This window comes from Bacteroidia bacterium (assembly GCA_027493955.1).
Classification (GTDB): Bacteria; Bacteroidota; Ignavibacteria; order SZUA-365; family SZUA-365; genus JAOSJT01.
The window spans coordinates 2,076,175-2,191,517 of record JAOSJT010000001.1; the positions used below are offsets into that span (position 1 = coordinate 2,076,175).

The following is a 115,343-nucleotide window of genomic DNA, read 5'->3' on the forward strand; positions in this document are numbered from 1 at the left end:
CACTGAGGAATTCGGTCAGCAGCCGCACCCCCGAGCCTGTGCCGCCCTTGGGATGATAATCCGTGGCTGCCTCAATCGATGCTGTACCCGCGATATCCAGATGAACCCATGGTGTGTCGCCGGCGAAATGCTTCAGGAATGCTGCGGCGGTAATGGCACCCCCCCAACGACCAGCAATATTTTTCATATCCGCAACGTCACTCTCAAGCATTTTCGAGTATTCATCGAAAAGCGGCAACTGCCATACGCGCTCAAACGTCCGTTCACCGGCGCTTTTCAATTCATTCATGGTCTCTTCGTCCGTACCCATCATGCCAATGGCATGTGATGCGAGCGCAACGACAACCGCTCCGGTGAGTGTCGCAAGGTCAATGATGCCCGCCGGTTTGAAACGCTGTGCATACACCAGAGCGTCCGCAAGGATGAGACGTCCCTCGGCGTCCGTGTTGAGCACTTCGACAGTGCTGCCATCGGACATGGTAATGATGTCGCCCGGACACATCGCCGAACCACCAGTCATGTTGTCCGTGACGGGAATCAGTCCTATGATGCGGGCCGGGAGTTTGAGCTTGGCAGCAGCCATCATTACGCCAAGTACTGCGGCTGCACCGCTCATATCGGTTTTCATGTCCTCCATGGATGCCGCCGGCTTGATCGAGAGACCGCCGGAATCGAAGGTTATGCCCTTCCCTACCAGCACCCAGGGTTTGAGCCGCCGCTTCTTGTCGTTGTATTCCATGATGATAAAACGCGGCTCATGATCACTGCCTTTATTCACCGCCAGAAGACCACCCATTTTGTTGGCCGTAATCTCCGTGCGATTCAGTACCAGGGTTTTGATCAGCAGCTTTTTCCCCAGGGCGACAGCTTCCTTCGCAAAGGTTTCCGGGGTGACGACATTCGCGGGAGCATTGACCAGATTGCGAGTATATTCAACGGCTTCCGCAATGATCATCGCGTGATTCAGACCGTTTTTCATCCGGCTCTGGAAGCCCTCGTCTGCAGTGACGAGTTTGATCTCCGCGAGCTTGGTTTTATCCGCATCCTTCTTTTTTCCTTTGAACGCGTCGTAGCTGTACGAGGCAAGTAGTGCTCCTTCCGCCAGCGCGGTGACGCTGTCTTCAAAAGACACCGCCTGTATTTTGCGGATATGCTCATCGAGAGGACAATAGATGGAAACAACAGGCGCTTTCGCCGCCTTCTTCACCGCTTGTGCGGCAGCGCGGCGCAACCGCTCCGTCGTAAGCGCTTCGGCGGGACCGAGTCCGACAAGCAGGAATTGTCCCATCGGTGTCGCGGCGAGGAAACTTTCGTCGGCTTTGCCGCAGAATTGCCCGTTGGCACGCAGGGCAGCCGCTATTTCCTGCAGTTCGGGGGCAATACGCTTCAACGCCGCGACTGCCTGCGCGGAATCTTCAAAGAGCGGGATCGCGTGAATGGTTGCAGGGATGCGATCAGCGGTTCCGTAGTGGCTTGTACATTTCACCATGAGAGCTCTCCTGATGGATGATACGCCGTACAGCACACACGGCGGGGGATGGACATTGACGCAGGGGACAATGGTACATCTGATTAGTGTAGCAGAATTTTTATCAACATACAACTGCATCCTGTGATATCACGAAATCCAGATGCCAGGAAATCCGGTATCACGCGAGCGAAAACCGCGTCGTCCAGTGGCAACGCCGGACTACGCATGTATCCATCGCGCAGCTCCGACGCGACAGATACCATTGTGGATCCGATGTTCTCCGTGTTCTCGCTCCCTCGATATCGCGTGAAACGAGGACACACAGCGCAATGCGTGTTGAGAGGCACGTACAGAAGGGGTGGCAGCGCCACCGCCGATCAGGACGGGTCGCTGGGCCGAATATCAATTTCGCTGATCAATGCCCGGCGCGGTGTACGAAGGGCATCGAGTATGCTGGCCGCCACATCGTCCGCGCGTAGAATTTTCTCGCGATTGGGTGACATCGGCGTCCCGTCGAAAAAAGCGGTATCCGTCGAACCGGGGAACACCGAAACGACGCGCACATTGTGCTTACGTACTTCGAGCATCAGCGACTGTGCAAGACCGCGAACAGCGAATTTGCTGGTAGAATACCCTGTGCCGCCGGCGAAACCATTTTTACCCGCCAAGGATGAAACAATGACCGCATCGCCGCCTCCGCGCGAAATCATCACAGGCACGGTGTGGCGCAGCGTGAGAAACACCCCTCGTACATTCGTGTTGATCATAGCGTCAAATTCGTCCGTGCGCAGCTCCGTCAAAGGCCTGAACACTCCGAAGCCAGCGTTCGCGACGACGATATCAATGCCACCGAATGCTTCAACCGTTTGCCTGGTGAAGGCCGTAAGTTGTGTTTCATCGCCCACATCGCAGACGGTAGTCAGAAGGCGATCCGCCGCCGTGCCGGCATCTGTTCGGACATCATCGAGGCGCTGTGCGGATCTTCCGCACGCGGCGACGGCGGCACCTTCGCGCAACAGCGCCAGGGTAAGCGCACGGCCGATGCCGCTGCTCGCACCAGTAATCACGGCTGTTTTCCCTTCAAACGTCGTCACAATCCGCCTCCGATGGGCTGCATGAAAATTTCTTCGTACATCACGCCGTGAGGTGCGGAACAGGCGTGCACGATAGCGGAGGCCACGTCCTCCGGCTGCATCATTTTTTCGCCATGCTTCTCCAACACGCGCGTGGGCCATATTTCGGTATAGGTCGCTCCCGGAAACACCGAGATCACGCGTATACCGGATTTCCGTACCTCGAGCCGCAGGCAGTCTGCCATCGCTTTGAGGCCGGCCTTCCCGGCGCTGTACACGGAACTGTCCGGAAACGCGTGCACTGCAGCCATGGACGACACCATGACTACCGCGCCCCGCCCCTTCTCGATCATGCCCGGAAGCACCGCCTGCGTACAGAGAAACGGCCCCCGGAGGTTGGTGCTGTGCAAGGTATCGAAATCTTCGATGGTCGAGGAAAGGAAGGGCCGGAATACTGTCGTGCCGGCGTTGTTGACCAATATGTCCACGCCCCCGCTTTGCGACGCGATTTTCTGTCCCGCTGCCTGCACTGCAGTTTCATCTGCGACATCGCAGGGCAGCAGCAGCAGATTTTCATTGTCGACACCCTCGAACGCCGCTTCGAGGCGCTCCATAGTCCGCGCGCTCGCGACTACCCGCGCACCAGCGTTCAAAAATGCTCCGGCCGTCGCCCTGCCAATGCCTGCACTGGCTCCGGTAACCCATACAACCGTCGAACGGAATTCCATGCGTTAAAACCCTGTATTGATGAGACGGAGAAACTCTTCGCGCGTTTTGGAATTGCTTCGGAACGCACCGAGCATTTCGCTGGTCGTGGCTACGGAGTTCTGTTTCTGCACACCGCGCATCATCATGCACATATGCCTGCCCTCGCATACCACCGCGACACCCATTGGCTGCAGTGCCTGCTGCAGCGCATCGGCGATTTGTTGCGTCATGCGCTCCTGCACCTGCAAGCGCTGGGCGAACACATCCACAATGCGGGGAATTTTGCTCAAGCCGACAATTTTCTTGTTCGGGATATACGCAACATGGCACTTGCCGAAAAAGGGAAGGAGATGGTGTTCGCACATCGAGTAATAGTCAATGTCCTTGACGATGACCATTTCGTTGTACTCTTCTTCGAAAATTGCGCCGTTGAGCACCTCTTCGATGTTCTGGTGATACCCACGTGTGAGAAAATGCCAAGCTTTCGCGACCCGATGCGGCGTTTTCAGGAGCCCCTCACGCCCGGGGTCCTCGCCGATACGGGTCAATATTCCGGTTATCAGATGTTCAAATTCCGGATCACTCGCATCTTCGTGCTTTTGCTGGAAAGCTTCATCCGGTGTATGCATTACTCACCCCTGTAATCAACGATGTTCTTTTCCGTTTCGTACAGACGCACCTGATAGAGTCGTCCCTGAGGAATGTGCGCCTCCAGTTCTTTCCAAATTCCTATGGCGATGTTTTCGGCTGTGGGAATGACATGCCGCAGAAAGTCCACATCCACGTTGAGATTCTTGTGGTCAACCTTAGAGAGTATACGGTCGTGAATCACCGTTTTCAGCGCTTTGAGATCGACGACATAGCCCGTTTCCGGATCCACGGGGCCGGCAACCGTCACTTCAACATAGTAATTGTGACCATGCCCGGCGGGATTGTTGCATTTACCGAATACGCGATCGTTCTGCTCGTCCGACCATGCGGGATTATACAGACGGTGGCTCGCGGAGAAGTGCTCTCTTCGGGTGACGTACGTCATTGCAGCAGGTCTCCTATAAGACTGTTGCGCAGTTCGCCTTCCAAAGCAACGGAAGCGTGGCATTCGGGATGGATCGAGCGCAATTGTACAGGTGTCGCCGGTGTGCAGAAAAGGGACCGCTGCTCGCTCGTGAAGTGAAAACGGATGTACAGCACATCGCTCTCGCAGGCGATATCATCCTCGATCTCGAAGCGTGCCGGAATCTCATGGTGACCGACCACGAGCGACAGTGCGTTGCGCGTGATGCCGGCCATTCGTTCGAGGCGCTCTTCGATACTGTGATACTCAGGTACGCGTATCATCAGTGTGGCGCTCAGTTCTCCTTCCGCAGGGATGAGCAAATTGAAACAACTGAGTTCCAAGGCGATGCGCTCGGGGCTGTCCATACGCTCGACACGAAGCATTTCCTGCACCTGGAATCGCACCGTATCTCTGTTCTCGAAGATGACGATGAAAGTATCTGACAACTCCACACGGCGGAGCGATCGGAGCGCGCAGATATCCTTACGTACCTGAGCGCGGACAGCTTCGTATTCCGCGTTCGATTGAATGTCACTGACCGTGAGTGTTTGCATGCTGACACCGAAAATGAGGCGACCTGATTGTTGCTTACATCGAACTACTGATTGACACACGCCGCGGATTCAACCGTTGAGCGCGGCGAGCACCTGGTCCACGTGGCCGCTGACTTTTACCTTGGGAAAAATCCGTACAACGGTCCCGTTACCGTCAATGATGACGGTGGTTCTCTCTATCCCCATGAACTTCTTGCCGTAAAGCGATTTTTCCTTCCAGACGCCGTAGGCCTCGAGCATAGAATGAGATTCGTCGCTGAGCAGATCGAAAGGCAAATCGTACTTTTCCCTGAACTTCTGATGCGAGGCGATGCTGTCTGCGGAAACCCCGAGCACCACCACGCCGGCGGCCTGCAGTCTTGCCATATTGTCCCGGAAGTCACAGGATTCCTGTGTACAGCCGGGAGTGTTGTCCTTGGGATAAAAGTAGAGGACGACCGTCGTACCGGTGAAATCTTTCAGGGACACCTTGCGACCACTGGTTGAGGGGAGAGAAAATGCGGGGGCTTTTTTTCCTTCAGCGAGCATGACGATACGCAGTGATGTTACACGAAGAGAAAAGAGACAGGGCGCCCTACCGAAGTGGGACGCCCCGCAATGTGATTAGCCGATAGCGGTGAGTTGCTCTTTGATAGCGCTGTAATCCGGCTCAACGCCAGGATTCTCGGCCACCCAGGACCAGCGCACGATACCTTCCGCATCGAGGATGAACACCGAGCGATTACCGACGGTGTACCCTTCCATGCCGGCGAAATTATCGAAGAGAATCCCGTAGGCTGCGGCAGTCTCCCGTTTGTAATCGGAGAGCAGAGGGAAGTCGAAATTGTTGCGGCTGGCGAAGGCGCCGTTCGCGAAGGGTGAATCGACACTGATGCCGACGACGTTGACGTCCAGATTATTCAATTCGGCCATCGCGTCGCGTATGGAACACATTTCCTTCTCACACACGCCTGTGAACGCGCCGGGATAAAATGCCAGAAGCGTGGTCTTGCCGGCGAATTGATCCAATGACCGAATCTCCCGCTTCGTGTCCAGCAGCGCGAACGACGGTGCTTTCGAACCTACCTCAATCATACTGATGCTCCTTGTTCAGAAAATTATTTCGATTTACAGCCGACCTTGACTGTTACCTGATATTCTGTGGTGGTGGCGTCGACCAGGCGTCCACGAAAAGAGAGGACTTCGAACCAGCCGATGCTATATCCCGCCGAGACCGCGTCCAGCGCCTGCTTGATAGCTGCTTCGATGCTTTCCGTCGAGATGCCGACGACTTCCTTGTACTCGAATACTGATGTCATGGGTCACTTCCTTGTGATTGTAAGGTAACACGGATTCGACGCGACGCGTTCCAACCGGAACCTCAGTCCGTCAGTTTGTAATATTTGACAACATACTCGGAAACCATGCGGTCGGTGTTGAACACCGGGATGAGGGTCTCCATTGATTTCCGCACGCGCTTCAGCCATCGGCGAGGAATACCATAGCCGTCACGGTCATAAAATTCGTCCACAAGCGCACCTTCCAGCAGAGCATAGAGCGCAGCGGCGTCCCGTTCATCCTGCACGCCTGCGTCTTCGGCATGCGCATCATCGCCGATGCTCCAGCCATTGCCGCCATCATACCCCTCACGCCACCATCCGTCCTGAATGCTGAGGTTCAATCCGCCGTGAATGAGAATTTTCATCCCGCTGGTGCCGCTCGCCTCCATGGGTCGTCTCGGGGTATTGAGCCACACATCCACACCTGATATCATGTGACGGGCCACATTGATATCGTAGTTCTCGATGAACACCACCTTGCCGAAAAGCGCGGGATTCTTCGTGTATCCCACGATCTGTTGAATAAATCGCTTTCCCTCGTCGTCGCGTGGGTGAGCCTTCCCTGCGAACACAAGTTGAATGGGCCGTTTGCTGTCGTTGATCAATTCGGCGATGCGGTTGAAGTCCCGGAAAAACAACGGTGCGCGCTTATACGTGGCGAAGCGGCGTGCGAAACCGATGGTGAGCACGTCGGGGTTGAGTATTGAGTCCTGCACGCTCATATAGTCGCTTCCCGAGTGCTGGAATTGATGCCGCATCATGCGCCGCACATACTCGATGAGGTCCCTGCGTAAACCGTAACGCAGTGCCCAGAGGTCCTCATCTGTGATCAGATCGGGATCGGAAACCTGAGACCAGATAGCCTGTTTTTTCAGGTAGTAAATCCATTTCTCGCCAAGATGCTTGTGCCAGAATTGGCGTGTGCGATTGGCCATCCATCCAAGAATATGCACGCCGTTCGTAATATGACCGATAGGGACGTCATCGGCATGGTCGGCTTTGAACAGTTCCTTCCACATTTCCCTGCTCACCTGGCCATGCAATTCGCTTACACCATTGGCGGCTCGTGACATTTTCAAGGCAAGGATGGTCATGCAGAACGGTTCATCCGCATCACCCGGATTCTGTCGCCCGTAACCAAGCACCGTCGTCTCGTCCAGTCCAATCGAGGCCCGGAACGTACTCAATAAATGATCGAGCAAGTCGATGGAAAAGCGATCATGGCCGGCTGGGACCGGTGTATGTGTTGTAAAGACGCAATGCTCTTTTACCCATTCCTCCGCAGCCTCTCGTGCAGCGCCTGCGGCAAGTTGCTCTCGGAGCAACTCCAGTGTAAGGAAAGCACTGTGCCCCTCATTCATGTGGTAGACGGTGGGATGCAGACCTAACTCGCGGAGGAAACGGACGCCGCCGATGCCGAGCACTGTTTCCTGCATGACGCGTGTCGTACTGTCTCCGCCATACACACGGGAAGTGATTTCGCGGTAATGCAGATCATTCTCGGGACGGTTCGTGTCCAGGAGGTAAATGATGGCGCGTCCGACACGTACACGATACGCGTGAAAATATACGCGGCTATGTCCGATCTCCACTGATGCGACAATCGGTGTCCCGGATTCATCCACCACCAATTCTACAGGAAGGGCTTCTGGATCGAGGAGCGGATAGTGTTCATGCTGCCAGCCGTCAGGACCGAGGGTCTGCTGAAAATAGCCGTTCCGATAAAACAGACTGATACCGATGAAAGGAAGCCCGAGATCACTCGCGGATTTGGTGTGGTCACCCGCCAATATGCCCAATCCACCACTGTAAACTGGGAGACATTCGTGCAGACCAAATTCAGCGCTGAAATATGCGATGAGACGACCATCCTTTCCCTTTGTGTGGGCATGGTACCAGGTGTCATCTTTTTTCATGTAGTCGTCAAATTCCTGCAACACACTCTCAACGCGCTCAAGAAATTCACGTTCGAAAAGTCGGGCGCGCAGTTCGTTCCGTGAAATGGCGTTCAACACCATGACCGCATTATGGTTTGAGGAACGCCATTTACGTTCAGAGAGCGTATGAAAGATATCCTGGGCCCGGGGATTCCAGGTCCACCAGAGATTGCGTGCGAGGACGTGAAGACCGTCTCCGGCCGCATCTGTTCGTTTCAGAAATGTGCTGTTCATATAATGAATAACCTTGATGATACGATTAACGATTTATCCGTTGAGGGGAATGACACCATGGCGCGATCGTGAATTTCGCGCGCAAACGGTGGTGGACAAGCGCATTGCGCGTGTCGACCTGCCGGGGGTCCCGATCACAATCGGGGAAGCAGATAAGATAGGCCACAGCCCTCGAATGCGCAACCACCGCAAAACGAGGTGCTGGATGGCGAATACCGGACATGTCCGTCCTGCCTAAGTGTGATGAATGGTGTAACCGGTCTTGTTCAATCGAGGTAGACCCGGGTTGTACCGTTTTTCCCGATCACTTCGTTCGCTGGCCCCGTGGAAGAAGTGAGAGGAGCACTCGGGGTTCTCGGAGCGGTACTTCTGATTAGGTAAATGCTCTCGTCATGTATCGTCCTCGAAGTGGGACCTCGGATGGATTGGGCGATTCATGTATCGCCACGCGGGTACGGTCGAAACCGAAATTGGGCGATTCATGTATCGCCATCTGACGGAGGGCTGAATCGGATTTGGGCGATTCATGTATCGCCATCTGACGGAGGCCCGAATCGGATTTGGGCGATTCATTTATCGCCATCTGATGGAGGCCCGAATCGGATTTGGGCGATTCATGTATCGCCATCTGATGGAGGCCCGAATCGGATTTGGGCGATTCATGTATCGCCATTTGACGGAGGCCCGAATCGGATTTGGGCGATTCATGTATCGCCCAATTTCTCCCCAGGACCCGGAAACACCCCGCCACACCCAGGTTCCAGCCCTCAAAACCAACACCCAAACCACCACACTCCTCCATTTCCGACCATCATCCCTCACCAGACGGACCCAAATCCAGACAAATGCACAGAGCTTTCCCTCCCCGCCTGACGTCCGTCGTCCCGGAGCGCTGTCCCTGTCCCCTTGCGATCAAAAAATGTGCTCTTCGGCTTCCACTTACTCGGAAAGAAAAATCCTGGCAGGACCCAGGCACCGGACCACCGAGCCTCGCCTGCCCGCCATGCCACCGGCGCCTCCCCCACGCGCGACGCCCTTCTTGGATGCAGTGCGTACCGCTTCATCTCTCCGCGCGCCCGTCAGCAGCAGTACGCGGCCGAGAAGCGTCGCCCCGGCGAGCTGATCCGATACCGCGCGCCCTTTGCTTCCATGTACGGACAGCGCACCCGTGCCGCCGAATTCCGATGCAAGAACATCGGCCAGGGTGGAGGCCTGCTTCCCCTTCTTCGTCTGAGGCGCGGGGTCCACCACCACACGGCTCCACTCCTCCCGCAACTCCGCGTAAACACGGGCCAATACGTCCTCGTCCTCCAGAACGCAGGATGCATAACGCCGCGCCCAGACTGCGCCGCCGTTCCTGCCGAACAACGCGTTGATGCGATGCGCGCTGTTCATCTTCAGATACCCCATGAACTCCGGCAGTGTCATGATGCGTCGGTAGTATATCCATTCGTCACTGTCCTCCGGCGGCGCTTTCCGGGGATTCCGGACTTCCGTGATCTCCAACGCCAGCTCCACCTCGGAGGGACGAATGCTCAGTTCATGAAGCCGGATGCACGGGAAATTCTGCAACGCCTGACCGAGCACGTCGAGAAATGCGCGTCCAGCGTCGCTGAGCGTGGTGATGCCGTCTTTCGTCGTTCCGAGAATTTCGGCATTCTTCCTGGTCTTGAACACGACGAGATGCTTCGACAGCTTCGAATAGTCGTACTCCCGCACACGGCGGGTACTGAGTTCTTTAAGTCGTTTCACAAAATGCTCCCTAAGCAGTGAAAAGAACGAACTTTAAGATATGTAGGTGGTCGCACTCGGTACAAGGCAGAAAACCGCACACCCCGTTACACCGCAGAAATAGTGTACGACCGCGCCTCCACCCCGATGATCTCCCGGGAAATTGCGTGCTTGGACAGAGACAGGATTCCTGCGCGTAACAGATCATACCGCACATTTTCAGGGGAACAGGGAATACCCTCGCTTGCTCCTGTACATTCTGACGCGTCTCCTGGCATGGAGCCGGCAAATTCTATGTCGAAGCTTCCATGGAATAAGCGCATGTTTGATCTTTTTTTTAAAAAAGCTGAATCAATTTTCATCCTCAGGCATCATATCTTTGATACACCTGCGGAGGAATGTTGCTCCGCTTTTATAAGAGTTTCCGGTTGTTTTATCATGTACACCGGATCGGATAATTCACCAGCACCTTCTGTTATGAAGAAAATCCTCCTGCTCCTTGCCTTCGCCGCGATCGCGGTACTTAGCGCAGTCGCGCTGCTCGCTCCCGCAGACGCACCTCCTTCCGCTTTGACGGAATTGCGGGAAAAAATGGAAACCAAACCTGCCAAAAAGGTGGATCACGCGGTGTTCCCGGCACTGCAGCGGCGCTTTGAACGTCCGCAAGACGTCACCGAAACCTGTATTTCCTGCCACAATCACCGCCACACCGAAGTCATGCGCTCGAATCACTGGAATTGGGAGCGTGAGGAGTACGTGGCCGGACGTGGCGTGGTGTACATCGGCAAGAAAAACGCCATGAACAATTTCTGCATCGGCGCAATGGGCAATGAAAAAAGCTGCGCCAAATGTCACATCGGCTTGGGTATGTCTGAAGCGGGAATGACCTACACCGACGCGACGAATATTGACTGTCTGGTCTGTCACGACAATACCGAGACCTACGCCAAAGCCTCCGAACAGGGAGGTGCACCCGTGGCGACACTCGATTTCGGTCATATCGCACGGAATGTCGGCAAGCCCATGCGCAGCAATTGCGGTGTCTGTCATTTCTATGGCGGCGGCGGTAACAACGTCAAGCATGGTGATCTGGAAGAAGCGCTGTTCCAGCCCACGCGCGATGTGGATGTACATATGGGTATCGACGGCATGGATATGGGCTGCGTGGACTGCCACATCACCGAGGAGCACAATATCGCCGGCAAGCTGTATTCTCTCTCTTCCATGAACCGAAACCGCGCTTATTGCGAGACCTGCCACGGCGAAACGCCCCATGAGAGCGGCGTGCTGAATGAACACACCCTGAAAGTGGCCTGCCAGACCTGCCACATCCCGGTCTATGCGAAGGTCAATGCCACAAAGACGCATTGGGATTGGTCCACCGTTGGAAAGCTGAAAAACGGGGAGCCGTATGAAGTGGACGATGAAGAAGGAAACCATACCTACCTTTCCATAAAGGGCTCCTTCAAATGGGGGAAACAATTGGAACCGGAGTATGTGTGGTTCAATGGTACGGCGTCGCATTATCTCCTGGGCGACCAGTATGAAGACTCCACCGCAACGATTTCCCTCAACCGCCTGCACGGTTCCTATTCCGATGCGGACGCGAAAATCATTCCGGTAAAAATTCACCGTGCGATTCAGCCAACCGATCCTGTGCATCGCATGTTGATCATGCCCAAGCTGTACGCGGATGCGGAAGGCGAAGGCGCTCTCTGGAAGGACTTTGACTGGCGACGGTCGGCCGCTCTCGGCATGGAGAAAGCCGGGCTCCCTTTCAGCGGAGAAGTTTCCTTCATCAAAACCGAGATGTACTGGCCGATCAACCACATGGTCTCCGGCAAGGACGCCACCGTTCAGTGCACCGAGTGTCATACACGGGACAACGGACGACTTGCCGGTCTGACGGATTTCTACATGCCGGGACGCGACTACTCGCCTCTGGTAGAGACAGGTGGTGCCGCCCTGCTCATCCTCACTCTTGTCGGAATGGCGGCGCACGGAAGCATCCGTGTCATTGCGGCGAAACGGAAGAACAATGGAGGTGCCCGATGAGCCCCGTCAAACATGTGTATGTCTACCGCGCGTTCGAACGCTTCTGGCACTGGAGCCAGGCCTTGCTCATAATGTTTCTCGCGGTCACCGGTTTCGAAATCCACGGCTCCATCAGCTTTTTCGGTTTCGAAAACGCGGTCACGTATCACAATATCGCCGCGTATGCGTTGATCATCCTTATCATTTTTGCGATCTTCTGGCACTTGAGTACCGGCGAGTGGCGTCAGTATCTGCCGACACTGACGCATCTTCGTGCGTATCTCAACTACTACTTGTTCGGAATTTTCCGCGATGCACCTCATCCTACGAAAAAGACGGTGTTGAGTAAGCTCAATCCCCTGCAGAAACTGGTGTATTTCGGCCTCAAGACCATCATTCTCCCGGGCATGTTGTTGACGGGATTGCTCTACATCCTCTACCGTTATCCACAGCAGCACGGGGTGGAAGCGCTTAACGTCGAATCGCTCCGCACCATCGCCATTCTGCACACAGCCGGGGCGTTTCTGCTGATCGCTTTTCTGATAGCACATCTGTATCTGATCACGACCGGAGACACGGTAACGAGCAATCTCAAAGCCATGCTCACCGGGTTCGAAGACGTGCACGAGAAAGACGACGACGATACAAAAGAAGTCATTCAATCACAGGAAACGATACAGCAACCCGCTACGGAGACGGCACCATGACACCCAAACCCTACATGAATCCCTATCTCGCGGGCGTGCTGCTGGGCCTGCTGTTGACCGCGACGGTGTACATCACGGGCCGCGGATTGGGCGCCAGCGGTGCGATGAAAAGCGCGGCTGTGGCCACTGTGGAAACCGTCGCACCGTCTCACGCGTCCGGCACCCCCTACTATCGGGAGTATCAGGAAGAGCATCCCGAGGGCGCGCTGAAAAACTGGCTGGTGTTCGAAGTCATCGGTGTCGTTATCGGTGCCTTTCTCTCCGGCTTGCTCTCCAACCGTCTGTCCTTTAAGCTCGAACACGGCCCGCGCACGACACGAAACATACGCATCGCCGGGGCTATTTTTGGCGGCGCGCTGTTCGGCTTCGGCGCACAGCTTGGTCGCGGCTGCACCAGCGGCGCAGCGCTCAGCGGTATGGGTGTGCTTTCGACGGGGGGCATCATCACGATGATGGCGATATTCGGCGGCGCGTACGCGTTCGCGTATTTTTTCAGAAAACTCTGGGTGTAAGGAGCATACAGTAATGGGACCTCTTGTACCTGATATCATCGGACAGAACCTGAATTACGTCGTCGCGTTGTTCATCGGCGTGGGCTTCGGCTGGATACTCGAGCAGGCCGGCTTTTCGACATCGAAAAAACTCGTCGGACTGTTTTACGGCTATGATTTTACCGTGCTGCGCGTGTTCTTCACCGCAGGAGTAACCGCGATGTTCGGCATTATCATCCTTCAGCATTTCGGCATGCTGGATATCAATCTCGTCTATATCAATCCCACCTTTCTCTGGTCGGCCATTGTCGGCGGCGTAATCATGGGACTGGGCTTCGTGGTCGGGGGCTTCTGTCCCGGGACCAGCGTCTGCGCCGCGGCCATCGGTAAAAAAGACGCCATGCTCTTTGTCCTCGGTTCGCTGCTCGGCGTGCTTGTGTTCGCCGAGGGGTATCCGCTCTTCGAGGATTTGTACAAAGCCGGCCATTGGGGCAGTCCGCACATTTTCGAGACCATGGGGCTACCGAAATCCGTGTTCGTGTTTCTCTTGACGGCGGTGGCGCTCATCGCCTTCTGGGCGGTAACCCTCGTGGAAGCGCGTACGAATCGCGAGACGCCGAAACCCTGGTTGCTGACCCGCGTCGGTGTGACTGTGGCGGTGGTCGGTATCGTGATCGCCGTGTCGGGCTACTTTTTCCCGACGCAGAAGGAACATTATCTGTACGCCACGCATCATCAGCAGGGAGGCGGCGCCGCTGCGGTATCGGGGATGAGCGTCGATGAGTTCGCGTTTCGTCTGCTCGACAAGGACAGGCGTTTGCGCGTAGTGGATTTCCGCGATGCTGCGGCCGCGAAATCCATGCCCTTGCCGAATGCCGTTCCGTTCACACTGGAAAATCTCTTCGAGAAGGAGCCGCGTCGTCTGCTCGCGCAGCGGGGAACGATCAACGTGTTCATCGCCCCTGATGAGAACACCGAACGCCGCCTCGCCACCGTGGCGGGAGAGCTCGGTTATAAGAACATCCGTGTGCTTGAGGGTGGGTTAAAAGCCTTCGAGGCCGCCATCCTCAACTTCGATACCACGCTCGTGCCTGCGACGCGGCAGGATGTGGATACATATCGTTTCCGTGCACGTGCCCGCCGCGATCTGCCCGCCGTTATCGCCGCCAGTGCCAACACCGCCCCGGTCGTGAAAACGATCAAGCGGGCTGTAGGAGGGTGTTGAACGAGGTATTCGCAGCGATGCCGCAGCAGAACAGAATCAGAAGAATCGCAAGGGGGTAGCATGGAGTTGCCCCCTTGTCCATGATGCCGGAACCGTTGCTCATGATCGGGCCGGGCGTGCGTGTGTGACCGGCTAACGACGTCCGCTGCCATTTCATCGCATGACTGCTCCCCACCGGTCTCGCCGACTACGCTAGCGCAAGATCTTCTCCATCGCCTTTCCCTTTGCGAGTTCGTCTATCAACTTGTCCAGATAACGGATATTCCGCATCAGCGGATCCTCGACGTCCTCCACGCGTACTCCGCATACGACACCCTTGATCAATGCCGCATGCGGATTCATGGCCGGGGCCTCGGCAAAGAAGGCTTCGAAATCCTTCCCTTCTTCGATTTGCCGCTGCAGACCCGCCTGGTCGTAGCCGGTGAGCCAACAGATGATGCCGTCCACCTCCTCCTTCGTACGGCCTTTCTTTTCCGCCTTCTGAACATACAGCGGATAGACCTTTGCAAAAGGCATGGCAAAAATGTGATGTGTGGTCATGGTACAGCCTTTTCTGCTGTTGCGATATATAGGGAAAAACGGTGCGCGTTCACGCGCGACGACGCGCCGGCGATGACGCAAGGTGCCGATCCACGAGGCGGCACCGACGAGCGGTGTTCAGGTGATCGGCGTATCAGTCGCCGGTGTCGATTTCGCCGATCATGAATGTTACGGCGGAGCCGAGCAGCAGCACCCGGTCGCCCGACAAAGTGCAGGTCACCGTACCCCCTCGTCTGGATAGTTGTCGTGCCGTCAGTGTGGTTTTCCCGAGACGGGCGGCCCAGTATGGTGTGAGTTCGCAATGCGCCGATCCTGTGACGGGATCTTCCGCGATACCAAGCTTGGGCGCGAAGAAACGGCTGACGAAATCGTCCTCCAGACCGGGGGCGGTGACGCAAACCCCGCGCAGCCCCAACGCGCCGAGCTGTGTCATATCGGGCGAGAGCGAGATGATGTGCTCCTCGCTTTCGAATACGGCGATGTAGTCGTCGGCCGCCAGCACTTCCACCACCTCCCGGCCGAGACCCTCCGACAGCGCTGCGGGTGGCGGACATGGCACGGGAGGACGGGACGGAAAGTCCATGGCCAGCAAGCCGTCTGTCCTTTCCACAACGAGCGTTCCGCTGCGCGTTGCAAACACGATGTTCTGCGCATCATAGCCCAGATGTTCGAACAGCACATGAGCTGCGGCCAGCGTGGCGTGGCCGCAGAGATCGACCTCCGCAACCGGTGTAAACCATCGGAGATGAAACCCGTTTTCAGCAGGGACAAAAAACGCTGTCTCGGAGAGATTATTTTCTCCCGCTATTGACTGGAGGATGCTGTCGTCCGGCCACGATTCCAGCGGAACGACCGCCGCCGGATTGCCTTCGAAAACACGACGTGCGAAGGCGTCCACCTGATATTGCCTGAGTTTCATTGCCGATTTCCTCCTGCGCTGAGTAAGTACCGGAAACACGTATCATGGGAATTCTGTCCCCGATGGAAGTGCGTAAAGTACGATATCACGCTGTGAAATCAAGCACAAGGGCGTTGCGGGAAGAAATCGAGCGACGCAGGGCTTCCTTCCCGGGAGTGAACATCAAACCCCTCCCACCGTCACTTCCAGATCGCGCAGCAGGCCGTCGGCGAGGTCGTATATCCAGCCGTGGACGGCGAGCGCCGCTCCCCTGTTCCACGCGCTTTGTACGACATCCGATTCGGCGACATTGCGCACCTGAGCCATCACGTTCAGTTCGCAGAGACGCTTCCAGCGCGCGTCGAAGTCCGGCAAAGCCTCGAGTTCTCCCGTATGCTCTGTCGCCACCGTGTGCAGGTGTTGTAACCAGAGTCCCGCCACGCCGCCGTGCTCGCCGTTCAGAAAAGCGCGTATACCACCGCAGCCGTAATGACCGCAGACAATGATGTGCTTCACTTCGAGCGCGTTTACGGCATAGTCAATCACCGCCATGGCGTTCACATCGGACAACGGCACAATATTCGCGACGTTGCGATGCACGAACAGCTCGCCCGGTGCGCGTCCCACTATGGCATTCGCCGGCACGCGGCTGTCCGAGCACCCGATCCAGAGCAGATCGGGACTGTGGATATTGCAGAGCTTGAGGAAAAAATCCGGATCGCTTTCGAGCTGTTGCGCCGCCCATGCCTTATTGCTGACGAAGAGTTCGGGAAGAAATTTCATGGCATAGCCTTGTGCGATTTATTCTGAAAGCGTGAGATTCCGACAGAAGACACGGCATGAGAACAGTCCCGCCTGCGGCACCGATCAAAGAACGGCCCGCTGTCTGCGACCGACCGTGCCACCTGTTTATTGGCAGCGACATGCCGGTATTTCGCTGTCTGTTGTCCCCGTGGCCTCGCTCCGTCGCTTTGCGGTAATGAAAAAAGCGGATGCATGCATCCGCTTTTTCGAAAATCCTGGGAGCGGTTAGCGCGAGTAATACTCGATCACCAGCGGGAATTCGCAGATCACCGGGATGTGCTCGCGCTCGGGCGAAGCGGTGACGGTGATGGAAAGCTCGGGTTTGTTGATGGCGAGATACTCGGGCGGACGGGAAATCTTCACCGCCTCGTTGAACATCGGGATCTTGCGGCTTTTCTGACGTACCGTGATCACATCATTGACGCGCACCTGATACGAGGGGATGTCCACGCGATGGCCGTTCACTTCGATATGGCCGTGAGCGACGTACTGTCGGGCCGCGAAAATGGTGCGGGCGAGTCCGCCGCGGTACACGACGGCGTCAAGACGGCTCTCAAGAAAACGCGCGAGGTTGTCGGCGGTGTTGCCGGTCTTGCGGGTCGCCTTTTCGTAGTAGGTCGACATCTGCTTTTCGCTGATGTTGTATTGCCAGCGCAGACGCTGCTTCTCGATAAGCTGGCGTTTGTAGTCCGACACTTTCGCACGGCGGTTGCGGGACAAACCATGCGCACCGGGAGGATGCGGTTTGCGCTCCATCACCTTTGCCGCCTTGGGCGAAACGGGGACGCCGAGCTGGCGTGAGATCTTGACCTTGGGACCGTTGTACTTCATTCGTGCTGCTCCGTAGAACCTGTATTGCTGTTTCTCTGTCTGTTCGTTTTGCCGCGTCGCCGACATGAAAAAAGCAAAAAAATGCTTCCATTCAGCGCATTCGTAAATATAATGCCGCTGGAGATAAAAACAAACAATCTTCTCGGTGTGGGAGGCCGTCGCCGAAAACATCGCGGTTTCGGGAAGATGTTAATATCCCCCTCGGCGCCTTTGCGTCTCCTGAGCGTAGTCGAAGGGGCGCTTCTGCGTTCATTCCCCTCTTCTGCGTCGCCGACATCTGTGGGGTACATGTGCGTGGGGAGCGTGAGTGCGGTGCGGTGATCGTTTGCCCTGTGTATGATGTATTTTTGAGGCAACAGGGTGGGGAAGTACCGGCCTGTCTAGTAGCACGGTCCGGGCAGGTGCTCTGGTTTGGCGAAAACAACTTTCGAGGTTGATCAGGCGGTTTTCCCTCGCCACGTCAGGTACACAAAGAGGGCGGAGTTTTCGGACTCCACCCTCTTTATCGTCGCATTTGCGATGCTTCAGCGGTACGGGCTCGCTACGCTCTCCGCGCTACGCTCTCTCCTCCACGTTCTCCGCCTCCTTTTCCCCGGATGCGGGAGCCACTTCCGTGGCCTGCATGGCGTCGCGTCGGGCGTCGTCGGGAAGCTCGTACGCGCGGAGACGACGTGCCTCGCCGGCGCGCCGTGCGCGGGCGACGAGGAAGCCGATGGTCATGAGAATAATGCCGAGCCAGACAGCGCCGATAAAGGGTTTGACCGAGGCCTCCACGACGAGCGTCTCGCGCACCTGCGACGCGTCAACCGGGATGGTCGGATTTTTCAGGCGCACCTCGATCTGCGACAGCGCGAGATCCTCCTGATTTGGCGTCATACCCAGCACCTCGATCTGCATGTCGCCTTTCGCGACTTTTGCGGGCTCGGCAACAACACCGTCGGGACCTGTGATACGCGTGGCGATGAGCTCTTCCGCCGGTTCGCCGTATTTCTCGACCTTGAACACGCCGCCGATGCGAAAACTCTGCGCTTCGCGCGAATTATTCATGTCGAAATCCGTGAAGGTCACCGTGTACCCGCCGAAGCTGGCGGATTGCCCTTTGATGAAGATTTGTTTGCTACCGCCTTCGGGATCGCCCTCGTACAAGGCCATGGGCTCGATATACATGTCGCTCGCGAAGAAACGCGCGATGCCGGGGTTGCGCATGACCTGTTCCTGTCCGCCGTAGTTGGACACGAACATGATGGTCTTCACCGTCTCGATTTCGTTGCCCTTCAGGTCGGCCAGCTTGACCTTGAAGTAATACCGCTCTCCGTTCCAGAAAGTCTCGTAGCCGTCGTATGTGAAGGTATACCCGAGATGCTGCACGGGGATGCCCTGCTTGAGCTCCATCGATTTCGATGTGCTGTAAAAGCCGGATCCTATGACGCCGAGCAGCATCATCGCCACGCCTATATGCGCAATGTAGGCACCCGAGAACTTGGGATTGCCCTTCACAATGCGGTATCCGACGGACACATTCGAGGCAAAGGAGAATGACGCCGACAAGGTCAGAGCTATCATACCCGGATCGTGCACACCGAAAACAATGAGCACGACGGTAAACACGACGGCAATACCCAGCGGCACCCACAGTTTTTTCAGTATGCTTCCGGTGGGAGTGCTCTTCCACATCAGCAAGAGAGCCGTACCCGTCATGAACGTCATCACGATGGCGAGAGGCAGACCCATGGCGTCATAGAACACCGGATCCACCGTATTGCCAAGGCGATAGTCACCGCCGGTGATATTGTTGAGCACCCCGAGCACGCTATTGAAGGCGTCAATCATGAACTGCGGAATGATGGGCATGGACGTACCCACCAGCACGATAAAGGTCAGCACACCGATAACCGCGGAGCCGAGACCGAGGAAGGTCTCGCGCGACATCATCGCGAAGCTCTGGAAATTCTTTTCGCTGTGCATGCGTCCGGTCAACGTATAGCCGATGAGGCCGATCTTCACCAGCAGCGCCGGCAGCCAGAGATAGCTCAGAAGATTGAGCAGATGCGCTATGCCCAGCAGCGGGTACAGTATGATGTAGAGTATCGGATTGCTTCCGGCGATCATTTCTTCAAACACGATGGTGACATCCCCGCTGACCTGCGCGAACACCGGGATGCTCGGGCCGATGACGATGAGATAGGTCAGCGCCACAAGCTTCCAGCCGCTGTAACGCTCGAACAGCGACCTGCCCCATTTCGTGAAGCGGCCGAAGATCAGTGCGAGACCGACATCCACATAGGCGAACATGAACAGCACCAGCAGGGTGAAGCTGAAACGCCCCGGATCCACGAAGGAATGCACCGAGGCATCACCCAATACGCCGCTGCGTGTCAGGAAGGTGGAGTACAGTACGGTGACGAAGGCTAAAATCGCGAGAAGGAAATTCGTCATCATCAGTCCCTTCGTGCGACGCTGCGTGATCATGGTATGCACCAGTGCCACGGAAACCAGCCAGGGAATGAGCGAGGCGTTTTCCACGGGATCCCAGCCCCACCAGCCGCCCCAGCCCAGGGTTTCGTATGCCCAGAATCCACCCAGCGCGATGCCGAGACCGAGCACCATCGCTCCGCCCACCACCCAGGGGAGAGAGCTGGTAACCCAATCCTGATAGCGCTTGCGCATCAGCGCCGCGACGGCCAATGCGAAGGGCGGCGCCATGGCCGCGAAACCCATGAACAGGATCGGCGGATGAATCTGCATCCAGAAATTCTGCAGCAGCGGATTCAGGCCGCGTCCGTCGGCGGGGATGACATTGCCTTCGATGGGTGTGAACGGGTTCTTGACGATGAGCAGCATGAGCAAAAAGGAGAGAATGCTCGTGTACACGCCCATCACTTCGCGTTCGTTGTCATGCTTCTGCGTGTACAGCATCAGCACGATACCCACGATGGCAACCATGAGCGTCCACAGCAGGAAGCTGCCCTCCTGCCCCGCATAAAACGTGGACATGAGCAGACCCAGCGGAAGCTCGCGCGAGCTGTAGGCCCAGATGTAATGAAACTGGAACTGATGCTTGACGATCAGAATCAGCAGGATGGCCGAGGCAATGAAGATGGTGCTGACCGAGATATGGAATCCTGCCCGGGCAAAACCGACAAGCCGCGGCTGCTTTATGCTTTTAAAGAATGCCGTCATACCGACCACGGACGCGATAAACCCGAGGATTATCGCGGCGTTGCCGACAGCGCCTAACACATCGTACATGGGGTGATCCTTTCTGCGCCGGCTAACCCGGCAAACCGGGCTGCAGCCGGCTCAAAGGTATGATGAAATGTCTGTAGAATCGTTCGGAGCGCACCGGCGGCACGCCGCCGGTGTATGCAACTACATCGATGAAGTCTTGATGCCTTCCGGATGTTCACCGTCGGGATTGCCTTCATATTTGGAGGGACATTTGGTGAGCACTTCCGACGCGTTGAACACGCCGTTTTCGTAGCGGCCCTTTGCTACCACACTGGTCGCGATGTCGAAGTTGTTGGGCTTGGCGCCCGCGAGCACGACTCTCGCCACTTTGTCGTCTTCGTCGCGCATGTAAAAGGTGAAGGTGTTTTTCTCCGTGTCGAAACGGGTTTCCATTTCCTTAACCCACGTGCCCGTAACCTGTACTCTTTTCCCGCTCTGCTCGGCCTTGCTCAGGTTGGCATACTCGACCGAAGAATTCAGGAATGACAGTCCTCCGATGATGAGGAAGACGAAGACGATGGCGCCACCGGCAAGATATCGCTTTTTCATAACGCTGTGTCCTTTCTATTCCAATTCTTTGATTTTCTTGTCAATTCTGAGCAGATAGGCAAAAAGCCCCGTCCAAACCATCAGGACGATGAGCATCACGACGTAGAGCGCATTCTGTTCGAGAAATTCGTACATGGATATCGTGCTCCGATCTTTGGTGTCAGGCCGCCGGGGCGGCACGTTTCAGTATGATGCGATGAAGCCGTATGCGGATGCGCATCAGCCATACATACAATGCCAGAAATCCTCCCAGCAGGGAGTACAGAATGATACGCATGGAGGTGTCCATACCGCCTGTGCTGACGACCGGTCCGGCGTTGACGTCACCAGCGGAACCCGGATGCAAACCGGGCATGATGCGCGGCATGATAAAGATGAAAAAGGGCACGGTCGCGGCAGCTATGATTGCGTACACCGCAGACAGGGATGCGCGCTTTTCTTCCACCTCGATGGCCGAGCGCAGGGCGAAATAGGCACCGTACACCAGCAGCAGCACGAAAATGGATGTTTGCCGCGGATCCCAGTTCCAGAATGAGCCCCAGTTGAATTTCGCCCAGAGCGACCCGGTCGTGGTGGCCAGAATGCAGAACAATAAGCCGAGTCCGGCGGAAAGCGCGGAGCGGAAATCGTCCTCCATGTCCTTGCGCCGCAAGTACCGAATTCCGTACCACATGGACACGAGAAAAGCGACCACCGTCATCCAGGACATAGGAACGTGGAAGAAAATGATTTTCGCACGCTCTTCGAGACCGGGAATGAAGGGGAAGGAAAATCCCGGATACCCGCCGAGGACGTTCAGTACGTCAATGCGGTGGGCCTCGTGATTATAACGCGCCGTCGCAAGCACGCCGTCCTCTCCCGCGGGAAGAATATCGCGCGATGGGAATTGTGCCGTGGCGCTGCGTCCTGACGCATCTTTCACCGTCACGAGCCAGCCGCCCTCTTCGTCGGCGCGGCCGTCGTCGCCCAGATGCAATTTCACCTGCAAAATTTTCTCCGGATCGGCCTGCGCCATCATACCGAGCTCGCCGAGCCCGCCCGCGATGGGCGTGATGATGCCGATGGCGGTCATGACCGCGATCCACAAGAAGAGAAGAATTTTCCACCACATGGCAATAGTTTCCTGTAGCAATCAATCATTGTAATGTACGGACACGCCGATCAATTTTCAATGCAACTCGATTTCCCTGAATTGTCCGAATTAATCCATCCCGATGGACGGAAAATCCCGTCGAAATGTGGGTGTACTCAGTCTTTCCAGACAAAATCGAAGAGCAGAAACGAGACGGTGGTCACCACGACGATGTAGGAACCGAGGAGCTGCAGATCCGGCCAAACGGCACTCCACGAGCTGTCCTCCACCGCCAGCTTGGTCGCCGAAATGCCTGCCATGAGCAGCGGCAGGAGTATGGGAAAGGCCAGCACGGGAAACAGCGTGCCCTTGGTGTTGGCTTTGGCGATGATCGCGGCAATTATGGTCGTGGCCGAGGCCATGCCGATACCACCGAGAAGCATCACGAGCCAGAACAGGCCGGGTTGCCGCACGAAAAACTGCTCCATGGTCAGCAGGTACATCGCGACGATGAAGGCATTGAGCACCAGCACCAGGAGGAGATTGAACAGCAGCTTGCCGAGATACACCGCCATGGGCGATGCGAGCAATTGCAGCGTCATGGTCGTGCCGCGTTCCTCCTCCGCCACGAAGCTTCGCGAAAGCCCCGACATGGCGGCAAAAAACATCACCACCCAAAGCATGCCCGTCTGCGCACCCGCCGGAAGGGTCTCTCCGACGAGCGAGAACATGATGACGGCCAGTGTCACCACCACGAACATGAGCAACGCATTGAGCGCATAGCGTGTGCGCAATTCGCTTGCCAAATCCTTGCGGAAAATTTCCCACGCCTGTTTCAGCATGCCGCCTCCACGCTCACCGTCGCATCGCAGAGCGCGATGTCCTCGTCGTCGTTCGTGGCGATGATGACGGTGCGCGAGCCGCGGGCGTCGGCGACGATGCGCCGCACCACCTCGCGCCCGTCTGCGTCGAGATTGGAGATGGGCTCGTCGAGCAGCAGCAGGGGCGGACGATGCATAGTGGCGAAAAGCAGTTTCATGCGCTGCTTCATTCCCGAGGAATAGGAGCGCACAGGGTCCTTTCTGTCTGCGGGAAGCCCCACCGACTGCAGAAGTTCCGCCGCCTCATGATTATTCATGCGCAGATTGCGGATGCGGGCGTACAATTGCAGATTCTCCGTCGCGTTGAATTCCTCGTACAGCACGAGATACGGCGCGGCGTAGCCGATTTCCGCATAGAGTTTTTCGCTGTCCACCGGCGCCCCGTGCAAGTCGTGTCTCACAGTGCCCGCGGAGGGCGTGAGCAATCCTCCGAGTATTTTCAGCAGAGTAGATTTTCCCGAACCGTTGCGTCCGATGATGCCGAACACCTGACCGGGCTCGACTGTGAAGCCGATGTTGCTGAAGACGGGCTTGCGGTTGAATTTTTTCGAGACGTTGTCTACGACGATGCGCATATCACCACCCGGGCATTTCTACCGCCCAATGACGGCAAATTTGCCGCTGCGACGTTCGCTTCCGTAACTCAGCACGTAGAAATACACCCCGCTCGCCAGATCGGTCCCCTCGCCGGCCTGTATATCCCAGGCGACATACGCTCCGATAAGATCATCGAGCTGTACGGGCAAATTGTCTTTGCGATACAATTCCACCATGCCGACGGTGTACACCACAAGCTCGACGCGATTGACCGCGAGGTTGCGCGGTAACGGAAAATGCATGCGCGAGGATTCCGCCAGCAGCAGAGGATTGGGCCAGGGTTCGCGCAACCGGTCGTCTTGCGTGGCGCCGGCGTCGAGCACATGCATGCAGAGCGCATTGCCGGTGGCGGCGGTAAACTTGTACGCCCAGCCGTTTGTCAGACTCTGCCAGGAGGCATCCGGTGCCGTTTCGCGAACCTCCAAAGTGAAGCCGACACCGCTGCCGCTGCGCGCGAGCGCCGCCGACATGTCTACATTACTCACCACAAAGGCCACCGTGTCCAGTCCGCGTGCCACGCGGAAGTACTGCGAGGACAAGGGTAACACTGTGCCGTTGAATAACGCACTGCCAGCATTGAGCGGCTGCGTGGCGGTGAACACCACCGAGGGAAACATCTCCCCATCAGAGTACTCCACCGGATCGAGACGATTCCAGCGCCAGCCGGTAAAATAGTTGACCTTCGCCCAGGTGCAGAAATCCGAGGCAAAATCCCCGCCCGCGGAGGCAAGACCGTCCCGCATGGCGGTAATAGACTCCTTCTGTTTCAGGCCGTTCCAGAATTCGCGCATCAGTCCGGGTCCGTAGCGCCGCTCGAGCATGATGGGCCAGAGGACGAGCTCGTAGCCCTGATTGCCCCAGGAATACAGAGCGCGATCGGGATACTTCATGAATGTGCGGACATAGATGAGATAATCATTGATCTCCGGATACACGTATTCTTCGTAATAGGTGGATGTCATTTCATGCATCCACTGATCCTCCGACCAGAGTCCGTAACGGCCGAGCTGTATCGCATGGTGATACTCATGGGCGGCGGTGACGCGCAGACCGTTGAGCCCTTTCGAATAATACTCGCGATAGTCGTTGTCAATCTGAATATAGGTGGCGTAGGTCTGCTTTATTGTGCCGGGATTGACGACGATACCGGTCCAGGCGGTTTCGCCGTAATAATTCCCGAAGTATTCCTGAATGTAGATCTGATACTCGTTGAAGCCCTGCTGCATTGGCGGGACTTCATACCCGAGTCGGGCTATTTCCACTTCATAGACATGCTCGAACGCCGTACCGACGCTGTCGGCATACGCGAAATATGACCCGGGAATGCGGTTTCCCGCTTCGTCAATCATGGCCGGTGCGTGCCGTCCTGTCGTATCAAAATGCACACGGAAGCGTCCGTTGGGGCTCAACACGCTGGTTTGCGTCACCGGCGGTGCGAGGAGGCGCCGCATGAGCTGCGCATCGTCCGGTTGCATGAGCGGGAGGCGGCGGGCAGCTTCGGCCATGAGATCGAACGAACACTTTCGTCCCTGCACGGGTTGCTCACCGCCTGTGAAAGCGGTATGCACCGGCTGCTCATTGCGCGCCGTGAAGAGTTGCAGGAATTCGCCGTCCGACATGTCGCGCAGTCCTTGCTCCTGGGCCTGTGCGACCAGCGACAGTACGGTGCAAAATATGATCAGAATTCCTGTGATTTTCATACGTCTATCCTCAGTGATGCTTTTAATCGTGTCGGCTTCCTGTCATTTCCGGCGTTTGCCCGCCAGACGGTGCTCGCGCCTTTGAAGCGCTTCGGCAAAACGACGGTGCTCATCTTCCGTCTCCGGAATCACCTGAGGAGACGGAGTGGGTTTTCCTTCGGCGTTGAGGCCGACAAAGGTCATGTACGCGGAGTTCGAATGCACCCGGCGTCCGCTTTTCACATCCTCACAGTACACCTTGACCCCGACTTCCATGGACGTGCGGAACACACGGTTCACCGACGCGCGCAGGATCACCACCTGCCCGAGCCGTATCGGATTCAGGAAATTGATCTCATCCACGGACGCGGTGACGCACACAAGGCCGGAGTGCCGGGCCGCGGCTATCGCCATGCAAATGTCCATCAGATGCATTAAACGTCCACCCAAAAGATTGCCTAGTTGGTTTGTGTCGTTGGGCAGGACCAGTTCCGTCATCTCCACCTGCGAGGCGCGTACGGAGTGACGCGGAGGCAAATGTTCCAGGTCGCTCATGTTCTCTCCCCGCGCCTCTACTTCCCTGTCGCCGACGAGGCGCGCAGTGCTTCGATGCTGCTTTGCTGATCCATCACCTCGGAGCGCAACGGACTGTCGGGGTAGCGCTCCAGGAAATCCTTCGCGGCGCTTTCCGCCTGCGCATAGCGCCTCAGCCGCACAAGAATGCGCACCTTCGCGGCGGCGGCGGGCTCGGCGAACTGCGTACTGTAATACCGATCCACCACCGTGTTGTAATACACGAGTGCGGACTCGCGGTTCTCCAGTTTCTCGTAGAGCACGGCGGTGTTGTATTCCTTTTCGGCGAGCTTATTCACGAGTTCGATGACCTGCTTTTCGGCCGTCTGCGCTTTCGGATGCGTCGGGAAGGCCTCGACAAAATTCTGCAGCGCGTCTATCGCGCGCATGGAGTTTGTCTGGTCTAATTTGACATTCGGTGACATTTCATAATAGCACTGTGCAAACATGAAATACGCTTCCGGCAGGATGTCGCGCGTCGTGCCGCTTTGGATCAGCTGATTGAATTCATACGAAGCCATCAGGAACTCCTCGCGCCGGAACCGCGCGATGCCTGTGTACAGGCGTGCACTGTCCGCCACAGCACTGCCGGGAAACTGCAGACGAATCACCTCGAAGTGGTTGAGCGCTTCCAGATAGTTCTCGTCCAGAAATTCATCCATGCCGAGGCGGAAACGCTGCTCGGCGGTGGGAGTCTCGACAACCTCGCTGCCGCTGCACGCAATAAACACGACGGAGAGGAGGAACAGGAAAGTGCGGAAGGTACGCGACATCAGGAAGATCCTCGGACAGTGAAAAGCAGAACCAAAATGACAACTCCGGCAACGATGACCATCGTCGGCTCGAGCACGGACGACCAGAATCCAGACCCGCTTTGCAACAGGTCGCGTTCTGTATCGGACGGATGCCGCGTCAGCGTGTCCTGACGCGTCAGTGTGTATTCTTTCGACCAGCGATGCGTTTGCTCGTTCGTGCTGCTGATCAGGACAGCAAGAACAGTGCTCAGATTACGAAGATAGGAAGAATTCGGTCCCGACGCAGTGGAGAAACGCATCTCCCGTACATCCACTTGAAGGAGGTCGGCTCCCGCGGCGGGTGCGGTCAGCACGGTCAGCCCGCGATTCCGTAACTCCTCTGCGAACACTTGCGTTACCAGGACCGGTGCCTGCTCGGGTGCGACGAGCAAGGTCACAGACGGCGATGTCACCTGTGCGGCGCTTTCGATCGCGCTGCTCCGTACCATGTCGGCCAAAGAAACATCCGCCGGGACATCCTGTGCGGCGGCGCGAAGGGATACGAGAACGACCATCGTGACAAGCACGAGCCGCCGTGGGATCATGACACACTCCCCCGCGCACGAAGGATACGCTCAAGTTCGCGTCGTAAAAGGAAGGGATCTTCATCGAGAAAATGTCTGGATTCCCTGCGCGCGGCTCTCAGCGCATCACTCCGCACCTCAGCGAAGCCGAGTTCTTCCTCATCGCTACCGGCGGCGTACAGCACGCGCCCCGAAGCATCCACCACCTCGGAGGCACCCCAGAAATTCACACCATCCTCGAAGCCCACGCGGTTGACGAACACCATGTTCACGCTCAGCAATCTGCACAGACTGCGATGCTGTTCGCTGTTGATTTCCGGCAACGTGGGCATGCCGGCGGCGGGCAAACGCGTGGGACTGGCGGATATGACGCAAAGCAACTCGGCGCCGTCCAGGGCCTGCAGCAGCGGAAGTGACAGATGCCAGAGATCTTCGCAGATCAGTACTCCGATGCGGCCGTGACGCGTGTTGATCAGGGTGGTAGTCTCACCGCGCAGAAAGTAGCGGCCCTCTTCAAAAATGCCGTAATCCGGCGGATAGATCTTCCGATACGTGCTGCACTTCCCCTGATCGAACACGAAGGCGCTGTTATACACGCCGAACGCATCGCTTTCCTCGATGCCGCCGAGAATGATCGTAATCTCCTCGCTCAGATCACGGAATACATGCAGGCGCGGGTCGTCCGTGCGCAGGCACAACTCGAAATTCATGTCGCGCACGGTGTAGCCCGTCAGACTCAGCTCCGGAAACACGATGAGACCGGCTCCCTGCTCGCGCGCGCGTTCGATAAGCGACACGTGCTTCGCGATGTTGGCATCCAGATTTCCGAGCGCGGGCGCGATCTGCGCAACGGCGACGGTCGTGTTCATCGGCGCTGCTCCTTCTGCTGACGCCGCATGACTTCCACATCCTCTACGAAGGCCTGCAAATCGTCCATATAATCTTCGGGCAGAAGCGTCTGTAATTCACGGCTTTCCTTTTTCCAGAACTTCTGCACCGCCGGCGATCCACCCCTCGCCCAGGTCCAGAGGAGCAACTCCACGGTGGATGTGTACAGCGCGTCCCGCACATCCTCACCCCGGTTGCTGCGGACGCGCAACACGGCGGACGCCTTACGGGCGGATTCGATTTGCCTGTCGAACCAGGTCGCGAAGCGTTCGTTGGCCCGCACATAGCGTGCGCCGTCGAAGGTGTAAATATCTTTGGTGAAGCCCACGGCCTCCGAATGCGGCATCATGCCCCAATATTGATCGGAAACGAGAATTTCCTGGCTGCCATCGTCGTCGAGATCGTTCAGCACCGGCGCTCCGCCGGGAGAGAAAAAGATGAGCGTGATTTTTCCTTTCGTCGATTTTCCGTACACGTGCAGGCCGCTGGATGTAAGCGGTGCGTTGCCGCCGGCATCCACCTCGACGATACATTCCGGAAGGCTGTCGCCGGTGATGTCGCGAACAGACCAACGTGCGCCGTATTCCAGCACATCCGTAAACAGGGGCCTGCTGCCGGATACGTCGGGAAAAACTTCTATTCTGTCAAAATATCCCGCGCGCATGACGGAATCCTCGAGCAATCGCGACGCGACGACCATGAGTGCCTGGCTATCACCAAAAAAATCCACACGCATGCTGTCCACGAGCACGCGGTCAGCCGATATCCACGACGACATGGAAGAAACGGAATCCGTCTTCGTGGCCGTTTCCGCCTCCTGCCGTTCTCCTCCACCGCAGGATGCGAGCATCATGGCGATAAGCACAAGAGCGAGCACGGGCAAAACGGAAGCCGTCCTGCCCGAGAAGGCCCTTACACAAATCGTCTTGATTGTCGTCATGCTGTTTCGAATATGAGGTATCGCGGAATCTCCGCACGCATCACCAGCTGCCGCTCGATCCGCCGCCGCCGAAGCTGCCGCCGCCGCCGGAAAAGCCGCTGAAGCCGCCTCCCCCGCCAAAGCCGCCGCCCCGAAGCCGCCACCGCCGCCGAAAGGACCGATGAACCAGATTCCGCCTCCGCCGCGTCTCCGGTTACCCTTCAGCACAAAGAAGAGGATGATGAGGAAGATGATGAGGCCGAAGAGATTGCCGCCTTCCTTTTTCTCGCGTTCGCGGCGTGGGGACTGTGCCAGCGTCAGTTCGCCGCTCGCGGCTTTCACCGCAGCGTTCATCCCGGCAAGAATGCCGCTGCTGTAATCGCCGCGGCGGAATTCCGGCGCGACCACATCACTGATGATGATGGAGGTGAATGCATCGGTCAGCACGCCTTCGAGACCATAGCCCACCTCGAAACGCATTTTCCTGTCATTGACGGCCACCAGAAACAGCAGTCCGTTGTCCTCGCCTTTGCGACCGATCTTGTTCGTCTCGGCGACGGACAGCGCATACTCTTCGATGCTCCCGCCTTCGAGCGACGTGACGATGAGAACGACGAACTGATTGCCGCTTTTCGCTTCATAATCCTGGAGAAAGGCCTCCAGGCGGTCGCGATCCTGCGACGAGAGCACGCCGGCGAGATCCGTCACATAGCTCCGGAGCACTGGCACCTCCGCCCATGCCGATGAAGGCAACAGCAGTGTCAGCAGCAGCCAGACAGCCAGACTCCGGGATACGCGCATCAGAACTGTACCTTGGGTGCTTTGTCCGCTCCCTCATCCGCGCTGAAGGTGGCCTTCTTCTCGAAGCCGCCGATGGAAGCGACGAGCGAGGTCGGGAAACGGCGAATGGAAGTGTTGTATTCCTGCACCGCTTCGATGAAACGCTTGCGCTCCACGGCGATACGGTTTTCGGTGCCTTCGAGTTGTGATTGCAGAGCGAGGAAGTTCTGATTCGACTTGAGGTCGGGATAATTTTCCGACACGACAAGCAGACGCGAGAGCGCTCCGCCAAGCTGCGACTGCGCGTTCTGGAAGCGCTGCAGCGCTTCGGGATCGTTCACGATGTCGCTGGAGACCTTCATTTGTCCCACCTGCGAACGCAGTTCCGTCACTTCCGTCAACAGTTCTTTTTCCTGCGAAGCGTAGCCCTTTACGGTTTCCACGAGATTGGGAATGAGGTCCAGGCGACGCTGATACACGTTCTCGACCTGGCTCCATTTCGCCGTCACGTTTTCCTCGGCGGACACCAGACTGTTCTGCGCGCCGATGTACCACATCAGCAGGACGAGGAGAACACCTCCGCCGATGATCAGGGGCATGAATTTTTTTCATGTAAGCTCCAAAAGTGTAATTCCGATTTCCAGTTTCGTTTCGCTATAAGTAGGAATATTACGAAAACGGCCATGAAAATGAAACCCACAAGTGGAGGTACGATTTACGAATGACGATTTACGAATGACGATTCGGGGAGCTGATGGATGAGCAGTCATTTCACCAGTCAGCTTCGGTCTGACATCGGTCCCTTTCATGCATGACATGTGCTCTTGGCGGGGCTATCAAACATCGTCACCCTGAGCGCAACGACCGGAGCACGGCGTGAGTTTGAGGCGCAGGCTTTCACGGTCGTGGAGTCGAAGGGCCTACGTCTCGCTTTCTACAGACCTCACAAGTACCGTCGTCCGACATGTCATAAGAAATGCCGCCACACTCTGATCGTTCGTCATCGCACGGCGTTTTATTGGCGGGGTCTCGAAGGTCGAAGTCTCGCCGGGGCGGTGTGGTTGGTTCCGTAACGCACGATGAAAATACGTCCTTCCGTTTGGTCAAAAGCAGGAGCAGCATGCCTGGTCGGGGTTGCCTTGCAGCGTGCGTGCTTGCGAACCGCGGGTGGCGCGGGAACTGCGGGTGGCGCGGGAACTGCGGGTGGCGCGGGAACTGCGGGTGGCGCGGGAACTGCGGGTGGCGCGGGAACTGCGGGTGGCGCCGGAACTGCGGGTACCGTCTGGGTTCGGCTTCGGGGACCCCGGGATGGCGCAGCCGGGATTGAGATGGATAGATATCGAATGATCGGTTTCCCGTCTGCTCTATCCCGGGTTGTAATGTTGGATCCCTGCGGGATTGAAGATTGAGTGGTGAAAGATAGAGACGTGAGGTAACTCTCGAGTACCGACCTTGACAACCACCTATACCAGACGCAGGATAGGTTGATACAGTCGGCTCACCCTTTAGAAACTTGCTCACTCATATGCCGGCCGATCTGCTCGCGGATCGCCTCAGGTCCCCGCGACAATGCCGAAAAATCACAATGCTGCCCGAAGTTCCTCTCGAGAAAGCTCGCAGTCACGGAGGATGCGACCGAAAAGCCCGCTACCGATTGCTTCTCCGTGATGGACAGGGATCACTGTACAGCGACCGTCGCGATGCCGGAGGAAGTGGTGACTCCCCTTGATCCGGACAACCTGGGAATCGAAAGCCCCAAGCACTTTTATGAGCCTCTTGCAAGTCAGTGTCGGGAAATCGCTCATTGTGTAACGGCAATCCTCTGCACGCCGATAAACTCATTTACTGTCGGTTTCTCCACCTCAAGGCACAACAAAATTGCCTCTCTCGTTCGCTTCATCAACACATCGAGGGATTTTGCCTGTGTATGGCAACCCCGCAATGCCGGGACGGATGCAATGAAATAACCGTCTACGTCCTTCTCAATGACGACGTTGAATTCTCTTTGCAAATGCTGTGTCCAGTTCCGAGTGTATCCGAGTGTTTGACGGCTCTATGCGCGCCCGCGATGAATTATAGCTGCCCGCGTCATCGCAGCTTGGGAGAATTTGGCGATGATCATCGCTACGAACAAGTGCCCGTTGCAGTAAGGTGCGTAACAACATGCGATTGACGACTGCCTGCCCGCCGAAGCATCATAGGACCTTGGCACAACCGTCGGCGCATGAGAGCGCAGGCGGGACGATTGACGATTTGCCCGTAAATCGGTGAAAAGGAAAAAAGGTCAAAAAGTTGGGTTCACTCTCTCTCCTTTTTACCTTTTCACCTTTTCACCTTTTCACCCTTTCACCTTTTCACCTTTTCACCCTTTCACCCTTTCACCTTTTCACCCTTTCACCCTTTCACCTTTTCACCTTTTCACCTTTTCACCCTTTCACCTTTTCACCTTTTCACCCTTTCACCTTTTCACCTTTTCACCCTTTCACCTTTTCACCTTTTCACGCCCCCTTCACTCTTCACCTCTAAAACGCCAACCGCCCCATCTGGGGCGGTCTGCGAAAAAACTTTATGGAGCACTTTTTCAGTTCAGCGTGAAATTCACCCCGAAGGTGACAGCGGTGGAGGTTTCCTCGGAGAAGTAGAACTCGTCGTTGTAGAGGAAGTATTCGAGGATGCCCTCGATACTTATTTTTTCTGAAGCGAAGTAGCGCATGCCGCCGATGATGGACATGGAAATGCCGCTGGCTGCACGGTCGGCGGGTTTCGGCAAGGTCACGATGCCCTCGGTGGTCCAGGTTTCAGTGTACACGGAGTAGCCGAGGCGTAATCCGGCAAAAGGATCCATTTCTTCTTTCGGAAGGAAATGATAGCGGGCCTGAAACATGGGTGCGAATGTCTCGCGATCCAGCGTCGCGGTACCGGTCTGGAGAAATGCCTTGTTAGGCTCCTGACCCCAGTAGCGAATGATCAGTCCGAGGCCGATATTTTCGTCATACCCGTATTCGTACTGAAGGCCCCAGCCCACGGGCTCGGTCACGACAGTCGCGCTTGCGCCGACATAATGCGCCCCTGCCACGTATTGGGCGTGAAGCGTCGGAACCGTGAACAGACAGACAAGCAGAGTCAGCGTTGAGATGGTAAACCAGTGTTTCATCCCACCATCCTTGAAAAAGTGAATGATGCTCGTGATTTGGCCCAGGAATCCGGGTGTTGCTCAATACCCGTGCATGAAGGCACGCATTCGATTCACGGAATAGGTTCCGCTTCTCTCGAATAAATGGAATGTACGGAATTCCTTCAAAAGAGAAAAGCGCCCGCGAGGGCGCTTTTCAAGAAAAAGTCCGTCTGTCTTACAGCGTGAAGTCCACGCCGATGGACAACTGAATCGCGCTGTTGAAGTAATCGTCACCCGCAACGCGGAACTCCAGCGTCCCGTTTCCGGAAATAGCCGGCGAGAAGAAATAGCGAAGGCCACCGTAGGCCGTGAGGAACAGACCGCCGCTGTCGGACGCGCTGCCGAAATCGCTACTGTAGCTGTAAATCGCCCAGCCGAGACGTCCGCCGGCGAAGGGATCGAGCTGATCACCCGGCATGAAGTGATACGCACCCTGGAACTGCGGCATGATCACCGACCAGCTGATGTCGTTGCCGACGGTTGTATAGGACTTGCCCCAGTAACGGATGAGCCCGCCAATGCCAATGTTCTTGCTCACGCCATGTTCGAAATTGACGCCGAAACCGATGGGATCCGTTGCGAGCGTCAGAGCCGGCCCGAGCCAGTTGCCGCCGTGACGGAACTGTGCGGTGCTTGTGGACGTCCCGAGCAGAAGGACGACGGCGGCGAGAAGCGCAGTGTGAAGAAGTACTTTCATGAGACCTCCAAAATGAAGTAACGGAAAGAGAGAATGATGTTTCTGTTTCGATGCCGCAGTATGGCCGTTCCGTTCCTGTTCATCCGCTCGCTGCGTGTGCCTGTCCGTCATCAATCCTTTCACCAGCGGCTTGCTGCGTGCTGCTTCAGGCGCGGAGGAGTTCCCGCGCGATCACGATGTTCTGTACTTCGGATGTTCCTTCGTATATCTCCGTGATCTTGGCGTCGCGGAGGAAGCGTTCCACAAGGTATTCCCGAACGTAACCGTAGCCGCCATGAATCTGAATGGCTTCGAGCGCGTTCTCGACAGCAACACGTGACGCGTACAATTTAGCCATTGCAGACTCTTTCACAAACTTCTGTCCTGCGTCCTTCAGCGCGGCTGCGCGGTACACCAGCAGCCGGGCGGCTTCGAGATCCGTGGCCATTTTGGTCAGTTTGCTCTGAATCATCTGGAATTCGGAAATCACCGTACCGAACGCCTTGCGCTCCTTGCTGTACTTGAGCGCCGCTTCGAAACTCGCGGCGGCAATACCCAAGGCCTGCGCGGCGATGCCGATGCGGCCGCCGTTGAGCGTATCCATGGCGAAGTTGAAGCCCTTGCCCACTTCCCAGATCACGTTCTCTTCCGGGACGGGCGTCTTGTTGAACAGCAGCGAACAGGTGTCGGAGCTGCGGATGCCGAGCTTGTCTTCCTTCACCCCATGGTCGAAACCGGGCAGACCTTTCTCCACAAGAAACGCGGTAATGCCGCGGTATCCTTTTTCCCGGTCGGTCTGCGCCATCACGATAAAGTGATCCGCTGTCGTACCGTTGGTGATCCAGTTCTTGATGCCTGTGATCTCCCAGGCGCCGTTGACGAGGTGTCCCTCGGTTTTCTGCGAGGTGGCGTCGCTGCCGGCTTCGGGTTCGCTGAGCGCGAAGGCGCCGAGCTTTTCGCCCTGGGCGAGGGGGATGAGATATTTCTGCTTGATATGGTCACTGCCGTATTTCTGCAGACCGTAGGTGACGAGGGAATTGTTCACCGACATGATCACGCCCACGGATGCGTCCACTTTGGAGATTTCCTCCATCGCCAGCACATAGCTCAGCGTGTCCATGCCCGCACCGCCGTATTCGGGATGCACCATCATGCCGAGAAATCCGAGTTCGCCCAGTTTCTTGACGATGTCGTAGGGGAATTCTGCGTTTTTATCGCGCTCGACCGCGGAAGGAGCAATTTCCTCCTGCGCGAATTCGCGCGCGGTCTGCTGAATCATTTTTTGGTCTTCGGTAAGTTCGAAGTTCATGATATCCGGCCTCTCTCTGGTGAATGAAATCAGGATGCGGAGTAATCGTAAAAGCCCTTTCCGCTTTTGCGGCCGAGGTGACCGGCGGCGACCATTTTCTTCAGCAGCGGGCAGGGGCGGTATTTCGGATCGCCAAGTCCGTCATGAAGCACGTTCATGATATCGAGGCACACGTCGAGTCCGATGAAATCGGCGAGGGTGAGCGGTCCCATGGGATGCGCCATGCCTAGCTTCATCACTGTGTCAATCGATTCCACCGTCGCGACGCCTTCCATAAGCGCATACACCGCCTCGTTGATCATGGGCATGAGCACGCGATTGGAGACGAAACCGGGATAGTCCTGCACTTCCACCGGAGTCTTGCCGAGGGCCACGGACAGCTCGTGAATCGTCTTGTACACCTCGTCGGAGGTCTCGTGGCCGCGGATGATCTCGACGAGCTTCATCACGGGCACGGGATTGAAGAAGTGCATGCCTATCACCTTGTCCGCGCGTTTGGTTACCGCAGCGATGAGAGTGATGGAAATGGAGGACGTGTTGGAGGCGAGTATGCATTCGGGTTTCGTACTCTCGTCGAAGGTACGGAAAAGCTGCTTTTTGATGTCCGCATTCTCGGAGGCGGCTTCGACGACGAGGTCGGCAGCAGCGAGGGCCGGTTGAAGTTCGGTCGCGGTGGCAATGCGCGCAAGCGTGGCCTGCTTGTCCTCTTCGGTGATGGCTTCCTTTTTCACCTGGCGATCAAGATTTTTCGCGATGGTGGAAAGTGCTTTGTCCAGATAGTCCTGCTTGATGTCGACGAGGGTTACGTTGAAACCGCTCTGTGCGAACACGTGCGCAATGCCGTTCCCCATGGTCCCGGCGCCGACGACAGTGATGTGTTGCATGTGCGTTACCTGTATGCAAATGAATGAATGATGGATCAGCTATCGGAGCACTGCGCTCCGTATGCGAACGTCTCCTCTCCCGATCCCGTATCCGGACGAGGCCGGAAACAGGTCACGGGCGGGAGCTGTTGGCAACTCCCGTCCGTGCGAATGCTTCGATCATATTCGGGACGGGCCGCAGTGCGACACGCCGAACTGCCGGTGCGGCGGTTCAACGCTCCACGATGAGTGCGCTGGCCTCTCCGCCGCCGATGCATAACGATGCGAGACCGCGTTTCGCGTTCGCGCGCTTCATGGCATACAGCAGCGTCACCAGTACCCGGGTGCCCGATGCGCCTATGGGATGCCCCATGGCGACGGCGCCGCCGTGCACGTTGACCTTTGCCGGATCGAGCTTCAGAATGTCGTTGTTCGCGATGGATACGACGGAAAACGCTTCGTTGATTTCGTACAGATCGATGTCGTCGGTGCTCAGCGATGCCTTGGCGAGTGCCTTATTGACGGCATCGGCGGGCGCGGTGGTAAACCACTCGGGGGCTTTGGCCGCGGAGGCCTGCGCGACGATGCGCGCAAGCGGCTCGAGGCCAAGTTCCTGCGCTTTCGCAGCGGACATGAGCACCACGGCGGCGGCGCCGTCATTGAGCGACGAGGCGTTGGCGGCCGTGACGGTGCCGTCTTTCAGGAAGGCGGGTTTCAGCGTGGGCACTTTGTCGAACTTGATTTTGCGGATGTCTTCATCCTCTGTCACGATCACCGGATCGCCCTTGCGCTGGGGGATTTCCACCGGCACGATTTCCTCTGTGAATATGCCCTTCTCCAAACTTTCGAGCGCGCGCCGGTAGCTCTCGATGGCATACTCGTCCTGCCGCTCGCGGGAAATATTGCACTCGGTCGCGCACAGCTCGGCCGCGTTGCCCATGTGATAATTGTTGTACACATCCCACAGGCCGTCCTTGATCATGCCGTCCACGAGTGTGGAATGGCCGAAGCCGTAACCCGTGCGGGCTTTATCGAGAAGATAGGGGGTGTTGGACATGCTCTCCTGGCCGCCGGCAACCACGATGTCGGCATCGCCCACGGCGATGGCCTGGGCGGCGAGCATGACGGATTTGAGTCCCGACCCGCAGACTTTATTGATGGTCATGCAGGGAACGCTCTGCGGAATGCCGGCAAACAGCGCGGCCTGACGTGCGGGCGCCTGCCCCACCCCGGCGGTAAGCACGTTGCCCATGATGACTTCCGATACGTCTTCGGGTTTGACACCCGCGCGTTTGAGGGCTTCACGAATGGCGATGGCGCCGAGTTGCGGCGCGGTGAGCGATGCGAGCGAGCCGTTGAACGCCCCGATGGGCGTGCGGGCCGCGCTGACAATGACGACGTCGTTCATATCCAATATCCGTTATGTGAGTAAGACGCTGAAGCTGCCACGGCCTGAGCCGGTGCGGAAAACAGGAAAGGCGGAGCGGTCCGCCTCAGCTGTTCATGTACTTGAGAAATTCCTTGTTGCTCTTGGTGCCGCGCATTTTCTCGATAAGAAATTCCATCGCTTCCACGGTGGTGTATTCGCTGAGAACTTTGCGGAGAATCCAGACGCGGCTGAGCTCTTCCGGAGTGAGCAGGAGATCTTCCTTGCGCGTTCCGGAGCGGTTGACGTCCATCGCGGGGAAGATGCGGCGGTCGGAGAGCTTGCGGTCGAGCACAATTTCCATGTTGCCCGTACCTTTGAATTCCTCGAAAATCACCTCGTCCATTCGGCTGCCGGTTTCCACCAGCGCGGTGGCGATGATCGTAAGGCTGCCGCCTTCTTCCACGTTACGCGCGGCGCCGAAAAAGCGCTTGGGGCGATGCAGTGCATTGGCATCCACACCGCCGGAGAGAATCTTCCCGGAATGCGGCACGACGGTGTTGTGCGCACGCGCGAGACGTGTGATGGAGTCGAGAAGAATGACCACGTCTTTTTTGGACTCCACAAGGCGCTTGGCTTTTTCCAGCACCATGTCGGAAACCTGCACGTGGCGCTCGGGTGGTTCGTCGAAAGTGGAGCTGATCACCTCGGCTTTCACCGAACGCTCCATGTCCGTCACTTCCTCCGGTCGCTCGTCAATGAGCAGCACGATGAGAATGACTTCGGGGTGATTGGTGGAAATGCTGTTGGCGATTTTCTGCAGGAGAATGGTCTTACCGCTCTTCGGAGGCGAAACGATCAGACCGCGGTTGCCCTTGCCGATGGGTGTGAGCAAGTCCATGATGCGGGTAGAGAGATCATTGGGGGCCACCTCCAGCGTCAGACGCTCGTTGGGATAGAGCGGCGTGAGGTTGTCGAACAACGTGCGCTCTCGCACTTTGTCCGGACTCTCGTAGTTGACAGCTTCCACCTTGAGAAGGGCGAAAAATCGCTCTCCCTCTTTCGGCGGACGTACCTGCCCGCTGATGGTGTCGCCCGTGCGCAGCATGAATTTTTTGATCTGGCTCGGCGAGACGTAGATGTCATCCGGCGACGGGAGATAATTGTAATCCGAGGCGCGCAGGAAGCCGTAGCCGTCGGGCAGCACTTCCAGCACGCCTTTGCTGAAGCTCATGCCGTCTTTCTGCGTCTGCGCTTCGAGGATTTTGAAAATCAGCTCCTGCTTGCGCATGTCGCTGTAGCCGGAGAGGTCAAGATCCTTGGCGATCTGCGAAAGCTCCGCAATGCGCTTGGACTTGAGTTCGGCAATGTCCATGGTCATGATAAATACCCTGTAAACGTCGATGAACGTGAATATTCGGTCATTATTGTATGAAAATCAAAAGTGTCGATGGGGAGCGGCGGGGGTACGAAGTTCCGGGCTGGGCTGCCGCGGAATCAGGCGAATGGTATCATTCTGATGTCCCGTCGCGCGGTCGCGAGGTGGAAAAAATTACATAGGTTGTGATGAGAATCGTTTTCGGAAAAGAACGGCGCTTGAACGTGTTCATGAAAAAGCACGACATGTCGCTGAAAGCGCAGGAGGTCCTGATACTTGGAAGGATTGAGACTCCTCATTCAAATATGAGGCCCCGCAAACTAAGAAGCAAGTCCCTCCGGCTGCCGATGTCGTTTTTTCTTTCGCCACCCTGCGTGGCGTACCGCGCGCACAGGATGATCCCGAAGCGCCGACCTGCCGGCCTTTGCGCTGCGCGAAGTGTCACGTCACCTCATCCGTGCTCCCGCATCGCACGGAAATACTCACCCAGTACATAATGCGAACCGAAAAGCAGCGCCGAACCATCATGCGCCCGTTCGAATGCCGCTTCCACACCTCGGTGAACCGTGTCGGCGCTCCGGGCCTCCAGACCCTGGCGAGCGGCCGCATCGAGCAGCGCCTCCATGGGCTGTGCATCGTGTGCCGTTGCCTGAACAAAGGTGACGGATGCAAACCCCCGCGTGGCGATTTCTCTGATCATCTCGTGATGATCCTTGCTTTTCATGACGCCAAACACCGCGTGGGTGGCCGCGGGCGAGCGCAAAGCACACCAGGCGTCGAGCATCACGCGCAGCCCCTCGGGATTATGCCCGGCGTCCACCACCAACTCCGGATCCGACGCGAGACGATGCAATCTGCCCCGCAGTCCGGAGTAGCTGCGCACATTTCGAAAACCGTCGCGAAGGACTTCGTCCGTCAATTGATCGAAACCGGCTTCCTTCAGTCTGTGCAACGCCGCCAGGGATAGGGCCGCGTTGCGCGCCTGATGCTCGCCAACCAATCCCAACACAACCGGATACTCCATACCGCCGAGTTCGCAGCACATCCTGTCGAAATCCGTCCATTCCGCCCTTCCCTGCCAGAACACCGGAACGAGGGGTGCGCCGAGTGCGGCGGCGCGATCCGCTATCACGCGTGCCGCGGTCACGTCCGCGGTACCGCTCACGACCGGAACGCCGCGCTTTATTATCCCTGCCTTCTCGAAGGCAATCGCCTCGATGCTGCTGCCCAGATATTCCGTGTGATCGAGCGCGACACCGGTAATCACGCTGCATGCGGGGACGACGATATTGGTCGCGTCGAGCCGGCCTCCCATGCCGGTTTCAATCACCGCCACATCAACACGGTTGTCGGCAAAGTATTGGAACGCCATGAGCGTCGTGATTTCGAAAAAGGTGGCGTTGAGCCGTTCGACTTCGGGACGCAAGGCCGCAGCGTAACGCACGACGTCATCGGAAGAAATCGCTGCCCCGTCAATGCGTATGCGCTCGGTGAAATCCTCCAGATGCGGCGAGGTGTACAGCCCCGTTCTGTAGCCTGCGGCGGTGAGCGCTGCGGCGATGAAACTGGCGGTGGAACCCTTGCCGTTGGTCCCGGCGATATGCACGACGGGAAACGCCCGATGGGGATTCCCCCAGCGGGCGGCCATGGACGTGATATTGTCCAATCCGAGCTTGATACCGAAGAATTGCAATCCGAAGAGCCATTCGACGGTATCCGTGTACGTCACGGCGTGATGGTCCATGTCATGGTCTGGTCCGGCTGCAGATTGAAAATTTCCGAGGCGGAATTACCGAAAGCGTCGGTTGCCCGCACGGTGGTCGTACCATTGCCGGTGGAATACGTCATGTTTTCGCCGCTGAAGAGAAAACCCTTGTAGGCGCCGTCCACGTAAATATCCAGCGCGCGATCGCAGTCGTTGGTCACGCGGATGTAGCCTATGAAGTTGCCGTCTCCGCGCATATCCATGAACAAGGCCATGGAATCCGTCATGCGCGTCATGATGCCTTGCGAACCGGGGATGCGGCGCGCGGCGGCGGAAATGACGGAAGCGGCGGTGCGCGACTGCTGCTCCTCGGCGATTCGTACCGCTTCCTCGAGTATTCCGAGCGCGGTGACGGTTGTGGCGGTTTTGGCGGCGATTTCCTCGGCGAAGCTCAACACCAGCGCCTGTGTCGCGAGCGCCGCGGGATCCGCGGAGCGCCGTGCGTCGTCCACCCTGGCGCCGAAACCGCGGAGCATATCCGATTCGAGACCGAGTTCGGCGCTGATATTGACGTATTCCAGCATGGGGAACACCGGTTTCTGCAGGGTGGATGTGCGCTGCTCCTGCGCGACGGCGTCAATGGTGAGGAGGAAAAAAAAGCACAGAATAACGGAATAATATCGACGTGACATGGCGTTCTCCGGATTGTTGCCTCTACAAACATACACAGCCGGATTATACGGACAAGGGGGCGGCGTGGTTCCGGTGGATTCAGCGGAAGGTCCCGTCTACCCGGATGAACTCGAGCGAGCACGCATACCTCAATGAACGACTCCGCCTCGGACTCGCGGTCCATGTGCGGAATACATCGCTCCTGATTTCGCCATCACCGAGCACCCTCTTTGTGCACCAAATGTGGGAGGTTCATGAATCGCCCACTTTCCAACGAATGTGGGAGGTTCATGAATCGCCCACTTTTGCAACGAATGTGGGAGGTTCATGAATCGCCCACTTTTGCAACGAATGTGGGAGGTTCATGAATCGCCCACTTTTGCAACGAATGTGGGAGGTTCATGAATCGCCCACTTTTGTGTCGAATGTGGGAGGTTCATGAATCGCCCACTTTTGCAACGAATGTGGGAGGTTCATGAATCGCCCACTTTTGCAACGAATGTGGGAGGTTCATGAATCGCCCACTTTTGTACCCAATGTGGGAGGTTCATGAATCGCCCACTTTTGTACCCAATGTGGGAGGTTCATGAATCGCCCACTTTTGTACCCAATGTGGGAGGTTCATGAATCGCCCACTTTTGCGTCGAATGTGGGAGGTTCATGAATCGCCCACTTTTGCGTCGAATGTGGGAGGTTCATGGAACGCCAATGTTGAAACTCAGCGAGGGGGATTAACGCAAAAACGCAACATCCCGAGTAGCCACCGTGCGATACATTCGGCTTCAGCAGATTGAGCATCACTCGGTGACGTGTCGAAGGACGTCTACGCTCAGGAGGCGCAAGGACGCAGAGAAATGATGCGATGCCTGGAATCCTGCTGTGTGCGCTGACTTCCGGTCTCAGACCATCATGCGAAAAAAAACCGCTCCGTTTCGGAAACGCGATCCGTGTCCGGAATGAATCGCTCCCGTACCGTTGGCTGTCGTCACGGTAGTTATGGATAGGTCGGTACGGAGAAGCGCCCGTTGGTGATAGTGATACGTTCCGGAGGATTCCCGGTGTCGCGATAACGACGAGCGGTGAACTCGAAACTGCCCGTGATCTGTCGCGCCGCGCTATCGAAGCTCTCGATGGTGATGGTCCCTGAATGTTGTGCATCCGTTATATACGACGTAACGATATCATCGTCGAAAATGTGGTACTGCGCGTTGGCGTTCGCGAGCGAGTAGCTCCCCGGCCCGGTGAACTCCGGTATGTGGATTGATACGTTCGCCGACGTACCCACGCCCATGATCCACGCGTCCATCGTTAAGGAAGGCTTCCACGATACATACGCCCCGACCTGCCTGGCGACTGCCGGAATCCTTCTTTCGATGCCGTCTATGCGACAGGAGAACTCCGCGTGCAGCGGATCCGTCACACGCTGGCCGGCTGTTTTCCGCGTCCAAACCCCGCTGATGGGCGAATTCCCGGATATGGAGAGCACATTCCAATCCACCTGATAATCCAGGGTGTCCCATGCAGCTTCAGGAGGCTTGAACCAGAAGATGCCGATCCGCCCATTATTCGCGAAGAGGATTTTTACACCCCTTTTTTCCGACAGTGGGGCGATTTTTCCTGTGGCAATTTCCACTCCGTATGTATGATGGGAACCGTCTGAGGAAATATGAAACACATGGTGGTACACGGGTCTGACCGACGTCGTCGATGTCGGTTTGCCCGTACGATACCAGTACCCCATCAGGTTCGTGTCAAATTCGGCACCCGGTGTGGCGGCGGTCTCATCCTCCGTGCAGGCGGGCAAGGTCACAATAATCACGAGAAGCACAACCAGAAGTCGTTTCATGATAATCCTCCACAAAGTGTCGTCGCTCGCCCCGGCGCCGGGGATCGTATCACGCGTTCCGGATCTTTGGCGTCAAGCGGTTTGTGTTTACCTGATACAGGACAGACTATTCTGCATAAATGGCGTTTGCACAGCCGGAAAACAAGTGCAAAAAAGAAGGCCCAGGAAGCAGCTTCGCAGACACTCTTTACCATGTTCCGCGTTGCGGACACCTGCTCCGACACCCGGCGTACGCCAATCGGGAAGATCTATTTTTGCGGTTGCGCCTCGAGCGCCGCCCGCACATGGGTCTGATCGAGATGGTACCAATTTCCAGTTGCGGCATCGATGATAACCGGGATAAGGCCGAACAGCACATCCAGGATGATCCAGCCCGCGCCGACGGAATTGTTGAGCAGCACGGTACGGCTCTGAAAGCCATCCAGGCGGAATTCCACAGAGTAGGTTTTGTTGGATTTCAACTCAAGCTGGAATGGTGTGCCTCCGAGGGGTTGCCCATCGAGGTAGACCTTCGCTCCGCTCGGCTCGGAACTGAAGCTAACGGTTTCCTTTGATCCCTTGAAAATGGTGGCGCAGCTGCTGAAGAGCAGAATGATTGTTGCCAGCATGCATAAACGTGCGGCAAGCGCTTTGATCCGAAACATGAGCCTTTGTCCTTCAAATTATCGGAAAGATGGGGTACGCCGGGAATCGAAGACCCGGACGCTCCTGTGTTTTCTGCATTGCATCCGGAAGCCCAACGATGTCATCCGAGCGATAGCTGGATGTACGTCGGAGTCCGGATGACACAATCATATCATATTCGGGATTATCATCCTAATACTGCAAATCATGCAATTACGTACGTAGAATGAGCAGCGTTTCACGGAAAGATCGGAACCGAGAAGCGCCCGTCGGTGAAGCGGCGAAGCTCCGGAGGGTTGTTCCTGTCCCTGTACCTGCGCATGGTGATGTCGAAGCTTCCCGAGCAGCGCATGGTTTGCGCATCATATGTATCGATGGTGATGCTGCCGGTGTAGAGTGAATCGGTGTGATAGTCCGTAATCAGATCGTGGTCCAGAATTGTATACCAGGCTTCATTCGGACCAAACGTGTAGGTGCCGGGTCCGTTGAATTTCGGCACAGTGATACTGAGGGCGCGGGGTCTGTATCCGTATGCGAACGTAGCCCTCATGCAAAACGGATATCCGTCGAACTGATGCATTGCCGCGCCCGCGTCCGGCGCGATGCCGGGAATGGAGGTTTGCACTCCGTCGATTAGCAGTGTGAAGCGCACATCGAGCGCATCGGTCACTTTCTCACTGTGCTGCTTGCGCACCCAGACACCGCTTATAGGCGAGGACCCGGACACCGTCAGCACATTCCAGTCCACCCGGTAGTCGAGAGTATCCCATTCACCTCCGGGCGGCATGAACCAGTCAATGCCGATCCGTCCGTTATGGGCGAATTGGATACGCAGCCACAGGCTTTGCTGTAGCAGAGCGATCTTTCCCGTACCTGTTTCCACACCGGCGTCATGATACGTGGCGTCCGGTGAGATGTAAAACGCATTGTGGTAGAGCGTTCCCGTCCAGGAAGATCGGGCACCTTCATCCAATCGATACCAGAAGCCGACAAGGTTCGAGTCGAATTCGCCGCTTGGGGCGGACGAGGACTCATCCTCGCCGCACGCCGATACTAACAACAGTGCCGCACAACAGCACGCGATCAGTCGTTTCATTGAGAACCTCCACCTGTGTCGTCAATCACATCAGAGCCGGCACTGTACTCACACCTGCCGATGTCCCCGCGCGAACGGGGATGCGCCTGCGTGATGCAGGATAATCTGATCCCCTATATTATCGATTACGCGGACGGAAAACAAGGGCAAAAAAGAAGTACTGTGTCGGGCACTTCCCGATGCATACCTATTCCACGCCAGCCGATGGAGATGCGAAGGATACAGCGCGGCGATCGGGAGGATCGCGGCAGAAAGAGATTCGGATTGGCTGAACGGCACGCATGTCTGGCTTCATCCCTTCCCCCCCCGTCTCACTTTCATTCTCTCACATGAAGCGGTCCCCCATTCGCGGTGACCACCGCGCCGCCTCCATGCGGTTCCATCTCCCTCAAGCGCAGCGGCGGCGGACATCGCTGTCCGCCGCCGGGGAAGAAGAGAAAGAGAGAGGTCTACGCTACCAATCCGGTCGGTACACGGGTGCGGCCAAAACCGCCGAGATGAGCTTGAGCACGGCGTCGGCATTGACCTTGACGAAATAGCCGTGTCCCGGACGCATGACGCCGTCCGAAGGAATGAAATAGCCGGTGTCGGGATGGTAGCCGTACACGGACAGCAGCGATGCCGCCGGCGTCTGCATGATGCCTGAGATGTGGACGGGACCGCTCGGTGTGCCCACCAGGGCCCAGCCGCCGAATTCACCGCTGAGCGTCAGCGTGAGATCCGGCGTGAAGGTCCCGCTCACGACCACACTATCCTTTTTCGGGAATTTGATCCAGTAACCCTTGCCGAATTCCAGTACCGTCGCCTCGACATACCCGGACGTGGGAATGTACTCGTACGCCGCGCTCGTCGCGGCCGGGAACAGCGACGCCGGTGTGACGCCGGTGTTGTTCATCGGGAGGGAGATGAGATTCCAGCCGGCGTCGTAGCGTATCACCACGTTCCCGTTGCGAATGCGCGCCTCGAAATTCACCCCGCTCTGATTGGTGGTCAATGGGGCGTAGGTACGCGTCGGCGGAGTGAAGTCATAAAAGAGGCTCACCGGAACAACAGTGTAATCGCCGGGCGGCAATCCGGTGAAACTGTACTCACCTTTCGGACCCGTGAGCGTGTTCCGACTCTCCGTCCCACCGATGGATACCTGCACGCCTTCTATACCCAATCCCGCCGGAGTGCGGACCGCGCCGGAAATCATGTAGGAAATGGCCGGCACGATATTGTACACAATGTTCACTTGCAGACCGGCGTTCGCGGCGTTCCCGCCGATGGTGATCTTATCCGTGTACTGGCCGACGGGAAGCTGCGTGTCGGTGATCTGAACAAGTGTGGAATCATCGTTGGACGCACCGGACGGGGGCTGCACGTCCAGCCACAATCCCTGATTCGGCGAAGCCGTCCAATTCAGCGTGGAACCACCGACATTGCGAATATGGATCGCCTGCGGAGGAGGTGGTGGTCCGCCGGGATTGGCCGTGAACACGAGTTGCCTCGGACTTACATCCAACAACGGAACAGGTGTCTCGATAGTAACATTCCCGCTGCTTTTCGCAAGAAGCTGCGTCGAGGGCGGTCGCACACGAACGACGGCAGTGAAGGTCTCGGGGCTCGTGACCGTCCAGTCGAACTGACCGGACGAAGCAGCGACGCTCTGCGCGAGGACTTCGGAGAAGCTCGCACCGCCATCGCGTGACAGTTCTATTCGTACATTCGGCAATCCTGTACTGCTCCAACGAATGCGCTGTTGCGTACCGACCGGCCAACGCTCTCCGCCGACAGGGTAAATCAGTGTGAGACTCGGTTCCGAGGGCAGGGATGACGCATCGACAAAATAGCTGTTGGACGTCGACGGGAACATGCCCGTCCCGTGCATGGCGTTGCCGGATTCGTCGAGATCATCGCCGTCGAAATGGTAGGATGCGAGCAGACCGGGTTCCGGACCGTCCAGTTCCATGCGATGATGATCCGCGATTTCGTCGTCACTGCGAGGCACATTCCAGATACGGACTTCATCGAGTATGCCGCTGTAGCCGTAGGCGATATTCCCGCTGGTCCGCACTTCAGCCGAGCCGAAGAACATGGGATCCGTCATCGCCGTGCCGGCGACGGAGTAACTCCTGCGGCTCGCCTCAAGGCCGTTGATGAAGAGCACCGCGACGCGTCCCCCGGTCAGGAGTTGCTGGAAGCGCGCTGCCACATGCGTCCAGGTGTTCAGTGGAATGGCGGCGGGACTCTCGAGGGTTTGGCTCCAGTCCGCTGTCGGGACGAAGCGAACGCGGCCGTTGGCTTTGTTCAGACCGAGCCAGAATTGCCAGTTCAACTTGTCGTAGTCGCCCTTTCCGATAAAGGTCTGGAATTGCGTATTGCCGCCGGCTGCGGGACGTACCCAGCATTCGAGCGTGTAGTTTTGCGTGAAACCGAGGGCCGGGCGGTGCGGCACCACGATACGGTCGCTGGTGCCGGAAGCGTTCGTGAACACCACGCCTATGCGCGGGTAATGCGGCGGATCCGGTGTTGTCAGGAAGGACACGGAGCCGACAGGTGATCCGTTCACGGTGCCCCCGACGGAAGCGGCGTTCCCGTTGAGGCGCCAGCCTCCCCGAAGGTACTGTCCGTGTAAACCGTCAACCATCCCGTGCGGTACCCGATACAGAAGACCGAGAGCGCTTGAAAAATCCATCATGGAAGACCACACACGCACTTCATCTATCATGCCCGTCCAATACAAGGCAGGGCCGTTGGGTGTACGATCGGCGCCGATGCGGAAGTCGAAGTACCCGTATCCGATGTAGGACTGGGGTGTGTTAATCGTGCGGTCGAGTGCGCCATTGACATAGAAACGCATGAGATTGTTTCTCGCGTCATAGCTCACACCTACATGCGTCCAGGTATTGAGCGCGATCGTTGCGTTGCTTTCCTGGAACATCGACGGATTCGGGTTGAAACGCAGTTTCCCCTGCGCATTCAGTCCAAACCAGTAGCCGAAACTCAGATCATTGCCAACGATGGTCATTTGACTGCCGGATGCGGTGGGACGCACCCAGGCATCGATGCTGACCTGGCCGACAATCATTAGGTCGTTGTTCAGCGCGGAAGTGAAGGGAACGCTTACGTAGCCCGCTCCTCCGAGCGAGAGCACTCCGTTCGATGCACTATACTGCGCGCTCGCCGCGGCCGGAAGAAGGAGTATGGCGGCGGTGATGGCGGTGAGAAGGGATTTCATGATCGCGCTCCGATAGTGGTGCTGCTGTGTTCTGAAGGAAGCGCCGTTCTCCGGCCGCCATACGGAATGGCGGCCGGAGGGAGAGGCGCATTTACTGTGCACGTCGTCATTTCACCACGATCATGCTGCGTGTGAGCATTGCGGTCCCTCGGGAGAGTGTGTAGCTATACACACCACCCGGAAGATCCGCGGCGCTGAACGCAACCGTCTGCCGACCCGGTACAGAACGGAGTTCCGACGAGAGATCTGCGACGATACGACCGAGCATGTCCTGAACGATGAGCCGCGGAGTTGCGTCCGAGGCTGTCTCACCCAGATCGATGTCAATCATGGTCGTGGGGTTGAACGGATTGGGATAATTCTGACCGAGGTGGAGGCCGACGGGATGCGGAACATCCCCGACACCCACAGTCATAGTCATGGTCACCGGTACATCAAGCCGGGCGGGATACACGGCGGAACGGATTCTGATCATACCGTCGTAGTTGCCTGCGGGCAGAACCTGCGTGTTGACGGACAACAGCACCGTCCCCTCGCCTTCGCCGGACATCGGTTCGATATCCAGCCAATCCAGGTTTTCGGCGTCAATGGTCCATGCTGCACGGGTGTCGCCCTGGGTCCGTATGATCAGGTTCGTACTCGGACGCGGATCGCGGTTGTTTACCGAGAACGTCACAGGATTCGGGGTTGCGGTAAAACCGAGCGGCGACATATCGAAGGACAGCTCTACGGTGAACTGGCCGGTTGCGAATTGCGACACCAGCTCCGTCTTGCCCGCCATATCGGCATCGTCAATTCGCAGACGTGTGATGCGCCCGGGATAGGGAGTATCCCAGGTGAGCGTGACGCCTTGCGCGTTGAGTCCCGCCTGATACGCGATGGTGTATTTCATCACGAAGGTGTTCCCGGTTGCGGGAGCGCGGAAATCAAAATGCGATCCCGTACCAAGTTGCGAAGCACCGGGAGTGCTGTAACAGCGGGCGTCGAAGATCTCGTTGGGGGGCTGTGGCGGGAGTTCGGCCTCGCCGAGATGCATGTCCAATCCGTTCGACGCGCCTTCCAGAACGCCGATTGTTAAGACCTGCTCGCGGCCCTGCCCGTTGTTCACGGTCAGTTCGAGCTGTACGCCCCGCTGCTCCTGCGCACCCGCCTGAACGGCGAGTGCGAGGAGCAAGGCAATGATGGCAATGGAATGTTTCATGGCGTCCTCCTTACTTGACGATCGTGAGCGTTCGAGTGACAACACCCGCCGCGGTTTCGAGACGGTACACGTACATGCCCGCGGGCACGGCGTCGCCGTTCGCATCGCGGCCATTCCAGGAAACGAGCTTCTCGCCCGCCAACTGCGTCGAAGAGACGAGCGTGCGGACATGTCGGCCCAGGAGATCGAAAATGGCAAGCCGTACTTCGCCGTCGTGAGACAGCGTGTATGGGATCCACGATTCGGTCGCCACCTGGAAGGGATTCGGGTAATTGATTCCCAACGCGTCTTCGCCCGCAAGCGGACGCACCGAGATACGCATCAGCACTTCACCGCTGCCGTCAATGTTGACGGTGAGCCGCTCACCGGCGGAACCGGTCAGGCGACCCAGTGAGGTACCTTCTTCCGTCAGCACGTCCACGGTCACACGCGGCATGTCGGCAGGAATGCCGATAACCACGCTGCCGTTGGCACGGATGCGGACGGAGTTGTCACCCGGGAACAGATACTGCGTCTGCTCCGCGGTGCGCACATCGAAGACCTGCGCAGGTGGAACGGCAGGCAGTGCAAGGTTATCACGTTCATCGGTCCGCAACGTCGTGCCGCTCACGTACAGCGGACGGTTTCCTTCGCCATCCACACTGAGATTGAGCATGCCGGCGATATCGAGTTTGTCCACCGTCTTCGAGTAGGCAGTGACGCCACCGCCGGTGACGGCCGAGCCCTGCATGGTGAGTTTGGTGTTCGGATCGACACGCACCCAATACCCCTTACCAGGCTCGATATTGGTCGGAATGACGTATCCCGAAGCCGGATTCCATCCGAAGATGGCCTTCAATCCACCTGCGGGAGCGGACTGAATGCTTGCGACGGTGAGACCCTTGCTGGGCGCTCCGGCCATATTCCAGCCGAAGCCGCTGGGCTCGCCGATGCCGTTGAGGTCATCCAGCTCCAGTGTGAGTTGCTCCAGTCCGTAGACAATGCCGTCGAGGCCATTGCTCTTGACCCAATAGCCCTTGCCGAACTCCATGTTCAGCGCTACGTCATACACACCCGTCGTGGTATTGAAATGATACATGCGGAGTGTGGGATCATTGAACATGGTACCGACATTGGCAGCCGTGCTATTGAGCGGCAGCGATACCATCTGCCAGTCGCCGGGGATTTTCCAGGCGAAGCGGACCGGATCGCCGGTGCCGGGCGGGATGGGAACGGGGATACGTACGCGTACCGTGTCTTTGTCCTCGTCGGGATCTTCATCGTTATCGTTGACGATCTCGATGTCGCGGTCACGACCGGGCTTGACCGGGTCGGCGCAGATGTTGACGATCAGCAGCGAGTCGAGCTGCGTAAACGTGGTGCCTTGCATGGGTTTGACAGAGCCATCACCCATCTTTTCACCGAAACGCAGCTTGTAGGGGTTGTAGTATGGTAACAATTCGCCCGTACTGCGGCTGCGCAATTCGAGCGCCAGCCTGATGCACGGCCAGTCGCGCGTGTCAACACCTTTAGTAGTGATGATCACCTCGTTTTCCTTCGTGGGCTGCGGACAGGACGATTCCTTCACCTCGATGGTAAAGATGTATGTCCCCTCGTCGGCAAACGTGTAGCTCGACTGCGTACGCATGTCAATGCTGCCGGGCATACCCTGAATACGCAGCGTGAAGCTGGCATTGGGAGATACCGGCGGTGCCGGCCAGGTCATCTCCACCGGCTGGGTAGGACCGGTCTGCACACGGCCCTGGAAGGTGTGCGAGGGCTTGACGGCGCGGTGGTCCGTCACCGAACCCTGCGAACCGACAATGTTGATGAAACGAATATCGAACGCCGTGGGCGGCGGGACGGGCGGCAGATCCACCTGACCGGCTTCCAGCCCATCGCCGGCACCGTTTTGCATCGCATAATCGAGGGTCACCTGCGTGCTGCGCGAATTCACGAAGGCCAGCGTGTGACGCCAGGCAGTCATGGGTTCGGGGACGCAAGGTTTCTCGCGATAGTGGGCGATGAGTTTTTTACTCTTCCACATGACCACGTTGAGCGGATTCGTGGTGGCGGTGGTATCGCCACCCCAGGCAACGAAGAGGAAACCGTCCGGCGCTTTGGCTTCGGCGACGAGGGTTCCGCCGATGGGCGCACTCTGCCGGTGGTCGAGGGGCTCGCCGGGGCCTTCGGGATGAATGACCACGAGCTCTGCGGTGCGCTCGTCAATCGGTTCGATGATGGGGTATACGTGGTATTCGCCCGGCTGTGTGTTTGGTCCGATATTCATCGGCGTGGGATTGCCGGGAAGATTTCCGAACGACCCTCCAAATCCAAGGAAGTTGAATCCTGGAGGCGCCACGTAACGCATGGCGAACTGCGTGGGGGGATTTCTGTCCACGCCGGAGCGGAACAGGTTGAACTTCGGATGCGGGGTAAGTACAATCTCGCCCGGGTACGGATGCACGAACTTCACCTTCACGCAGTTGAAGCACGGCATGACGATAGAGGGCTCGTTCACATCCCGTTCGACGCTGAAATCATATTCACCGAAGGCGAAATGTCCGCCGGTCCTGTCCACAAGATCATAACTGATCGTCTGGCTTATCTTGGGTTCGACCTTGATAAGGTACTCGCCGTCGGTGTTCAGTGTGAGCGTCCAGGTATTTCCGGATTTGACGGAGTTGATGTGTGTCGCCGATCCTGCGCGCTGCGCGCGGAAATTGGGCTCGAAATCCGATCCGCTACGGACACGCAGTTTGAGACGCACTACCTCGCCGAAGAGTCCGCCGGAGAGATTGATGGCGGTGAGACGGTAATAATCGCTGATGGGGATGAACCAGGAGAATTCACCCGCAATGCCCGTGACCGGAATGGCTCCCCGCACGCTGTACGGCGTCATACCGGGTCCGGACGAGGTAAGCACCTTGGGGCTGCTGATAGTGTTGGGTTCGCTTGGATCGTAGCAATACACGGTATCCGCCGGAGCCGCTGGGCGGGTTGTGACCGATTTGATCACCGAATATGCGCCGCGGTTGGTATTGAAGTAGCCGACAATGCGGAAACGGTATTCACGATTCGACTGTATGGCATTGGCCCCGGTCCCTCCGGTACCAGGAACGGCATAAATCAGCACGCCTGTCCATTGATTGACCGGCACGTGAAACGGCCCGAGCACCATGTGCTGACCGGCAGTCAGTGGTCTCCAGTTGCCCGCCGATGCCTCGTACTCGATTGATGTCTGTGTTTCAGACATATTGTACTTGTTTCTCCAACGCAGCGCGATACCCGGGTTCGGACTCGCGCTCGTTCCGGCCGGCGCCAGCTCCGCAGAGAGCGTTGTGTTGACGGTGAAAATGTCCGGCGGGCTGTTGGTGTAGACCGCGCGCACATCCCGCACAGGATTGGCAAAGGTCGAGGTATAGGCGAAACTGGGGAGTTCGTTCGCGTAGTAGTCAATTGTCGTGGTTGCGCCGCTCTTCCGGGTGATTTCCCAGTAATCGAAATACCAGGTGGTGCCGCTTACGTTTCGTGACGCCGGAGCGACGAGGCGGTGGCAATAATCGAAGTCCATCGGAACGGCGATCGGAGTCGTCCGGTCCACATTCCGGATGTTGTCGCAGTTTCTGAAGGAGATGGTTGCGCCCGAGGGCGTGCTGAGGAACAGCCGCGTGGGCACCGCTTCGCCGACAGGAATCACGCCCGTGTGCACGGGTGTGGCGCTGCTGTTGCCTCCGGTGTAATTCTCCACCATGATGCCGTCCCAGCCGCGCATGTTATACCCCGGTCTCCCATAGGCGGGGCGGGTGTTCTGGCAATTCACGTTCGGCATGCTGCGGTAGGACCAACTGCAGTTGTCGCTCTTGTACTCATCCGGCGAGCCCCAGAGATGCCCGAGCTCATGTGCGATAACGTTGCGGAGAGGTTTGGAGAAGGGATCCAGTTCGCATTGCCAGTACTGTGTGTCCAATGTGAAGTACACGCCTTCACGCTCAACCCCACCCCAGATCACGCTGACCGCATGCGGCCAGATCGCTTCTCCGGAGGTCGGTTTGTAGGCGATAAAGCCGCAGACCGCGTCATCGGAGTTATACACGTCACGGATTTTCTGATTGTACCACCAGCAGTACTCCAGACCTGCTCCGGCCCAGTCCCAGACAGGAGGTTTGTTTGAACCTGAAGGTGTATAGAATTTTTTTACGACTTCGGGAATGAACACATCTTCACCAGTCGTAGTAGGTTCACCGGTCACCTGCGTGTAGCTGCTGCTGGAACTGTACAGCCGCCAAAGCGTGGTGAGCGTGCGTCCGTAACGGGCGGTGAAACTGGCCCAATAATTCATACCCGCGACGTAGAAATTCCGGTAACGCGTATAAATCGTGTTGTCCCAGTTCCATGTACCTGTGCCGGATTTACTTTCGACGAAGAAACTGGTGTGCACCACGAAGCCGCGGATTTTCGACGCATGCATGATCTGCGGATCGTCAATACCGAGGGCGGGTATGCCCTTGTGTAATTCGCGCGGGGAGGGTTCGTTCACCGTCACATCGCGCACACAATCCATGGGGGGCATGGTGCCGGATCGCGCGGCCATTTCTTCCTCGGCCTTGCGGATACGCTCCTTGTCCTCTTCGGTCAGCGGTTGCTTGATGAAGTCGATGTACTCGAGAATGGCTTCGTCCGCCTCGTTGAGCGCGGCCATGGTGTGATTTGCACCAAGTTGTGCACGGAATTCCGCGCTGCTGTAGGAAACACCCACCACACCGATACTGCCCAATGCCGACGAGGCTTTGGTGGACAGCACGGCGCTTTTCGCATCGGGCGGCACCCAGGCGAGCATGAACTGTGGTGATGTGAACAGGGATACGAGCGCGCCGTTACGGACGAGCTCGTTGCGCAGAGCAACGGCTTCATCCATCGTCGCGCAGTTGGTTTGTATGACGGCAAGATGCTGATTGTGCGCGAGCAGGCCATGCTCCGCAGGGTCAGGGGGCACATAGCCCGGCTGCGGAGCCTGTCCCATGGCTGTGGACGTCCACAGCAACACAGCAAGCATCAATCCAAAGGTTCGAAAACAACATCGCATCAGAGACCTCTCTTCGTGTGAAAATGACCTGTCAGTTTCATTGCATACTTCAGGCTGCGGAAGACCGCGCGAGAAAAGGTGCGACGAACCGTGGCGGAATAACCGCGCGAAAACAAGTGCGACGATGGGCGGCGTAGTGCCACATGAGAACAGGTGCAACGATGCGCTGATACGTGAAGCCCGCGAACGGGTCATCAACATGCAGTGCGGGGAGATTCGGAATTGTTGTCTGATAATGATAGGCATTCTTTCCGTCTCAGTCAATGCGCGGAGACATTTTTTTTAAAAAAAGCTGCGGATTATTGTATTCGCGGACACAACGGAACTCCTGCCCCGATACCGGTACACCGAAGGCACTGACCATGCTGCGCGTTCAGGACGAAGGTGCGTGTGTCAGACGGAACGACGTAAAAATTTCCTTGTACGCGCGGGCGGGCGGGTATGTTCCCGATAATGAGGATATTTTTTATCTCCTATGTACTCGGTGTAATTGCCTCTCCCTGGTGACGGAGCAGCTTCGGTCCGTTTTCCGCCTCCGGGACGACTGATGACACGCCGCACCCGGTGCGTCCACGTCAGCGGGGCCATGGTCGTATCACTGAGAGACGCACCGGATCTCCGACACCTTCCTCCTGATTGTTTTCGCATTCCACGCCCGTTGACTACATTTCAGGATCATCGGAGTGTCGAATGCCCCTGCTCACCCAACTCTCAGAAATTCTCACCGCAACACCGCTCACGGAGGCGTATCTCCTTGGTGAAACGACGTTACAAGCCCGCCTCTGGAGAGAGCGGCTCGCGCGCGCGGGCGTCCCCTGGATCGGGCTGCGCGTGGCGTCCGTACGCGGTCTCGCGCGGGAGATTCTGGAGTCAGCGGCACATGGACACGAGACGCGTGAAAGCGAATGCCTTTCCGCCATGGAACAGGCCTGCCTGGAGGAGCTCGCCGACAGCGAACTCTACGCGCCGGTACGACATCATCACGGTCTTCACGCGGCCTTTTCTTCCGCACTCCGTGACCTCGCGCACGCCGGCCTCACCCCGGACACGCTGTCGCCGAAGGATTTTCATGCCCCTGCACAACGCAAGGCTCTGGAGCGCGTCGCCATCCGGACGCAGGACATCCTGAACCGTCACGCGCTCTCCCATCCTGCGCAGACGCTCGCAGCCGCGCGGGATCGCTTCTCCTCAGCGCCCGCTGCCATGCCACCGCGTATACTCATCCCGCAATCTGTGTATGAAAGACTGACGACTCTCGAACGCAGCGTCGTGGAGGCCGCAGGCGGGGGAGCTGTTGTCATTCTCGAAAAAACCACGCCGGAGCGTCTTACCGCGCAGGGTATCGCCGCGTCGACGATACGTTTCCGCGGCGCAGCGTCACCCGCGCAGGAATTCCGCGCCGCGGTGCGGGATATTCTGGAAACCGGCACTCATTGGGACGAAGTGGAACTTGTGTACACGGATTCCTCACGACTGCCGGAGCTGTATGAATTGTGCATCGAGACGGAACTGCCCTGCACCTTTGCGGAAGGCATTCCGGTGCAGTACAGTAAGACCGCGCGTACCGTGCAGCGCTTTCTCGAATGGTTGCGCGATGGCGATCCGTATCCGCTGATCCGGCTGATGTACGAAGGCATTCCGGACTTCACGGCCTTCTCCCATGAAGGGACACATGCCAATCGCCTTCCCACGGCAGTGCTGCTCCGCGAAGCGCGGCCCGGTTCCGATGTGCGTGCGCTCCTCGCGCGCGTGGACCGCTACATCCAACGCCGCGAGGCCGGGCAGACAGGACACGATGCCCTGTCTTCACTGTACGCATCCCGCGCCCTGCTCGCTGCGATCACGGAGTGCATCCCGAAAGACAGCGACAACGGGAGAGTGAGCAGGCATGCGCTGATTGCCGGCTGTATCCGACTGGTCAGGGAATTGTGCAGACCCGCCTTCCCGGGTGAAGCACAGGCGGCAGAGGCCATTTCCATCATGCTCGGGGGCAATGCCGACGGTCCAGACCTCTCCGAAACGTTATCTGACGGGGCAAGACGGCTGCTCTCCGCTCTGCGCGTACTGCGCATGCCCGCGGTGATCAAAGCGGTGGGAGGCGTGGCGGAGCAGTCCCGCTCTCCCCTGCCCGGACACGTGTTCGTCTGTGATCTCCGTCATGCCGGAATTTCCGGACGCAGACGGGTTTTTCTTTTCGGCATGGACGATGAAGCCATGCCCGGACGCTGTCCGGACAATCCTGTGCTGACGGACGACGACCGTGTACGCATCGCGCAGCGCACAGGGATATCGCTGCCGCTCGCGCGGGAGCACGGGACGAGGGTTCGTGCACGGCTCTATGCCTTTCTCTCCCGCTGCGCCGCGGATATAACGGTCTCCTGCGCGCGGAACGACGCCACGCAGCTTCGCGCCTTTGGACCTTCGCGTGCACTGCTCGAGGTGTTTCGTGCCGCCACGAGTAACTCCGGAGCCGGCTATAGCGAACTCCGCGCCGTACTCGACGCCGATGCGACGGCACCGTCAGGCGCGACCGCCGCATCCATGCAGGACTGGTGGCTGCAACGCATGAGCGCGGATCCCCGGGGTGCGGTACTTGCGGCAATGCGTGCCTGGAATCCCATGCTGGACGCTGGTCTGCAGGCAGAGGCGGAGCGTGATTCCGAGCGTTTCACTGCATTCGACGGAATGATCGGCGGCATATCCGCATCCTTCCCCGCCACGAGCGTCTCTCAGCTGGAGCAACTCGGCACCTGCCCTTACAGGTACTTTCTGGGTCACATCCTCGGCCTGCAACCGCCACGCAGCATGCGCCGGGCAGCAGGGGTATGGCTGGATCCCGCCGAGCGGGGGTCGCTTCTTCACGAAGTATTGCGGCGCTTTATGGAAAACCTGCGTGCTAATGCTCTTCCACGCACGGCGTGGGCGCCCTTGCTGGATGAGACTGCGGCCACCGTACTTGCGGAGACAGCGGAGGAAAATCCTCCTCCCTCGGAGGCCGCGCGGGTACGAGCGCAGCGCGACCTGGCCGAGCAATGCGCAATATTCCTGCGCGGGGAAACAGAAACACACAACGCCATTCCCCTCGCCTTCGAAGTGCCCTTCCCCACCGAGCGACAGTTGCCTCTCCCGCTCACGCCCATGTCTGCGCCCCTTCACTTCACCACGCAATCCGGTGATGTTCTGCTCCGCGGAGTCATTGACCGCATTGACTACACTGCGGATGGCGCGCTCCTCGTCACCGACTACAAGACAGGAAAAAATTGTGCTGACCCGGCCACCACCGCAATGCATCTGCAACCGGCGGTGTACACAGAGACGGTGCGGCGGATGGCACCATCAGGGACGGAGGTACGGTTTGCGTACCGCTGCATCTCCCGGCAGGGGCAGGGTCGAACCGTCGCGATTCCCACCGATACAGACGCGACTATGGATGACATAGGACGTCTGCACGGACTGCGCACAGCAGGCTGTCTCCCGCACACACAGCATGCCACGGTCTGTGGATACTGTGATTTCCGTCATGTCTGCGGTGACGCGACTGTTATCGCCGCAAGAAGCAGGAAAAAACTCGCCAACGAAGCCAACGTCGCACTCGACGTGTTCAGGAGACTGAATGATGCACACTGAATCCCACTCCGATGAGAGAGCGCGAGAGCGGATCCGGCGGGATCTTTCCGCCACCTTCCTCGTCGAAGCGGCTGCGGGGACCGGGAAGACCCGCGCCATCATCGGACGCATGATCGCTCTGCTGCGCACGGATGATGTCGAAGCGCACAACCTGGCGGCCATCACCTTTACCGTCAAAGCCGCAGGCGAATTGCGGCGACGGTTTCAGGAAGACCTGGAGCGCAGCGCAAAGGAAGAAGTAGAAGACCTGCCCCGCAGACGTCTGCACGAGGCTCTGGACAGGCTTGACACAATCACCATAGGCACCATCCATTCGTTTTGCGCGAGTGTACTCCGCGAACGCCCGATAGAAGCCGGCCTCGCGCCGGGATTCATCGTTCTGGAGGAAGCCGACGCGGCCTCCATGCGCGCAGAAGCGTGGCGAAATTTCGTCGAGAATCTGCCTCTCACACACCCGCATGCCCTGCGGCTCATCGAGGGAAGTGATCTGGATATAGAAACCCTCGAAAGAGGTTTCCATGCTCTCTGTGAATGGCCCGACGCGCGTTTCGATGGCGGACAGACGATTGAGCCCGACCTCAGCGACGCCGTGCATGCCATTGTCTCGCTCATAGACTCCGTTGTGCCATCAATCAGAGCAACGCCCGGCAACGAAGACGGTCTGCAAAAAGCCCTGCTGCGTGCCGAAGCGATGCTGCGGGACCCACAGGATTTCGTCCGCGACGTTCGTATTGTGAGCTGCTTCATCCCGGCCGAAGCATCGAAGGTCACTCTGAAATGCTGGTCCGATACGGCCGAAGCAAAAATCCTGAGGGATGAGCTGTTCCCGCACCTGTTTCAATCCGTACTCCGCCCCGCCTTCGCGCGCGTGCTGGTATACCGGTATTCCATACTTCTGCCGCTGCTGCGTGCTGCCGCGGCAAGATTCGCGGAACTGAAGCGTGCCAGAAATTTGGTGGACAACAACGATCTCCTCATCGCCGCGCGCAACCTGCTGCGTGATCATCCTGACGCGCGCCGCGCGCTGGCACGGCGCTTCACCCGCATTCTCGTCGACGAATTTCAGGATACCGATCCGTTACAAGCCGAGATGCTCGCATGGTTGTGCGGTGAGGAGGCGTCGGTGCAAACGTGGACGGAATTGCGCCTGCGGCCGGGAGCACTGTTCCTGGTCGGTGATCCCAAACAATCCATTTACCGATTCCGTCGGGCGGATATAACGGTGTACAACGACATGCGCGATGTTGTGATCGCATCCGGCGGCGCAGTGCTGGAATTGTCGCGGAATTTCCGCACGGATGCCGGCGTATGCGAGATCGTCAACAGCGTTTTCCGGTCCGTCTTCCCAAACAGTCCGGACGCTGTTCAGGCGCGTCACGTGGCACTTGAGCCGAGCCGAACGGCAGCGGGCATGCTTCGTGGAGTGCTTCATCTCCCCGTCACCTACCAAGGCAATACGAAGCCCGAGGCGATACGCATCGCGTCAACCCAACTCGCCGCATGGATTGCTTCAGCGCTGGCGGCGAAACTCACCGTATCCGGCTCCGATGGATGTGCGCGGCCACTGCATCCCTCGGACCTGCTCATCCTCACGCGGACCAACGCCGCTCTCCCGGCGCTTGCGGCTGCGCTGGATGCCGCGGAAGTGCCGTGCGCGGTAGCGGGCGGGATGCCCGCCGGAGACTCCGATGAACTCGCCTTGCTGCTCATTTTGCTGCGCGTCCTCGCCGATCCTGAGGATGAGACAGCGGTCGTGGCCGGCTGCGCAGCGGCCTGGTGTGGTGTGGACGATGCCGCACTCCGTGCGTGGCGCGAGGCAGGTGGCGCCTTCAAACTCACGACGCGCTTCCTGCCAGGCATGGACGAGAGAATCGAACGCGGGCTCCTCTTCATCAAAAACTCGATGCGCCTCGTGCGCTCGGCACCGCCGGGGGCGGTGGTTTCAGCTATGGCCGCCGAGTATGGTATTCTGGCCGCATTGAGAGGGCAGGAAAGCGGGTCCATACGGGCAGGGGTGTTCGGTGCGCTTCTGGCGATGATCAGAAGTCAATCCACTGCGGGCAAGGCACTGATCGACATCGCGGCAATCCTGGAAAACATTGAAAATCGCAAAGGACACACAGACGGCACCGACGGCAAACTCACCTTGGCAGCCTCGCTCTCTCCCGATACCGATGCCGTGCGGATCAGCACGATACACAAGGCCAAAGGACTCGAAGCCCCGGTCGTGCTGATTTTCACGCCCACACCGTTTTCCACCGAACACCCGCCCGACACGGTGATAGACAGAAAAAAGGGTGCTTCCTCGGGCTGGCTCCGGATTGCGACGGGGAATGGTTTAGCGTCTGTGATCGCAGTGCCCGAGGGGTGGGAAGCGTTACAGACGCGGGAAGCAGTTTTTCTGCAGGCGGAAGAACAACGCCTGCGCTATGTGGCCATGACCCGTGCCAGGGATTGCCTCATAGTCCTGCATCCCGCGAAAGGTGAAGGGCTTCTCAGCGCGTCCGAGGCACAAGCCTTGGATGTGCGGAATTGCCCGATATTCGAGCACACGCATTCGCCGCAACCTGAGTCCACTCCGAATTGCGATCCGGCGACCTTTGAAGCAGAACTGAAGCAAAAACGGCTTCTCCTCACCCGCCCATCTTACTCCCGTTATTCGGCGGGAAGCGTCGGCAAGTCCGGCTTACCTCCGGCAGGTGGCGATGGTCATGGTGCGACGTTCGGAACTGTGGTGCACGCCGTGTTGCGCAGAGCAGCGGATTTCCCGGATGCAGACCTGACGCCTCTGATTCTCCGCCTGTTGGCGCATCACCGGCTCGATCCCGGACTCGCGGCCTCGGTCTGCGATATGCTCGTGCGCGTCCGTAGTCATGAACTGTGGGGTCGTGTACAAAGGGCCCAACGACGCCTCACGGAAGTACCCTTCGGTCTGCCCTGGTACACAGACGACGGCCTTCCCGGCACGCTACGCGGCGACATAGATCTCGCCTTCCAGGATGAAGAGGGATGGACGCTTGTGGATTACAAAACGGATGTCACCGGCGAGCATCTCGATGCGTACGTCGAACACTATGCACCGCAGATTCGCGTGTACTGCGACGCGTGGCGGCAAGTCACCGGCAGCGACGCGCGCGGGATACTGTGGTTCCTCGATCCGAATGCTGTTATCAAGGTAGTTGGATAGTCCGCTGCATGCACGGGGGGAGAGGCGGATGAACGCGGAGGACGACCGATCCACGTGGCATTCTCCCGATCATGACGGAACTCGTGATATGTTTCAGGTCAGTTTGCGCAGGAGTTCCCGCGCTTCGTCTATCAGTTTTTCGTCGCCGACATCGCGCTTGGGCAGCGACAGCGCGCGACGGAGATGCGTGACGGCCCCGCGTGTTTCATCGAGTTCTATCAGCGTTTTCGCGTATTCCACCTGCGTCATTATTACACCGGGCTCGAGTTCCACCGCCTTCGCGAGCAGGCGACGTGATTCTTCAAGACTCGCTTCGGGAACGTCACCATACACGACTTTCATCGTGAGTTTCAGGAACCAGCTCAGTGTGGCCACTTCCCTGTTCCAGATACCCAACACGAGCATGGCAAGATAGTTGGAGCCATTGAGTTCCAGAGCGCGTTGGGAATGATCCCGGATTTTTTTCGACAGTTCCAGCTTTTCCGACGCCGGGGCGATGACGGCGAGTTGACCATTGGAAATGGCCAGGGACACCTGCGCCATGGAGTTGTTCGGATCGCTTCCCACAGCACGCTCGGCGTACCCCAAAGCGCGTTTGAACAAGGTTTCGGCGCGCTTTTCGTCCCGTGTTCGCATAGCCATGGCTCCCGTCACTTTCGACAGACGCCACAGTACCTCCGCGTTGCGAGGTTCCATGCGTTCCGCGTTCTGATACCATCGCAATGCCGAAGTCAGATCGAGCGTCTTATCCGCTGAATCGCCCCGTGCGATAAGCATCTCCACGCTTTGCGCGTGCAGCACTCCCGCTGACAATAGGATCAATAAAACAGAGAGCAGATGTGGTAGAAGTGTCATTGGCAGGTACATCCTGATTGCGATTTGATTATTCAGCCCTTTCATGCGTCATGTGCAATTGTATTGAGTACGGCTGTCCGCGCTCGTCATGCATAGTGCGAAGCGTTCGCCTGAACGCGGGCATGTGAGGATAACACAAATCGGGCCGGGAAAATTCACACGGCTTGTTTTCACCATTCGGTTTTACTTTTCCTGCGCGCTTCGGCCGGGACATCGTATGAGCGTGGCACGGATACCGACGGGAGCCAGTGCAAGCGGTACAAGCGGGAAGGGGCGATGCAAGAAGTATGATTGACAATCCGGGCATACGCAGGACTGAAGCCCTTGGGATCAGAGAGTTTCTGGAATCCATCGCTCAAGGAATAACCGAAGACGCCTCGTGCAGCATCGCGGTGCAGAGAGGTGTTCGCATCTGCGGATACCGTCCATATCCGAGTCCGTACCGAGCGCCCCATCACACCCGTACTGAAGAAAGTGGGCGTTTCATGAATCGCCCAATTTTCGCCTGCTTGTGTTCTGTTCGTTCCCTTTGACAGCAACGCTTCCACGTCAGCTCCGTTTTTAACACGAAGCTCATATTCCACGTCAGTTTTTTCACTATCTTTAGGGATTATGGAATTTTCCGTATTCCATAAAGCGCATCACAGGAGAATATCGAAGGCAACATATCCCATTTAGTCATTAGACGCGGAGCAATTTCATGGCGAAGAGCAAAAACACGAAGTATGTGTACTACTTCGGCGGCAATAAAGCCGAAGGCAAGGCGGAGATGAAAGCCCTGCTGGGCGGCAAGGGAGCAAATCTGGCCGAAATGGTCAACATCGGCCTCCCCGTACCCGCCGGTTTTACCATCACCACTGAGGTGTGTACCAGCTATTATGCCAATAAGCGGCAATATCCGAAGGAATTGAAAGAACAGGTCGTTGCGGCGCTCAAAAAAATCGAAAAGGACATGGGAGCGAAATTCGGCGATCCGAAAAATCCCCTGCTCCTTTCGGTCCGCTCCGGTGCCCGTGCCTCCATGCCGGGTATGATGGACACCATCCTCAACCTCGGTCTCAACGACACGACGGTACAGGGTCTGATCCAGCGTTCCGGCAACGAGCGTTTCGCCTATGATTCCTACCGCCGCTTCGTGCAGATGTACGGCGATGTCGTGCTGGATCTCAAACCGAAGCACAAGACAGACATCGATCCCTTCGAAGCCATTCTCGAAGCGAAAAAGCACGCGCGCGGTGTGGAACTCGACATCGAACTCACCGCCGACGATCTCAAGGATCTTGTTGCGGAGTTCAAGGCTGCCATCAAAAAGGAAACCGGCCGCTCATTCCCCGACAATCCTGAAGAACAGCTCTGGGGAGCCATCGGCGCGGTCTTCAATTCCTGGATGAACGAGCGCGCGATAGTGTACCGCAAGCTCAACGGCATTCCCGAGGAATGGGGCACGGCGGTGAACATCCAGTCCATGGTCTTCGGCAACGCAGGCGAGGATTCGGGTACAGGTGTGGCCTTCACGCGCGACGCGGCCTCCGGCGAGGATATTTTCTATGGTGAGTTCCTCATGAACGCCCAGGGCGAAGACGTCGTTGCCGGTACGCGTACCCCGCTGCCCATCGAGCAGCTCAAAGCGAAGGACGCGGGTTCTTTCAAGCAGCTCATGGACATCCGCACGAAGCTCGAGAAACATTACCGCGACATGCTGGACATCGAGTTCACCATTCAGGCCGGCAAGCTGTACATGCTGCAGTGCCGCGTCGGCAAGCGTACGGCGTTCGCCGCCATCAAGATTGCCGTGGACATGGTGAAGGAAAAACTGATCACTCCGGAAGAAGCGCTCATGCGCATCGATCCCGATCAGCTCAATCAGCTCCTCCGTCCGATCTTCGACCACAAGGCCAAGAAGGCCGCCATCGATGCCGGACAGCTTCTCGCCAAAGGCCTCAACGCGGGTCCCGGTGCGGCGGCGGGCGTGGTTGCCTTCAACGCCGAAGACGCGGTGCGTTTCGCGAAAAACGGCATGCCCGTGATTCTCGTCCGCATTGAAACTTCACCCGAAGACATCAAGGGCATGGACGCCTCCGAGGGCATTCTTACCGCGCGCGGCGGCATGACCTCGCATGCGGCGCTTGTCGCCCGTCAGATGGGTAAAGTGTGTGTGGCCGGTTGCGGTAATCTGAAAATCGATTACAAAGCCGCGGAAATGCGCATCGACGGCCGCAAGGAAGTGATTCAGGAAGGCGATTACATCTCCATCGACGGCAGCACGGGCGAGGTCATTCTCGGCAACATCCCCACGCGCGCCAGCGAGGTACTGCAGGTGCTCATCGACAAGACGCTGGATCCCAAGGACGCCCCGGTCTATCAGATGTACGAAAAGATCATGAACTGGGCGGACAAGTATCGCCAGATCAACATCCGCACCAATGCCGATCAGCCCGATCAGTCCGCCAACGCGGTGTCCTTCGGCGCCGAAGGCATCGGACTCTGCCGCACTGAGCACATGTTCTTCGGCGAAGGCAAAATCGGTCCCATGCGCGAAATGATTCTCGCCGACACTGTCGAGGATCGCAAGAAAGCCCTTGCCAAGCTGCTGCCAGTCCAGCGCAAGGATTTCGAAGGCATTTTTGAAGCGATGAACGGCCGTCCCGTGACCATCCGCACCATTGATCCGCCACTGCACGAGTTCCTGCCGCACGACGACAAGGGACAGAAGGAAGTGGCCGAAACGCTGGGCCTCCCCGTCGCCAAGGTGAAGGAGCGAGTGGAAGCGCTGCACGAATTCAACCCGATGCTCGGTTTCCGCGGCTGCCGTCTCGGACTCATCTATCCGGAAATAACAGAGATGCAGGCCCGCGCGGTATTCGAAGCCACGGTCAACGTGCTCAAGCGCGGCATCAAGGTGCTGCCCGAGATCATGATTCCGCTGGTCGGCCACGTCAAGGAGCTGAAGTCGCAGGAAGCGATCGTGCGGCAGACGGCCGACGCGGTGATGAAGGAAACGAAGACGAAGTTCAAATACCTCGTCGGTACCATGATCGAGATTCCGCGCGGCGCCATCACGGCCGCGGAGATCGCGAACGTGGCCGAGTTCTTCTCCTTCGGCACCAACGACCTGACGCAGACCACGCTGGGAGTGAGCCGCGACGACGCCGGCCGCTTCCTCCCCGCCTACGTTGAGCACGACATCTACCCGCGCGATCCCTTCGAAACCATCGATCAGAACGGCGTGGGCTTCCTGATGAAACATGCCGTCACCGAAGGCCGCAAGAGCCGTCCCGACATCAAGCTCGGCATCTGCGGCGAGCACGGCGGCGAACCTGCTTCCGTGGAATTCTGCCACAACATCGGCCTCGCCTACGTGAGTTGCTCGCCCTTCCGCGTGCCCATCGCGCGTTTGGCCGCCGCCCGCGCCGCCCTGCAGAATCCGCGTCCCGTGGACAAGAAGGCCGCGAAAAAAGCAGCCGGTAAAAACAGCGACAAAAAGGCGGCAGCGAAAAAAGCACCCGCAAAGAAAAAGTAACCTGACGCTTTAAAAGCAGCGCCCCCGGTCGTTTTTCGGCCGGGGGCGTTTTATTTACGATTGACGAGGTACGATTGACGATTGTTTTGGGTAAAGGGTGAAGAGTAAAGGGTAAAGAGGTGGGGATTAGTCGTTCTCCGCTGTCTCATCCGTCTTCACCTCTTTACTCTTTACTCTTTACTCTTTACCCTCCCCGCACCCCTCCTCCCTTCTGATCAGTTTCGACGTGTCGAAGCCCTTTTTCGCGATGCGCTGAAGGAGCATGGTGTAGGTGGGGTCGTCGAGCTGTTGCTCGCGGGCGAGTATCCAGAGATACTCCCGACTGGGCGTGCCCACCACCACCCATTGGTAGTCGTCGTCAAGCTCGATTATCCAGTAGTCGCCGCGGAACGGCCAGAAGAACTGCACGCGCAGCTTGGCGTTGTTGCTGCCCTCGACAATGAACGCCTTTCCGTTGGCGACATCGATTTCGCCTTCGGGAGTGTCTTCGTTGCAACTGTTCACCACGCGCAACGTGCTTTCGTCGATGATCGAATATTCGGCCTTCGAGCAGGCGCAGTGCTTCTGGAAGGAGTTCGGCAGACGCGCGATTTCGTGCCATACGCCGAGATAACGCTGCACATCGACACGGTCCACCACATCGAGCGGCGGATAGTCAGCGCCGGCGCAGCCCCCGAACAGGGCGCAGAGAGTGAGGATGAGGTATTTCATGCTGCATGGTAGTGATTTCGGCCTCGATTTACAACGGAGGGGGGAAATCGTGAAAAGGGGGGAGATCGTGAAAAGGGAAGAAGGTGAAAAGGTGAAAAGGTAAGAGGATCGTGAAAAGGTGAAAAGGCAAGAGGATCGTGAAAAGGTGAAAAGGTAGGAGTGCTTATCGAAGAGCGTCCTACCTTTTTACCTTTTTTCCTTTTAACCTTTTTTACGATCCCGTTTTTTCACGATCCCCATAATTTTCGCGACGACCCCACACCTTTACTCGATCCGTACTACCCTCTTCACCTCGCCTTCAAGAGAAAGCACATGCTCTTCGACAGGAAGATCGGTGCGGCCGGAGAGCTCGTGGGCCTGCTGGACGATCATGGAGAGACCGCGGCAGCAGGGAACTTCCATGATGACGGTAATCACCCTGGTGGGACCGCCCTGATTGAAGATGGCTGCGAGTTTTTCGGCATAGGGTGCGGTGTTGTCGAGTTTGGGACAGGCCACGACCACGCTGCGTCCGCGGAGATAGCGCTGATGCACTTCGGCGGAGGCGACGGGTCCGCAGGTGCTGAGCACGACGAGTTCGCGGTTGCGGAAATACGGAGCGGCCGGATGCACGAGATGCAATTGCACGGGCCACTGCCCTAGTTCGGAAGGAATGATCGCGGGGCTGGCCGCCATGGCGGAGGAAGCTGATGCCGGCTGGGCGTTGCGTTCGATGGACCGCGCTGCGGAACCGGGACAGCCTCCGCTGATGGCCCCGGGATGCCCTTGCGGAATGTGCAGAGGAACGACCTCCTGCACCGGCGCGCGATGCAGTTCGCGCTGTGCGCTTCCCGGACATCCGCCGCCCTGCGCGTGCTGATGCGCATGCTGTCCTTCGTGACGGCTCTGGGCCTGTTCGTAACGGCGAACGGCCTCGATGCCGCCGGTTTTGAGCAAATGCGCGCGGGTGGCTTCGTCGTCGAATTCGGGCGCGGCGCGTTTTACCACTTTCAGGGCGCCGGTGGGACAAACGCCCACGCAGTCGCCAAAACCGTCGCAGAATTCCTCCTTCACCAGACGGGCTTTGCCGTTTACTATCTGTATGGCTCCTTCGGCGCAACCGATGACGCAGTCGCCGCAGCCGTCGCACAGTGCTTCGTTTATTTCAATGATATCACGTGTCATGTGTTGCTCCAGTGTTTCGAGATGTTCGATCAACCTTCTGCAAAGTATCATGAACAGCACAATCGATGCCTTGATCCAGGTCAAGCCGCCGGGGATGATGCGTATCTTCCTGCGTATCAGATAGGGGTCAAAATTCGCATTTCGTGCAGGGCTTGCTTGCGAAGCGGTCTAATCAAACCTGGCAGCGAATTCTGGATCCCCCTCCCCCCATCATGTAGAGACGTCGCATGCAACGTCTCTATAGCTACGGGCACTCCGCTCGGCGAATTACATGGTGGGATCGGGACTCGTTAAAACCGCGAAGACCGGATGTAGGCCCTTCTCCGCCTGATGCGTACACGACCGTGGAAACCTGCGCCTCAAACTCACGCCGTGCTGCGGTCGTTGCGCTCAGGGTGACGGTGTTTGTTGGTGTCGCCTTATCCACATGTCATTCACGAAATACACCGCTGTTCGTTCGTTTCATTCAGCGCTTCGCGAATTTGTAATGCGTCACCCCCGGTGCCGCGACGATTCTGATCAGGCCGAAATTTCGCAGATGCTCTCCGAGCCCTTCGAGCAGGTGCTCGCCCGTGCCGAGGAATATGGGCACCAGGCTGATTTCCATTTCGTTCACCAGTCCGGCTTTCAGATATTGCCGCGCTGCAAGCGCTCCGCCGGCGAGGGCGACATCGAGGCCGCCGGCGAGTTCGCGCGCCTGCCACAATGCGGCCTCGATACCCCCGGTGACGAAATAGAATGTCGTGCCGCCCTCGAGCTGCAATGGCTCTCTCGGATAATGCGTCAAAACGATCACGGGGTGATGAAATGGAGGATTGCTTCCCCACCAGCCGTTCCAGGGATGCTCCTCTTTCCAGCGGCCCGGATGACCACCGAACATATTCCTGCCCATGATAGTGGCGCCGATGCCGGCACGCGATTCCTCGATGACCGCGGTGCTTTCGTTCGACTCGCCGCCTTCAAGACCATGCATCGAGCGCCAGGTTGCGAGTGGGAACACCCATTCGTGCAGCCGTTCGCCGCCGACACCCAGCGGATGGTCGACACTCTGCTGCGGTCCAGCGACGAAGCCGTCTAACGACATGGATATCCGGAATCGTAATTTCTGCATCGCTACCGCGCCTCCGGATCCGCCTGATGCACGCCGAAGATATTCCCTTCGGTATCTTTGTAATAACCCTGCCAGGCCATGCCGACCAGCGCCATCTTGGGCAACGCCACGGTTCCACCTGCGGCTATGATTTTTTCGTGAATGCTGTCGTAGTCATCCACTTGTACGGTGCAGACGTAGGCGTTGACCGCTGCGCCTTCCATCGGATCGCCGCCCATGCGCGCCATCAATCCGCCGTTGATGCCCGGCTCCGTGCTGCCATCCGGTGCCGTCATCACGCCCCAGTACGGCGGCTGCTCCATCCACAAGGGGAAGTCCCAGCCGAAAACGGATTGGTAAAACGCGCGCGCCCGATCGGGATCGGCGGCATGGATTTCGAAATGCACGATTCTGTTATTCATAGCTATCCGACTCCTTTGTAGTAACGATGAGGAAATTTCTGTATCAGCGAAAGTATTCCTTTCCGTACTGCGTCGCCCCGTCATCAGAGGCAACGCGGTACGGGAGCGGAAACCAGTTACCTTTTCCGCTTCGATTTTGGCTTTCCGGCTTTTCCTCGATTCTCCTCGGCCCGGAATAGCACGATCTTGCGGATAAGCTTCGCGGGGAGGGGCCTGTCGAGAGGAAATTGCACCGAGCCCCTGGCGTTTTTGTACATGGCGATTTCGTCCCTGAACCTGGCGATACCGCTGCTGCCCGGGTAGAAGCCGATATGATGGTCGTAGCCCGCGAAGTGGACGAGATTTCCGAACAGGTCGAAGGTCGGGATCTGATAGGAAAGCTTCTCCTTCGCATCGGGCGCGGCCTCGCGGATGATGCGGCGTATTTCGGAAAGTTTTTCCTGAATCTGCGGCGAAAAGCGCGCGATATATTCGTCAATGACGTTCGCTTCTCGCTGCATGTGTACCGGTACTGCCGTCGCTGCACTACCGCCGAGACCAAGCCCCAGCGATACCAGCTCCGCTTCTATTACTTTCAGTGCGTTCGGACCGATGCCGTGCAGCGCAGCGATGGCCGCTCTGTCAAAGCGCGCGAGGTCCTCGACATGCGAGAGCCCCAGACTTTGCAGCGCACGCCGGGCGGGAGCGCTGAGTTTCGGATAGAAGTCCTCTAATTTCATGTGTTTTCCTTTCCGGTCCGATTGCGGAAGGTGTATCCGCACCGTGCCTATCGTTGGCGATGCTTCCGCGTCGGCGACAAAGCGGAAGCATGCGGCTTCCGGAAACTCCTTGACACCGGAGAACGGAGCTGACAACTGTCACCACGTACAATGCATCGCTCACGGCGTTATGCACTTCGCGCGATCCGTCACTGCTTGTGTGTGATGCGTCGGGTGATAATATCCGCAGAGCCGGGAGGAAATGCAAATGCGCGAACACACACGCACAACCCGGCCCGTTGCGTTCAGATCATCATGCAACGTGTAAATCGTCGCTTCGCGGAAAAGCGTGTGGCATGCTGTGATTCGGGGTGCTCCATCGGGGTGAACGTGCGGGCATGCGGGCTTCCATGCCCCCTCGTCAAATGCGATATCCGAGGAGAAATGAAATAGTCGGGTAGGCTTTCATTTCGCGTTTGGTCGTATATAGCCATTGGTTTCCGACGCGATAGGCGTCCGGATCGAAGCGCATCAGGGCTGGTTGTATGAGCACGCGGCATTGGACTTCCATATGCAGTGCTTCCTCATCATAGGCCGCTGCAAGTGTCCATGATGTTTCCTGAAGGACCTTCACCGGCGGTACCGGGATCTCTCGCCACTTCGTCGCAGAACTTCTATCATAGAGCCAGACAGAGCGAATGTCCAGTCTGTGTTCGGCACGCATCCATGTGCATCCGGCAAGAATGGACATTTGCTTCCCTGCCGGAAGCGATGCGAGTAATTCACCCGACAGATAGGTCAATCCGCCCGCGACACGCCCGCGGAGGGCAAGCAGTGTCTCTCCTTCCGCGTTCCGCAGCAGAGGGTACTCCCGCGCAAAGGTCAGTCCGATTCCGGTATTGTACAGTTGCGCCTTTGTGCCATACACGCTCAGCACATACTCTCCTCCCGCCCACAGAAGCGAATGGGCATTTCCGCTTCCCGAAGCGGGGTCGTTCAACGTATCACTGACGCCAGAGGGACGGAAATGCGCCGCCTCCAAAGCCCGTAGTCTCTCGGAGACTGGTTGAGGAACAGGTACCGTTCTGATTTCACCCAGAAACTCACTGATGACGTCGCGACGTTTTTTCGGATCCGGCGGAAACTCGACGCTCGCGGGCAGTCGGGTGTTCTCTCCCAACGCGCCGAGCGTCAGAGCCAGTGGAAGAGCCATCATTGCGCTGACAAAGGTGTCGCTGAGAATCTCATCTGCTACTTTGTAAGGGACGTCGATGGCGTCACGCTCTCTGCTCAGAAATTTCTGCACCATTCCCGTCGTGAGCACAAAGGGTATAGCGAAGGCGTGAAAGAATCCCGCCGGCGCACGATAGTGCAGATCCATGAGTGAGTCATACGGCACTCTCCGCAGTCGTATCGCGATTGTGTCGGGGTGATGATGCGGCTCTCCGCTCCAGACGTAGACGCCGCTTTCATCCGCAGCAAGCAGCGCATACTCAACACGGAGCGAATCGGAGTAAATGAGCGTGACTCGTTCAGAGGTCCATGCAGGTCGCCTGCACAGTGCGAGGAAGCCGATATCGAGCAATCTCGGCAACGCGTGGAGCAGGGTGGGATCTTCGATATGCTCCAGAAGGGCTTCGGTATCGGTGCCGCCGCGTCTGTAGGTGATCGCTTCGAAGTTCTCAAGATACGTCCGGATGAACGCTGCTTCCTGCTCTTCGAGCAACATTCTGCGGTCGCCCTTCGCGCTATCGCGAACAAGAATCTCGATGTACTTCGGATTCGACCGTACCTCCGCCGAGGTAAATGTATCGAGCTCGGGAAACAGGCTGAAGTACTCCCGCTCTCCCGCATCGATGACGGAACCGAGACGCGCCCCGAGCGGCTGAGAGGCATCGAACGACCTGTCTCCGCCATCCACGACCTGGGCGCGGAGATTCCACGAGCACAGCATGAGCAGAACAATGATGAAAAAACGCATGCACAAATATACAGCGGATATGTGTATCCTGTACACGCCCGCAGTGCCATTATTCGCGACCGTACGAAAAAATGCACCCGGAAGCTGCGGTACACCCCGTCGTATGGCACAACGGCCGATCCGGCAGAACGCAGCAGCACGTCTGTCAAATTAACTTGACATTGCGGTTTCGGTATTGTAGATTGCAACGTGAATGAAGCAGGATATATCGCATCGCGGCTTCGTGAGATACGCACCGAAGCGGGTTTGACGCAGGGGCAGCTTGCCGAACGCGTCGAGGTCAGCCGGCAGACCATCAACTACGTTGAAAACGGCACCTACTGCCCGTCGACCTATCTGGCCTTGCGCATTGCCGCCGAGTTGGGTGTGACGGTAGAACACATTTTTTTTCTCAAGGACGAGAAGGAATGACACCATGTTTGACGTACGACGCGATGAGCGCTTGAACGCCGTTCAGCACAGAGCGGGGTTCATAGCATTCTGGAGTTATTGGGGCATGAGCCTGATCCTCCTCATCCTCCTGAAAAGTTTTGATGACGAGGCACTGCACGATCCGTACTTTGTGCTTGCGGTCCCCTGGCTCGGCAGCATGATGCTTTACGTGTTCCTGCATTTCGGGAAGGGCTTCTTTCGGACGATACGCGACGAGGCGAATAAATCGCCGAAGCAAACGCGCGAAACCAGAGTGCGTCTGCTGCTGGGCACGGTGCTCTTTGCTGTGACGATGTTCCTGATTAAGCGCTTCAATATTTTCGACGATGAAGCTGCGACCATTGGATCGGATCTGCTGGAATCATGCGTCATCGCCGTGATATTTGGTTTGACGCTGTGGTTTACCCAGGCCCGGAAACTGCGGGAGCGGGAGGAGTGACATTGGACATCACGGTACACTCCAGAGTCGACTTGTTTCCCGGTCTTGCCCTGGTGCTGCGTGCACTTGCCGGACCGTTCAGGTATCCGTCGAGAAGCTAGGATATCCACATCGTCGAAGCGCGCCAGACACGCCAAAATCCGTCTTCGCGCTTCAATTGCAGGAGTTCCCCTTTTGCGCCGAGTCCGGCGAAAAAATATCCCGCGTACACGATTGCGGAGGCGTTGCCGGTTATCGTCACCGAAGCGGTCCAGACCAACCACCCCGCCCCCGCGAAATCCGCATGAGACACGCCTCCTACACCGATAGCGCATTGTTCGTATGCGCGGTACGGCAGCGGGACCGCACGAAGACGATCGACGAGCCATGAGGGCGGAGCGTGTAATTCCGCACGGGACAGTTCTCCCGCCGTGACATCCGTCATCACGGCAAGGGTGAAGAATTCAACGAAGGCCGTGTCGATCGATGTGATTTCATACCGTACAGCCGCCTCCAGTATTGCCCTTTCGGTATTGACGGCTGGTTCCACCGAGCTTTCCGAACACGCCGACAGCCACGACAGCACAAAAGCAAGCACGATCAGCTTCGTCCAGCGCATCACCAACCCTCCATCCGCTTGTAGTAGTACTGCAGAGAAGCGGGCACCCAGTCGCCGTCCTCGTAGCGTATATGGAAGGCCGCGTATGCCTTGCGGTAGTTGCGAAAGAACATCCCGCACACGATGACCAGATGCGTCGCGTCAATGCGTTGTATAGTATGGGTGAAACAAGCCGAGGCGAGTTCCCGCGTGTCGGTCGTGCGCCATCCTTGCCCCCACCCATATGCGTCCGTTGTATCCACGAGATCGTGCATGTGCAAAATCCTGATGGGCAGGTCATCGAGACGAGCAAGAAACGCATCCGGATGGCTGCGGGTGACCACCGGCCAGAACAGTCCGTCATCCAGAGAATCACCGATAGTAACGCCCATGGCCGTACAATCCAGTGTATCGATGCGTAAATCCTGATACAACGCGCGATATGCAAGCTCCCTGATTTCGTCCTCATCGTACGATGCATTCATCGCTTCCTCCTCACAGGCGGTGAGAACCAGAAGGCAGGACAGAAGCCGCACGGAGACAAACAGAATCCTTCGTCTCATCTTTTCTTCCATTATGCAAAAGAATCTTGGGCTCAGAAACGCATACAGAACAGTAGACACCGCACACTGAAATCCGTTACAAAACGAATTGCGCGCTTTTATCAGTGAAACCGCAACACCGTATCGGCACTCCGTCGCCTCCCGCTGCCTCCGTTGCCATTTCAACTGCGCTTGACAATGGCGGGAATTGCAGCCATCTTTAGCGGTCACTTCTTCTTACTTCCGATCGCCGCCTGTTTTCTGCCCCGTGGCGTGGCGCGTCCCGGTTGCATCATTCTCACCATCACGGAGAACTGTTATGAGACCATTGTATAGATTTGCCCTTCCTGTCATCGCCCTGGGTTGCATCGCGCTGGCTTCCTGCGGCAGTCCGACAAAAACGGACGACGACATACCCGTCACGACGGCGTCGGAGGAGGCGCGCTCCGCCTTCATCGACGGACGCCAGGCCTGGGAGGCCGGACGCGTCGAGCAGGCGCGCGACGCGTTCGATACGGCCATTGCAGCCGATCCCGCCTTCGCCCTGGCGTATCTGTATCGAGCGCGGTCGGCATCGTCGGCTGTCGAATGGAAAGCCTTTGTCGATAAAGCCCTCGCCAACAAGGCAACGGCCAGCGAAGGCGAAAAAATCCTCATCGACCTGACAGCGACGCGGCTGGACGATGATGTTCAAGGGGCACTGGTGCTCGCGGAGAAACTGGTGCACGCATTTCCAACATCGGCGCGTGCGCAGCATGAACTGGCCGATGCCTATGCGGACATGCGCAAAACGACCGAAGCCCGGACCGCCCTGCTGAAAGCGACCGAACTGGACGGGAAGTGGGGTCGGGCCTTCGGCAGCCTCGCCATGTCCTATGTTTTCGATGCGCCTCGGGATCTCGCAAAGGCGGAAGAGTATGCCAAGCAATACACCACGCTCGATCCGCAGGAACCCAACGCCCAGATTATCCTCGGCGATGTATTCCGCGCACAAGTGGAACTCGAGAAAGCACGCGACGCGTACGCGAAAGCAGCGGAGCTGGATGCATCGAGCAGCGTAGCGCTTTCGAAGAAGGGTCATGTGGAAACCTTCCTCGGTAATTATGACGCCGCCCGTGCGGATTTTGAATCGGCTGCACAGAAAACCTCCCGCTGGCAGGCCGGGCCGAAGAATATGGCCACGTTTACCTGGTTGTATGCAGGAGACGCGAAGGCCGCGCTCGCGGCAAACGAAGCGGTGATCGCTGCCCTCCCGACTCTCATTTCCGACACGGACCAGCTGGATCAGGCCATGCTGAACACCTACGCCAATCGCTGCTACATCGCTGCGGATACGCGAGCGTTCGACATCGCGGAGCAGGCGTATGCAAAACATGCCGAAATCGCACGTACTATCGCCGCCGCCCTGCAGAATCCCATGTTCGTCAAGTATACCGAATCCAACCTGGCTCTGCTCGAAGGACACATGCTCGCCCGGAAGGGAGAGCTTGCTGCGGCCGCTGCCTTGGCGGACAAAGCCGAACGTGAACTCCAGGGCACGAACGATCCTCGTGCGATGAACGGTGTGCATTTTCTGCGCGGCCTCGTGGCGCATCTGAGTGGTAAGCAGCAAGACGCCATCGGTCACTTCACTCCGATCAGCAACGAGATGATCGAAGCAAGATACTATGCCGCTCTGGCGCACGAGGCACTCGGAGAAAAGGAACAGGCGTTGAAACTGTACAAGGAGGTCGTTGACTGGAATTTCAACGATATCCAGTACGCTCTCGTACGCAGCAAGGCGGTTGCGAAGCTGAAATCCTGAAACATGAACGGAGTCGCCGAAGGCGGATGCGAGTTCCAAACAAGCTCGCATCCGCGTTCCGCCGCGAAGGTATTTTCGGAACGAGTACTTACGTGCTGCCGATATGCCATCGCGGACGTGTATTGCTTCTTCAAGTCATCGAATCAATGCGTCACCATAAATCGGGCAGATACGACCGCACCGCGGGTATATGCTCGTATGAAGTACAAACCATCGGGAAGACGGGAGGTATCCAGAGGGATGACCATCCCGTCGCTCGCGGTGATATGCTTCGTGAGTGAGGGCAGCACCCGGCCAAGCGCATCACAGACAACAATCTCCACTACACCCCCGTACGGTTGATCGAAATACAGCCCCGCCCAATCCCGTACCGGATTCGGCGCGACGGCTATCGCCGCCCGACGAGGGGCAAACAACTGCATCACATCCGTCGTTGCACGAACGGTGAACTTGCGAACGTCGCTCCACTCCCCGACGCCGGCGGGATTCTCCGCGCGCACCCGCCACCACAGCGTGCTTCCCGGTTGCAGACCGCTGTACAGCAGAGTGGTATCCGCCGCAACAGTGCTTCTCGATACGCCGGATGCAAACAATGAATCAGCACACTGTTCCGCAGTGTATGCCGCCGCGCCCGGCACATGCGCCCAGGTCATCGCGCCGGGGCCGACCGGCAAGATCGCGCGGTCAGGCGGCGAGAGAAGCAGCGGTGTACCGAGCACCGCCATGCGCCCGGTCGCGACAACGATCTCATCTACCCACATGGTCTGCTCTACCGGTGAGCCATCGCCGATATATGGTGCGACGAGGAACTGATTGAATTTCATTTCCGTATGCCTGCCCGTGCGCAGCATCACCCCGGGGGCGTCGACGACGAGCTCTCCATCCACCCACATGCGCAGTTCGCCGTCCGGCACGCCCTTGCCATCCACGATGGAATTAAGGGAAAACAGCGCCTCGACGAAGCGCCAGTTGCTCTTGTACAGCGGCCCCGTTTCGTCCGAGAAAATAACGGATGCGGCTTTCCACATTTTGCCGTTGCGATGCGTGCTGCCGCTGCGATAGCAATCTCCTTCCGGCCATGCGTCGCTGCTGCCGTTACAGCCCGCGACCGCCCGGTTCTCGGTGACAAGTGTCAGGTCGCGGCCGATATTGGCCTCGTCGATGTTCAGAGCGTCCTGTATTGCGAGCAGCGGCCGGCCCTCGTTGTGTTCGATATATGTCGTCAAATGCGTCGCTGCCGGGCCAATCCACTTGCCATCCACATCCGTGATGAAATGAAACTCGTGCGGATGATAAGGTCTGTTGGATCCTTCCCAATTCGTGCTGTATTTCACCCAATAGCTCAGATACACGGTCGGCGTCGGAGCAAACAGCCGCCGAACCCCTTCCCCGCTGGTTGGGGTGGATGCACCCTTAAGGAAGCGGAATTCCAGCGCGGCGCCGCTGCCCGGCAACCGCTCGTCCGTTGTAACGCGCAGCGCGTCATTGTCGTACCAATCGCGTTGCCGGAAGACCGCATCGTCGCAGGCTTCGTGGAACAGCAACTGCGCAGCCCGCTCGCCCGACAATCCTGCGCCCTCGTCGACGCGGGCTTCGCCTGTATGCTGAGCGATCCCAGCCATGGGCTGCATCGCACTGCTCATCCAGAGCAGCAGAGGCAAATACACCCTTGTCAGCTTGTTCTCCGGGCCGCGTGTAGAAGTACTGCGAACTTGCTTCATATCGCCATCCCGTGTTCTTGCCCGGGCCAGATCGGGGAGGGCCGACCGAGCCACACCCAGGCGATGTAGTCAACGATGGGCGGCTCGGCACCGAGCTCGCGAAGCCGGGTGTTGAGCTGTCCCCGGTGATAGGAGCTGTGCATGGCCACCTGCAACATGGTTTCGCCCAGTGTTGCATCCACCACTTTCCTGCCGCTGCGCTGTTCCATATATCGCGCCCACGGCACATCCACAACACGCTCCAGTTCAGCCTCCGTTACAGTTGCGATGAACAGTGGAAGCATGTTGTGATACTCTTCCGCCCAAGTCGCGACAGCTGCGAGACCCGCAAAATCATCTATTTTGGGTAGTTTCATATCCTGAAGGCTCCAAACCTTCAGGAACGCCCGCTGTACCATGTGGATATGGTGACAGAGCTTCAGAACACGTTCATCATCCTTTGCAGATGGTGTATCGAGTATGCAGTGCCAGACCGTCGCATCGGCCCAGTGCATGTGGCGAAGGAGATCGATAGTGTTGCGCATGTTCGGGCTTCTGTATTAAGGATGAAAAAGGTCCGCCGGGGTGCGCGTTGCGGCCGGGATCTGCCGGGCGGACGATCACGAGCATTAAGGTACGAAGGTCGCGGCACTACTACCATATAGCCGCTTCATCCGTTCGTGCGACAAGAATGCAAAAGCTCCGCGATTGCGGCGCCGGGCTTTGAAGGGAGGGTCTGCACACTGTGCTCGTCTGAGCGTTATCGGCCTTCGACCAGCCACCTCGCCTCGCCGACTCATGCGATGGGACTGAGAGGGAAAACCCCGTGTTTACCCACTGCGCTATGTACCAATACCTGCAGCGGCCGTTTTACTGCTTCGACGTGAAGCTGTATGCTTCATTTCACCGATTGCGACATCCCTCGGAGTTTTTTTCTGATCCGAAAATCCTGTACCTTTGTTATTGGACAGTGCTATCCGTATCTCCTGAAAGAAACCCGGCACATGAGTCCCGTAAACGCACATTCAACGTACTCCGCCCCTTTGCCCGCCCATCCCGGCCAGGGGCAGAAAGGACGGCCATCATTCCCGCATTCCCTCCGTTTCTCCCGTATGCCATCTGCTGCGCGGACATCCGCAACCGGATCGCCGCAGCCGGAGACTGTTTTTTTTCTACTGACATCACTCTGACCTGATATACCGAGGTACCGTATGAGCAACAGACAAACAGTGACAATCGACGGCAACGAAGCCGCCGCATACGTCGCTCACAAAACCAATGAAGTATGCGCTATCTATCCGATCACTCCCAGTTCGAATATGGGCGAGTGGGCGGATGCCTGGTCCGCCGTCGGCCGTAAGAACATCTGGGGCACCGTTCCCATTGTCGCCGAATTGCAAAGCGAGGGTGGCGCCTCCGGTGCGGTGCATGGCGCATTGCAGACCGGATCGCTGACGACCACGTTTACCGCCTCGCAGGGACTCCTGCTGATGATCCCGAACATGTACAAGATTGCCGGTGAGCTCACCTCCACCGTGTTCCACGTGTCCGCACGCACGGTCGCCGCGCATGCGCTGTCGATTTTCGGTGATCACAGCGACATCATGGCCGTCCGTCAGACCGGCTTCGCCCTGCTGTCGTCCAACTCCGTTCAGGAAGTCATGGACATGGCGCTCATCGCACAGGCCGCCACACTGCGTGCGCGTATACCCTTCGTCCACTTCTTCGATGGCTTCCGCATTTCGCACGAGGTCATGAAAATCGAGGAACTCACGGACGAGGACATGCACGCCATGCTGGACGACGACTTGATTGCGCAGCACCGTGCGCGCGCGTTGAGTCCCGAGAAGCCGGTGCTTCGCGGTACCGCGCAAAATCCCGACGTGTTTTTCCAGGCGCGCGAAACAGTGAATCCCTTCTATAATGCCTGCCCGGAAGTCGTGCAATCCGTCATGGATCAATTCGCGTCCGTCGTTGGCCGCTCGTATCATTTGTTCGACTATGTCGGCGCTCCCGATGCCGATCGCATCATCATCATGATGGGTTCGGGTGCCGGAGCGGCCGAGGAAGCGGTGGAATACATGATCGAGCGTGGCGAAAAAGTCGGGCTGCTGAAGGTCCGCCTCTTCCGCCCCTTCTCCGTCAAGCATTTTATCAGCGCCATTCCCTCCTCGGTGAAAGCCATAGCGGTGCTTGACCGCACCAAGGAGCCCGGCGCCGCAGGCGAGCCACTGTATCAGGACGTGTTGACCGCACTCGCCGAGGCCATGGGCAACGGAACGCTGCCGACAGCAGGATTTCCGAAGGTGCTCGGCGGGCGTTATGGCCTGTCGTCGAAAGAATTCACGCCGGCGATGGTGAAAGCCGTATTCGATAATCTCGTCGCGACCGATCCGAAAAACCATTTCACCGTCGGTATCAACGACGACGTGACCAACAGCAGTTTGAGTTACGATCATACGTGGCGCGGGGAACCGGCCGATGTATTCCGCGGCATGTTCTACGGACTCGGCGCCGATGGCACCGTGGGCGCGAACAAAAATTCCATCAAAATCATCGGTGAGGAAACCGACAACTACGCGCAAGGCTATTTCGTGTACGACTCGAAAAAGTCCGGCTCGATCACCACGTCACATCTCCGTTTCGGCCCCAAGCCCATCCGCTCGACCTATCTGATCGAAACAGCGAATTTCGTTGCCTGTCACCAGTTCACCTTCCTCGAAAAATACGACATGCTCTCGCGCATCGTCGAAGGCGGCGTCTTCCTCCTCAACAGTCCGTACGGTGTGGATGAGGTGTGGGATAAAATGCCGCGAACGGTGCAGCAGGTGATCATCGACAAGAAGCTGAAATTCTTCGTCATTGACGGCTACACCGTCGCCGAGGCCACCGGCATGGGCGCGCGCGTGAACACCATCATGCAGACGTGTTTCTTCGCGATTTCAGGCATCCTGCCCAGGGAGGAAGCGATCGCAAAGATTAAGGTCTCGATCAAAAAAACGTACGGCGGCAAGGGCGATAAAATCGTCCAGATGAATTACAACGCCGTGGATCAGACCCTCGCGAATCTGCATGAGGTCACCGTACCGGCCACGGCCAGCAGCAGCATCGAGTTGCCTCCTGTGGTTTCCGACAAGGCCCCCGCATTCGTCAAGGACGTCACCGCAAAGATCATCGCCGGACATGGCGACGATTTGCCGGTAAGCGCCTTCCCCGTGGACGGCACCTTCCCGACAGGGACGACCATGTGGGAGAAGCGCAACATCGCGCTGGAAATTCCCGAATGGGATACGGTGACCTGTATTCAATGCGGCAAATGCGCGATGGTGTGTCCGCATGCCACCATCCGCATCAAAGTGTTCGAGGAAAAGGAAGTCGCGAACGCTCCAGCGACATTCAAGTACTGCGATGCCCGCGGGAAGGAGTACGCCGGTCTCAAGTACAGCATTCAAGTCGCCCCTGAAGACTGTACCGGCTGCGCGCTCTGCGTCGAGGTGTGTCCGGCAAAAAATAAATCGGAAGTGCGCCTGAAAGCCATTAACATGGTTCCGCAGGTACCTATCCGCGAGCAGGAGCGCGAGAATTGGGATTTCTTCCTCAACCTGCCCGAGTATGATCGTACCCAGGTGAAACTCAACACGATTCAGGGCTCGCAGTTGCTGCAGCCGCTGTTCGAATTCTCCGGAGCCTGCTCCGGCTGCGGCGAAACACCGTACGTGAAGCTCGTCAGCCAGCTCTTCGGTGATCGCATGATCGTGGCCAACGCCACCGGCTGTTCCTCGATCTATGGCGGCAATCTGCCCACGACTCCGTGGACCGTCAACAACGACGGACGCGGTCCGGCATGGTCGAACTCGCTGTTCGAGGACAACGCGGAATTCGGCTTCGGCTTCCGCCTCACCATCGACCAGCAGAATCAGTTCGCGCGTGAAATGCTCCTCCATCTCGCAGCCGACCTCGGCGAGTCACTCGTTCGCGACCTGCTGGATGCGGATCAAACAACCGAAATCGGCATCAGCGAACAGCGCAAGCGTGTCGCCGCACTGAAGGACAAGCTGAACGGCATCAGCACTCCCATGGCAAAGCGTCTTCTCTCTGTGGCCGACTTCCTTATCCGCCGCAGCGTGTGGATCATGGGCGGCGATGGTTGGGCGTATGACATCGGCTACGGCGGTCTCGATCACGTGTTGGCATCAGGCAAGAACGTGAACGTGCTCGTCCTCGACACCGAGGTATACTCCAACACCGGCGGCCAGATGTCCAAAGCCACTCCGCTCGGCGCTGTCGCGAAGTTTGCTGCCGGTGGCAAACCCATCGGGAAAAAAGACCTCGGTCTGATGGCTATGAGCTACGGAAATGTCTATGTTGCATCCATTGCCATGGGCGCCAATGATACGCAGACCTTGCGTGCCATTCTCGAAGCAGAAGCGTACGATGGTCCCTCCCTGGTTATCGCGTACAGTCATTGCATCGCGCACGGTATCGACATGTCGAAGGGCATGGATCATCAGAAGGCCTTGGTGGAAAGCGGCATGTGGCCTCTGTACCGCTTCAATCCGGATCTGATCAGGGAAGGAAAAAACCCCTTCAAGCTCGACTCCAAGCAGCCGAAAATCCTCGTGAAGGATTTCGTGATGTCGGAAACACGTTTCAGCATGCTGTTCAAGAGCAAACCCGACGAAGCAAAGCGCTTCCTGGATCTCGCACAGGACCAGGTCAAGATGCGCTTCAAATATTACGAGCATCTTGAAAAGCTGTACGAAACGATCAATGCTCCGGCGGCAGCGACGGAACAGACGGCACAAGTGTAAAGGACTCGGCGGGAGGCCGACGGTCTCCCGCCTTTCCCGGTCACTCACGATAACGATTGCAACAGAAATTACACGAGGATAGACGTATGGATCTCACCACCACCTACATGGGACTGACGCTCAAGAACCCGATCGTTCCGTCAGCATCCCCGATGTCGAAGGATCTCGGCATCATCAAACGCATGGAAGACGCCGGCGCATCCGCCATCGTCATGTATTCGCTGTTCGAAGAACAACTGATGCACGAACAGAAGGAACTCGATCACTTCCTGACCCAGGGCGCGGAAAGCTATCAGGAAGCCATGAGCTACTTCCCCGAGGTCGAAGATTTCAATCTCGGTCCCGACGAGTATCTCGAACACATTCGTCAGGCCAAAGAAGCCACCTCCATCCCCATCATCGGCAGCCTCAACGGCGTGTCGGCCGGCGGCTGGTTGGAATATGCCACGAAAATCGAGCAGGCGGGCGCCGACGGTCTCGAACTCAACGTGTACTACATTCCCACTGACGGACGCTACAGCGCCGAGGAAATCGAAGCGATTTACGTCGAGGATTTGACCCGCGTGAAAAGTGCGGTGAAAATTCCAGTCGCCATGAAGCTGAGCCCCTACTTCAGTTCCATGTCCAACATGGCCCGCAAGCTCGACGGCGCCGGCGCTGACGCGCTGGTATTGTTCAACCGCTTCTATCAACCCGATTTCGATCTGGAAGAATTGTCTGTCGTCCCCACCGTCAATCTCAGCAGCTCCGGCGAAGGCCGTCTCCCGCTGCGCTGGATCGCCATCCTCTACGGTCACCTCAAAGCAAGCATGGCCGCCACCACAGGCGTGCACACTGCGCAGGACGCTCTGAAAATGCTCATGGCCGGTGCCGACGTCACCATGCTGTGCTCCGCGCTTCTGGAAAAGGGTCCCGACCACATTACCACCGTGCTCACCGACATGCAGCGCTGGATGGAAGAAAAGGAATACGAATCCGTCACGCAGCTGAAAGGCAGCATGAGCCAGCGCTCCGTGGCCGAGCCCGCCGCCTTCGAACGCGCCAATTACATGAAAGCCCTCAATAGCTGGCGCCTGACGGTCTGATCCGAATTCCACCTGGATTTTAAAAACGGCGTCCTTCCCCAGGGCGCCGTTTTTGATTTATGATTTTGGATTTACGATTTACGATTTGTCCAACCTCGTCATCCTGAGTGCGCCCACCAGTCAGCCTCAGGATGACACCGGTCCATTTCGTGGATGACATCAGCTTTTTCGGGCATTCACAAGTACCGTCACCCTGAGTCATGTAACCAGTCCGCCCGGCGGACACCGGCTTATATTGAGTGTGACATTTGAAAAAATGTTAAAAAGTACCGTCATGCTGAGCGCAGCGCCGCAGGATGGGTGTAGGTTGAAAAACTATGCTAACCCGGCGCGAAGTCGAAGCACGGCGTCCGTCCTATTCGGTGTTTACAAGTCCAGATCCAAAGTTGTCATGAGCAGCGTAGCACCCGCGGCAAAATCTTGGTTTGAGGTACTCTCGTTTACGGGTGCGGAGTCGTCCTTCGACAGCCACCGGGCGATACTTGGTATGCGCAGCTAAATATTTCTGCGGTGGCTGCTCAGGAGGCCTGCGTCCGGTTTCTACGACTTTCGCAAGCACCGACTCCAAGATGTCATTAACAGTGCGCCCACCAGTCAGTCTCAGACTGATCAGCCTGAGGCTGACCTGGATGGCATGAGTATATGGCTCCGGGCTAACAAAGCTCGTCATGCTGAGGAGCCACCACGGCAGAATCTCAAGTAGATGCTCTGACGTAGTTCGGTGGCGTCTCGAAGCATGATTGGCTCCGTAACGCACGAGGAGACTAGGTACGTCCATGATATCATTAGAAGAGGCGAAGAATAAGAGGGGAATTTAACGCAAAGGCGCAAAGGCGCAGAGTCGCAAAGAGGGAATTTGAATGGAATTAGCCAAATACCGTCGCCTCGCCGTGGCGTGGTGAGTTTACGAAATCAGGCGGATTAAACCGATTTCCAAAGATGTCATAAGAAGGAGCCGTCGCGAAATGAAGTCCGGTAATTGTGAAGTCTTTTATCGGCGGTATCTCGAAGGTCGAAGATAGAAGTTTCGCCGTGGCGGACTCGCCGCGGCGAGATGATTGGTTCCGCAACGCGCGAGGAGACTCGATTCCCTTCTTATTGGGATGAACAGCAATATCGACCATCTGTATCCACTATATCCGCTTCTCTGGGTCTTCGCGTCTCTGCATTATTTTCTTCGACAACGCCCGTACAAACGCCAACCGCACACCACGAATCCTCACCACCCCTTGAACCCATCCGCATCATAACCTTTCATTTGGTCGTAGTTTAACCTTTCATCTGGTGATAGCATATCCTTTCATTTGGCCGGAATTAGTATTCCTGCCGGATGAGGCTTTCTTTTCCAAAAAATAGGGAATACCGCTGGATTTTCAAGATTTTATGTTATTTCCCATGCAAATCCAACGCTGAAAACGAGATTCTCGCCTGCGACATGAGCATAACCTTTCATTTGGCCGTACTATATCTTTTCATTTGGACGAATTTTTCCTACCTTCTCACAGAACACAATTACCGGAGATGGTACGCATGGTAGAGAAATATAGGCGCTTTGCAATGCACCGACTCGAGGAGGCGGCGAAGGATACTCCCGTCATCCTGATTCATGGTCCAAGGCAGTGCGGCAAGACCACTCTTGCTCAGCTTTTCGGAGAGGCGCCGTCTTACGAGTACATCACCTTCGACGACCTGGTACAACTCGATGGTGCAAGCAGCGATCCTGTGGGCTTCGTTCGCAATCTGCCGGAACGCGTTATTCTCGACGAAATTCAGCGTGCCCCGCGGATTTTTCTGCCCCTGAAAGCTGCGGTGGATGCTGACCGAGGTCCCGGGAGGTTCATACTGACGGGATCCACCAACGTGCTGCTGCTCCCGAAACTCGCGGATTCTCTCGCGGGCAGACTGGAAATTTTGCGCTTGCATCCCCTGTCGCAGGAGGAGCTGGCGGGGAAGGAATCCGATTTTCTCGCGAAACTATTCTCCGCTTCTTTCCCTGGCGGACGCATCCCGCGCGCGGGATTGGACATTACAGAAAGGATCATCAGCGGAGGATACCCGGCGGCTCTGTCGCGTGAGAGTTTCCATCGGAAAGCCGCCTGGTATCATGAGTATATCGAAACGATCGTGCAACGGGACGTACGCGATCTTGCACGTATTGCTTCTCTGGATTCCCTGCCGCGCCTTTTGAGACTCGCCGCGAGTCAGACCTCGCGGATGGTGAATCTTGCAGATCTTGCTTCAGCGTTCCAATTCTCGCGACCAACACTCAAGGATTACATCCAGCTTCTCGAACGTGCATTTCTGATCGAGCAGCTTCCGCCATGGTCGAGCAACCGTATCAGCAGACTGATAAAATCATCGAAGCTCCACGTCACGGATACCGGCCTGGCGGCAGCATTGCTCGGAGCGGACGCCAACACACTCCGCAAGGATCGGGCGCTTCTGGGACAGTTGCTCGAAACATTTGTCGTGCAGGAGTTGCGCAGACAGGCGAGTCGAGCCGACGGCAATGTGTCGTTCTATCACTTCAGGACCAAAGATGGCGTGGAGATCAATCTTGTCCTCGAAGCAGTCGGTTCCAATATCGCCGGCATCGAAATCAAGGCGTCGGCCACAGTAACCAAATCCGATTTCCGCGGCTTGACCAAACTCCGCAATGCGCACGGCGATCATTTCGCCTGCGGTGTTGTTCTCTACGACGGCGACAGCATCGTCAGCTTCGGCGACCGCCTCTTCGCCGTCCCTCTGCATGCCTTGTGGGAGCTGTAGGACTGGCGATTTACGAGGGACGATTTACGATTGACGATTTGTCTGTCTTTGCTGAACATGTGCGTCGACGCGGGATTCGGTCAGGGAGACGGAGCGCACTCTGTCTCGGGATACCCCTGAATCTGAACAGGATTCCGGGCAGAGTAATCAGCGTCAGAAAGGACACCCTGATCGGTCGTAGTGCGCCGAGTCAGGCGCAGTCAAATTGGAAGTCGTAAATCGTCACTCGTACCTCGTAAATTCCCTTATTCCGCCATCCTCCTCCGATACACCACGGCCAACCCCCCGGCCGAGGTCTCGCGATACATTGATGGCAGCGCGCGGCCGGTTTCCACCATGACGGAAACAACATTATCGAAGCTGATCCAGTGCAATCCGTCCGTGAGCATGGAGAAGCTGCTGCAACTCAATGCACGGGCCGCTGCGTGCGCGTTGCGCTCAATGCAGGGAATTTGCACCAGTCCGCCTACCGGATCGCATGTGAGACCGAGATGATGCTCAAGCCCCATTTCCGCCGCATATTCGATTTGCGCGAGCGTGCCACCCTGAAGCTGCGTCACTGCCGCGGCGGCCATGGCGCAGGCGGTACCGATTTCACCCTGGCAACCGACAGCGGCACCTGATATCGAGCCATTGTGCTTGACCAGATTCCCGACCAGTCCGGCAGTGGCGAGCGCGCGCAGGATGTCGTCGCGGCTGCAGTCGAGTTCCGTATTCAAATGATACAGCACCGAAGGCAGCACGCCGCTGGAGCCGCAGGTGGGCGCAGTCACGACAATTCCCCCCGCCGCATTTTCCTCGGCGGCGGCATGCGCGTATGCGGCCAGCAGCGCATCCGTTCGGAAATAGCCGTCCGCTATCGCCTGTCCGCGACGGTAAAAGGCACGCGCCCGGCGCTGAAGTCCGAGCTGTCCCGGGAGGCGACCTTCGGTGGCGAGACCGCGCTCGACGCTCGCAACCATCGCCATCCACACCTCTTCCAAGAAGCGCCAGATGTCCTTGCCCTCATTCCGCTCGACATGTTCCCAGAAAGACTCCCCGCGTTCACGGCAGCGCAAAAGGATTTCCGCCATGGATTCCTCGCGATACACATGTTCGGGCGAGGTATCGCTTAACAGCGTACCGCCACCTGTGCTGTATTCGATACGCCTGCCGATTTCCGATCCCCCGGCGTCCAGTGCGATGAACTCCATACCGTTCGGGTGCTCGGGCAACAGCACATCGGGTTTCCAAACGAACTCCACGGGGCGGGGCGCGAACACCTGCGTAATCCCGACATCGGTCATGTGTCCGACACCCGTCGACGCCAGGCTTCCATACAGCGTAACCCGGAACGACGCCGCCGAAGGGCATTCTTGTAAAAATGCCGCGGCGGCTCGCTGTGGACCGATGGTGTGACTGCTTGAGGGGCCGTTACCGAAGCGATAGAAATGTCGAAGAGAATGCATCTTGTAAGTTAACCCAGGCCCGGCAAAAGGTAAAGGGAACCCGGATTTACGGATTTCATCATCGGATATGTTGAACCGACGGCGGAGTGTATTTCCACCCCGAACCTCCATGCAGGGTTCACACCTCCAAAATAAAAGCCCGAAGGGCGACACTTGGAGAGGTAAAGGGTGAAGGGTGAAGGGTGAAGAGCCCGAAGGGCGACACTTGGAGAGGTAAAGGGTGAAGGGTGAAGAGCCCGAAGGGCGACACTTCCTCTAACCCCCAACGTCAGTTGGGGGGCCACGCGCACAGCACAGCCTGGAGCAAGCCCGAAGGGCGACACTTGGAGAGGTAAAGGGTGAAGGGTGAAGGGTGAAGGGTGAAGGGTGAAGGGTGAAGGGTGAAGAGCCCGAAGGGCGACACTTGGAGAGGTAAAGGGTGAAGGGTGAAGGGTGAAGAGCCCGAAGGGCGACACTTGGAGAGGTAAAGGGTGAAGGGTGAAGGGTGAAGAGCCCGAAGGGCGACACTTGGAGAGGTAAAGGGTGAAGGGTGAAGGGTGAAGAGCCCGAAGGGCGACACTTGGAGAGGTAAAGGGTTAAGGATGAAGGATGAAGAGCCCGAAGGGCGACACTTCCTGTACCACGTTGGACATTTCCCCATGTATCCAGGCGCACCCAAGGTGAACACAATCCTCACACTCCAACAGTTCCTTCTCAACGGGGATTTCCGTATTTTTCCACTTTAATATTGACACCAAATATGAACCATACAGAGGACCATTTTATGAGACGCCATGCGACTTTGCTGTTCTTCGCGCTGCTGCTGTGCGCCGCCGCGATGCCCGCCGTTGCCCAAGCACCGTTCACCGCGCTCAACACGGCCTACACACAAAATTTCAACACGCTGAACACATCGGGGAGCGTCTCGTGGGTGAACAACAGCACCATCACCGCATGGCATCACGCGCGCACAGGTACCGGCGACCTGATCGTCGCCGGCAATGGCAGCAGCAACTCGGGTGCGCTGTACAGCTTCGGAACCGGCACCGATGCGGACCGCGCACTGGGGTCGGTGGGATCAGGCAATGCCGCTGTCGGAAACCTTTGGTGGGGTGTTCATTTCATCAATAACACCGGCACCACCATCACCGCACTGGACATCTCCTATTACGGAGAACAATGGCGCTACTCCGGAACGGCCGCCGCGCAGGTAGTGACGTTTTCGTATCAGACCGGCACGGGTCTCAACAGTCTGACCACAGGCACATGGACCAACGCCGCCTCCTTCGATTTTACCAGTCCGATTATCAGCGGAACGACCGGAGCACTGGACGGTAACGCGTCGGCCAACCGCGTCCTCATAAGCGGAACGCTCGCGGTGACGCTCGCACCGGGTCAGGAAATCATGCTGCGCTGGTACGATCCCGATCACTCCGGCAGCGACCACGGTCTCGCAATCGACGATTTCAGCGCCACACCGCTCGGGTCATCCGGTCCCACCAGCGTCGCCTTCTTCCTCGGCAGTTCGACCGCGAGTGAAGGCGCAGGAGTGGTGAACGTGGAACTTCTCATCACAAACCCGGACGCAACGAACGCCACCCAAGCGACTGTGGCCCTGACAGGCGGAACTGCCGTCAACGGCTCGGATGTGCTCCCGGCGTACACGACGCAGACCGTGACCTTCCCCGCCGGTAGCAACGCCAATCAATCCATTTCCTTCACACTGTTCGACGACACCAATTATGAGGGCAACGAGACGCTGGAATTCACCATCACCGGCGTAACAGGCGGCAACAGCGCTTCCGTCGGAGCCCAGGCGATGCATACGCTGACGATTCTCGAGAATGATCCTCCCCCGATGCCTGCCGTCATTGTGAACGAGGCCTTCAATGCATACGGCCACATCGGCACCGACGAAGCGGTTGAACTTTACGTCGTACAGGATGGCGCAGATCTTCGCGGGTATAGTCTCGCGGATGCCACCAGCGGCGGCACTTATCCGTATGGCGTGCTGACCTTCTCCACTGACGCCCTGTGGAGCAATCTCCCGGCCGGTACGATCATCGTGATAGGCGGCATGTTCGCAGTGCCCATCCCTGACACGGATGTTTCGGACGGTCTACTGCTGTTGCAGGCACCGGTGAATAATGCGAGCAATCAGTACTTCTCCTACAGCAGCAATCAGCTCTCCTTCGCCGGCTCTTCCGACGCGATCGCCATTCGTGACGCGGGCGGCAATTTCGTACATGGCCTGGCCTATGGTGCAAACAATCAGAACACGCTCCCCACGGGCCGCCACGGCTGGCGCTCCGGCTCTGTTGCGAGTGTTGAAAGTATCACCTTCTCACGGAGCGGTGCACCCATGGTGTACACCGATTTTCTGATCGACACGTACGTCGTAGCAGCGGCGCCCAGTCTCGGAAATCCCAGCGATGCCGACGGCAACCGCGCGTATCTCAGAACGTTGCGCAGCCGTACCATCACCGCAAACCGCTCGATCTCCGGTACATTTTTCTGGGACGTGACGGTGAACAACAATGCCATTCTCACGCTTGCCGGTCCCACAAACGTCGGCAATATTCTGCTCATAGCCGATGGCCGCCTGAACGAAAGCGGACAGGGCCTCTCGACCAACGGAAACGGCAATGCGCAGAATGGCAGCGGCGCCGGCAATCTTACCGTAGGCGATGGCGTAAACATCGCGGCTGTTCTCGCCCTGCTCCAAAATCCGACTTTGATCAGCGGCACGTTCAACGCGACGGCCTCCGATGCCACCGTCGAATATCCAGGTACTGCAGCACAGAACATTTTCAACGCCGTCTACAACAATCTCAAGCTTTTAAACGGAGGACAGAGCACTCCGAAAACTGTGAGTGGCGCTGTGACCGTCAACGGCCAATTGAGCATCGGTACGGGTGTCTGGCTTGTCGTCAATACACCGAACATCATCACGCTCGGTCCTGTCGGGACCTTCACGAACCAGGGTCGTTTCATCGGGAAAATACGTTCGACACGGAATTTCCCGGGAGGAGTCGAAAACTTCGGCGGCATCGGCATCACGCTGTCCGGGACGCCTCCGCCAGCCGGTCCACAGACCTTCGCCGCTGTGCCGGGTACCGTGACCGTGACCATGAGCAGCGGCTCGTACATCTGGGTCGACAACCGTCCTTCCATCCTCCGGCAGTACACCATCGAGGATAGCAATCCCAATTCCATGAACGTCACCATGACGGTGCACTACGCGCAGGATGATTTGAACGGTCAGGTCGAGCCCGCTCTCAATCTCTTCAAATCGACAAACAACGGCAGCAGCTGGAACAATCGCAGCGCTACGCTCAACACTACCGCCAACACGCTCGTGCTCGATCTCGCGGATATAAACGGATTGTGGACCATGCATGCCAATCCACCGCAGGGCATGATTGATGCAACACCGGCGACGCTCAGTTACGAAACGGAACAGGATGGCCCCCTCCCCGCTTCCCAGAACATTGCCGTCTCCAACGCCTACGGCAATGGTTCGATCATCGAGTGGACAGCGACATCATCCACCATTGAGGCCCCGACATGGCTCGCCATTATACCTTCTCCGGCAACGGGGGTCAACGCTGGTCAGTTCTCGGTGCAGGTCACACGCAGCAATCTCGTGCCGGGCACATACACGGGCACCATCACGATCACGGATATCCATGCGGTCAACAGTCCCGTAACCATACCGGTGTTTTACCGGGTGTACAAACCCCGCATGATCAGCATCGGTGTCGACACGCTTCGCATAAAACTGACCTATAAAAAACCAAAGGTGAGCACGAGTATTCCTGTCGTGAACGGTGGTGAAGCATTCGGTCCCGGCGTAATCGCCTGGAACGCGACGACAACGACACCATGGTTGCAGATCACGAGCGGGTCAGGACTTGAGGGCGACTGGCTGGGACTTACCATCGATGCACACCTCTTCCCGAGTGGTACATACACGGGTCTGCTCACGATCACGGGCGTCAATTCGGTCACGAATGATCCAATCAAGAACTCCCCCCTCAACGTGGTCGTTGTGCTGGAAGTGGAGCCGTGGGACGCGGTAGTACACAGCAGGTCGAGTCTTCCGATGGGCAGTTCCACCACTTTCTACAACAGCGAAGGCCATCGCGTCGCAAAAATCGATGTTACCTCGGGCAGCATTCAGTCGCTGACGATACGCATGAATCCCTTCTCACTCCCGCGCAACATTCAGCGACTCCGCTATGCTTTCCGTCACTACATCGTCGAAGCCACAGGTACCTATACCGCCAATATGACCATGTGGTACACACTCAGCGAACTCGTACAAACCGGCATCACCGAGCCATGGCGCTTGCGTCCCTGGCTCCAGAGACCCGCGCTGTTTACCTGGGTGCCGATCGCAGGCTCCGCCAACCATGTGGAGCAGAGCGTCACTACCGCTGCACTCATAGACCTGAACGGCATTTGGGGAATGGCGTATCCTTTCGTCATGCCCGAGATCATCAACGTCCACAGCGTGGACGCGCGATGGATAGATCCTTCGACCGCCGGCATTGCATGGTCCACGGATGCGGACATAAGCGAACTCGGTTTCATCATCGAGCGCAGTCCGCTCGGGAAGGACGAGTGGTTGACCGCCGGTGTTGTGGACAGGAACGACAATGGCAGCTATCAGTTTATCGACAACTGCGGAAGCAGCACGAGTGGTTGGCAATATCGCCTCCTTGCCTTCGACGAGACGGGCAGCGCGCGCCAGTCCGATCCGGTGGAACTCCAACCGATGGGCATACTGACTGCGGAAGGACTTGCCGCGCAGGGCTTCAGTATGTCGCAGAACATTCCAAACCCGGTGTCATCGCGCAGCGGACACACGACGATTTCCTTCAACCTTCCACGTGCCTCGGAGATTTCCCTGCGCGTGTTCGACATGCTCGGTCGCGAAATTGAAACCGGCATCACCGGACGTTTCGATGCGGGTGTCCACAGCGTCACGCTGAATTTCGGCGTGCTTCAGCCCGGCACCTACATGTATCAACTTCGAAGCGCCGAGGGTGTTATCACGAAGAAGATGCTCATCGTCAGATAAAACCACAGAAAAAACAGAAAAAATCAGAAAAAACAGAAAAAAACAGAAAACAAAGAAAGCCAGACCGCGAACATAGCAGACACGTTAAACAGATACGAGACGAGCAGCACATACTATCCGCTGCTCGTCTCTTTTACTGGTTGCCCATCCCGCACGGCGGTGCTTTCAGCTCTTTGCACGCGCTTATCGAATAGTCTTTCTAGTTGTTCTGTGTTATGCGTGTTCTGTCTTGTCTGCGTGTTCTGTCTTGTCTGCGTGTTCTGTGTTGAGCGTTCATGGTTTTCTGTTTGGATGACCAAATGCTATCTTGAACGATAGTCTCCATCTTGGGGATACTTCATTCCGAATGCTCTACTGACGCTTCCCGTTGTACGCGCGTATCCATAGAGTCCTTCTGCGTGTTCTGTCTTTTCTGTGTGTTCTGCGTTCCGATGGATATTCTGACGCTGCTTTTTATCGCTTTCGCACTCGCGATGGACGCCTTCGCGGTATCCGTTTCCGCCGGAGCGTATCTTGTCAAGGCGAATGCGCGTCAGACCTTCCGCCTCGCTTTTCATTTCGGACTATTCCAGTTTCTTATGCCGGTGCTCGGCTGGTTGGCAGGTACGAGCTTCGCGGGACTGATCGCGAGCGTGGACCATTGGATCGCTTTCGGTTTGCTCGCCGTGGTCGGAGGAAAGATGATTCTTGAATCATTCGGCAGCGATCATGACGCAGTGCGCAAGGACGTTACAAAGGGTTTGTCGCTTATCAGTCTCTCAATCGCCACAAGTATTGACGCACTGGCGGTGGGTCTCAGTCTCTCGATGCTCAACGTCGAGATTGTTGCGCCTTCCCTCGTTATCGGTGTTGTTGCGGGGGGGATGTCGTTTCTTGGCATTCGGATTGGCGAGAAAGCTTCCCATCACCTCGGCAGGCACATGGAATTCATCGGCGGTGTCATACTCATTGTGATCGGCGTGCGCATCCTCGCCGAGCATCTGCTGGGATCATAGAGGTGGAAGGTGTAGCGCAGAGGGCGCAGCGTCGGCTTTTCGGATGTGCATATGTTATTTACTGAATTACATCTGTCCTGTTGGAGGATGCGGAGAGCAGCAGCTGCTCGCAAGTTCGTGCCTGAATGGCTGCGTCAGGTCGGACCTGCCGGAGGCTGAGCGCACAGGGCAAGGGGCGCAGTGCCTCATCCTCGCATGAACGGAAATAGTCGGATCTTCCGGGATGCTGGCGCTACGCTCTTCTCTAAGGTACAGGAACTCCACCCATTCTTCCCATGACCCACTGCGTGCGTCGCTGAATATAGCGTGTGGGTGAAGCGGGCGACCAGCGTCGGGGATTGGGGAGGACGGCAGCGATGAGAGCGGCTTCTTTTCGCGTGAGTTCCGCGGCGGATTTGTCGAAATATTTTCGCGATGCGGCCTCGATGCCGTAGATGCCGGAACCCATTTCGATCACGTTCACATACACTTCCAGGATGCGACGTTTTCCCCACAGTGTTTCAATGAGAAACGTGAACCACGCCTCCATTCCTTTCCGAACGTACGTCCTCCCATGCCACAGAAAAGCATTCTTCGCTGTTTGCATGGTGATGGTACTCGCTCCGCGAACCTTCCGGCCTTTATGCGCGCGGTTATAGCGCATGGCATTTTCCATGGCCCTCCAGTCTATACCATTGTGCCGCATGAAGCGGGCATCCTCCGCTGCGACGACAGCCCGGAACACATTGGGCGAGATCTGCTCGTACGGCATCCAGATACGATGCGCACCCACGAACTCTCCTTCGAGCACTCCTTCGAAGACGCGAAGATGCATCAGAGGTGTGGAAGGCAGGGGAAACACCCGGAACAAAGCCACGCTCATGACCGCCGCAAAGGCGACGAGACCCGCACCGCGTAAAATCCACCGAATAGCCCTGAAAAATGCCATGGCATCACTCCAATACTCTCCGGAAATATAGTGATTTGCCGCGGACTTTCTTTTTCCGACAACGATGTGTAACTTTTCGGGTTACTTGACGGTCTCTCTTTCATCCGCTTGCCGCGGATATTCAGCATCGCAATCAACACACTCAACCACCAGGTGAAACATATGAAGAACACCTTGTTCCTCGCCCTTCTCGCTGTCGCGTTTCTGGCCACAGCCTGCGGCGACGATCCCGGAGCATCCAATTCGCTCACCAGTCCCGGGAATGGCTTGCAGAAAGCGCCGGAAATGTACTTGAACCTCGACGCGGGACAGGCTACGCTGATTTCCGAGATGACCTACCTGCAGGAGGATATGTCCATTCTCCTCAATCCGTCCCAACTCACCACCTTCAATTCTCTCGTCACGACCCTCGCGGACGACAGACGCGATCCCCGTCGCATGGCGGTGGACATGGAAGCGGTGGTCTGGTTCAATCTGATTTACAAGGCAAATCCTAATCTCGACCCGACGGTTCTCGCACAGATTCGTCAGCTCATCGCCGAATCCGCCGCCCGTCGCGCGGAAATCCTGAAAAGCGGTGCCTCGCGTGAGGAAATCGCTGCCCAGCTCAAAGCAGAGCATGACGCCCTCATGGCAGCTATCAATGCCGCAGCTGGTCGTGAAGCCGTCGCCAACGCCGAGAAACTGAAAGCCGACATCGAAGCCCGTCGCAAGGAACTGCAGGACAAGATGGTGGAACTCCGCATCGCCGCCGAAGTCGCCCGCATGAAAGCCGCCCTTGGCCTCACTGACGAGCAGGCTGCCGCTGTCGCCATCGTGCTCAAATATCAGCACGACAAGCTCAAAGAATTGCGTGAGCAGTACAAGGACAATCCTGAAGGCCTCCGTCTGGCGCTTCAGGAACTCCTCGCCGACATCGATGCCCGCATGGGCGGAGCGATCACCCCGGAACTCTGGGAGCGCTGGAAGGAAATCCGCAGCGGAAGAATCAAACCGGTGGACCCCGTCGATCCCATCCAGAAGCAGGTGGATGAGCTCACGAAACTGCTGGGGCTCAATAACGAACAGGCTGCGCAATTGAAGGAACTTCTGACCAAGCAGCAAGCCGAGATAAACGCCCTCATGAAAGATCCCACAACGGATCGCCGCCTGCTGGCCGAGAAAATCGAGCAGATCAAGAAGCAGTACGACGCAATGATTATCAGGCAACTCGGCCTCACCGACGCTCAGATCGCTCAGTATAACCGCTGGCGCGGCATTCGCGACATCAAGCCCGTCGATCCGGTCGATCCCATCCAGCAGCAGGTGGATATGCTGACGAAGCTGCTGGGCCTCAATCCCGAGCAGGCAGCCGAACTGGCCAAAATCCTTCAGAGCGAAAAAGCCCAGATCGACGAGCTGATGAAAAACGCCACGGATCGCAACAGCCTCGCGGAAAAAATTGCCGAGATCAAGAAGGCGACCGAGACCGCCATTCTCGGCATCGCCGGACTTACAGAAGAGCAGAAAGCCTTGTATCTCAAGTGGAAGACCGGAAGCATCAGGCCCCGAGGCTGATTCTTCCACTTCCCCGCAACAGACCATCCCCGGCACCCGCCGGGGAATTTTTTTCGATTGTTGCACCATACAGCACCGGTCATCAGCCATTGTCGGACATTCCGCCTTTGCTGCTCAAGGACTGAAGCTGTGTGTACCAGTGATCATTGAGATGTCGGAGAACAACTGACACCAGGATGATGGACGAAAGGTTCAGGTGCTGTGCCTGATTTTTCGCATTCCCGCAGCGTGATGCCAGGGATTGCACTCCCAATTCCCTCCCCTCCCGCGAATAGATAACCGATGAACGCTTCACTCCGCCGCAGACAAACCGATTCCCGATGAACGATCCACGATGAACGATTTTCGATTGCCGATCAGCGCCAGAGGCGTCGTCGCAGAGACGATGGATCGAGTCGTCGTTGTAATGCCGGATTCATCGTGCAACCTCTCTACAAATGCGATGTCTCTCCTGAACATTGTCCATTATCCATTGTCCATTATCCATTGTACAGCTTCCTTGAACTTTTCTCATCTTTTCGTACCTTATCTGTTACCTGAATCCTGAACAGGAATCGCTGCATCAAGTGATTATCGGCCCCCTAAAGGGACCTGACAAGCAACCGCATATCTTTTTTATACCGGAGACTGGAATGTCGTATCAAAAACTCGTACCTCCCGCTGCAGGAAACAAAATCCGTATCGAAAACGGCACGCTCGTCGTTCCGGACGATCCCATCATCCCCTTTATCGAGGGCGACGGGACAGGTCCCGATATCTGGGCCGCCTCGGTGCGCGTCCTGGATGCCGCCGTCCAGAAAGCGTATGGCGGAGCGAAAAAAATTCATTGGTTCGAAATCTATGCCGGCGAGAAATCTGTTGCGACGTACGGCGACAATGTCTGGCTGCCGGACGACACCCTTGAAGCGATCAAGGAATACGTTGTCGGCATAAAAGGCCCGCTGACGACACCGGTCGGAGGCGGCATCCGCTCGCTCAATGTCGCGTTGCGGCAAATGCTCGATCTCTACGTCTGCCTGCGTCCCGTGCGCTACTTTGCGGGCGTCCCCTCGCCGGTGAGACATCCTGAGCATATCGACATGGTCATTTTCCGGGAGAACAGCGAAGATATTTACGCGGGCATCGAATGGCAGGCCGGCACCCCCGAGGCGGAGAAAGTCGTTGCCTGGCTGCAATCCGAGATGGGCGTGAAAAAAATCCGCTTCCCCGAGAGCAGCAGCATCGGCATCAAACCCGTGTCCAAGGAAGGTACCGAGCGCCTGGTGGACGCGGCCATCCGCTACGCTATCAACAAAAACCGCAAGTCGGTGACGCTGGTACACAAGGGTAATATCATGAAGTTCACCGAGGGTGGTTTCCGCGACTGGGGCTATGCCTACGCCGCGAAAGAATTCGGCGCGACCCTGCTCGACGGCGGTCCGTGGATGCAGCTCCCCAACGGCATCGTGATCAAGGATGTAATCGCCGACGCCTTCCTGCAGCAGATCCTCACACGTCCGGCCGAGTACGACGTCATCGCCACACTCAACCTGAACGGCGACTACATCTCGGATGCGCTCGCGGCGCAGGTGGGCGGCATCGGAATTGCGCCCGGTGCGAATATCAACTATCAGAACGGCTACGCGGTATTCGAAGCGACGCATGGCACCGCACCGAAATACGCCGGCCTCGACAAGGTCAATCCGGGGTCGGTCATACTCAGCGGTGAAATGATGTTCCGCTATCTTGGCTGGGACGAAGCCGCCGACCTCATCATCAGCGCGATGGACAAAACCATCACGCAGAAAACCGTCACCTACGACTTCGCCCGCCTCATGGACTGTGCAACGGAAGTGGCGTGCTCCGCCTTCGGCGACGCATTGATCAGCAATATGTAACCCGGACGGCATGCGTCTGTTCACACAGACGCATGCCGCTCACACCATTTTCACCTCTCATTCCCGCGGAAGGACCGCCATGTATCTGTATCATCAAGGAAAACATACACGTCAGGCGCACGTCGCCCTCCCTGAAGGCACATTCGAAGAAGAGCACGGCCGTGAAGGCTTCTTCGGCCCGGTCTCGCATCTCTACCGGGTCCATCCGCCCACGGACTGGAACAATTTCGAGGGACCACTGCGCCCGCAAGCCTTCGATTTCACCCAGATAGAACCATCGGATCTTGCCGATCCGGTTGGAGGCAGAACGCGCCTGCTGTACAATAACGATGTCGCGGTTTCCGTGTCCCGCCGCAGCGCCGACATGCCCTTCTATTTCCGCAATGCGGATGGTGACGAACTGTACTTCGTCCACGAGGGCGAGGGCTTCATGGAAACCGATTACGGGACGCTGCATTTCGAGAAGGGCGATTACATCGTCATTCCCCGAGTGACGACCTACAGAATACACCTCACGTCGCCGTCCTCTTTTTTCCTCATCATCGAGGCCTTCCCGAAGCTCACTATCCCGAACGCCACGCAGAAAGGGCTCATCGGCGTACATGCGCTGTTCGATCTGTCGGCCATAACCGTACCGAAACTGCCCGAGCAGTACGACGAACGCGCGGGCCAACAGCATGAAATCCGCGTGTTGCGCGAAGGTGTCATTTCGAGCGTCAGCTATCCTTTCAATCCGCTCGACGCGGTGGGCTGGAAGGGCGACCTCTTCCCGTGGAAAATCAACGTGCGCGACATTCGTCCGGTGATGAGCCATCGCGTTCATCTCCCGCCGCCGGCCCACACGACCTTCCTGATGAACAACGCCGTCGTCTGCACCTTCCTCCCCCGTCCGCTCGAAGAAGATGCCGACGCACTGAAAATTCCGTTTTACCATCGCAACACCGATTACGACGAAGTGCTGTTCTATCACGAAGGCAATTTCTTCAGCCGCGACAACATCAAGCCGGGCATGGTGACGCTGCATCCCACCGGCGTGCATCACGGACCGCATCCGAAGGCCCTGGCCAACATGCACAACCTCAAACGCACCGACGAAATCGCCGTCATGCTCGACACCGCCAACACGCTGTACGTCACGTCCGAAGCCGAGCAGGTGGAATGGAAGGAGTACTGGCAGAGCTGGATGAAGAAATAGTCTCGTGCGGTTTAAGGTGAAGGATGGGGAAGGTGAAAGGGTAAAAAGGTGAAAAGGTGAAAAGGTACAAGACCTCATCACCTTTTTTATTCTTCGAGTTTATACAGATACACAAGACCACAGCACGAATCTGGAGCAAGCAGCGTCTTACCTTTTTTCCTTTTCACCTTTTTTCCTTTTCACCTTCTCACGATCCCCTGCAATCCGCAAAAAAAAAAAGCCCCTATCGCACAGGGGCTTTTTTCTTTGCTTCCTCACTGGCTTCCATAAGCACATGCAGCTCGTCGAGCGTCATACGGTCCCATGAGTTCTCACCGGGATAGTGCACGTATATGGCGTCCTGGAAAATGTCGATTTTTTCGATGGTCCCCTCGCCTTTTTTCGTGCAGACACGATAGTCCATCGGGGGAAAGCGCTTGAGCAGTTCCTCGTACAATTGCGCTTCGTAGCTGAGGCAGCATTTGAGGCGGCCGCACTGCCCGGCCAGTTTGAAGGGGTTGAGTGAGAGATTCTGAAGGCGGGCCATTTCGGTGGAGATGGGTTCGAATACCCCCAACCAGGAACTGCAGCATAATTCGCGTCCGCAAACGCCAAAGCCGCCCATGCGTTTGGCTTCGTCGCGTGGTCCGATCTGCCGGAGTTCGATACGCGTACGGTATTCCGCCGCTAATTCGCGAACCAGTTCCCGAAAATCCACACGCCCGTCGGCCGTGAAGTAAAATGTTATCCGATTCCTGTCGAATTGATATTCCACATCAACCAGCTTCATCGGCAAGTCCAGCATGTGGATTTTCTCGATACAGATATCGTATGCGAGCATTTCCTGATCACGGTGGAACGCGACGATGCGCAGGTCTTCGTCCGTCGCACGGCGAAGCACCTTGCGCGGTGTCTCCTGGCAGGGTCGCATACGCAGCCGGCTTTTCATGAAGGCGGTGGATCCAAGACTGCCGACCTCTCCGAGATCCACACCCTTCTCCGCTTCGACGATGACGGCGTCACCGGGTTCGAATTGCTCGCCGGTTTCATTGATATAATACCCGCGACGCTCACCTTTGAAAACTAATTCGATGTACGTCGCAGTGTTTTCCTCGGAAGCGCCGCGCTCATGACAGCAGGAATCATGGGCGGCCTGGGTACCGGCCGAAGGATGGGCGGCCCCGACTTCACCTTCGTCGCTGGTGAACACCAGGACGGCATCGTCGAGCTTGCGGAGCTCCAGCGGAACCTCCGGGTCTCTGTCGGTATTGCTCTGAGAATCTATCTGCGGGGAAGTCATCGATGGTCCTTTCTACGGGCCGGGAAGAGGGTTGACGATACATTTCCGGAGTCGTTGCGACAGGACGATCATCATGTTCACAAGATGCACATTTTTCCTGATCATTTCAATGACTCGCTCGATCTCCGCAATTGCATCGGAACAGCGCACATCGGGATAATGTGCGGCAAAACGCTCGATGGGATCTTTGAGGTCGGTGTTGATCATGCGGTCGCCGGCATGTTCGATAACGGCAATCACATCACGAAACCAACTGGCTACAGACACGAGAAAGCGGATAGCCGCGAGCCGGTCGTCTTTGCCGATCACGGTTTGTATGCAGGTGTGCAATTTCACCGGATGCATCAGCACCACGGCGCGTATGTACTCGAGGAGTACATCGCGACCGAGCGTATTGCCGCTCGCCGCCAGATCCAGAGCGGCGGCATAGCTTCCGTTGGCCAGACGCGCCGCATTTTCCGCGACATCCGGGGCTATTCCGGCCCTGCTGATCAAGGCGTTCCGGACGTCTTCCATACGCAGCGGATCGAAGCGTATGCTCTGACAGCGCGACACGATGGTAGGCAGCAACGCTTCCTTGCGGGCGGTGGTCAGAATGAGCAGGAGATCACCACCGGGCTCCTCGAGCGTTTTCAGCAGCGCATTGGCGGCACTGGGATTCATACGCTCCGCTTCGGTGATGAGCACCACGGTCCGTCCGCGTCCTTCGGCGCGAAACGCCGCCTCTTTCCGTATGTCGCGGATGCTGCTGATCTTGATACCGGAAGCTTTCGGTACGGAAAAGTGGTGATAGTGATTTGCGGCTTTTTCGTCTATTTGCGCATTCACCTCCTCCAGTTCGTCAGCCGTCAGTTTGTCCAACGCACCTGCTTCGTCATCTTTGGAAGGGAGCGCGAACACCAGCCGAAGATGTGGATGACGCAGGGTATCCATGGACTGACAGCTGGCGCACACGCCGCATGCATCAGGCAGCCCGGAGGCGCAATTGAGCACACGGGCCAGCTCGATAGCCATGGCGTCCTTCCCCGTGCCGTCCGGCCCGAAAAACAACAGGGCGTGCGGCAGGCGCTGCTGTTCGACCATGCGGCGTAAAAGATTCTTTACCCGTTGTTGACTTATGATGCTATCCCAGGACATGGACGGTCTCACGGATTAGAGGTGAAGCAGAGAGCAGACGGAGAGCACAGAGAGCGGAGAGCGGAGAGCACGTATGTGCAGTACGAAAGGGGATGCGACGATCTGTATTTCATATTTCTAAGTCCGGAAACACTATAATATCGAGGGATCTTTTACGAACGTGCTCTTCACTCTTCACTCTTCACTCTTCACTCTTCACTCTTTACTCTTCACTCTTTACTCTTCACTCTAAACTGCCCTCCGCTCTTCGCTAAAAGGCATGTCCGATACTGAACTGAAACACCCCTTTGCGTATCACCTCGCTCCACAGCCGTTTTTCGAAGAACCATCTATGGTGCTCAGAAGTCGGATTATAGGCCTTCAGGCCGAAGTCTACGCGTATCGGTCCGAAGAACAAATTATAGCGAACACCGAAACCCATTGCAAGCGCCGTTTGCTCCACCGCGATTTTGTCGAACTCTTCCCAGAGATTCCCTGCGTCTACAAAGCCGACAAACCAGAGACCATCCAGCCAGTTTCTGGCTCGGGGGAAAAGATGCCAGCGAAGTTCAGCGCTGATTTCCACCAAGGCGTTGCTCCCGAAGAACGCGATGCTGGTGTCGGCCGCGAGTTCGCGTGCTGTCCAGCCGCGCACGCTGCTGGCACCGCCTGCATAATACCGACGGTTGGGGGGCACGGGTAAGTTATCTTCCCTGCTTTGACCGTAACGGAAAATACCGCCGACTCTCGCCCGCCATCCAAAAATCGTCGTACGATTCGATGACAGATCGGCGAAATACTTTGCCGTCCCTTCCAACTTCAGGTATTCCGTAGAGCGGATTCCCTTGGCCTCATTGGCCTGCGGCAGAGGACTCACACCAATGCCTTCGAGGAATCCCGCTTCTTCGGCCAGGAGCTTGTAGGCTGTCCCTGCGCTTGGATTGAAGAGATCGTCCGTCAAATCGTACTCCAGGTTCACCGCGCGAATCGAGTTCCTGAAGTTGATCGTCTCCGTCGTATCTATGGCGATGAGCCTGCTCCCGAGCAGCGCCTTCGCGTCGCCGCTGAATTCGGATATTTCGTACGTCCAGCTCAGCTGCCCGACAAGACGGGTGGAAAAGAATCGCTTGGCACCTATGGCGATTTGAAGGATCGCACCTTCTGCAAGGTCCTGCTCCGCCACAAGAGTATAGGCGCCGCTGACGAAACCGGAATTCGTGTTGGAAAACAGATAGGGTTGATCGAACAGCAGCTGCAGACCGGCCTGATAGGTACCGGTGAAATTCGGCAGACGTCCGAGCAGATTGAATTTCGTGGAAACCGTCTGCGCCCCCCCGAAGGCATTTCTCATGCTGAAGGAAATTTCCCCGCCCGTGGTCAGTCCGCGCATTTGATTGTTGAGCACATACGCGGGAGCGAGCTCGAAGCGTTGTCGCGGTGTGAGCTCGAGCGTGATGGGTACAAGAGAATCGTTCTCCGCCGTAATCGGCGGAAACATCGGGGAGAGCTGCACGGAGGAGAATACATCCAGACGGTTCAGATTGATTTCGCCATTGATCTGTCGTGTCCGAGAATACGTCTCGCCCTTTTCGAAATCCAGCCGATCATAGATGATCCGCCGCGCAAGATTGAGTTCATCTTCGCCACGTATGATCTCCGTCACCTCGCCGAAGAACAGCCGACGGCCATGACTGAAGGACAGCTTGACGATGACGTTGTTATTCGAAAGCTTCCGCTCAACGCGTACGCTGTCGGATGATCCTCGCGGAAAGCCGTTGTCCGCCATAATGCCGAGAATACGCTGCCGTTCGGCTTCCACATCGTCGGCACGATAGGGCTGTCCCACACGAAGTAAGGGAGCGCGCGCGATCAGTTCCTGAACCGGCTCGGGAAGCCGATGGAGATTCCGGTATGCAACGGAATCAATGCGCGATTCCCTGCCCTCGTGGATACGAATGCGTACATTCACGCCGCCGTTTTCTATCGCATAATCCCCTTCCACACGCGCTTCAAAAAAACCGTTGTTCTTATAGAACTGGCGGATGATGTCCAAATCATCCTGGAACAACGGCTCGTCGAAAAAGCGTGGTTCTTTGGCGAACGGAAATCTGTCACCAAAAGCCCGATACAACCAGGATGCAATGGCACCAGGAGTTTCCTGCGTCTGAATACGCAAGAGAAACTCCTGGTCGCTGACAGCGCTGTTCCCGGTAAATTGGACGGAAGAAATCGCGAGGGAGTCGAAAACAGTGATCTTGAGTTGTGCCCCGGCGTCCTGCGACGGCAATAAAAGAACGAGAACCGCGCTGATGCAGAACAACAGCACACGTCCTCTCCACAACCGTGGCCGGAGAAGCGGCGGTATAATGCCTGCGCTGCCTGTATCGCATCGTCCGGATTGTTGTGTCACGGAATCACCCCGCGGTAATGAGTTGGGATTCCCCTTCGGCAGTTCGGCCGGCAACCTGTAATGATCGAACCGGAGCACCCGGACGAAGTGCATTCCAAACCGGATCAGTAGTCTTCGCCCTCTTCGTCGCCGTAGAAAAAGTCCTCGTCTACCGGATAATCCTGCCAGATGTCTTCGATGGATTCGTAGGTTTCATCGGGATCCTCGAGTTCCTGAAGATTCTCGATCACCTGAAGCGGTGCCCCGATGCGCGATGCATAATCGACCAACTCGTCACGCGTCGCGGGGAACGGTGCATCGTCGAGCCATGAGGCCAATTCCATTGTCCAGATCATACGTTGTTTCTCCGAATAAGTGCTTGAATCGCGTTCTATGGTTTTTTCGTTTCAGTCCACGTCCGCGCCCATTATAGCAAATGAGACGCGATTTTTCAAGTGAATTCAGACTGCTCTTGTCATGTTTTTTGTGACGCTTCGTCGGCGCGGCGATCAATGCCGCTACCCGCACCTTCCGTCGTGCTTGCGAACGAAGGGTTCTGCGTGTCTGACCGAAGCAGACAGCGCGCATGTTTCGTATGGTATCGTCGGGCGGCGTTGCACCACACGCCTACATCGCGCCGACAGGCACCCACGGCACAGGGATCGCTGAACGACGCATGCTCGCAGCTGAAATCACAGTACAGGGGTATGCCGGCTGAGGTTCTGTTTTTCATAGCACTGCCTTGAGAGGAGGTGATGCGTCCGTTCTCGCTGCAGCGACTGTCACACCGACAATCATCCACAGCATAAGGACGATTTCATGGTCGCCAACATTGTATTCGGCGAGACCATTCACCAGAAAACCGATGAATGCGGCCATGGCGCCCAGCGCGATGGTTCCCGGCATGGACTCTCGATGCCTGACGTAGGTGCGGAAAAAACACCGTCCAAGACCGAAGAACAGCAGCAGCAAGGCCACCCCGCCGACAACACCATGCGTGGCCAGAACGTGAATATACGTATTGTGCAAATGACCTCCTTCATCCTTGATCGCGTCCGGCACATACTCGCGGTAGAGTGCATGCATCTCTCCGTCTCCGACGCCCGTGATCGGATGGTCAAGAAACATACGCCACCCCGTTTCCAGCATGCGCAGCCGACTGCGGTTGCTCCCGACTACGGCTTCGGTGTCTCCCGCCGCTCCCTCTACCAGTTTGCTGTCTGTGGTGAACATATGCGTGATGCGGTTCTGATACTGCGCCGGTGCGGCAAACCAGAAAACCAGTGCCAGCACAGCCAATCCGAGTAATAGTGTGCGATACCGTATCACTCCGAGAAAAACCGCGCCCGCACCGAAGGCCAGCCAACTGCTGCGGGTTTGTGTCAGGACCAGTGCAAAAAGGATGAAGAGCATCGCGATGGCGGTCACAATGCGTTGCGTCCGCGGCGTATTCCGGTCGAGCGCGACCGGAAGCAGAAGCAACAACAACAGCATCCGTATACCCCCGCCCGTCATGTAATGCTGAAATATGCCCAGACGCGCCGCATCACCGATAACGAAAAGAACGATGCTCAGCAGTGAGTGCAGGCCGGCTATGCCTGCAAGAAGGAGCAGGAAGCGCCGTACATCGGCCTGACTGCCGAACATGGCGGGTAGCATATACACCAGACTGATCAGGAGGGCGCGCTTGGCGCTGCCCAGCGCCGACCCGGGGTAGCGCGCAAACACCACCATCAGTAGCACGGCTGCGATCCACGCCAGAATGTACCACTCCATGCCATTCGGCCGGAGCAGGGATGCTCCGTGTCCTCCGCGCCATGCCATGATAATCATCACGAGAAAGATGATAACGGACACACCGAATGCGATCGAGGACAGCGCCATGGAAAACAGTATGCCGCCGGTGGTCGCCAGCACCGCCCAGAAGAGCAGGTGACGCCAGGCACTATCCATGGAGCGGGCGGGGGTCATAATTGAAACTGTAACTGATAGAGTTTGTGGTAAAGACCGCCGCGGGACAGCAACTCCTCGTGCGTTCCCACTTCTGCTACGCCATTCGTGTCAAGTACATAGATACGGTCTGCACGCTTGATGGTGGAGAGGCGATGGGCAATGACAATAGACGTCCGGCCTTGCATGAGGTTCTCGATGGCATTCTGCACGAGCACCTCGGATTCCGTGTCCAGCGAGCTTGTGGCTTCGTCGAGAATCAATATCGGAGGATTCTTGTATATCGCCCGCGCTATCGAGAGGCGCTGCCGCTGACCGCCCGACAGCTTGACACCGCGATCGCCGATAATTGTTTCATACCCCTGCGGTGTTTCGGAAATGAATTCATGCGCATTCGCCGCTTTCGCCGCGGCGATGATGCGATCCATCGGCGCATTGTCCTCCCCGTAGGCGATATTCTCCCGTATGCTGGTATTAAAGAGAAATGTCTCCTGTGTGACGATTCCCATCAGCCGCCGCAGGGATTGCACGCTGATGTCGCGCACGTCGGTGCCGTCGATGAGCATCCGTCCACCAGTGACGTCATAGAAACGCGGTACCAGGTCGACCATCGTGCTTTTTCCGACACCACTGGGCCCGACGATGGCGATCACTTCTCCGGCACGGATTTCCGCATCGATTCCGGAAAGCACCTCCTCTCCCGTATCGTAGCGAAAATGCACGCGTTCGTACACGATGCGGTCTTTGAAGCCAGCGATATGGAGGGCGCCCGGTTTATCCGTGATGCGTGGCTCGATATCGAGCACCTGGAACACCCGCTGTGCTCCGGCCATCCCCTGGGCAATCTGGTTGATGGTCTGCCCGAAATATTTCAGCGGCTGCATCATTTGCAGCATGGCGAAGATGTATGCCACAAACACCCCGCTGCTCATGGTACTGCGGCCGGTGAGAATGCTGTCACCCATGAACCACAGGATGAGGACGACGACCAACACACTGAGTATCTCGGTGATCGGCGATGCGATCTCTCTCCTGCGTTTGATATTGACGAAGGTTCTGAAGTACTGCTCGTTTTCCCTCCTGAAGCGTCCTGTTTCATACGCCTCGGTACGGAACGCCTTGATGATACGCATGCTCGACAGCCCTTCGTCCAGCACCGAGGTGATGCGCGCGATGGATTCCTGGAGCTTCCCGCTTTCGCGTTTCACCCAATTCCCGAGCCGCGTGAGAATAAAACCCGTGGTCGGAATCAACAGCAACACCAGCAGGGTAAGCTCCCAGTCGATCACAAACAACAGGATGGTGTACACCAGAATTTGCGGAGGATCACGAAACAGACTGTTCACCACCGCGATCGCGGAATCGTTGACCAATTGCACATCGCTTATAATGCGCGACATGAGCAGGCCCTTTTTCTCCTCCGTGAAATAACTCAACGACAGACGATTCATGTGCTCATAGAGATTCTGCCGCAAATCACGGATAATCCCCTGTTCCGCGGGTGCCATGAACCAGCTCTGTACATAGTGGAAAACGTTTTTCAGTACAAACGCCCCGATGATAAGCAGGCAGAGTGTTCGGAGCGCAGTGACAGGATCCGTCGACGCCATGAGGTTGTTCATCTGCGTGAAGGACCATGTCTTCAGGTTCTCCAGGGAAAATGCGGGCACCGCCTGCAGCGTGGGTCTCGTTTTGTCGAACAGGATATTGATGAACGGGATAATGAGTATCACGGTCACCATATTGAATATCACGGAAAAAAACATCGCCACCGACGACAACGCGAGATTTCGCTTGTAGGGGAGGACGTACCGAAGGATACGGATGACTGTTTTCACGTGTTTCTTGCGTTCGGAATATTATGGCTCATGAAGCAATCCGAGCCTGCAGCGCAGGCGGCCATCTGCACGTCTGCGTTCAAACAGCTCCACGCTCCGACGGGGTATGGCTGTGAGCGGATGGTGCATGTGATACTGTATCGCCAAATGTCTGAGCGACACGCAACGAAGACCCAGTATTTCCAGCCTGAACTGAAGATCGCTGTCTTCGCCAAAACCGGGTCCATCGTACTCTTCGTCAAAGCCGTTTACCGCAAACAGGTGCTGGCGTGCCACGGAGAAATTGCTCCCGAGCACACCTCGGACCGATGAGTGCAATATGTTTCTGATCACCGGACTTTCAAAGCGAAACGCTTCCTCGATACGCACACATCTCCCGCGCACGCCCTCCCACAGCTCCCGCAGCCCAAGACGTTCGAAGCGACCGCTGCGCACGCGCTCCTCCGTCAGCGCCGCGGACCAACGCGCGCTCATCTCCGCTCTGCGTCCGCACAAAATGGCGTCTTCGCTGCGATGCCGGGCATGATCCTCGAGAAAACGGTGATGCGGAAGACAATCGCCGTCGATGAACACCAGCCACTCTCCCGAAGAGCTGCGTATCGCCGCATTCAATATTCTGTTCTTTCTCCATCCATTATCTTCATGGCGGACGTGCTCCACGGAAAAGGGCAGTGCAGGACGCATTTCCGCGATGACAGAGGCTATCTCAGGTCCCGAACCATCGTCGGCAACGATCAGTTCGAAGTCCGTCCACGTCTGCCGCGCTACGGCCTGAAGAAGCAGGCGCAGTTCTCGCGGTTTGTTGTAGACCGCGACAATCAGGGATACTGCCGGTGCTTGCTTCATGCGCTCTCCGCGGACGCGAGCTCCGCGAGCAACGCTTGTGCGACGCGCGCCGGGGCGATGCCCTTCATGCAGACAGGATCGGGGCAATCCACACGACGACAGCACACAGCGTCTACGTCGTCCGCCTGCAACACCACAGCACGTTCACCCCATGGCCCCTGACTCTCCGGACGCGATGGCCCGTACAGTGCAACGACCGGGAGTTGCAGCGCGGTGGCGATGTGCAAAGGACCGCTGTCGTTACCGACAATGCCGCGGCAACGCTGCATGAGCGCCGCCGACTGTCGGAGAGTAGATGCGGGCGCGACACAGACACGAGCGGAGGAGACTGATGCGATACGCTGCGCATCAGCATGCTCTGTGTCGTTTCCCCAGAATATCAGAAATTGAAGATCCTGAAGCGATTGAAGCCCGACCAATTCCTGCCAGTATTCGAGCGGCCACTTTTTCGAAGCATACCCGCCCGTCGGTATGATCCCCACGACCGGAGCTTCGCGCGGGAATCCGATACTGCGCCAAGTCACCTCCGATTGTTCCTCCTCACGCGCGGAGACCTTCCACACCAGCGACCGTGTGGTCACGGGAATCCCCATGTACTGCAACGGAAACAGATTGAACTCCACCTCATGACCATGGTTTGCCGCGCGTGCGGACAGGCGATGATTGTACAGGTATTTCCTCCCCCGGAAATCAAATCCGATGCGGGTCTGTGCCCCGCTCACGACGGACTGAATAGCGGTGGCCGGAGAGCAGATGAGATCGATGCTCAAATCGAAACGCCGTTTGCGCAGACGTGCGAGGAAACCGAGCTGCCAGACCAGATCCTCGCTCTCGAAAAGGATGACTTCGTCGATATGGGGATTGTTTTCCAGTACGAGAGCGCTCGCTGTACGCACAACGTAGGCGATATGCGCTGCGGGATAGGCCCTACGCAGATTGGCCAGCAATGGCGTGGTCCAGAGGACGTCGCCGATGCCGCTCATGCGAATGACAAGTATGGATGATGCTGGAAATTTCATACACCTGATGCCAGTCCGAAAGCTAGCATTTTCCTGCTCATCCGGCAACCATGCGCCGAGGGGAGACGTGTCTCAGAATTTGTAGCCAATGGCCCGCAGAAAATGCTTGCGATCCGCGGCGTCATTCTCATTCTCGATGCCAAGCGATTTCATGCCGTCCACCACACCGAGTATCGCGCGGCCCTGCCCGGTTTCCGCGAGGATCACCTGTGTCGGATTCGCCGTCGCACAGAAAATGCGCGTCACCTCCGGAACCATTTTCACGGTGTTCAAAATATTGATGGGGAAGCCCTCCCGCAGCATGATGATGAAACTGTGACCGGCTGACAGGGCCCATGCATTTTTCACCGCGAGGTCCGTCAGATCTGCGTCATTCCCCGCGTGCCGGATCAGGGCTTTTCCCGATGCCTCGCAGAAAGCGATACCAAATTTCATTGCGGGGGCCGTTTGCACGATGGCCTCGTACAGATCCTCCACGGTTTTGATGAAATGCGAATGCCCGAGAATGAAATTCATATCCTCGGGTTTTTCGATGGGGACGATGGTAAGTTCCATGTTCAATTCCGACGTGTATGTTCAAACAGGATTCGACATAAGTAGGGTCTGCACCGTGCATCGATGTGCATACGCGAAGCGGCGTCCTGCTGCACTGCATCGCAGCTATGGGAAAGTACTGCATTCGCAGAGTATGGTATGCGATCACCGCAGTCTACGCCGGTCTACGGAAACACTGCAGGGCGCGAAGGCGCGGGTGCGCGTCGCACAGCCGTCAGCGCACGATGAGCGCTGTTCCGGTGGAGCGTCCACCCTGCACCGCAAGTACCTGATAGCGACCCCGGGCCCAGCCGTTTGTATTCACCCGCATGGATTGCCCCGGCGACACGACGTGTTGCTGTACGCGTCTGCCCGCACCGTCGTAGATGTGCAGGAGAATGGAAGAACGCTGGTCATCCGCATGGACCGTCAACAACGGAGCATCGCCGCTGCGTGAAGGATTGGGGGCCGGGCCCGATACTCGCAGCCCGTTTGCGACGGCGACCGCTTCCACCGTGGTATTCACGGTGAGACGCACCGCCCAGGGAACGACGATGGTATCGCCACTACTGAGCCGCATGTGCACACGCAGCGCGTGATCCCCAGGCAGCAGCCCGGCGGTATTCCAGATGCACAATGTATCGCGATACCGCTGTCGTATACTTGGCGGAGAAACAGGGAAAGGCGCATCGGGATCCTCGACGCGAATACCGTCCAGCCAGAACGAGACAAAGGAGAGCGGCACGTCCGCGCCAGGGATAAAGCGCACGGTACCGTACACCGGCACCAGGGCGTTGACGGGCGCCTGCGACGGATCGTCAATTCCGACCACCGCCGCGACAGCGCCGGCATCCACGCTCGGCAGAGCAGTGAACCCGCTGTGCAGCAATGCGAGAACACTATTGTCCGCCGCATGCGCCACGTTTCCCTGCAGGGTGGTAAGAATGGTGAGCAACTGACTTCGATGACGCGAAATCACAGGCGCGCGCACAGAGGACTGCACCACCTGCATACGGGAATCATCCATGCTCCCGATGTAGCCGCCGCTGCCGTCGCAGATGCTGTTGTTGACCACGACACTGCTGTTTTCGAAAGAGATGACCTCGCCGAATACCGAGTTGTTGATCGTCAATTCCCCTGATCCGAAGGTGTAGAGATTCCATGCGCCGACACGCGTCCGATCGAGTCGCACCGAGCGATCCACGGTCGGGAACGGGTAACTCGTATGCGTCACACCGTTCACCAGACCGCTGATCTCACTGTTTCCGCTTCCGCTGAATATCGCTCCCATGGCCAGAAGGTCACTATCCTCGATCACGGCGTCGCATCCTTGCATAGTCATCATCGCCCAGGCGAGATCAACACAATTCTCATAGCGTACCCGGGCCCCGATACCTGACGCGGTGCGCATGGCATCGGGAAACACCCATGCATCATTCACAATACGGCCGGGAAGCGAACCGCGTAGCAGAGATGCCGGTGGAAGCACAAACCAGCTGAGCAACAAGGAACAATTATTGAACGAGCCGCGGCTGGAATCGAAGAACAGCATCTCCCCCAGCGGCTGGCTCCCTGCTGCATCAACCATCGCACGGGCGCGCAGCGTGGTGGTCATCACTCCCGAGGCGAGCGACGAAGCGTCGAAACGCAGAGCCGCGGAGTCCGTCGCCAGACAGCCGGCATTGTAGCCTCCCATATCCAGCGTACTGTTGGCGAGCCAGAGAGACGATGTGTTGAAAAGCGCGACAGAGCGATGATACAAATAATCCTGACGGAGCTCCAATCTGCCGTCAATCACCTCGAGTTTCCCGTTGTTCAGCAGTTGGATGTTTCCGGACAGACGCACAGTCGTATTTCTGATGCTCAGACGTCCGTTATTGAGCACGATAATATTTCCTTCCACAGCGAGCTCAGAGGAAATTTCCCGCACTTCGTTCGGATTCGGAAATCCCACGATCAGATCGCCCGGCGCAGGGGATACCGCAGACACGAAGCCCGCATGTGGCAAGGAAGAAGAAGGCCACAGCTGCGGGAAGGGCCGCGGTTGCGCCGATAGACATTGTATGAAAAAGAGCACGAATGCAGCTACACTTGCAGTTTTCATCTGGTCTCGCTATACTTGAGTCTGATATGTCGCTCTCAAGATACTAGTAGCAAACACGTTGCACAAACAGGCTTGACGAAGGAACAAACGTCTTCGTGCCGCCGTTACACTTGAATCTGTTCGAGTTATCCACAATTATCATTTTGAGGTTGTCATGAAATCATTCGCATTTCTCAAAACTATTGCACTGGCGCTGCTGGTGAGCGTCTCTTTCGTCGCCTGCGATGAAGAGAGCGATCCCATCGGTTCCGATCCCGACGTTCTCGCTCCCACAAATCTGAAAGCCGGCTCGGCCGACGGCGCCGTGTTCCTCAACTGGACGGCTTCCGCCAGCGCTTCCGCCAGCAATTTCAATGGCTACGAAATCGCCATTCTCAACAAAGCCACCAACACCGCGCTCACACCGATTTCCGCCGGTGCCGGCGTGACCAGTGTTCGTATTGACGGCCTGACCAACGGTACGCGGTATGAGTTCACCATTCGTTCCCTGACCACCGGTGGCAAGAAAAGCACCGACTTTGCGATGATCGAATGGTCCCCGGCCCCCCGGCAGGCGCTCGATCTCAATGGTGCGCTGATCAAAGTGTACGCCACTACTTCTACCACATTCAACAGCGCGATCGACATCTTCAACGCCGCCGGCAAGGCCGAGGTGATTCCGCAGTCGGGTGCTGAGTTCCGCGATCGCGGCGACCTCTATGTGACCGCCGCCAGCACAACGGCGCCGCTCAGCATCAAGAGCCCGGATCAGGCGAACAACAAGGGTATGGAGACGCAGTTCTCCACCGTCGCCGGCATTGCGACAGACGACCTCAACACGCAGCTCGCCAGCGCCCCCCCGGCAAGCAGTTCCTACTCGCTGAAGGAGATCACTCTCGGTGATGCGACCGTCGCCGCCGGCATGGTGTACTTCGGACGCCTGGTTCGCGGAACCGATCAATACTACTTCCGTATGCTCGTCAAGCGCGGCGCCAACGGCAAGCTGGTGCAGGGCAGCGGTGCCGACCGCTACGTGGAGGTGGCATTCAGCTTCCAGAACGCCCCGAACAATCCGTTCGCGAAGAAATAATCTGTCAACGCTTTTATCTCAAGCCGCCTTCGGGCGGCTTTTTTATTATCGCATCGCTACGGACGGGCGAACGCGTTGCAGCCAGCCTGGCATGGCGTTCGCGTTGTTCCCCGCGATCCAACAATGAAACGGACGAACAGGCGGACAGATGCGTACGAAGAAAATTTTCCTTCGGCGTACAGCGGTTCCGCGTAATTCTGTGCTTCTTTCTGCCGGTTTCCCTATCTTTCACGGTTACGAAAATTCGATGGACGCAGCCGCGTTCTTCTTCCGTTCAACGTATCGAGGAAAGTATGAAGCAAATCATCACCTCCCTTCTCGTACTGACGCTGCTTATTGGTTTCAGCGCCTGCGACGAGGAAAGCACCGGCCCTGTGGATCCGGATGTTCTGGCTCCGACCAGTCTCCGGGCTTCCTCCGCCGATCAGGCACTGAATCTCACCTGGACGCCTTCCACAAGCGAATCCCAGGAAAATTTTGACGGCTATCAGGTCCGTGTGCTGAATAAAAGCACGAATCAATTTTTCATCGAAACCGCCCCCAAAGGCACGGGGTACAAAGTCTCCAATCTTGACAATGGGACCTTGTATGTTATCACCGTCCGGGCTGTGACCAAAAATGGCAAGGAAAGTGGGGATTTCGCGCAAATCGAATGGGCCCCTGCCATCCGCCGGAGTGTGGACGTCGCGGGTCAGCCGATACGCGTCTACGCGACGACATCCACCACTTTCAACAGCGCCGTCGATCTGTTCAACCCGGACGGGAAGGCGGAAGTCATCCCTCAATCCGGTGCTGAGTTTCGGGACAGAGGTGATCTTTTCGTGTATGCCGACAGTCCCACCAGCGGCGCACTAGTGCTCAGAACGCCGAGCGCCGCCAACAACAAGGGCATGGAGACGCAATTCTCCACCGTGGATTACGATGCGGACGACCTGGATGCACAGACGCAGACCACCGCACCGCTCACGTCGACCTACACGCGCAATGATGTTTCCATCACTGCGGCGGCAACGCAAAAAGGAAAAGTGGTGTACGGGCGTCTCAAACGCGGTACGGATAACATCTACTTCCGCTTGCTGATCACTCGTGACCCAAGCGGAAGAATGGTTCGCGGTTCAGGTGCGGATCGTTATCTTGAGATGGTCGTGTCCTATCAGCATATCCCGAACGTCCCGTTCGCCAAACAGTAGTGTATTCCGCTTTCCGGCGGCAGATGCCATTCTGCCGCCGGGAACGTACCTTGATTCAGGAGGACGCATGCTGCCCGCTTTCTACACCGATGATGATGCCGGCATCCCGCTTCTGCTCTGTCACGCATTTCCGCTGAACGCGGCAATGTGGGAAGCGCAACGACACTCGCTTGCGGAATACTGCCGCATGATCACCTTTGATCTTCCCGGCTTCGGCAGGGGCGGCCCGGCCGTGCCCTCCATGAGCATGCGCGATTGTGCGGATATGGCAGTGGCCCTGCTGGATCACCTCGGCATCGAGAAGGCGATTATTGGTGGCTGCTCCATGGGCGGTTACATAGCCTTGGCGGTCCTGCGGCATCATCCCGGGCGCGTCCTCGGTCTGCTGCTGGCCAACACCCGCGCCTCCGCAGACAGCGACGAGGGAAAAAGCGGAAGAATGGAACAGATCGCGCGCATTGGAGACGGCGGACTTGCATTGGTACTGGACGGCTTGCTTCCGCGACTTGTAGGCGAGAGCACGAAAGAGGTAGCCCCCGAGGTGGTGACGCTCGTGCGGGAGCTATCGCGCACTGCGACCGCGGAGGGCTGCATGGCCATGCTGCGGGCCATGGCTGAGCGTGAGGACTCCCGTGCACTCCTGTCCTCATGCCGCATGCCGGTCTGTTCCATCGGTGGTGCCGAAGACATGCTCATACCAGCCGCGGAGGCGGAGCAAATCGCCGCGCTCGCACCGGAATCGGAGCTCCATGTGATCCCCAACGCCGGCCATTTGAGTAACCTCGAGCGACCCGTGCGTTTCGCCATTGCCGTGCGTCATTTTCTTTCGCGCTTCTCCTGAGGCCCCTGGCGATGCATCGGGCTCCGGACACGTTTTTCCCGCGCACCCGGTATCGCTCAACAATGGCTATTTCTCAACATCGTTGTTTCCGGGTACGGACGTATGAGTAAAGGGAACGCTATTCAAACCCCTTCCATGATGCGGCGGCTCGGCCTGCTTCTTGGCGCGGTCGCGTTTCTCGCAATCGCTCTCCTGCCGGAGCCGGCAGGACTCGGGCGCGAGGGGAAAATGGCCCTTGCTTCCGCTGCACTCCTCGCGCTCTGGTGGATGACAGAGGCCCTGCCCATACCGGTCACCTCCCTGCTGCCGTTACTGCTCTTCCCTCTCCTCGGTGTTCTGGATATGCAAAGCGCCGCCGCACCGTATTCGGATCAGCTTGTCTTCCTATTTCTGGG

General features: G+C 57.3%; 92 protein-coding genes (2 of these 92 only partly in view). 22 read left to right on the forward strand and 70 right to left on the reverse strand.

All coding sequences use genetic code 11. From position 1 onward, the window contains the following. The 11 genes from M5R41_07955 to M5R41_08005 all read right to left on the reverse strand — a co-directional run. Nucleotides 1-1,489, reverse strand: partial view of a leucyl aminopeptidase gene (locus M5R41_07955; protein ID MCZ7556318.1) — the 5' portion only. It extends 14 nt beyond the left edge of the window; only the first 1,489 of its 1,503 coding nucleotides appear in the window; the start codon lies at nucleotides 1,487-1,489; the stop codon falls past the left edge of the window. 359 nt (nucleotides 1,490-1,848) lie between these two features. Next, complete coding sequence (locus M5R41_07960; protein MCZ7556319.1) at nucleotides 1,849-2,565, reverse strand: SDR family NAD(P)-dependent oxidoreductase; 717 nt, start codon at nucleotides 2,563-2,565, stop codon at nucleotides 1,849-1,851. Further along, nucleotides 2,562-3,272: an SDR family oxidoreductase gene (locus tag M5R41_07965; protein ID MCZ7556320.1), complete on the reverse strand. Its 711-nt coding sequence runs from the start codon at nucleotides 3,270-3,272 to the stop codon at nucleotides 2,562-2,564. The genes M5R41_07960 and M5R41_07965 overlap by 4 nt, the downstream gene beginning before the upstream one ends. A 3-nt stretch (nucleotides 3,273-3,275) precedes the next feature. Further along, nucleotides 3,276-3,881 carry a GTP cyclohydrolase I FolE gene (gene folE, locus M5R41_07970; GenBank protein MCZ7556321.1) on the reverse strand — a complete coding sequence of 202 codons (606 nt, stop codon included), beginning with the start codon at nucleotides 3,879-3,881 and terminating at the stop codon, nucleotides 3,276-3,278. Beyond that, nucleotides 3,881-4,288: a 6-carboxytetrahydropterin synthase gene (locus M5R41_07975; GenBank protein MCZ7556322.1), complete on the reverse strand. Its 408-nt coding sequence runs from the start codon at nucleotides 4,286-4,288 to the stop codon at nucleotides 3,881-3,883. The genes folE and M5R41_07975 overlap by 1 nt, the downstream gene beginning before the upstream one ends. Continuing rightward, complete coding sequence (locus M5R41_07980; GenBank protein ID MCZ7556323.1) at nucleotides 4,285-4,863, reverse strand: DUF3501 family protein; 579 nt, start codon at nucleotides 4,861-4,863, stop codon at nucleotides 4,285-4,287. Before M5R41_07980 ends, M5R41_07975 begins: the two co-directional genes overlap by 4 nt. 69 nt (nucleotides 4,864-4,932) lie before the next feature. Continuing rightward, a complete protein-coding gene (gene bcp, locus M5R41_07985; protein ID MCZ7556324.1) occupies nucleotides 4,933-5,391 on the reverse strand; it encodes a thioredoxin-dependent thiol peroxidase in 459 nt (152 codons plus the stop codon). Between the two features lie 75 nt (nucleotides 5,392-5,466). Further along, nucleotides 5,467-5,937, reverse strand: a complete 471-nt coding sequence (locus M5R41_07990; GenBank protein ID MCZ7556325.1) for a redoxin domain-containing protein — start codon at nucleotides 5,935-5,937, stop codon at nucleotides 5,467-5,469. 23 nt (nucleotides 5,938-5,960) lie between these two features. Beyond that, nucleotides 5,961-6,161: a dodecin family protein gene (locus tag M5R41_07995; protein ID MCZ7556326.1), complete on the reverse strand. Its 201-nt coding sequence runs from the start codon at nucleotides 6,159-6,161 to the stop codon at nucleotides 5,961-5,963. 62 nt (nucleotides 6,162-6,223) lie between these two features. Further along, entirely contained in the window at nucleotides 6,224-8,353 is a 2,130-nt protein-coding gene (glgP, locus tag M5R41_08000) for an alpha-glucan family phosphorylase (protein MCZ7556327.1), read from the reverse strand. Nucleotides 8,354-9,292: 939 nt separating this feature from the next. Next, complete coding sequence (locus M5R41_08005; protein ID MCZ7556328.1) at nucleotides 9,293-10,105, reverse strand: hypothetical protein; 813 nt, start codon at nucleotides 10,103-10,105, stop codon at nucleotides 9,293-9,295. A 456-nt stretch (nucleotides 10,106-10,561) separates the two neighbouring features. Between M5R41_08005 and M5R41_08010 the strand changes: the two genes are divergently transcribed. From M5R41_08010 to M5R41_08025, 4 genes are read left to right on the forward strand one after another with little or no spacing between them, the layout of a single operon-like run. Continuing rightward, nucleotides 10,562-12,139, forward strand: coding sequence for a tetrathionate reductase family octaheme c-type cytochrome (locus tag M5R41_08010; protein MCZ7556329.1), 1,578 nt, complete (start codon nucleotides 10,562-10,564; stop codon nucleotides 12,137-12,139). Then, nucleotides 12,136-12,825, forward strand: a complete 690-nt coding sequence (locus tag M5R41_08015; protein ID MCZ7556330.1) for a cytochrome b/b6 domain-containing protein — start codon at nucleotides 12,136-12,138, stop codon at nucleotides 12,823-12,825. The genes M5R41_08010 and M5R41_08015 overlap by 4 nt, the downstream gene beginning before the upstream one ends. Continuing rightward, entirely contained in the window at nucleotides 12,822-13,337 is a 516-nt protein-coding gene (locus tag M5R41_08020) for a YeeE/YedE family protein (protein MCZ7556331.1), read from the forward strand. The genes M5R41_08015 and M5R41_08020 overlap by 4 nt, the downstream gene beginning before the upstream one ends. 13 nt (nucleotides 13,338-13,350) lie before the next feature. Next, nucleotides 13,351-14,541, forward strand: coding sequence for a YeeE/YedE thiosulfate transporter family protein (locus M5R41_08025; protein ID MCZ7556332.1), 1,191 nt, complete (start codon nucleotides 13,351-13,353; stop codon nucleotides 14,539-14,541). Nucleotides 14,542-14,733: 192 nt separating this feature from the next. Here M5R41_08025 and M5R41_08030 read toward each other — a convergent pair whose 3' ends face one another. The 33 genes from M5R41_08030 to M5R41_08190 form a co-directional block, all read right to left on the reverse strand. Further along, a complete protein-coding gene (locus M5R41_08030) occupies nucleotides 14,734-15,081 on the reverse strand; it encodes a DUF2200 domain-containing protein (protein ID MCZ7556333.1) in 348 nt (115 codons plus the stop codon). 133 nt (nucleotides 15,082-15,214) lie between these two features. Then, a complete protein-coding gene (locus M5R41_08035) occupies nucleotides 15,215-16,000 on the reverse strand; it encodes a PhzF family phenazine biosynthesis protein (GenBank protein MCZ7556334.1) in 786 nt (261 codons plus the stop codon). Nucleotides 16,001-16,162: 162 nt separating this feature from the next. Beyond that, the gene (locus tag M5R41_08040; protein ID MCZ7556335.1) at nucleotides 16,163-16,762 is read right to left on the reverse strand and encodes a carbonic anhydrase; all 600 of its coding nucleotides are present in this window, start codon (nucleotides 16,760-16,762) and stop codon (nucleotides 16,163-16,165) included. Between the two features lie 246 nt (nucleotides 16,763-17,008). After that, complete coding sequence (rpsD, locus tag M5R41_08045) at nucleotides 17,009-17,614, reverse strand: 30S ribosomal protein S4 (protein MCZ7556336.1); 606 nt, start codon at nucleotides 17,612-17,614, stop codon at nucleotides 17,009-17,011. Nucleotides 17,615-18,169: 555 nt separating this feature from the next. Further along, nucleotides 18,170-20,863: a cytochrome c biogenesis protein CcsA gene (ccsA, locus tag M5R41_08050; protein MCZ7556337.1), complete on the reverse strand. Its 2,694-nt coding sequence runs from the start codon at nucleotides 20,861-20,863 to the stop codon at nucleotides 18,170-18,172. Nucleotides 20,864-20,983: 120 nt separating this feature from the next. Next, nucleotides 20,984-21,391 (reverse strand): cytochrome c maturation protein CcmE, encoded by a 408-nt coding sequence (locus M5R41_08055; GenBank protein MCZ7556338.1) that lies wholly within the window; start codon nucleotides 21,389-21,391, stop codon nucleotides 20,984-20,986. 15 nt (nucleotides 21,392-21,406) lie between these two features. Then, entirely contained in the window at nucleotides 21,407-21,571 is a 165-nt protein-coding gene (locus M5R41_08060; GenBank protein ID MCZ7556339.1) for a CcmD family protein, read from the reverse strand. Further along, nucleotides 21,552-22,502 (reverse strand): cytochrome c biogenesis protein, encoded by a 951-nt coding sequence (locus M5R41_08065; GenBank protein MCZ7556340.1) that lies wholly within the window; start codon nucleotides 22,500-22,502, stop codon nucleotides 21,552-21,554. Before M5R41_08065 ends, M5R41_08060 begins: the two co-directional genes overlap by 20 nt. 137 nt (nucleotides 22,503-22,639) lie before the next feature. Continuing rightward, the gene (locus M5R41_08070; protein MCZ7556341.1) at nucleotides 22,640-23,305 is read right to left on the reverse strand and encodes a heme exporter protein CcmB; all 666 of its coding nucleotides are present in this window, start codon (nucleotides 23,303-23,305) and stop codon (nucleotides 22,640-22,642) included. Then, on the reverse strand, nucleotides 23,299-23,919 hold the full coding sequence (locus tag M5R41_08075) for an ABC transporter ATP-binding protein (protein ID MCZ7556342.1): 621 nt from the start codon (nucleotides 23,917-23,919) through the stop codon (nucleotides 23,299-23,301). Before M5R41_08075 ends, M5R41_08070 begins: the two co-directional genes overlap by 7 nt. 18 nt (nucleotides 23,920-23,937) lie before the next feature. After that, a complete protein-coding gene (locus M5R41_08080; GenBank protein MCZ7556343.1) occupies nucleotides 23,938-25,641 on the reverse strand; it encodes a hypothetical protein in 1,704 nt (567 codons plus the stop codon). Nucleotides 25,642-25,683: 42 nt separating this feature from the next. Further along, nucleotides 25,684-26,175, reverse strand: a complete 492-nt coding sequence (locus tag M5R41_08085; GenBank protein ID MCZ7556344.1) for an acyl-CoA thioesterase — start codon at nucleotides 26,173-26,175, stop codon at nucleotides 25,684-25,686. A 17-nt stretch (nucleotides 26,176-26,192) separates the two neighbouring features. Beyond that, the gene (gene bamD / locus M5R41_08090) at nucleotides 26,193-26,966 is read right to left on the reverse strand and encodes an outer membrane protein assembly factor BamD (GenBank protein ID MCZ7556345.1); all 774 of its coding nucleotides are present in this window, start codon (nucleotides 26,964-26,966) and stop codon (nucleotides 26,193-26,195) included. Then, nucleotides 26,966-27,532, reverse strand: coding sequence for a hypothetical protein (locus tag M5R41_08095; protein MCZ7556346.1), 567 nt, complete (start codon nucleotides 27,530-27,532; stop codon nucleotides 26,966-26,968). Before M5R41_08095 ends, bamD begins: the two co-directional genes overlap by 1 nt. Then, a complete protein-coding gene (locus tag M5R41_08100) occupies nucleotides 27,529-28,380 on the reverse strand; it encodes a hypothetical protein (GenBank protein MCZ7556347.1) in 852 nt (283 codons plus the stop codon). Before M5R41_08100 ends, M5R41_08095 begins: the two co-directional genes overlap by 4 nt. After that, nucleotides 28,377-30,119: a TPM domain-containing protein gene (locus M5R41_08105; GenBank protein ID MCZ7556348.1), complete on the reverse strand. Its 1,743-nt coding sequence runs from the start codon at nucleotides 30,117-30,119 to the stop codon at nucleotides 28,377-28,379. The genes M5R41_08100 and M5R41_08105 overlap by 4 nt, the downstream gene beginning before the upstream one ends. Continuing rightward, the gene (locus M5R41_08110; protein MCZ7556349.1) at nucleotides 30,119-30,697 is read right to left on the reverse strand and encodes a LemA family protein; all 579 of its coding nucleotides are present in this window, start codon (nucleotides 30,695-30,697) and stop codon (nucleotides 30,119-30,121) included. The genes M5R41_08105 and M5R41_08110 overlap by 1 nt, the downstream gene beginning before the upstream one ends. Nucleotides 30,698-31,678: 981 nt before the next feature. Continuing rightward, nucleotides 31,679-31,903 carry a type II toxin-antitoxin system HicA family toxin gene (locus M5R41_08115; protein ID MCZ7556350.1) on the reverse strand — a complete coding sequence of 75 codons (225 nt, stop codon included), beginning with the start codon at nucleotides 31,901-31,903 and terminating at the stop codon, nucleotides 31,679-31,681. After that, nucleotides 31,900-32,109, reverse strand: a complete 210-nt coding sequence (locus tag M5R41_08120; protein ID MCZ7556351.1) for a type II toxin-antitoxin system HicB family antitoxin — start codon at nucleotides 32,107-32,109, stop codon at nucleotides 31,900-31,902. Before M5R41_08120 ends, M5R41_08115 begins: the two co-directional genes overlap by 4 nt. A 570-nt stretch (nucleotides 32,110-32,679) precedes the next feature. Continuing rightward, nucleotides 32,680-33,252, reverse strand: a complete 573-nt coding sequence (locus M5R41_08125) for a porin family protein (GenBank protein MCZ7556352.1) — start codon at nucleotides 33,250-33,252, stop codon at nucleotides 32,680-32,682. 196 nt (nucleotides 33,253-33,448) lie between these two features. After that, nucleotides 33,449-33,970 carry a porin family protein gene (locus M5R41_08130; protein ID MCZ7556353.1) on the reverse strand — a complete coding sequence of 174 codons (522 nt, stop codon included), beginning with the start codon at nucleotides 33,968-33,970 and terminating at the stop codon, nucleotides 33,449-33,451. Nucleotides 33,971-34,115: 145 nt separating this feature from the next. Next, entirely contained in the window at nucleotides 34,116-35,258 is a 1,143-nt protein-coding gene (locus M5R41_08135; GenBank protein MCZ7556354.1) for an acyl-CoA dehydrogenase family protein, read from the reverse strand. A gap of 29 nt (nucleotides 35,259-35,287) precedes the next feature. Next, nucleotides 35,288-36,142, reverse strand: a complete 855-nt coding sequence (locus M5R41_08140; GenBank protein ID MCZ7556355.1) for a 3-hydroxybutyryl-CoA dehydrogenase — start codon at nucleotides 36,140-36,142, stop codon at nucleotides 35,288-35,290. Between the two features lie 211 nt (nucleotides 36,143-36,353). Then, a complete protein-coding gene (locus tag M5R41_08145; protein MCZ7556356.1) occupies nucleotides 36,354-37,529 on the reverse strand; it encodes an acetyl-CoA C-acetyltransferase in 1,176 nt (391 codons plus the stop codon). Nucleotides 37,530-37,614: 85 nt separating this feature from the next. Then, complete coding sequence (rho, locus tag M5R41_08150; protein ID MCZ7556357.1) at nucleotides 37,615-38,862, reverse strand: transcription termination factor Rho; 1,248 nt, start codon at nucleotides 38,860-38,862, stop codon at nucleotides 37,615-37,617. A 454-nt stretch (nucleotides 38,863-39,316) separates the two neighbouring features. After that, on the reverse strand, nucleotides 39,317-40,609 hold the full coding sequence (locus tag M5R41_08155) for a bifunctional folylpolyglutamate synthase/dihydrofolate synthase (protein MCZ7556358.1): 1,293 nt from the start codon (nucleotides 40,607-40,609) through the stop codon (nucleotides 39,317-39,319). Next, the gene (locus M5R41_08160) at nucleotides 40,591-41,262 is read right to left on the reverse strand and encodes a hypothetical protein (protein MCZ7556359.1); all 672 of its coding nucleotides are present in this window, start codon (nucleotides 41,260-41,262) and stop codon (nucleotides 40,591-40,593) included. Before M5R41_08160 ends, M5R41_08155 begins: the two co-directional genes overlap by 19 nt. Nucleotides 41,263-42,236: 974 nt before the next feature. Further along, on the reverse strand, nucleotides 42,237-43,088 hold the full coding sequence (locus M5R41_08165) for a DUF6252 family protein (protein MCZ7556360.1): 852 nt from the start codon (nucleotides 43,086-43,088) through the stop codon (nucleotides 42,237-42,239). Between the two features lie 248 nt (nucleotides 43,089-43,336). Continuing rightward, nucleotides 43,337-43,732 (reverse strand): PEGA domain-containing protein, encoded by a 396-nt coding sequence (locus M5R41_08170; GenBank protein ID MCZ7556361.1) that lies wholly within the window; start codon nucleotides 43,730-43,732, stop codon nucleotides 43,337-43,339. A 218-nt stretch (nucleotides 43,733-43,950) separates the two neighbouring features. Continuing rightward, nucleotides 43,951-44,808: a hypothetical protein gene (locus M5R41_08175; GenBank protein ID MCZ7556362.1), complete on the reverse strand. Its 858-nt coding sequence runs from the start codon at nucleotides 44,806-44,808 to the stop codon at nucleotides 43,951-43,953. Nucleotides 44,809-45,262: 454 nt separating this feature from the next. Next, entirely contained in the window at nucleotides 45,263-48,028 is a 2,766-nt protein-coding gene (locus tag M5R41_08180; protein MCZ7556363.1) for a carboxypeptidase regulatory-like domain-containing protein, read from the reverse strand. Between the two features lie 106 nt (nucleotides 48,029-48,134). Continuing rightward, entirely contained in the window at nucleotides 48,135-49,229 is a 1,095-nt protein-coding gene (locus M5R41_08185) for a hypothetical protein (protein ID MCZ7556364.1), read from the reverse strand. 10 nt (nucleotides 49,230-49,239) lie between these two features. Continuing rightward, the gene (locus M5R41_08190) at nucleotides 49,240-54,294 is read right to left on the reverse strand and encodes a T9SS type A sorting domain-containing protein (GenBank protein MCZ7556365.1); all 5,055 of its coding nucleotides are present in this window, start codon (nucleotides 54,292-54,294) and stop codon (nucleotides 49,240-49,242) included. A 690-nt stretch (nucleotides 54,295-54,984) separates the two neighbouring features. Between M5R41_08190 and M5R41_08195 the strand changes: the two genes are divergently transcribed. Beyond that, complete coding sequence (locus M5R41_08195; protein MCZ7556366.1) at nucleotides 54,985-57,921, forward strand: PD-(D/E)XK nuclease family protein; 2,937 nt, start codon at nucleotides 54,985-54,987, stop codon at nucleotides 57,919-57,921. Then, nucleotides 57,908-61,108 carry a UvrD-helicase domain-containing protein gene (locus tag M5R41_08200; protein MCZ7556367.1) on the forward strand — a complete coding sequence of 1,067 codons (3,201 nt, stop codon included), beginning with the start codon at nucleotides 57,908-57,910 and terminating at the stop codon, nucleotides 61,106-61,108. The genes M5R41_08195 and M5R41_08200 overlap by 14 nt, the downstream gene beginning before the upstream one ends. A gap of 93 nt (nucleotides 61,109-61,201) precedes the next feature. On the opposite strand, the gene M5R41_08205 is transcribed toward M5R41_08200, so the two are convergent. Then, nucleotides 61,202-61,963 (reverse strand): hypothetical protein, encoded by a 762-nt coding sequence (locus M5R41_08205; GenBank protein MCZ7556368.1) that lies wholly within the window; start codon nucleotides 61,961-61,963, stop codon nucleotides 61,202-61,204. Nucleotides 61,964-62,663: 700 nt separating this feature from the next. On the opposite strand from M5R41_08205, the gene ppdK reads away from it, so the two are divergent. After that, nucleotides 62,664-65,483 carry a pyruvate, phosphate dikinase gene (gene ppdK / locus M5R41_08210; protein MCZ7556369.1) on the forward strand — a complete coding sequence of 940 codons (2,820 nt, stop codon included), beginning with the start codon at nucleotides 62,664-62,666 and terminating at the stop codon, nucleotides 65,481-65,483. Between the two features lie 177 nt (nucleotides 65,484-65,660). Here ppdK and M5R41_08215 read toward each other — a convergent pair whose 3' ends face one another. From M5R41_08215 to M5R41_08240, 6 genes are all read right to left on the reverse strand, one after another. Continuing rightward, a complete protein-coding gene (locus tag M5R41_08215) occupies nucleotides 65,661-66,194 on the reverse strand; it encodes a lipocalin family protein (GenBank protein ID MCZ7556370.1) in 534 nt (177 codons plus the stop codon). A gap of 264 nt (nucleotides 66,195-66,458) precedes the next feature. After that, on the reverse strand, nucleotides 66,459-67,358 hold the full coding sequence (locus M5R41_08220) for a 4Fe-4S ferredoxin (protein ID MCZ7556371.1): 900 nt from the start codon (nucleotides 67,356-67,358) through the stop codon (nucleotides 66,459-66,461). Nucleotides 67,359-67,824: 466 nt separating this feature from the next. Continuing rightward, complete coding sequence (locus M5R41_08225; protein MCZ7556372.1) at nucleotides 67,825-68,469, reverse strand: dihydrofolate reductase family protein; 645 nt, start codon at nucleotides 68,467-68,469, stop codon at nucleotides 67,825-67,827. 2 nt (nucleotides 68,470-68,471) lie between these two features. After that, entirely contained in the window at nucleotides 68,472-68,870 is a 399-nt protein-coding gene (locus tag M5R41_08230) for a VOC family protein (protein ID MCZ7556373.1), read from the reverse strand. 116 nt (nucleotides 68,871-68,986) lie between these two features. Beyond that, nucleotides 68,987-69,370: a DUF1801 domain-containing protein gene (locus M5R41_08235; GenBank protein MCZ7556374.1), complete on the reverse strand. Its 384-nt coding sequence runs from the start codon at nucleotides 69,368-69,370 to the stop codon at nucleotides 68,987-68,989. 619 nt (nucleotides 69,371-69,989) lie between these two features. After that, complete coding sequence (locus M5R41_08240) at nucleotides 69,990-71,549, reverse strand: hypothetical protein (protein MCZ7556375.1); 1,560 nt, start codon at nucleotides 71,547-71,549, stop codon at nucleotides 69,990-69,992. Between the two features lie 189 nt (nucleotides 71,550-71,738). Here M5R41_08240 and M5R41_08245 point away from each other — a divergent pair, with 189 nt between their 5' ends. Together M5R41_08245 and M5R41_08250 are read left to right on the forward strand one after the other, a co-directional pair. Continuing rightward, nucleotides 71,739-71,960: a helix-turn-helix transcriptional regulator gene (locus M5R41_08245; protein MCZ7556376.1), complete on the forward strand. Its 222-nt coding sequence runs from the start codon at nucleotides 71,739-71,741 to the stop codon at nucleotides 71,958-71,960. Nucleotides 71,961-71,964: 4 nt separating this feature from the next. Further along, nucleotides 71,965-72,420 carry a hypothetical protein gene (locus M5R41_08250; protein MCZ7556377.1) on the forward strand — a complete coding sequence of 152 codons (456 nt, stop codon included), beginning with the start codon at nucleotides 71,965-71,967 and terminating at the stop codon, nucleotides 72,418-72,420. Between the two features lie 97 nt (nucleotides 72,421-72,517). On the opposite strand, the gene M5R41_08255 is transcribed toward M5R41_08250, so the two are convergent. Further along, entirely contained in the window at nucleotides 72,518-73,018 is a 501-nt protein-coding gene (locus M5R41_08255) for a hypothetical protein (GenBank protein ID MCZ7556378.1), read from the reverse strand. After that, nucleotides 73,018-73,560: a hypothetical protein gene (locus M5R41_08260; GenBank protein ID MCZ7556379.1), complete on the reverse strand. Its 543-nt coding sequence runs from the start codon at nucleotides 73,558-73,560 to the stop codon at nucleotides 73,018-73,020. The genes M5R41_08255 and M5R41_08260 overlap by 1 nt, the downstream gene beginning before the upstream one ends. A gap of 298 nt (nucleotides 73,561-73,858) precedes the next feature. Between M5R41_08260 and M5R41_08265 the strand changes: the two genes are divergently transcribed. Beyond that, entirely contained in the window at nucleotides 73,859-75,343 is a 1,485-nt protein-coding gene (locus tag M5R41_08265) for a tetratricopeptide repeat protein (GenBank protein MCZ7556380.1), read from the forward strand. A 143-nt stretch (nucleotides 75,344-75,486) separates the two neighbouring features. Here the strand turns inward: M5R41_08265 and M5R41_08270 are convergent, their stop codons facing one another. Together M5R41_08270 and M5R41_08275 are read right to left on the reverse strand one after the other, a co-directional pair. Next, nucleotides 75,487-77,064, reverse strand: coding sequence for a hypothetical protein (locus tag M5R41_08270; protein ID MCZ7556381.1), 1,578 nt, complete (start codon nucleotides 77,062-77,064; stop codon nucleotides 75,487-75,489). Then, nucleotides 77,061-77,588, reverse strand: coding sequence for a damage-inducible protein DinB (locus tag M5R41_08275; GenBank protein MCZ7556382.1), 528 nt, complete (start codon nucleotides 77,586-77,588; stop codon nucleotides 77,061-77,063). The genes M5R41_08270 and M5R41_08275 overlap by 4 nt, the downstream gene beginning before the upstream one ends. A 666-nt stretch (nucleotides 77,589-78,254) precedes the next feature. On the opposite strand from M5R41_08275, the gene nifJ reads away from it, so the two are divergent. From nifJ to M5R41_08290, 3 genes are all read left to right on the forward strand, one after another. Further along, nucleotides 78,255-81,854, forward strand: a complete 3,600-nt coding sequence (nifJ, locus tag M5R41_08280) for a pyruvate:ferredoxin (flavodoxin) oxidoreductase (protein ID MCZ7556383.1) — start codon at nucleotides 78,255-78,257, stop codon at nucleotides 81,852-81,854. A gap of 86 nt (nucleotides 81,855-81,940) precedes the next feature. After that, nucleotides 81,941-82,939: a dihydroorotate dehydrogenase-like protein gene (locus M5R41_08285; protein ID MCZ7556384.1), complete on the forward strand. Its 999-nt coding sequence runs from the start codon at nucleotides 81,941-81,943 to the stop codon at nucleotides 82,937-82,939. A 1,530-nt stretch (nucleotides 82,940-84,469) separates the two neighbouring features. Further along, nucleotides 84,470-85,708 (forward strand): ATP-binding protein, encoded by a 1,239-nt coding sequence (locus tag M5R41_08290; GenBank protein ID MCZ7556385.1) that lies wholly within the window; start codon nucleotides 84,470-84,472, stop codon nucleotides 85,706-85,708. A 245-nt stretch (nucleotides 85,709-85,953) separates the two neighbouring features. Here the strand turns inward: M5R41_08290 and M5R41_08295 are convergent, their stop codons facing one another. Continuing rightward, the gene (locus tag M5R41_08295) at nucleotides 85,954-87,156 is read right to left on the reverse strand and encodes an L-serine ammonia-lyase, iron-sulfur-dependent, subunit alpha (protein ID MCZ7556386.1); all 1,203 of its coding nucleotides are present in this window, start codon (nucleotides 87,154-87,156) and stop codon (nucleotides 85,954-85,956) included. A 763-nt stretch (nucleotides 87,157-87,919) separates the two neighbouring features. Here M5R41_08295 and M5R41_08300 point away from each other — a divergent pair. Further along, a complete protein-coding gene (locus M5R41_08300; GenBank protein MCZ7556387.1) occupies nucleotides 87,920-92,221 on the forward strand; it encodes a T9SS type A sorting domain-containing protein in 4,302 nt (1,433 codons plus the stop codon). Nucleotides 92,222-92,652: 431 nt separating this feature from the next. Continuing rightward, entirely contained in the window at nucleotides 92,653-93,216 is a 564-nt protein-coding gene (locus tag M5R41_08305) for a manganese efflux pump MntP family protein (GenBank protein MCZ7556388.1), read from the forward strand. A 244-nt stretch (nucleotides 93,217-93,460) separates the two neighbouring features. Here M5R41_08305 and mtgA read toward each other — a convergent pair whose 3' ends face one another. After that, on the reverse strand, nucleotides 93,461-94,144 hold the full coding sequence (mtgA, locus tag M5R41_08310; GenBank protein MCZ7556389.1) for a monofunctional biosynthetic peptidoglycan transglycosylase: 684 nt from the start codon (nucleotides 94,142-94,144) through the stop codon (nucleotides 93,461-93,463). Nucleotides 94,145-94,306: 162 nt separating this feature from the next. Here mtgA and M5R41_08315 point away from each other — a divergent pair, with 162 nt between their 5' ends. Further along, a complete protein-coding gene (locus M5R41_08315) occupies nucleotides 94,307-95,701 on the forward strand; it encodes a hypothetical protein (protein MCZ7556390.1) in 1,395 nt (464 codons plus the stop codon). 82 nt (nucleotides 95,702-95,783) lie between these two features. Here the strand turns inward: M5R41_08315 and M5R41_08320 are convergent, their stop codons facing one another. Together M5R41_08320 and M5R41_08325 are read right to left on the reverse strand one after the other, a co-directional pair. Next, nucleotides 95,784-95,996, reverse strand: a complete 213-nt coding sequence (locus tag M5R41_08320) for a hypothetical protein (protein ID MCZ7556391.1) — start codon at nucleotides 95,994-95,996, stop codon at nucleotides 95,784-95,786. Continuing rightward, nucleotides 95,993-96,160 carry a hypothetical protein gene (locus M5R41_08325; protein ID MCZ7556392.1) on the reverse strand — a complete coding sequence of 56 codons (168 nt, stop codon included), beginning with the start codon at nucleotides 96,158-96,160 and terminating at the stop codon, nucleotides 95,993-95,995. Before M5R41_08325 ends, M5R41_08320 begins: the two co-directional genes overlap by 4 nt. Nucleotides 96,161-96,333: 173 nt before the next feature. On the opposite strand from M5R41_08325, the gene icd reads away from it, so the two are divergent. Continuing rightward, on the forward strand, nucleotides 96,334-97,578 hold the full coding sequence (icd, locus tag M5R41_08330; GenBank protein MCZ7556393.1) for an NADP-dependent isocitrate dehydrogenase: 1,245 nt from the start codon (nucleotides 96,334-96,336) through the stop codon (nucleotides 97,576-97,578). 10 nt (nucleotides 97,579-97,588) lie between these two features. Next, entirely contained in the window at nucleotides 97,589-98,773 is a 1,185-nt protein-coding gene (locus M5R41_08335) for a homogentisate 1,2-dioxygenase (protein ID MCZ7556394.1), read from the forward strand. Nucleotides 98,774-98,996: 223 nt separating this feature from the next. Here M5R41_08335 and ricT read toward each other — a convergent pair whose 3' ends face one another. The 11 genes from ricT to M5R41_08390 all read right to left on the reverse strand — a co-directional run bounded on the left by ricT (nucleotide 98,997) and on the right by M5R41_08390 (nucleotide 111,734). After that, nucleotides 98,997-100,052, reverse strand: a complete 1,056-nt coding sequence (gene ricT, locus M5R41_08340; protein ID MCZ7556395.1) for a regulatory iron-sulfur-containing complex subunit RicT — start codon at nucleotides 100,050-100,052, stop codon at nucleotides 98,997-98,999. A gap of 12 nt (nucleotides 100,053-100,064) precedes the next feature. Next, the gene (locus tag M5R41_08345; protein ID MCZ7556396.1) at nucleotides 100,065-101,189 is read right to left on the reverse strand and encodes a DNA polymerase III subunit; all 1,125 of its coding nucleotides are present in this window, start codon (nucleotides 101,187-101,189) and stop codon (nucleotides 100,065-100,067) included. Between the two features lie 250 nt (nucleotides 101,190-101,439). After that, nucleotides 101,440-103,494, reverse strand: a complete 2,055-nt coding sequence (locus tag M5R41_08350; protein ID MCZ7556397.1) for a BamA/TamA family outer membrane protein — start codon at nucleotides 103,492-103,494, stop codon at nucleotides 101,440-101,442. A 188-nt stretch (nucleotides 103,495-103,682) separates the two neighbouring features. Further along, nucleotides 103,683-103,913, reverse strand: a complete 231-nt coding sequence (locus M5R41_08355; protein MCZ7556398.1) for a DUF2795 domain-containing protein — start codon at nucleotides 103,911-103,913, stop codon at nucleotides 103,683-103,685. Between the two features lie 119 nt (nucleotides 103,914-104,032). Beyond that, entirely contained in the window at nucleotides 104,033-104,290 is a 258-nt protein-coding gene (locus M5R41_08360) for a hypothetical protein (protein ID MCZ7556399.1), read from the reverse strand. Beyond that, nucleotides 104,287-105,528 (reverse strand): O-antigen ligase family protein, encoded by a 1,242-nt coding sequence (locus tag M5R41_08365; protein MCZ7556400.1) that lies wholly within the window; start codon nucleotides 105,526-105,528, stop codon nucleotides 104,287-104,289. The genes M5R41_08360 and M5R41_08365 overlap by 4 nt, the downstream gene beginning before the upstream one ends. Then, nucleotides 105,525-107,345, reverse strand: coding sequence for an ABC transporter ATP-binding protein/permease (locus M5R41_08370; GenBank protein MCZ7556401.1), 1,821 nt, complete (start codon nucleotides 107,343-107,345; stop codon nucleotides 105,525-105,527). Before M5R41_08370 ends, M5R41_08365 begins: the two co-directional genes overlap by 4 nt. A 21-nt stretch (nucleotides 107,346-107,366) precedes the next feature. Then, a complete protein-coding gene (locus M5R41_08375; GenBank protein MCZ7556402.1) occupies nucleotides 107,367-108,191 on the reverse strand; it encodes a glycosyltransferase in 825 nt (274 codons plus the stop codon). Further along, nucleotides 108,188-109,210, reverse strand: coding sequence for a glycosyltransferase family 9 protein (locus M5R41_08380; protein ID MCZ7556403.1), 1,023 nt, complete (start codon nucleotides 109,208-109,210; stop codon nucleotides 108,188-108,190). Before M5R41_08380 ends, M5R41_08375 begins: the two co-directional genes overlap by 4 nt. A 72-nt stretch (nucleotides 109,211-109,282) precedes the next feature. Then, complete coding sequence (locus tag M5R41_08385; protein MCZ7556404.1) at nucleotides 109,283-109,765, reverse strand: adenosine-specific kinase; 483 nt, start codon at nucleotides 109,763-109,765, stop codon at nucleotides 109,283-109,285. Between the two features lie 214 nt (nucleotides 109,766-109,979). Beyond that, nucleotides 109,980-111,734 (reverse strand): hypothetical protein, encoded by a 1,755-nt coding sequence (locus M5R41_08390; protein ID MCZ7556405.1) that lies wholly within the window; start codon nucleotides 111,732-111,734, stop codon nucleotides 109,980-109,982. Nucleotides 111,735-112,002: 268 nt separating this feature from the next. Between M5R41_08390 and M5R41_08395 the strand changes: the two genes are divergently transcribed. The 4 genes from M5R41_08395 to M5R41_08410 form a co-directional block, all read left to right on the forward strand. After that, nucleotides 112,003-112,917 (forward strand): fibronectin type III domain-containing protein, encoded by a 915-nt coding sequence (locus M5R41_08395; protein MCZ7556406.1) that lies wholly within the window; start codon nucleotides 112,003-112,005, stop codon nucleotides 112,915-112,917. Between the two features lie 293 nt (nucleotides 112,918-113,210). Then, nucleotides 113,211-114,107, forward strand: a complete 897-nt coding sequence (locus M5R41_08400) for a fibronectin type III domain-containing protein (protein ID MCZ7556407.1) — start codon at nucleotides 113,211-113,213, stop codon at nucleotides 114,105-114,107. Between the two features lie 67 nt (nucleotides 114,108-114,174). After that, nucleotides 114,175-114,948, forward strand: coding sequence for an alpha/beta fold hydrolase (locus tag M5R41_08405; protein ID MCZ7556408.1), 774 nt, complete (start codon nucleotides 114,175-114,177; stop codon nucleotides 114,946-114,948). Between the two features lie 102 nt (nucleotides 114,949-115,050). Then, on the forward strand, nucleotides 115,051-115,343 hold the 5' end (the start) of the coding sequence (locus M5R41_08410; protein ID MCZ7556409.1) for a DASS family sodium-coupled anion symporter. 1,234 nt of this gene lie beyond the right edge of the window; the window shows 293 of its 1,527 coding nt (coding positions 1-293); it begins with the start codon at nucleotides 115,051-115,053; the stop codon falls past the right edge of the window.

Excerpts from the sequence above, each read along its gene's own strand:
- M5R41_08270 (MCZ7556381.1), bottom strand. The coding sequence starts at position 77,064 with ATGAAGCAAGTTCGCAGTACTTCTACACGCGGCCCGGAGAACAAGCTG.
- M5R41_08295 (MCZ7556386.1), bottom strand. The coding sequence starts at position 87,156 with ATGCATTCTCTTCGACATTTCTATCGCTTCGGTAACGGCCCCTCAAGC.
- M5R41_08180 (MCZ7556363.1), bottom strand. The coding sequence starts at position 48,028 with ATGAAATCCCTTCTCACCGCCATCACCGCCGCCATACTCCTTCTTCCG.
- M5R41_08100 (MCZ7556347.1), bottom strand. The coding sequence starts at position 28,380 with ATGAACACGACCGTCGCCGTTGCGCAGATCGCGCCCGCGCTCGGAAAT.
- M5R41_08305 (MCZ7556388.1), top strand. The coding sequence starts at position 92,653 with ATGGATATTCTGACGCTGCTTTTTATCGCTTTCGCACTCGCGATGGAC.
- M5R41_08380 (MCZ7556403.1), bottom strand. The coding sequence starts at position 109,210 with ATGAAATTTCCAGCATCATCCATACTTGTCATTCGCATGAGCGGCATC.
- M5R41_08335 (MCZ7556394.1), top strand. The coding sequence starts at position 97,589 with ATGCGTCTGTTCACACAGACGCATGCCGCTCACACCATTTTCACCTCT.
- M5R41_08160 (MCZ7556359.1), bottom strand. The coding sequence starts at position 41,262 with ATGTCACGTCGATATTATTCCGTTATTCTGTGCTTTTTTTTCCTCCTC.
- M5R41_08325 (MCZ7556392.1), bottom strand. The coding sequence starts at position 96,160 with ATGTTCAGGAGAGACATCGCATTTGTAGAGAGGTTGCACGATGAATCC.
- M5R41_08170 (MCZ7556361.1), bottom strand. The coding sequence starts at position 43,732 with ATGTTTCGGATCAAAGCGCTTGCCGCACGTTTATGCATGCTGGCAACA.
- folE (MCZ7556321.1), bottom strand. The coding sequence starts at position 3,881 with ATGCATACACCGGATGAAGCTTTCCAGCAAAAGCACGAAGATGCGAGT.
- M5R41_08205 (MCZ7556368.1), bottom strand. The coding sequence starts at position 61,963 with ATGACACTTCTACCACATCTGCTCTCTGTTTTATTGATCCTATTGTCA.
- M5R41_08165 (MCZ7556360.1), bottom strand. The coding sequence starts at position 43,088 with ATGAAACGACTTCTGGTTGTGCTTCTCGTGATTATTGTGACCTTGCCC.
- M5R41_08015 (MCZ7556330.1), top strand. The coding sequence starts at position 12,136 with ATGAGCCCCGTCAAACATGTGTATGTCTACCGCGCGTTCGAACGCTTC.
- M5R41_08030 (MCZ7556333.1), bottom strand. The coding sequence starts at position 15,081 with ATGACCACACATCACATTTTTGCCATGCCTTTTGCAAAGGTCTATCCG.
- M5R41_08035 (MCZ7556334.1), bottom strand. The coding sequence starts at position 16,000 with ATGAAACTCAGGCAATATCAGGTGGACGCCTTCGCACGTCGTGTTTTC.
- M5R41_08135 (MCZ7556354.1), bottom strand. The coding sequence starts at position 35,258 with ATGAACTTCGAACTTACCGAAGACCAAAAAATGATTCAGCAGACCGCG.
- M5R41_08235 (MCZ7556374.1), bottom strand. The coding sequence starts at position 69,370 with ATGCAGCGAGAAGCGAACGTCATTGACGAATATATCGCGCGCTTTTCG.
- M5R41_08385 (MCZ7556404.1), bottom strand. The coding sequence starts at position 109,765 with ATGGAACTTACCATCGTCCCCATCGAAAAACCCGAGGATATGAATTTC.
- M5R41_08055 (MCZ7556338.1), bottom strand. The coding sequence starts at position 21,391 with ATGAAAAAGCGATATCTTGCCGGTGGCGCCATCGTCTTCGTCTTCCTC.
- M5R41_08075 (MCZ7556342.1), bottom strand. The coding sequence starts at position 23,919 with ATGCGCATCGTCGTAGACAACGTCTCGAAAAAATTCAACCGCAAGCCC.
- M5R41_08065 (MCZ7556340.1), bottom strand. The coding sequence starts at position 22,502 with ATGTGGTGGAAAATTCTTCTCTTCTTGTGGATCGCGGTCATGACCGCC.
- nifJ (MCZ7556383.1), top strand. The coding sequence starts at position 78,255 with ATGAGCAACAGACAAACAGTGACAATCGACGGCAACGAAGCCGCCGCA.
- M5R41_08155 (MCZ7556358.1), bottom strand. The coding sequence starts at position 40,609 with ATGGACCATCACGCCGTGACGTACACGGATACCGTCGAATGGCTCTTC.
- glgP (MCZ7556327.1), bottom strand. The coding sequence starts at position 8,353 with ATGAACAGCACATTTCTGAAACGAACAGATGCGGCCGGAGACGGTCTT.
- M5R41_08345 (MCZ7556396.1), bottom strand. The coding sequence starts at position 101,189 with ATGTCCTGGGATAGCATCATAAGTCAACAACGGGTAAAGAATCTTTTA.
- M5R41_08300 (MCZ7556387.1), top strand. The coding sequence starts at position 87,920 with ATGAGACGCCATGCGACTTTGCTGTTCTTCGCGCTGCTGCTGTGCGCC.
- M5R41_08125 (MCZ7556352.1), bottom strand. The coding sequence starts at position 33,252 with ATGAAACACTGGTTTACCATCTCAACGCTGACTCTGCTTGTCTGTCTG.
- M5R41_08020 (MCZ7556331.1), top strand. The coding sequence starts at position 12,822 with ATGACACCCAAACCCTACATGAATCCCTATCTCGCGGGCGTGCTGCTG.
- M5R41_08190 (MCZ7556365.1), bottom strand. The coding sequence starts at position 54,294 with ATGCGATGTTGTTTTCGAACCTTTGGATTGATGCTTGCTGTGTTGCTG.
- M5R41_08010 (MCZ7556329.1), top strand. The coding sequence starts at position 10,562 with ATGAAGAAAATCCTCCTGCTCCTTGCCTTCGCCGCGATCGCGGTACTT.
- M5R41_08105 (MCZ7556348.1), bottom strand. The coding sequence starts at position 30,119 with ATGCGCGTATCCCGGAGTCTGGCTGTCTGGCTGCTGCTGACACTGCTG.
- rho (MCZ7556357.1), bottom strand. The coding sequence starts at position 38,862 with ATGGACATTGCCGAACTCAAGTCCAAGCGCATTGCGGAGCTTTCGCAG.
- M5R41_08355 (MCZ7556398.1), bottom strand. The coding sequence starts at position 103,913 with ATGATCTGGACAATGGAATTGGCCTCATGGCTCGACGATGCACCGTTC.
- M5R41_08025 (MCZ7556332.1), top strand. The coding sequence starts at position 13,351 with ATGGGACCTCTTGTACCTGATATCATCGGACAGAACCTGAATTACGTC.
- M5R41_08240 (MCZ7556375.1), bottom strand. The coding sequence starts at position 71,549 with ATGCGTTTTTTCATCATTGTTCTGCTCATGCTGTGCTCGTGGAATCTC.
- M5R41_08395 (MCZ7556406.1), top strand. The coding sequence starts at position 112,003 with ATGAAATCATTCGCATTTCTCAAAACTATTGCACTGGCGCTGCTGGTG.
- M5R41_08085 (MCZ7556344.1), bottom strand. The coding sequence starts at position 26,175 with ATGAGCGACCTGGAACATTTGCCTCCGCGTCACTCCGTACGCGCCTCG.
- M5R41_08405 (MCZ7556408.1), top strand. The coding sequence starts at position 114,175 with ATGCTGCCCGCTTTCTACACCGATGATGATGCCGGCATCCCGCTTCTG.
- M5R41_08255 (MCZ7556378.1), bottom strand. The coding sequence starts at position 73,018 with ATGCGCTGGACGAAGCTGATCGTGCTTGCTTTTGTGCTGTCGTGGCTG.
- bcp (MCZ7556324.1), bottom strand. The coding sequence starts at position 5,391 with ATGCTCGCTGAAGGAAAAAAAGCCCCCGCATTTTCTCTCCCCTCAACC.
- M5R41_08225 (MCZ7556372.1), bottom strand. The coding sequence starts at position 68,469 with ATGCAGAAATTACGATTCCGGATATCCATGTCGTTAGACGGCTTCGTC.
- M5R41_08285 (MCZ7556384.1), top strand. The coding sequence starts at position 81,941 with ATGGATCTCACCACCACCTACATGGGACTGACGCTCAAGAACCCGATC.
- M5R41_08260 (MCZ7556379.1), bottom strand. The coding sequence starts at position 73,560 with ATGAGACGAAGGATTCTGTTTGTCTCCGTGCGGCTTCTGTCCTGCCTT.
- ricT (MCZ7556395.1), bottom strand. The coding sequence starts at position 100,052 with ATGACTTCCCCGCAGATAGATTCTCAGAGCAATACCGACAGAGACCCG.
- M5R41_07965 (MCZ7556320.1), bottom strand. The coding sequence starts at position 3,272 with ATGGAATTCCGTTCGACGGTTGTATGGGTTACCGGAGCCAGTGCAGGC.
- rpsD (MCZ7556336.1), bottom strand. The coding sequence starts at position 17,614 with ATGAAGTACAACGGTCCCAAGGTCAAGATCTCACGCCAGCTCGGCGTC.
- M5R41_08365 (MCZ7556400.1), bottom strand. The coding sequence starts at position 105,528 with ATGACCCCCGCCCGCTCCATGGATAGTGCCTGGCGTCACCTGCTCTTC.
- M5R41_08315 (MCZ7556390.1), top strand. The coding sequence starts at position 94,307 with ATGAAGAACACCTTGTTCCTCGCCCTTCTCGCTGTCGCGTTTCTGGCC.
- M5R41_07975 (MCZ7556322.1), bottom strand. The coding sequence starts at position 4,288 with ATGACGTACGTCACCCGAAGAGAGCACTTCTCCGCGAGCCACCGTCTG.
- M5R41_08200 (MCZ7556367.1), top strand. The coding sequence starts at position 57,908 with ATGATGCACACTGAATCCCACTCCGATGAGAGAGCGCGAGAGCGGATC.
- M5R41_08290 (MCZ7556385.1), top strand. The coding sequence starts at position 84,470 with ATGGTAGAGAAATATAGGCGCTTTGCAATGCACCGACTCGAGGAGGCG.
- icd (MCZ7556393.1), top strand. The coding sequence starts at position 96,334 with ATGTCGTATCAAAAACTCGTACCTCCCGCTGCAGGAAACAAAATCCGT.
- M5R41_08230 (MCZ7556373.1), bottom strand. The coding sequence starts at position 68,870 with ATGAATAACAGAATCGTGCATTTCGAAATCCATGCCGCCGATCCCGAT.
- M5R41_08220 (MCZ7556371.1), bottom strand. The coding sequence starts at position 67,358 with ATGACACGTGATATCATTGAAATAAACGAAGCACTGTGCGACGGCTGC.
- M5R41_08275 (MCZ7556382.1), bottom strand. The coding sequence starts at position 77,588 with ATGCGCAACACTATCGATCTCCTTCGCCACATGCACTGGGCCGATGCG.
- M5R41_08040 (MCZ7556335.1), bottom strand. The coding sequence starts at position 16,762 with ATGAAATTTCTTCCCGAACTCTTCGTCAGCAATAAGGCATGGGCGGCG.
- M5R41_08215 (MCZ7556370.1), bottom strand. The coding sequence starts at position 66,194 with ATGAAATACCTCATCCTCACTCTCTGCGCCCTGTTCGGGGGCTGCGCC.
- mtgA (MCZ7556389.1), bottom strand. The coding sequence starts at position 94,144 with ATGGCATTTTTCAGGGCTATTCGGTGGATTTTACGCGGTGCGGGTCTC.
- M5R41_07980 (MCZ7556323.1), bottom strand. The coding sequence starts at position 4,863 with ATGCAAACACTCACGGTCAGTGACATTCAATCGAACGCGGAATACGAA.
- M5R41_08130 (MCZ7556353.1), bottom strand. The coding sequence starts at position 33,970 with ATGAAAGTACTTCTTCACACTGCGCTTCTCGCCGCCGTCGTCCTTCTG.
- ppdK (MCZ7556369.1), top strand. The coding sequence starts at position 62,664 with ATGGCGAAGAGCAAAAACACGAAGTATGTGTACTACTTCGGCGGCAAT.
- bamD (MCZ7556345.1), bottom strand. The coding sequence starts at position 26,966 with ATGTCGCGTACCTTCCGCACTTTCCTGTTCCTCCTCTCCGTCGTGTTT.
- M5R41_08175 (MCZ7556362.1), bottom strand. The coding sequence starts at position 44,808 with ATGAAACGACTGATCGCGTGCTGTTGTGCGGCACTGTTGTTAGTATCG.
- M5R41_08375 (MCZ7556402.1), bottom strand. The coding sequence starts at position 108,191 with ATGAAGCAAGCACCGGCAGTATCCCTGATTGTCGCGGTCTACAACAAA.
- M5R41_08185 (MCZ7556364.1), bottom strand. The coding sequence starts at position 49,229 with ATGAAACATTCCATTGCCATCATTGCCTTGCTCCTCGCACTCGCCGTT.
- M5R41_08195 (MCZ7556366.1), top strand. The coding sequence starts at position 54,985 with ATGCCCCTGCTCACCCAACTCTCAGAAATTCTCACCGCAACACCGCTC.
- M5R41_08115 (MCZ7556350.1), bottom strand. The coding sequence starts at position 31,903 with ATGAGCGATTTCCCGACACTGACTTGCAAGAGGCTCATAAAAGTGCTT.
- M5R41_08145 (MCZ7556356.1), bottom strand. The coding sequence starts at position 37,529 with ATGAACGACGTCGTCATTGTCAGCGCGGCCCGCACGCCCATCGGGGCG.
- M5R41_08265 (MCZ7556380.1), top strand. The coding sequence starts at position 73,859 with ATGAGACCATTGTATAGATTTGCCCTTCCTGTCATCGCCCTGGGTTGC.
- M5R41_08360 (MCZ7556399.1), bottom strand. The coding sequence starts at position 104,290 with ATGAAAAACAGAACCTCAGCCGGCATACCCCTGTACTGTGATTTCAGC.
- M5R41_08080 (MCZ7556343.1), bottom strand. The coding sequence starts at position 25,641 with ATGAAAATCACAGGAATTCTGATCATATTTTGCACCGTACTGTCGCTG.
- M5R41_07990 (MCZ7556325.1), bottom strand. The coding sequence starts at position 5,937 with ATGATTGAGGTAGGTTCGAAAGCACCGTCGTTCGCGCTGCTGGACACG.
- ccsA (MCZ7556337.1), bottom strand. The coding sequence starts at position 20,863 with ATGTACGATGTGTTAGGCGCTGTCGGCAACGCCGCGATAATCCTCGGG.
- M5R41_08095 (MCZ7556346.1), bottom strand. The coding sequence starts at position 27,532 with ATGATCCCACGGCGGCTCGTGCTTGTCACGATGGTCGTTCTCGTATCC.
- M5R41_08140 (MCZ7556355.1), bottom strand. The coding sequence starts at position 36,142 with ATGCAACACATCACTGTCGTCGGCGCCGGGACCATGGGGAACGGCATT.
- M5R41_08110 (MCZ7556349.1), bottom strand. The coding sequence starts at position 30,697 with ATGCCCCTGATCATCGGCGGAGGTGTTCTCCTCGTCCTGCTGATGTGG.
- M5R41_07995 (MCZ7556326.1), bottom strand. The coding sequence starts at position 6,161 with ATGACATCAGTATTCGAGTACAAGGAAGTCGTCGGCATCTCGACGGAA.
- M5R41_08250 (MCZ7556377.1), top strand. The coding sequence starts at position 71,965 with ATGTTTGACGTACGACGCGATGAGCGCTTGAACGCCGTTCAGCACAGA.
- M5R41_08070 (MCZ7556341.1), bottom strand. The coding sequence starts at position 23,305 with ATGCTGAAACAGGCGTGGGAAATTTTCCGCAAGGATTTGGCAAGCGAA.
- M5R41_08400 (MCZ7556407.1), top strand. The coding sequence starts at position 113,211 with ATGAAGCAAATCATCACCTCCCTTCTCGTACTGACGCTGCTTATTGGT.